The following is a 110,569-nucleotide window of genomic DNA, read 5'->3' on the forward strand; positions in this document are numbered from 1 at the left end:
CGCGAAGGACGCGGGCCTGCGGCTGCGCGGCAGCGTGTCGTGCGCGCTCGGCTGCCCGTACCAGGGCGAGGTGCCGGTCGCGTCGGTCGTCGACGTCGTCGAGCGGTTCGCCGCGCTCGGCTGCGACGAGATCGACATCGCCGACACGATCGGCGTCGGCACGCCCAAGCGTACGCGCGAGGTGCTCGCGGCGGTCACGCGCGTGTTCCCGCGCGAACGCCTGTCGGGCCACTTCCACGATACCTACGGACAGGCGCTCGCGAACATCTACGCGGCGCTGTTCGAAGGGATCGAGATCTTCCACGCGTCGGTCGCGGGCCTCGGCGGCTGCCCGTACGCGAAGGGCGCGACCGGCAACGTCGCGACCGAGGACGTGCTGTACCTGATGCAGGGCCTCGGCATCGAGACCGGCATCGATCTCGCGCAGGTCGTCGCGGCCGGCGACTTCATCTCGAACGCGATCGGCCGCGCGAACGTGTCGCGCGCCGGTCGTGCCCTGCTTGCCAAGGCGCAGAGCGCGGCCGACGTCGCGAACTGCGTCTGATCACGCCATTCCACGGATCCTCCACATGACCACACCCGCTTCATTCGATTCCCTGCCCGATTCCGCGCGACGCGTCGCGCTGCTGCTGCGCGAGCGCGGCCATGCGAAAGGCATCGTGATGCTCGCCGAAACCGGCAAGACGTCGGCCGAGGCCGCGGCCGGGCTCGGCTGCTCGGTCGCGCAGATCGCGAAGTCGATCCTGTTTCGCCGGCAGGCCGACGGCGTGCCCGTGCTGGTGATCGCGAGCGGCGTGAACCGCGTCGACGAGCAGAAGGTCGCCGCGCAGGTCGGCCCGGTCGGCCGTGCGGACGCGAAGTTCGTGCGCGACAACACCGGCTATGCGATCGGCGGCGTGTGCCCGATCGGCCATCTGGTCGAACCCGTCACACTGATCGACGCCGACCTGCTCGCGCTCGACAGCCTGTGGGCCGCCGCCGGCCATCCGCACGCGGTGTTCAACCTGTCGCCGCACGAACTCGTGTCGCTGACGGGCGCGCCGGTCGCGGACGTCGCGTTGCGGGAGCCGGCATGAGCGACGCGACGATGCCGGTCGCCACGGTCGCGTCGCCGTGCACCGACGTCTGCCGGATCGATCCGCGCACCGACTGGTGCGCGGGCTGCCTGCGCACGCGCGGCGAGATCAAGGGATGGCGTGCGTCGGACGACGACGCGAGGCGCGCGCTGCTCGCGCGGCTGGACGCGCGGCGGCGGCTGATCGCGGGCAGCGAGACATAAAAAAAAGCCGTTCAGCCTCACGGGCGAACGGCATCGAGATCGGAATCCTGTGAACGTGATCAACGTCACAGCCCGCATCATACGAGCGACGCGGGCGCATCGCATCGGGTGTTTCCCTACAGCTTCTTACAGCGCTTTTCGCGGACGCGCGCGACGTCCGAGCGACGTCATTTCGCAGGCAAGCTTCACGCGCGACACGCGCATTCGACGCGCCGCGGCGTGACCGCGCCGCCGCGACGAATCCTCTGACCGTTTCAGTTGCCGACCGCCGTGCGACGGGCCGGCACGATGCGCCAGCCGAGGTTCACGCCGGCCGCCGCGAGCAGGATCAGCAGCGCGCCGAACACCTGCGTCCACGCGAGCGTCTGCCCGAACGCGACGCGATCGACGGCGATCGCGACGACCGGATAGACGAACGACAGCGCGCCCGTCATCGCGGTCGGCAGCTTCTGGACCGCGCCGTACAGCAGCACGTACATCAGCCCCGTGTTGACGATGCCGAGCACGATCAGGTCGGCCCATTGCCCGGCCGTCGCCGGCAACGTGTCGAAGTGCGCGAACGGCGCGAGCAGCAGGATGCCGAGGCCGACCTGCAGCAGCGCGAGCAGATGCGGCGGCGTGCCCTTCAGGTGCTTCGTGATGATCGACGAGATCGCATACAGGAACGCCGCGCCGAGCGACAGCGCGACGCCTTCCAGGTATTCGCCGGGCACCGCGAGCACGGCCGGTTCGACGCGCACCACGAACACGAGCCCGGCAAACGCGAGCGCGAGCCACGCGAGCGTCGACGCGGTGATCCGCTCGCGGAACACGATGGCGCCGAGCGCGACGAGCATGAAGGGTTGCGTGTTGTAGACGGCGGTCGCCATCGAGATCGACGCACGCGAATAGGCGGCGAACAGCAGCAGCCAGTTCGCGACGATCGCGAGGCTGCCGAGCATCGTGAGCACGAGCATCCGCGGCGAGAACAGCGAGCGGCGCAGGAAGCCGAACGCCGCGCAGACGATCGCGAGCGTCGCCGTGCCGAACACGCAGCGGAAGAACACGACATTGGTCAGCGGCTGCTGCGACGACATCACGAGCCAGCCGATCGTGCCGGACATCAGCATCGCGACGATCATCTCGGCGGCGCCGCGGCGAATTTCATTCGAGGCCATCATGAACTCCGTTGGAGAGCGGGGATGAGTCCGATTCTAGAAACTTGCTTTCGCCGAAACCACGGCTAAACTGAAGCGAAACAGCCGATTGACCTTCGAAAGCAAAGCGATCATGCCGAAACGCCTTTCTCCGCCCGCCGTCGCGTCGCTCGACGCGACCGACCGCGCGATCGTCGCCGCGCTGGCCGACGACGCCCGCATCGCGACCAGCGAACTCGCGCGGCAGATCGGGCTGTCGGCGCCCGCGACCGCCGACCGCGTGCGCCGGCTCGAGGCGCAAGGCGTGATCGCCGCGTTCACCGTCGAGCTCGACCCGCGCGCGCTCGGCTACACGCTGCAGGCGATCGTCCGCGTGAAGCCGCTGCCGGGCCAGCTGCATCTGGTGGAGGAGTTGCTGCGGCGGATTCCCGAATTCGTCGAATGCGACAAGGTGACCGGCGACGACTGCTTCATCTGCCGGCTCTACCTGCGCACGATCGAGCACCTCGACGACATCCTGTCGAAGGTGACGGAGCGCGCGGAGACGAGCACCGCGATCGTGAAGTCGACGCCCGTGCCGCGCCGCCTGCCGCCGCTCGTCGAGGACGACCACGCGCACCGCTGAGCCGCGCGCGGCGCATGTCATCGAGCCGCGGCGGCGCGCACCGTCGGGCCGCCGGCGGCACGCGCCGCCCGCCCACCCCGTCACGCGGCCGCGTCGCGCGCGTCGAAGAACGCGAGCAATTCGTCGATCAGCGCGACGGGCGCCTCTTCCGGAATGTAGTGCCCGCAATCGAGTGCGCGGCCGCTGACGTCGCGCGCGACGCGGCGCCACTCGTCGAGCGGATCGAAGCAGCGGCCGACGACGCCCTGCGCGCCCCACAGCACGCGCAGCGGGCACGCGATCTTGTTGCCGCGTTCGAGATCCGCACGATCGTGCTCGAGATCGATCGTCGCCGATGCGCGATAGTCCTCGCACATCGCATGCACGGCGCCCGGCTGCGCGAGCGCCGCCCGGTACGCGTCGAGCGCCTCCGGTGCGAACGGCGCCAGCCCGGCCGACCGGTTGCCCATCACGCGCTCGACGTACGCATCGGTGTGCGCGCCGATCAGCGTCTCCGGCAGCGGCTCGGGCTGGATCAGGAAGAACCAGTGGAAATACGCGGTCGCGAACGCGCGATCGGTTTTCTCGTACATCGCGAGCGTCGGCGCGATGTCGAGCAGCATCATCCGCTCGACGGCCTCCGCGTGATCGAGCGCGAGCCGGTGCGCGACCCGCGCGCCGCGATCGTGCGCGCACACGTGGAACTGCTCGAAGCCGAAATGCCGCATCACGGCGACCTGGTCGGCCGCCATCGCCCGTTTCGAATACGGCGCATGCCGCGCGTCGCTCGGCGGCCGGCCCGATGCGCCGTAGCCGCGCAGGTCGGTGGCGATCACGGTGAAGTGATTCGCGAGCGTCGCGGCGACGCGATGCCAGATCATGTGGGTCTGCGGATGGCCGTGCAGCAACAGCAGCGGCGGCCCCGCGCCTCCTTTGACACCGAAAATGTCGGTGTCCTGCACCGTCACGCGAAACGGTGCAAACGCCTCAAACGACATGGTTTGTTTCTCGTTGGTTTGTTATGGCGGCTATTTTATGGGCGCCGGCGCGTCTTCACAGCGAGGCAAGCACGCGAAACCATAGAAAGAGAACACTCACTCGATTGCCGGCACACCGCGGAGTTTGTTAAGCTCGCGTAGAATCGCACGACCGTTCGTATTAATATGATCGAACGCGCTCGGCCGCTACACTCGAATCACCGTCCGACCGCAACGCCCCGGAGACTGGAGACATCACATGGCATTGCCCACCGTCCTGCAGAACCTGACGCTGCCCGTCATCGCGTCGCCAATGTTCATCGTCAGCTACCCCGAACTCGTGCTCGCGCAATGCAAGGCGGGCATCGTCGGTTCGTTCCCCGCGCTCAATGCGCGTCCGGCCGAATTACTGGACGAGTGGCTCACGCAGATCCAGTCGGAACTCGCCGACCACAAGGCGAAACACCCCGATGCGGTGATCGGCCCGATCGCGGTCAACCAGATCGTCCACCAGTCGAACGCGCGGCTCGAGCACGACGTGCGCGTGTGCGTCGAGCACAAGGTGCCGATCTTCATCACGAGCCTGCGTGCGCCGGCGCGCGAGATCGTCGACGCGGTGCACGGCTACGGCGGCATCGTGCTGCACGACGTGATCAACCTGCGCCACGCGCAGAAGGCGCTCGAAGCAGGCGTCGACGGGCTGATCCTCGTCGCGGCCGGCGCCGGCGGCCACGCGGGCACGACGTCGCCGTTCGCGCTGGTCGGCGAAGTCCGCAAGATCTTCGACGGCCCGATCGTGCTGTCCGGCTCGATCGCGAACGGCGGCTCGATCCTCGCCGCGCAGGCGATGGGCGCGGACTTCGCGTACATGGGCACGCGTTTCATCGCGACGCAGGAAGCGCACGCGATCGACGACTACAAGCACGCGATCCTGAACGCGAAATCGTCGGACATCATCTACACGAACCTCTTCACGGGCGTGCACGGCAACTACATCCGCGAGAGCATCGAGAAGGCCGGCCTCGATCCGGACGCGTTGCCGGAATCGGACAAGACCAAGATGAATTTCGGCAGCGACAAGACGAAGGCGTGGAAGGACATCTGGGGCGCCGGCCAGGGCGTCGGCCTGATGGACGATCTGCCGAGCGTGAGCGCGCTCGTCGAGCGGCTCAAGCGCGAATACGACGACGCGAAGGCGCGGCTCGGCATCCCGCGCTGACGGATGCGGCGGCCATCGCGGCCGCCATCGACACGAGCATCGTCGATGCCAAACGAAAAGCGCGAACCGGCAGCGGTTCGCGCTTTTTCATTGCCCCGCCGCGGCGGACGACGCGGCTCAGACCGCGCGCTTCATCCGCGTGATCGGCAGCACGCGCAGGTGCGATTCGATCGACGGGCACAGCGACTGCCCTTCGAAACGCGCGGCCAGGAAATCGACGAAAGAGCGTACCTTCGCGGACACGTGGCGACGGCTCGCATACACCGCATAGATCGGCGCCTCGTGCGGCGGCACCGAATCGAGCAGCACCGGCACGAGCCGGCCCGACTCGATGTCGTCGCCGACCACTTCGGTGCCGAGCAGCGCGATGCCCGCGCCGGCGAGCACGGCCGCGCGCAGCCCTTCGAGATGGTTCACGATCAGGTTGCCGTTCAGGCTCACGCGCGACGCGGCGGCCGCATCGATCACCAGCGAATCGAGCATCGTCGAATTCGAATCGCGCCGCAGGTAGTTGTGGTTCGCGAGATCGGCGATCGTCTGCGGCGTGCCGCGCTTCTCGAGATACTCGGGCGACGCGACCAGCAGGATGTGCGCGGTCGCGATCTGGCGTGCGACCAGCGACGACGATTTCAATCCGTTCGGCGCCGCGCGCACCGCGACGTCATAGCCTTCCTCGATCAGGTCGACCACGCGATCGGACAGCGTCATGTCGACGGTCACGTCCGGGAACCGGCCCGCATAATCGGTGACGGCCTGCATCACGTGCCGCAGCCCGAACGCGGACAGCGACGTCACGCGCAGCCTGCCCTGCGGCACCACGCTCGCGGCGCCGACGGCCTGGCCGGCTTCGTCGAGTTCGGACAGCGCCTGCACGAGGCGCTCGTAGTATTCGCGTCCCGCCTCGGTCGGCGCGACGCGTCGTGTCGTGCGATGCAGCAACCGCGCGCCGAGCTGCTGCTCGAGGTGCATCACGTGCTTGCTCGCCATCGCCGCCGACATCTGCATGCGCTCCGCCGCGCCGACGAAGCTGCCCACTTCGACGACGTAGCGAAACACATTCATGCTGACGAGGGTATCCATCGAACTAGCTCGCAATCCCGGGGAATCAACCAATTACGAGATAGGGTAACAAAGGCGAGGAAACAGAAAGGTCAAGAAAGGCAAAACGGCGCCGCGGGTGGCGGCGCCGCTTCGGGCCGGAAATGACGGCCGGGAAAACATGCAGCCGGCACGCGCGATTCACGCACGCGGCCGGCGCGCCGATTGCACGCGCGCGTCAGAACTTCGCGCGAATGCCCGCGCCGAACGTGTTGCCGGTCGACAGGCCGCTGATGTGGTCGTTCATGTAGGCGGCGTAGATGTCGGTGCGCTTGGACAGCGGGTAGTCGTAGCCGACGGCCCAGGTCTGGCGCGTCTGGTCGAGGCCGCCCGCGTCGCGCGAGTACGCATACGACGCCATCGCGTTGCCCACGCCGATCGGCACCGACACGCCGCCCTGCGCAGTATTCACGTGCCAGCTGCCCGCGACCTGGTCGTTCTTCGTATACATGTACTGGCCGAACAGCTTCACGAGCTTCAGGTCGTAGGTCGCGCCGACCAGCGCGATGCCCTGGCTCTTCATGCCGGTCACGAGCGCGCTCAGGTCCTGCGGGCCGTTGTTGAAGTTCACGTACTGATACACGGCGGTCGCCGCGAACGGGCCGTTCGCGTAGTTGAACTGCGCGCTCCACTTCTTCGAGCGGTTGTCGCCGGCCTGGTTGCCGAGCGCGTACATCGCGCCGAAATTCAGGCCACCGAACGAAGGCGACGTGTACCCCACCGCGTTATTCCAGCCCGAATCGCCGACCGCGCCCTGGTCGCTCGGATAGGTCGGGAACGTGCCGAGGCCGAGGAACACGTGGTACACCATCGGCGAGAAGGTGTACGAGTCGTAGAACGGGTTGAACAGGATCGTCGACAGGAACAGGTGCGTCGTCAGGCGGCCTGCCGTCACCGTGCCGTACGGCGAGCTGATGCCGACGTACGCATTGCGTGCGAAGAACGTGTCGCCCTGGAAGCGGCCGTACTGGCCGTTCTGCGCACGGAAGAAGCTCTCCAGCGTGAAGATCGCCTGGTAGCCGTCGCCGAGATCCTCGGCGCCGTGCAGGCCCCAGTACGACGTCGACATCCCGCCGCCCGACACGTTCCAAGCACGATCGCCGCCCGGGAACTTGGTGGCGCCGACCCATTCGTCAACCTGCCCGTAGAGCGAGACGCTCGACTGCGCATGGACGGGTGCGGCGGCCGCCACGCAGGCGGCTGCGGCGATCAGCTTGACGGACGTGCGCGACGCACGACGGGCGAATGCTTTCATGGGATCTCCAGGTTTTGTCGGATAGTCGATAAGTGGCGCGAGCGTTGTTTTTTGGAGCCGAGTGCTTGCGTCGTATGGGGCGCAGCCATCTTTACGGATCATTCGTCCGGTCAAAATTGCGCACACTTATTGCGGGTATAGCGCCGGCATTAACTTCGCGGCATGTATCCATGGCCGGATGCACGGCGGCGGCCCGCCGCGAATGCGGTCGCACCGGCGGGCGGCGGCGCGGCATGCGCGTACCGGGCGCGAAAGATAGCGCAATGCGGCGGGAAAATCAGCGGAAATCTGCGCGCGACTGTGGCGAATTCGCATCAGCCGGCGAGGGGCTGAGCGCGGGGCGCTCAGTTTCGGTAGAACGGGGAGAAAGAAGGCGAGTGCGCAGGCTCTTCCTGCGAGCGGGGCGGCGGCATCGGGCGACCGCCGCGCTCCTCGTTGTAGCGCGCGACGTCGGCGCGGATCGAGCCGGCCCGCAGCGGGACGTTGCCGCCGCCCGGCGGGCGCGGCATCTGGCGCACTTCGGCGCTGATCGGCCGATACGGGCTTTGCGCGGCGTAATGGCCGTACGACGGCGTCGGGCGCAGCCCCCAGCGGGAACCGGCGCCGCTCACGCCGCCGGGACGCACGCCGGCAGGCGGCGGAACGCGACGCCAGACCGGACCGCCGCCGGGGCCACCGGCCGGCTGACCGTACGCGCGCATGTCGCCGCCGCCGAAGCCGTGGCCACCGAACCCGTGACCGCCATGGGGCGGCTGGGCCAGCGCGAGCGGCATCAGCAGCGCGCCGAGCACGCCCGCCACCCATCGTCCGATCTTCCGTTTCACCCGTTCCGTCATCGTTCCGTGCCCATCGACGCCCGCGGTCGGTTCCTTTCGGCCGACCCAAGGCTTTCAGCAGTAATTTATGAGCGGGCGGAAAGTGTGTCGAGCCAAAAAGTGTTATGTCGCCGGCATCGGTGTAACACCATGTTACTGCTAGGTTTTTTCGCTTCGGCACGCGGTCGCGACAGAACATTCTTCTGCGGTTTTGCGCGGGGCCGGGTGGACGCGGCAGCCCTCATTGCATGCAATCGATTCATCAATCGATTCGCACAATGAATTTGTCTGGTGAATCGTCAACCGGGACAATAACGCGATCCGCGCGCGACGCGCGCCTTCGCCGCTTCCGAACCGAGTCCCCCGATGGCCCGTCCCCGTTTTCTCCCCGACAACTTCACGCTCGCGCTCGTCGGCACCGTCGTGCTCGCGAGCCTGCTGCCCTGCCGCGGCCCGGCCGCCCATGCGTTCAACTGGGCGACCAACATCGCCGTCGGCCTGCTGTTTTTCCTGCACGGCGCGAAACTGTCGCGCGAAGCCGTCATCGCCGGCGCGACCCACTGGCGACTGCACGCGGTCGTGCTGCTCAGCACGTTCGCACTGTTCCCGCTGCTCGGCCTCGCGTTGAAACCGGTGCTGCAGCCGCTCGTCACGCCGACGTTGTATGCGGGCGTGCTGTTCCTGTGCACGCTGCCGTCGACGGTCCAGTCGTCGATCGCGTTCACGTCGATCGCGAAGGGCAACGTGCCGGCCGCCGTGTGCGCGGCATCGGCGTCGAGCCTGCTCGGGATCTTCGTCACGCCGGCGCTCGTCGGCCTGATGATCACGTCGCAGTCGGCCGCGACCGCGTCGCCGTGGAGCACCGTGGGCAGCATCGTGATGCAGCTGCTCGTGCCGTTCATCGCCGGCCAGTTGCTGCGGCCCGTGATCGGCGGCTGGATCGACCGCAATCGCGGCGTGCTGCGCTTCGTCGACCAGGGCTCGATCCTGCTGGTCGTCTACGTCGCGTTCAGCGAGGCCGTCAACGAGGGGCTGTGGCACCAGATTCCGCCGCGCGCGCTCGGCGGCCTGCTCGTCGTCAACCTCGTGTTGCTCGCGATCGCGCTGCTGCTGACCGCGTTCGTCAGCAAGCGGCTCGGCTTCAACCGCGCCGACCAGATCACGATCATCTTCTGCGGATCGAAGAAGAGCCTCGCGGCCGGCGTGCCGATGGCGAAGGTGATCTTCTCGGCGAACGCGGTCGGTGCGATCGTGCTGCCGCTGATGCTGTTCCACCAGATCCAGCTCATGGCGTGCGCGGCGCTCGCGCAGCGCTGGGGCGCGCGCGACACGAGCGGCGAGCGCGACGAAGGCGGCACGGCAGCCGCGTCCGGCGCGCTGAGCGCGGGCAAGCGCTGACGCACCCGGGCGCGCGATGGCCGTCGCTGGCGGCTGTCCGCTTTCCGCCTCCCGCTTTCCGTCCACCTCCCCTTCCAGTCCCGCCCCGATGCGCGTCCCGCTCGATGCACCGGCAACGCCTGTCGTGTCACGAAATCTTCATTCAATTCTCCGCCAGCGGTGCCGATAAGCCGGTCGTCCCGTCGATCCGGCTGCCCTCGCCCATGCCCGCGCCCTCCTCCGATTCCGCTGCCCCCCGCACCACGCGCCTGATCGCGGACCGCGCGCTCGCCGCCGTTTTCCAGCCGATCGTCGACCTCGGGTCCGGCACGGTCGTCGGTTACGAAGGGCTGATCCGCGGCCCGCGCGGCACCGACCTCGAGCCGCCCGCCGCGCTGTTCGCGCAGGCCGCGCGCGAAGGCGAGACCATCGCGCTCGAACGGGCCGCCGCGCTCACCTGCCTCGACGCGTTCGCGGCGCTCGGCTGCGACGGCAAGCTGTTCCTCAATTTCAGCGCGGGCACGATCCTCACGCTCGCCAGCGAACGCGAGCGCGCACGCCAGTTCCTCGGCCGCGCGCAAATCGGCGCCGAACGCATCGTGATCGAGCTCACCGAGCAGAACGCGATTCCCGATCTCGCGGACATCGGACCGGCGGTCGCGACGCTGCGCGACGCCGGCATCCAGTTCGCGCTCGACGACTACGGCACCGCGAACGCGAGCATGAACCTGTGGCTGCGCCTGCACCCGGACGTCGTGAAGATCGATCGCTTCTTCATCCACGACATCGCGCACGACCCGCTCAAGTTCGAGGCCGTGAGGGCCATGCAGCACTTCGCGCAAGCGAGCGGCGCGAAGCTGATCGCGGAAGGCATCGAGAACGAATGCGACCTGATCGTCGTGCGCGACATGGGCATCTGCTGCGTGCAGGGCTTCCTGCTCGGCCGGCCGAACGCGCAGCCGTCGCCGGTGGTCGCGCCGGCCGCGCGCGACGCGATCCGCGCGCCGCACATCGCGGTGTTTCCCGGCGTGACGCGCGCGGTGCGGCCGGCCGGCACGATCGCCGGGAAGATGCTCGTGCCCGCCCCGGCGCTGCCGCGCGACGCGACCAGTAACGACGTGCTCGACCTGTTCAACCGGATGCCCGATCTGCATGCGGTCGCGCTCGTCGAGCGCGGGCGGCCCATCGCGCTCGTGAATCGCCGCGGCTTCATCGACCGTTTCGCGCTGCCGTATCACCGCGAGGTGTTCGGGAAGAAGCCGTGCCTGCAGTTCGCGAACGATGCGCCGCTGATGATCGACAACGCAACCACGTTCGAGCAGCTCGCGACGCTGCTCGCGCGCCACGACCAGCGCTATCTCGCGGACGGCTTCGTGATCACCGAACACGGCCGCTATGTCGGGCTCGGCACCGGCGAGAGCCTCGTGCGCACGGTGACCGAGATGCGCATCGAGGCCGCGCGCTACGCGAATCCGCTGACGTTCCTGCCCGGCAACATCCCGATCAGCGCGCACATCGACCGCCTGCTTCAGCGCGACGCCGGCTTTCACGCGTGCTACGTCGACCTGAACCAGTTCAAGCCGTTCAACGACCAGTACGGCTACTGGCAGGGCGACGAAGTGCTGAAGTTCGCCGCGACGGTGCTGGCCGGCGTGTGCGATCCGCAGCGCGACTTTCTCGGCCACGTCGGCGGCGACGATTTCCTCGTGCTGTTCCAGCGCGACGACTGGCGCGAGCGCGCCGCCGACGCGATCGCACGCTTCAACGACGGCGCGCAACGCTTCTACACGCAGGCCGACCGGCAGGCGGGCGGGCTGCGCGGCGAGGACCGCCACGGCAACCCGGCGTTCTTCGGCTTCGTGACGATGGCGATCGGCGCGGTCGGCGTGCCGGCCGGCGCGCACGGCGCGCAACGCTACGGCAGCGACGAGATCGCATCGGTCGCCGCGCTCGCGAAGCGGCGGGCGAAGCAGCAGCCTGACGGGCTCGCGGTCGTCGATCTCGATGCCGGCCGCGCCGCGCTGCGCGATCGCGGCGAACCGCCGGCCGCGGCGATAGCGGCGGGCTGAAGGCGCACAGGCGTCGGGCGCACCGGCAACGTCCGTGCACCGACCGACCCGCCCGGTGCCCGTCCGGCGCGTGGTCGGGCTGTGGCGCGGCGGCGCCTCGTCGACGCACGCGCAGGCAGCAAGGTGCCGCGCCCTCGCGCTGACCTGCGCACCCGCCGCCACCGCGCGTTGCCGCGCCCCGCCGGCGCTAGTGGACATCCGCACACCAACCTTGCCTTTTTCGTGTTTTGTTTAGTATTTTTAGTAACGGTGTTTTCGCAGATTAGCGGCTAAAACCCCGTTATTTGCGGGTATTCCCCGGTTATCCGACCCGAATTCCGCAGCGCGTTTTACTATACAATCGCCTCCACCCTAAACAAACCGGACCCCTAACGATGGGTACGACCATTCGCGACGTGGCGCGGGCGGCTGAGGTCTCGATCGGCACCGTCTCCCGCGCGCTGAAAAACCAGCCCGGCCTGTCCGAAGCCACGCGCGCGCGCATCGTCGAGATCGCCCGGCAGCTCGGTTACGATCCCGCCCAGCTGCGGCCGCGCATCCGCCGGCTCACCTTTCTGCTGCACCGCCAGCACAACCGCTTTCCCGCAAGCCCGTTCTTCTCGCACGTGCTGCACGGCGTCGAGGACGCCTGCCGCGAGCGCGGCATCGTGCCGACGTTGCTCACGGTCGGCCCGAACGACGACGTGCTGCGCCAGATGCGCCCGCATGCGCCCGATGCGATCGCGGTCGCCGGCTTCATCGAGCCCGAGACGATCGAGGCGCTCGCCGCCACCGGCCGGCCCCTCGTGCTGATCGACCTGTGGGCGCCCGGGCTGCGTTCGGTCAACATCGACAACGCGACGGGCGCGGCGCTCGCGATGCGCCACCTGCTCGCCAGCGGCCGCTCGCGAATCGCGTTCATCGGCGGCTCGGCCGCGCACTACAGCATCGCGCAGCGCGCGATCGGCTACCGGCGCGCGTTCTTCGAAGCCGGGCGATTGTTCGATCCCGCATACGAAGTGACGATCGACGCGGGGCTCGACCCCGACACGGGCGCCGCGCGTGCGATGGAGCAACTGCTCGACGCGCCCGGCCCGCGCCCCGACGCCGTGTTCGCGTACAACGACGCGGCCGCGCTGGCCGCGCAGCGCGTGTGCATCGCGCGCGGCCTGCGGATTCCGGACGACATCGCGATCGTCGGCTTCGACGACATCCCGGCCGCCGCGCACGCGAACCCGCCGCTCACGACGCTCGCGGTCGACAAGGAAGCGCTCGGCCGCCGCGGCGTCGAACTGCTGCTCGCGGAATCGCCCGAGCGCACCGAGATCTCCCTGCCCGTCGCGCTGATCGTGCGGGCCAGCAGCCAGCCCGCCGGCTCACCGGCATTCGATACCGCCACGGTCCAAGAGTCATGAACATGCCCCCGGTCCACTCCCGCGCCGCCGCGCCGGCCAGCCACGCGCAAGCGGCACCGTTCGTCGCGAGCTTTCGCGACCCGTCGTTCCTGCTGTCGCACATCGAAGACACGCTGCGCTTCTACGCGACGAACGCATTCGACCCGACGGGCGGCTTCTACCATTACTTCCGCGACGACGGCAGCATCTACAACCGCACGTCGCGCCACCTCGTCAGCACCTGCCGGTTCGTCTTCAACTACGCGATGGCGTACCGCCATTTCGGCGATCCGCGCCACCTCGACTACGCGCGCCACGGGCTGCGCTTCCTGCGCGACGCGCACTGGGACGACGCGCTGCAGGGCTACGACTGGGAGCTCGACTGGCGCGACGGCGCGAAGCACGCGACGCTCGACGGCACGCGCCACTGCTACGGCCTCGCGTTCGTGCTGCTCGCGGCCGCGCACGCGACGATGGCCGGCATCGACGAAGCGCGCCCGCTGATCGCGTCGACCTACGAGCTCGCCGAGCACCGCTTCTGGGATGCGGCCGCGGGCCTCTACGCGGACGATGCGACGCCGAACTGGAACGTGTCGTCGTATCGCGGCCAGAACGCGAACATGCACATGACGGAAGCGCTGCTCGCCGCGTACGAGGCGACCGGCCATCTGACGTACCTCGATCGCGCGGAAAAGCTCGCGTCCCACATCACGCAGCGCCAGGCCGCGCTGTCGGGCGGGCTCGTGTGGGAGCACTACCATGCGGACTGGTCGATCGACTGGGATTACAACAAGGAAGACAGCTCGAACATCTTCCGGCCGTGGGGCTTCCAGCCCGGGCACCAGACCGAATGGGCGAAGCTGCTGCTGATCCTCGAGCGGCACCGCCCGCTCGACTGGCTCGCGCCGCGCGCGGCCGAGCTGTTCGACGCGGCGCTCACGCACGCGTGGGACGCGGATCACGGCGGCCTCTGCTACGGCTTCGGCCCCGACTTCACGATCTGCGACCACAACAAGTATTTCTGGGTGCAGGCGGAAACCTTCGCGGCGGCCGCGATGCTAGGCGCGCGCACCGGCAGCGAGCGCTTCTGGGACTGGTACGACGAGATCTGGCGCTACAGCTGGGCGCACTTCGTCGATCACCGCTACGGCGCGTGGTACCGGATCCTCACCTGCGACAACCGCAAGTACAGCGACGAGAAGAGTCCGGCCGGCAAGACCGACTATCACACGATGGGCGCCTGCTACGACGTGCTCGCGACCCTCGCGCGCATGCAACGCAGCGAGCCGACGCAATGAGCGGCGCCACGTTTCCGGCTTTCGTGTCGGCGGGCGACATCCTGACCGACATGGTGCGCGCGGGCGACGCGCAGTGGACGTCGGTGCCGGGCGGCGCCGGCTGGAACGTCGCGCGCGCGGTCGCGCGGCTCGGCATACCGAGCGCGCTCGCCGGCTCGATCGGCGAAGACTGCTTCTCCGACGTGCTGTGGCGCACGAGCGAAGCGGCCGGGCTCGACCTGCGCTTCCTGCAGCGCGTCGCGCGGCCGCCGCTGCTCGCGATCGTTCACGAGACGCGCCCGCCCGCGTACTTCTTCATCGGCGAAGCGAGCGCCGATCTCGCGTTCGATCCCGCGCGGCTGCCGGCCGGCTGGGCCGAGCACGTGCAATGGGCGCATTTCGGCTGCATCAGCCTCGTGCGCGAACCGCTCGCGGGCACGCTGGCCGCGCTCGCGGCCGACCTGCACGCGCGCGGCGTGAAGATCAGCTTCGACCCGAACGTGCGGAACCTGATGACGGCCGCATACCGGCCGACGCTGGAGAAGATGGCCGCGCTCGCCGACCTGATCAAGGTGTCCGACGAAGACCTGCGGCACCTGTTCGGCGGCGACGGCCCCGACGCGATCGCGGCGGTGCGCGCGCTGAACCCGCGGGCGGCCGTGCTCGTCACGCGCGGTGCGCAGGCGGCGACGCTCCACGCGGACGGCGACGTGCACGAGGCCAGTCCGCCGCGAGTCGAGGTGGCCGACACCGTCGGCGCGGGCGACGCGTCGATCGGCGGCCTGCTGTTCAGCCTGATGGCCGCGCCGCAGCGCGGCTGGCGCGAGCATCTCGCGTTCGCGCTGGCGGCCGGCGCCGCCGCGTGCCGGCACACGGGCGCGCACGCGCCGACGCTCGACGAGGTCGTCGCGCTGCTCGAAGGTTGAACAGGTGTTGAAGGGACGCGCAGGCAGGTGACCGGTCGCTGATCGGTCACCGATAAACCGCGTTCACCATGCTGCGCCGCAGTGCTACGATGAAGTGTCCTTTTTGCGGGAGAGCACGATGGACACGAACACGTTCACGAAAGGCATCTACACGGCCAAGGCGCATACGCAGCATGCGGGCAACGGGCAGTTCCAGGGTTACGTGATCCTCGCGCGCGACGACGGGGACGACACCGAGAACATGCGTTACGACGTCCACTCGACGAGCCCCAGCGAGGAAGAAGCGTTCGACGAGGCGAAGGCGCTCGCGCACCGGATCCTCGGCGAGATCGAGCTGTGACGCCCCCCTCTTGTTCGGCGCGGCTCAGAGCAGCCGCGCCACCATCGATACCAGCATCGTCAGCACCAGCGTCGACATGAACGGAAACGGGTAGCGCCGCCCGCCGAGCGTCAGCGTGACGTCGCCCGGCATCCGCCCGATCCCGAGCTTGCCGAGCCACGGCCAGCAGCGCGTCAGGATCATCACCGCGACGAACGTCGTCAATAGCCAGCGCAGCACGTCAGGGCTCCGTCAGAGCGCGTGCGAGCGGTCGCCGCGCGCGAACGCGTCGAGCGTGCCGTCGATCCCGCGCGAAAACGCGATCACCTTGAACAGCTCGCCCATCTCGGCCTCCGAGATCAGCTTCTGCACCGCGTTCGCGGCCGGCAGGAACTGATGGACGTCGGACGGATCGATCGCGGCCAGCGCGTCGGTGATGCCTGCGTTCAACAGGAAGCGCGCCTGCGACGTGTAGCCGAGCAGATCGGCGCCGGTCGCGACGCCCGCGTCGTAGATGCCGGTGAATTCGACGTGCGCGGTGATGTCCTGCAGGCCCGGGTACACGAACGGGTCGTCGTGCGCGTGGTGACGGTAATGGCACATCAGCGTGCCGCGGTCGCGCTGCGGGTGGTAGTACTCGTGCGCGGGAAACCCGTAGTCGACCAGCAGCACCGCACCACGCGCGAGCATCGTGCAAACGGTGCGCGTGAACGCGAGCGCGGCCTCGTGCGTTTCGGTCACGTAGCCATCGCCGACGTCGAGCGTCGCGAGCACCGCCGGCAGGCCGGCGGCGCCGACCGGCCGGTCGTCGAACACGAACGCCTGCCGTGCGTCGAGCGCGACACCGCGCTCGCGCCACGCGCCATCCGCTTTCGCGAAGAGGCGCACCGGCATCGCGTCGAGCACCTCGTTGCCGATCACGACGCCGTCGAACCGCTCGGGCAGCGCGTCGAGCCAGCGCACCTTCGCGGCCAGCGCCGGCACCGCGGCTTCGATCGTGTCGCGCTGCCGTTCGCGCAGCTCGCCGGACAGGTCGACGATCAGGTATTCGTCGAGTTCGACGCCCGGCGCGTCGAGCGCCGCGAGCAGCCCGGCCGCGAGCTTGCCCGTGCCGGCGCCGAACTCCATCACACGGCGCGTGCCGCTCGCCGCGAGCGCTTCGGCGATGGGGTTCGCGAGCGTCTGCGCGAACAGCGGCGACAGCTCGGGGGCGGTGACGAAGTCGCTGCCGTCGTCGGCGCGGCGCCCGAACTTGCGCGCGCCGCCGCTGTAATAACCGAGGCCCGGCGCATACAGCGCGCGCTCCATGAAGCGGTCGAACGGCAGCCAGCCGCCGGCCGCCGCAATCTCGTCGCGCAGTTGCGCGGCGAGGGTTTCGGACTGCGCGAGCGCGTCAGGGCCGGGAGCAGGTAAACTAGCGGGTTCGTGAGCTTTCGGGTTCATCCCGGCATTGTAAATGACCGTTTCAGCCGATACGTCCACCCCACGCGTGGTGCTCGTCACGGGCGCCGTGGGTAACGCGGCGGACGCCGCGTCGATCGGCCGCGCGCTCGCGACGGGTTTCGCCCGCCGCGGCTGGGACGTCGCGCTGCAGCGCAGCCAACGCGCGCCGCGCGCGGCCGCCGACGCGCTCGTCGCCGAAGTCACGGCGCTCGGCCGCCGCGCGGCCGTGCTCGACGCCGATCTGGCCGTGGAAGCCGATGCCGCGGCCCTCGTCGCCGCGTGCGGCGAAGCGCTCGGCCGGCCCGCATGTGCGGTGTTCGTCAGCGCCAGCGCCGGCACCGACGACGCGCACACGGTCGACGCCGCGTCGCTCGCCGCCGCGCTCGCGCGCAACGTGACCGCGCCGCTCGCGCTGGCCCGCGCGCTCGCCGATGCGACGCCCGACGCCGCGCGCGAGCACGAAGCGCTGCGCGCGTGCGCGATCCACGTACTGGATCAGGCCCTGTTTCACCCGGCGCCGGCGCAGCTGTCGCACGCGCTGATGCAGGCCGCGTTGAACCGCGCGACGTCGGCGCTCGCGCTGGCGCTCGCGCCGAAGGTGCGGGTCGCGGCGCTCGTGCGCGGCCACGCGCCGCACGCGGACGACATCGCGGCGGCCGCCTGCTATCTCGCGAGCGCGCCCGGCGTGACGGGCGCGACGCTGACCGTCGACGGCGGCGAGCACCTGGTGCCGCCCGCCGCCGGCCCGAATGAATGAACCGCGCGGGCGCGGCCTGACCGCCGCCCGCGCCGCTTTGCGTGCGCGCACGCCAATTTGACTGGGACGACCATGTTTTCCGCTCTCCTGCACCCCCGCCTCGCGGATTGCCGCAGGCTCTACCTGCGCGACTACGAGGTGCACATCAACATCGGGGCCTTCGAACACGAGAAGCGCGGCGAGCAGCGCGTCGTCATCAACGTCGACCTGTTCGTGCCGCTTGCGCAGTCGACGCCCGTCGATGACCGGCTGCATGAAGTCGTCGACTACGACCTGATGAAGCAGAGCGTCGCGCAGTGCCTCGCGCGCGGCCACATTCATCTGCAGGAAACGCTGTGCGATTCGATCGCCGCGCACCTGCTGGCGCACGACGCCGTGCGCGCGGTACGCGTCCGTACCGAGAAACCGGACGCCTATCCGGACTGCGACGCCGTCGGCGTCGAAGTCTTTCGCATCAAGGACGAGGAGCGCCAATGAACGCCCCCCACATGAACGACACGGCGGCCGACGCCGCGACCGCCGAAACCGGCCGCCCCGCGCTGACGCGCCGCGAGCAGAAGGAAGCGTACGAGAACAACAAGCTGTTCAAGCGGATCGTGCGCCAGGTCGGCCAGGCGATCGGCGACTACAACATGATCGAGCAGGGCGACAAGGTGATGGTGTGCCTGTCGGGCGGCAAGGACAGCTACGCGATGCTCGACGTGCTGCTGCGCCTGCGCGAGCGCGCGCCGATCGACTTCGACATCGTCGCGGTGAACCTCGACCAGAAGCAGCCGGGCTTCCCCGAGCACGTGCTGCCCGAATACCTGAAGCAGGTCGGCGTGCCGTTCCACATCGAGAACCAGGACACCTACAGCATCGTCAAGCGGCTCGTGCCGGAAGGCAAGACGACCTGCTCGCTGTGCTCGCGGCTGCGCCGCGGGATCCTGTACCGCGTGGCCGGCGAGCTCGGCGCGACCAAGATCGCGCTCGGCCATCACCGCGACGACATCGTGCAGACGCTGCTGCTGAACATGTTCTACGGCGGCAAGCTGAAGGGAATGCCGCCGAAGCTGCAGTCGGACGACGGCAAGAACATCGTGATCCGCCCGCTCGCGTACGTGAAGGAAACCGATCTCGAGAAATACGCGGAGCTGCGCGAATTCCCGATCATCCCGTGCAACCTGTGCGGCAGCCAGCCGAACCTGAAGCGTGCGGAAATGAAGGCGCTGATCCGCGAATGGGACAAGCGCTTCCCGGGCCGCGTCGACAACATGTTCAACGCCCTCGCGAAGGTCGTGCCGTCGCACCTGATGGACACGACGCTGTACCCGTTCCAGTCGCTGCGCGCGACGGGTGAAGCCGATCCGCAAGGCGACATCGCGTTCGACGAGGAGCCGTGCGCATCGGGCGACGACGCGACGGCGCCCGGCGCCGGCAAACCGGTCGCGGCCCGACCGATCTCGATCGTCCAGTTCGACGACCTGTAAGCAGGGACCGAACACCCGCCGAAACCGGGGCCAACGGCCTCGTTTCGGCGTTGTCGCCGCGCCGCGACAGGCCCGGAGCGACAAGGGCCGCATGCTAAAATGGACGGCTTCGAACTCTGACCCAAGCGCGCGCCATGAATATCGTGATTTTGGCGGCAGGCACCGGCAAGCGCATGCGTTCCGCGCTGCCGAAAGTGCTTCACCCCCTGGCCGGCAGGCCGCTCCTGTCCCACGTCATCGACACCGCGCGCACGCTGCAGCCGTCCCGGCTCGTCGTCGTCGTCGGCCACGGCGCCGAGCAGGTCCAGGCCGCCGTCGCCGCGCCCGACGTCCAGTTCGCGGTGCAGGCCGAGCAGCTCGGCACCGGCCACGCGGTGCGCCAGGCGCTGCCGCTCCTCGATCCCGCGCAACCGACGCTCGTGCTGTACGGCGACGTGCCGCTCACCCGCGCGTCGACGCTGCAGCGTCTCGTCGACGCCGCGCGCGACGGCCGCTACGGCATTCTGACCGTCACGCTCGACGACCCGACCGGCTACGGCCGCATCGTGCGCGACGCGGCCGGCTTCGTCACGCGCATCGTCGAGCAGAAGGATGCGTCGCCGGACGAGCTGCGGATCGCCGAGATCAACACCGGCATCATCGTCACGCCGACGGCCCAGCTGTCGATGTGGCTCGGCGCGCTGAAGAACGAAAACGCGCAGGGCGAGTACTACCTGACCGACGTCGTCGAACTCGCGATCGAGGCCGGCTTCGAGGTCGTCACGTCGCAGCCCGACGACGAATGGGAAACGCTCGGCGTGAACAGCAAGGCGCAACTCGCGGAGCTCGAACGCATTCACCAGCGCAACGTCGCCGATGCGCTGCTCGTCGACGGCGTGACGCTCGCCGATCCGGCGCGCGTCGACGTGCGCGGCACGCTGCGCTGCGGCCGCGACGTGTCGATCGACGTGAACTGCGTGTTCGAAGGCAACGTGACGCTCGCCGACAACGTGACGATCGGCGCGAACTGCGTGATCCGCAACGCGTCGATCGGCGCGGGCACGCGCATCGACGCGTTCACGCACATCGACGGCGCCGTGCTCGGCGCGAACACCGTGATCGGCCCGTACGCGCGGCTGCGCCCGGGCGCGCAGCTCGCGGACGAAGCGCACGTCGGCAACTTCGTCGAGGTGAAGAACGCGGTGATCGGCCACGGCTCGAAGGCGAATCACCTGACGTACATCGGCGACGCCGACATCGGCGCGCGCGTGAACATCGGCGCGGGCACGATCACCTGCAACTACGACGGCGCGAACAAGTTCCGCACCGTGATCGAGGACGACGTGTTCGTCGGCTCCGACACGCAGCTCGTCGCGCCCGTGCGCGTCGGCCGCGGCGTGACGATCGCGGCCGGCACGACGATCTGGAAGGACGTCGCCGAAGGCGTCCTCGCGTTGAACGAGAAGACGCAGACCGCGAAGAGCGGCTACGTCCGCCCGGTCAAGAAAAAGAGCTGAACCTTTTGCGGGCGCCCGCGCGGCGCCCGCTTCGACTGACAGGATTGACCATTCATGTGCGGCATTGTCGGCGCAGTTGCGCAACGTAATATCGTTCCGGTCCTCATCGAAGGATTGCGGCGCCTCGAATACCGTGGCTACGACTCGTGCGGCGTCGCCGTGCTCGAGCCGGGCGCACCGAAGCGCGCGCGCAGCGTCGCACGCGTGGCCGATCTCGATGCGCAGGTGCGCGACACGCACCTCGAAGGTACGACCGGCGTCGCACACACGCGCTGGGCCACGCACGGCGCGCCCGTCACGCACAACGCGCACCCGATCTTCTCGTCGAACGCACTCGCGCTCGTGCACAACGGCATCATCGAGAACTTCGAGACGCTGCGCGAAACGCTGCGCGCGAAGGGCTACGAATTCGTGTCGCAGACCGACACCGAAGTGATCGCGCACCTCGTGCACAGCCTGTACCGCGGCAACCTGTTCGACGCGGTGCGCGAAGCCGTGCACCAGCTGCACGGCGCATATGCGATCGCCGTGATCCACAAGGACCAGCCGCACACCGTCGTCGGCGCGCGCCAGGGTTCGCCGCTCGTCGTCGGTCACGGCGACGGCGAGAACTTCCTCGCGTCCGACGCGCTGGCGCTGGCCGGCAGCACCGACCGCTTCACGTTCCTCGAGGAAGGCGACGTGTGCGAGCTGTCGCTCGACGGCGTGACGATCGTCGATCGTCACGGCGCCACCGTGCAGCGTGAAATCCGCGTGGTCAGCGCATACGGCGGCGCGGTCGAACTCGGCCCGTATCGCCACTTCATGCAGAAGGAAATCTTCGAGCAGCCGCGCGCGATCGGCGACACCGTGCCGCAGACGGAAGCCTTCGACGCGACGCTGTTCGGCGATGCGGCCCCCGCCGCGTTCGCGGAGATCGACAGCCTGCTGATCCTCGCGTGCGGCACGAGCTACTACTCGGGCCTCACCGCGAAGTACTGGCTCGAATCGATCGCGAAGATCCCGACCCAGGTCGAGATCGCCAGCGAATACCGCTACCGCGAGTCGGTGCCGAACCCGCGCCAGCTCGTGCTGGTGATCTCGCAGTCGGGCGAGACGGCCGATACGCTCGCGGCGCTCAAGCATGCGCAGTCGCTCGGCCACACGCATACGCTCGCGGTGTGCAACGTCGCGACGAGCGCGATGGTGCGCCTGACCGAGATGCAGTTCCTGACGCACGCGGGCACCGAGATCGGTGTCGCGTCGACGAAGGCGTTCACGACGCAGCTCGTCGCGCTGTTCGTGCTGGCCGCGACGCTCGGCAAGCTGCGCGGGCACGTCGACGCCGCGCAGGAGGCGCAATTCCTGAAGGAGCTGCGCCACCTGCCGGCCGCGCTGAACAGCGTGCTCGCGCTCGAGCCGCAGATCATCGCGTGGTCGGAGGAATTCGCGCGCAAGGAAAACGCGCTGTTCCTCGGCCGCGGGCTGCACTACCCGATCGCGCTCGAAGGCGCGCTGAAGCTGAAGGAAATCTCGTACATCCACGCCGAGGCCTATCCGGCCGGCGAACTGAAGCACGGGCCGCTCGCGCTCGTCACGGAAGCGATGCCGGTCGTCACGGTCGCGCCGAACGACACGCTGCTCGAGAAGCTGAAGTCGAACATGCAGGAAGTGCGCGCGCGCGGCGGCGAGCTCTACGTGTTCGCGGATGCCGACACGCAGATCGTCAACGACGACGGCCTGCACGTGATCCGGATGCCGGAGCACTACGGGCAACTGTCGCCGATCCTGCACGTCGTGCCGCTGCAACTGCTCGCGTATCACACCGCGTGCGCGCGCGGCACCGACGTCGACAAGCCGCGCAACCTCGCGAAGTCGGTGACGGTGGAGTAAAACGGGGCAACAGGATGGCCCCTCGCCGGGTCGTCCCGACTGCTTGCGGCGCGAGGCAGGCCGTTCGGCCAGGTCGAAATATGTACCACGTAGTGGTATATAATCCTGTGCTGACTCGACCGGCTCGACATGCCTGCTTCCGTACGACGCGTCTTCAAGACGAAGAGGTTTCACAAGGCGGCCGGAAAGGCGGGAATCGCCGATGGCGAACTCTGCCGCGCGGTGCGGGAACTGGCCCGCGGCCAGGGCGTCGATCTCGGCGGCAACGTCTGGAAGAAATCGACGCATGCGAACGTCGCGCGTTCGGAAAGCTCGCCGCGGACGTAGGTCGACACATCGACAGCGACATCGCGACGCCGGTCGCACTGAAAGAGCTTGTGGAGATTTGCAATGGCCAAGAGTCGATTCAAGGGCGACGCGACGGAGGCGGCCCACAGCGCCGCGTCGGGCCTGTATCGCGCCAACCTGATCGACAAGAAGACGATGCGGGAATACGACGATCTCCGCATCGAAGCCGCGCCGCAGTTCGATCCGGAAGCGATCGCCCGCATCCGCAAGTCGGTCAACGTCAGCCAGAGCGTGTTCGCGCTCTACCTGAACACGACGACATCGACGATCCGCCAATGGGAACAGGGCGACAAGCGGCCCAGCGGCATCGCCGCGCGCATGCTCCAGATCGTCGAAAAACACGGGCTCGAGGTGTTCTCCTGAGCCGGCATTCCCCGAACGCCCCTGCACGGTCCCGGCTGGACGCGCGCCGCAACGAATATGACGGAGAGACAATGGTAAGACTGTTTGGATGCGGATTGCTCGCGCTGACGTTCGCGTCGACGGGCTGGGCCGCCGAGCACTATGTCGAGGTCTGGAACCCGCCCGAGGCGCGGCAACCGGCGGCGCGTACGCCGGCTGCACGCCCTGGCGCCGACGCGCGCACCGGCAAGCGCGCGGAGAAGCACGCGAGCGCCACGCCGAAAGCCGCCGCGAAACCGCCCAAGCGCCGCGTCGCGCAGGCCGTGAAAGCCGGCTCGAATCGCCCGGCCGCGACCGACACCCCGGCCGCCCCGCGCCCCGTCGCGCACCCCGCGCCCGGGCGTCTCACGGTGATGCAGCCGGCCGCGCCGGACGCGACGCGCGCGCTCACCTTCTCCGACATCCCGCGTCAATACACGCCGGACGGCAACGTGCTGCAGGTCGGCACGCAAGGCCGCTCCGCGGAGGTGACTCGATAATGGAAGCGCAGACCTACCACGGCTACCAGATCTGGGGCCACGCGATCCTGCAGCAGGACGAGATCATGCAGCCCGAGCGCTTCGCGGCGAGCGGCACGATCACGCAGAACAACCGGCTCGTCGAGGCGTCGGGCGTGCTCGGCGTGTTCGACACCGAAGACGACGCGCGCGACGCAGGGCTCGAATGGGCACGCGCGTGGATCGACAACCACAGCTGACCGAACGCAACCACGCGCATCCGCGGCCGCCGTCACCGGGGCCACGCAGGTGCGTCGCGCGTCGCAAATAAAAGAAGGGGCGTCCATGACGCCCCTTCTTTCATTCGAACCCGGAAGCCCGGAAACACTCACGCCGCGGCGTGCGGCGGCCTCACCGTCTCCTGCGGCCGACCGACGAGCCGCGCCAGCACGAGGATCGCCACCAGCGTCGCGACGTACGCGGCGATCTGGATGCCCGCCGGACGCGCGGTATAGCCGATCAGCGTATGCAGCGCCTTGCCGACGATGCTCGATTCCTTGAGCAGCCACGACGTGTCCCAGACCGCATCGCCCCACGACGGCACGAGGCCGGCGGCCAGCAGGAAGCCGACGCACTGGCTCGCCATGCCCGCGGCGAGCAGCACGATCAGCGCGTTCGTGACGGAGAACAGGCGCTTCAACGGAATCTGCAGCAGGCCCGCATACATCGCGTAGCCGAGGCCGGCGCCGCCGAGCACGCCGAGCAGCCCGCCGGCGATCATCTGCGGCGTCTGCCCCGGCTCGCCCGCCGCGATCCCGTACAGGAACAGCACGGCCTCGGAGCCCTCGCGCAATACCGCGACGCCGACCACGATCGCGAGCCCGGTCAACGGCCGGCTTCCGGCCGCGACCGCGCGGCCGACCTCGCCCATGTGCAGCGCCATTTCGCGGCCGTGCCGGCTCATCCAGATGCAGTGCCACGCGAGCATCAGCGTCGCGACGAACATCACGCCCGCGTTGAAGACTTCCTGCCCCATGCCGGACGCCCATTGCGAGATCACGTCGGCGAACGCCGCGATCAGGCCGGCGCCGACCACGCCGCCGACCAGCCCGCCGCCGACCCACCAGCCGCGCCGCGGCACGCCCTTCGTGGCGGCCATCACGATCGAGACCACCAGCGCGGCCTCGAGCACTTCACGAAAGACGATCAGGGCAGTAGACAGCATGTCGGTATCGGCTTACTTGACGGTCAGGTGCGTCTTCGACTGCGCTTCGTGATACTCGTCGTGGAACTCGTAGGTGCCGGCCTTCAGCGGCCCGACCAGGATCTCGACCGACTTGCCGGCCGGCACGACCTTCTCCGCCTTGAAGTCGTCGCTTTCGAATTCCGCCGGCGTCGCATCGAGATTCTTCACGATGAACTTCACCTTCTTGCCGGCAGGGATCGTCACGCCGTCGGGCGAAAACTTGTGGTCCTTCAACGTGAGGTTGACGACGTCGTCGGCGGCGAAGGCGGACGTGGCCGAGGCGCCCAGCAGGGCCAGTGCGAAACCGATAGCGAAACGGGTCATGGATGTAATGAACGGAAATATGGAAGGGAATCGATACTAAGATCGATTCGCATTTTCACCTCGGAGTACCCTTACTCGGCGCATGGAGATCGTGCGTCGTCGATCCCGCGCGCTCGTTGGCGCGCAAGGGTTCGCGGGATTTTGCCGACAACGTGCAGCCGTCAATCGGGACAAATTCGGACTGACGCGCGCACACGAATGGCTATTCGTCAGACATCAGCATTACAAATGGCTGATGCGATGCGCATCGCTGCATGCAGCACTTGACCTTCCCACCATGGCAACCTTCATGCTGAACGTACTCACCAACCACCCACCCGGGAGAACACGATGGAATTCGAAGTCCAGGACATGACCTGCGGCGGCTGCGCCAACGCCATCACGCGCGCGGTGACGGCCGCCGACCCCGCCGCGAAGCTCGACATCGACGTCGCGGCGAAGATCGTCAAGGTCGACTCGGCGCAAGGCGCCGAGCGCGTGCAGTCGATCATCGAAGCCGCTGGCTTCCATCCCGCGCTGCGCACCGCGTAACGCGCGCCGAAGGCCGCGGGCGCAGCGCCGGACAGCGACGCGCCCGCGCCCGGCGGCGTGTCAGCGCAGCCGGATCAGCGTCGACTTCAGTTCGGTGTATTTCTCGAGCGCATGCAGCGACTTGTCGCGACCGTTGCCCGACTGCTTGTAGCCGCCGAACGGGAAGTTCATGTCGCCGCCCTCGTCATAGCAGTTCACCCACACGGTGCCCGCACGCAGCCGGCGCGACACGTCGTGCGCGGTCGTCAGGTTCGACGTCCACACGGCCGCGGCCAGCCCGTATTCGGTGTCGTTCGCGATCCGCACGGCCTCGTCGACGTCGTCGAACACGATCACCGACAGTACCGGCCCGAAGATTTCCTCGCGCGCGATCTTCGCGTCGGGCTTCACCTCGAACACCGTCGGTTCCACATAGAAGCCGCCCGTTTCCGCGTTCACGCGCGCACCGCCGGTGACGAGCCGGCCTTCGTTGCGCCCCGCCTCGATGTAACCGAGCACACGCTCGAGCTGGATGCCGTCGACGATCGCGCCCATCGATACCGACGGATCGAGCGGATTGCCCGGCACGTACGCGCGGGCGGCCGCGACGAGCTTCTCGATGAACGCGTCCTTGATGTCGCGATGCACGAGCAGCCGCGAGCCGGCCGTGCACATCTCGCCCATGTTGTAGAAGATCGCGCCGGCCGCCGTTTGCGCCGCGCGGTCGAGATCGGGGCAATCGGGCAATACGATGTTCGGCGACTTGCCGCCGAGCTCGAGCCACGCGCGCTTCAGGTTCGACTGCGCCGCGTACTGCATGATCAGCTTGCCGACCGCCGTCGAGCCCGTGAACGCGATGCAGTCGACGTCGCGATGCAGCGCGAGCAGCTTGCCCGGTTCGCCCGCGCCCGGCACGACGTTGAACACGCCGGCCGGAATGCCGGCCTCGAACGCGAGCTGCGCGACGCGGATCGCGGTCAGCGGCGATTTCTCCGACGGCTTCAGCACGACGCTGTTGCCGGCCGCGAGCGCGGGGCCGAATTTCCATGCGGCCATCAGGAGCGGGAAGTTCCACGGCACGACGGCGGCCACCACGCCGACCGGCTCGCGCGTGACGAGACCGACGAGATGGTGATCGGCCGGCGCGACCTCGCCGCCGACCTTGTCGATCGCCTCGGCGAACCATTCGACGCAGTACGCGGCACCCGGCACGTCGACCGTCGTCGTGTCGCCGATCGGCTTGCCCGCGTCGAGCGTCTCGAGCAGCGACAGTTCGTCGAGATGCGCGCGCATCAGCGCGGCCCACCGCAGCAGCACGGCCTTGCGCGCGCGCGGGTTCAGGCCGGCCCATACGCCCGCGTCGAACGCGCGCCGTGCGGCCGCGACGGCAGCGTTCACGTCCGCTTCGCCGCAGTCGGCGACCTTCGCCAGCACGCGGCCGTCGATCGGGCTCACGCAGTCGAACGTCTTGCCGCCGTGCGCGTCGCGCGACGCGCCATCGATGAATGCGCGCCCGTCGATCTCGAGCGCCGCCGCCTTGTGTTGCCAGTCAGCCAAAGTCAACTTGTTCATCAGGATGCCTCAGTTTTTTGACATTCGCGATGCGGCACGCCGCGCGCATGGCGCGCTGACGGCCTGCCGCGAATGCGGTGACACGCGGTCAGAAGGTCGCCGGCGAATTGGCCGAGACGACCTCGCAGATCAGTTCCGCGCTGGGATTGCGAAAACGATGCGGCAAACGGCTTTCGAAGTAGTAGCCGTCTCCGGGGTCGAGCAGCCATGTCGCGCTATCGACGGTCAGCTCGAGCCGGCCCGACACGACGACGCCGCCCTCGTGCCCCGCGTGCACCAGCATCTCGGGCCCCGTGTCGGCCAGCGGCTGGTAGATCTCGCGCAGGATGCACATGTTGCGATCCTTCACGTTCGCGCCGACCAGGTGAAACGCGAGCGACTCGTTGCCGAGGTTCGGCATCTCGTCGCGACGCGACACGACCGCGCGCGATTCGACGAGTTCGAACGTGAAGAACTCCGCGAGACTCATCGGGATGCATTCGAGCAGTTTCTTCAGCGAGCCGACCGACGGGCTCACGCGGCCCTGTTCGATCAGCGAGATCGTGCCGTTGGTGACGCCGGCGCGTTTCGCGAGTTCGCGCTGCGACAGGCCATGCTTGTTGCGCACGAAACGCAGGCGCTCGGCGACTTCGGTGGACATCGATTCGGTTTCGGACACGATAAGTGCGATGACAAAGTGAAACGACGCGGTGGACTGCCGTTGAATATTCTAATCACTTTATGCCGCACATCAGCGGGGAAAACCCTGAAAGGCGTTCGAAATAATGGACGGCGCATCGACTATTCCTTTTGCGAATCTTTTGTTCGCATTGCTCGGGAAAGCCCTGATGCAGGACCGTTAAAAAACATTTGACGGCGTTATTGGCTCGTATATGCTGGCTCTCAGGTCAGCGTCATCTGGCTTTCACAGGCGTCGAAAAGCGTTATCGCAACGCAACAATCGATGCCCGTCGATGTAAATGACGCAGGGCCGGCGCCTCGATTATTTTAAACGCCCCGCGCGTCGAAACGATCAGGTGTTCAATACTTTCAACAAACCAGTCGAGTGTAATCGTGAGAGTCCGTGGCCCTCTGGTGAGGTGGGATCGAGGCGATGTGCGAAGTTTGCGCAGCGCCGTTCCCGCTTCCGACGGCAGTTGCGGCTGGCATAGTCCTCGCCTGCTTCACCTGTCGATCTACACCATCCTGTCCCGTCGTTCCGTTCGGCGCCACAACGCCGTTTCCGCACGCGCATTCGTCGCCGTCGATACCGACGAAGTGGCGTCGCTGCTGCCGTAGCGCCTCTCCTTTCTTCACGTCGTTCGTTTTGTCTGCCGATTCGCCAACCGCATCGTCCGTGCGGTGACGGAACGCGTTCGCGCATTCGTTGCCGCGTCGCGTATCGCAATGAAACGAACGACGGCCTGACCGTCGCGCGCAGCGCGGATCGCCACGCCATCCCGTTGCGCCCATTCACCAGCGGCCCTGCGCTCAGCGCCGGGCTGCGGGGTCGTGTCGCGCCCGCGTTTTGCCGCATTCGGGCCGACGCGCGTCACGTCCCTATGGATTACTGATTGACGTCATGGAAAGGAAACCTCTCGTCGGCATCACCGCCGACCTCACCCAGATCGGCGCACACGCGTCGCATACGGTCGGTGACAAATACGTCGCCGCGATCGTCGACGGCGCACAGGCGCTCGCGATGGTGCTGCCGGCGCTCGGCGAGCGACAGTCGATCGCCGACGTGCTCGACGCCGTGGACGGGCTGCTGTTTACCGGCAGCTACTCGAACGTCGAACCGCATCGGTACGGCGGCGAGCCGAGCGAGCCCGGCACGAAGCACGACCCCGCACGCGACGCGACGACGCTGCCGCTGCTGCGCGCGGCAATCGTCGCTGGCGTGCCCGTGCTTGCCGTGTGCCGCGGCTTCCAGGAGTTGAACGTCGTCTGCGGCGGCACGCTGCACCAGCGCGTACATGAAGTGCCCGGCTTCGCCGATCACCGCGAGGACGACGACGCGCCGATGGATACGCAATACGGCCCCGCGCACGTCGTGCGCCTGACGCCCGGCGGCAAGCTGCACGCGCTCGCCGGCGGCCGCGACGAAGTGCACGTGAACTCGCTGCACAAGCAGGGCATCGCGCAGCTCGGCTCCGGCCTTGCCGTCGAGGCCGTCGCGCCGGATGGCCTGATCGAGGCCGTGAGCGTCGTCGACGCACCGGCGTTCGCGCTGGCCGTGCAGTGGCATCCGGAATGGCGACACGCGCAGGACCCGCTGTCGAGCGCGATCTTCCGCGCGTTCGGCGATGCGTGCCGCGCCCGCCGCGCCACACGCACGCGCGCCATGGCCGCCGCCGCGCTCGCCTGAGCGCGCCCACCAGACAACGAGAACAGACATGCAAGACATCGAAGACTTTCTGAAGCAGCACCGGATCACCGAGATCGAAGCGATCATTCCCGACATGGCCGGCATCGCGCGCGGCAAGATCACGCCGCGCAACAAGTTCACGTCCGGCGAATCGATGCGCCTGCCGCAGGCGGTGATGGTGCAGACCGTCACCGGCGACTATCCGGAAGACGGGTCGCTCACCGGCGTGACCGATCCCGACATGGTGTGCGTGCCCGACACGTCGACGATCCGGCTGATCCCGTGGGCCGTCGATCCGACCGCGCAGGTGATCCACGATTGCGTGCACTTCGACGGCTCGCCGGTCGAGATCTCGCCGCGCTATGTGCTGCGCCGCGTGCTCGACCTGTACAAGGCGAAGGGCTGGAAGCCGGTCGTGGCGCCCGAACTCGAGTTCTATCTGGTCGACATGAACAAGGACCCGGACCTGCCGCTGCGGCCGCCCGTGGGCCGTACGGGCCGCCCCGAAACGGGCCGCCAGTCGTATTCGATCGAGGCCGTCAACGAGTTCGACCCGCTGTTCGAGGACATCTACGAGTACTGCGAAGCGCAGAACCTCGACATCGACACGCTGATCCATGAAGTCGGCGCCGCGCAGATGGAGATCAACTTCATGCACGGCGACGCGCTGTCGCTGGCCGACCAGGTGTTCCTGTTCAAGCGCACGGTGCGCGAGGCCGCACTGCGTCACAACATGTACGCGACGTTCATGGCCAAGCCGATGGAAAACGAACCGGGCTCGGCGATGCACGTGCACCAGAGCATCGTCGACGAGGAAACGGGCCAGAACCTGTTCACGTCGTCCGAAACCGGCGGCGCGACGTCGATGTTCTACAACTACCTCGCGGGATTGCAGAAGTACACACCGGCGCTGATGCCGATCTTCGCGCCGTACATCAACTCGTATCGCCGCCTGTCGCGCTTCATGGCCGCGCCGATCAACGTGCAGTGGGGCTACGACAACCGCACGGTGGGGTTCCGCATCCCGCACTCGGGCCCGGCCGCGCGCCGCATCGAAAACCGGATTCCCGGCGTCGACTGCAACCCGTACCTCGCGCTCGCGGCGACGCTCGCGGCCGGCTATCTCGGCATGACGCAGCGCCTGGAGCCGACCGAGCCGCTGGTGAGCGACGGCTACAGCCTGCCGTACCAGTTGCCGCGCAACCTCGAGGAAGGGCTGACGCTGATGGCCGCGTGCGAGCCGCTCGGCGAGATCCTCGGGCCCAAGTTCCTGAAGGCGTATTTCGCGCTGAAGGAAACCGAATACGAAGCGTTCTTCCGCGTGATCAGCTCGTGGGAACGCCGCCATCTGCTGCTGCACGTTTGAGCGTGCATCACCGCATACGGAATCACGGAGGAAACATGACCTACCGCAACGAATCTGCCTGGATCCAGCCGGCCGCACCGACCGCCGCAGCCGCCGCCGCGCCGCGCGCGACGCAGGCACGCACGACCGCCGAATACCGCGCGCTCGACGCCGCGCACCACATCCACCCGTTCTCCGACATGGGCGCGCTCAACCGAGCCGGCAGCCGCGTGATCGTCAAGGCCGACGGCGTCTACCTGTGGGACTCGGACGGCAACAAGGTGATCGACGGGATGGCCGGCCTCTGGTGCGTGAACGTCGGCTACGGCCGCAAGGAACTCGCCGACGCCGCGTATCGCCAGATCCAGGAACTGCCGTTCTACAACACGTTCTTCAAGACCACGCATCCACCGATCATCGAGCTGTCGGCGATGCTCGCCGAGGTGACGCCCGCCGGTTTCAACCACTTCTTCTATTGCAACAGCGGCTCGGAAGGCAACGACACCGTGCTGCGACTCGTGCACCAGTACTGGCGCGTGCAGGGCAAGCCGCAGAAGAAGTACGTGATCTCGCGCAAGAACGGCTATCACGGCTCGACGATCGCGGGCGGCACGCTCGGCGGGATGGGCTACATGCACGAGCAGATGCCGTCGAAGGTCGAGCACATCGTGCACATCGACCAGCCGTATTTCTTCGGCGAAGCGCAGCCAGGCGAGACGCCCGAAGCGTTCGGTCTCGCACGTGCGCAGCAGCTCGAAGCGAAGATCCTCGAGCTCGGCGCGGACAACGTCGCGGCGTTCATCGGCGAGCCGTTCCAGGGCGCGGGCGGCGTGATCTTCCCGCCGTCGACGTACTGGCCGGAAATCCAGCGGATCTGCCGCAAGTACGACATCCTGCTCGTCGCGGACGAAGTGATCGGCGGGTTCGGGCGCACCGGCGAATGGTTCGCGCACCAGCACTTCGGCTTCGAGCCGGACCTGATCACGATGGCAAAGGGCCTCACGTCGGGCTACGTGCCGATGGGTGCGGTGGGCATTCACGAGCGCGTCGCGCGCCCGATCATCGACAACGGCGAATTCAATCATGGCCTCACGTACTCCGGCCATCCGGTGGCGGCGGCCGTCGCGGTCGCGAACCTGAAGCTGCTGCGCGACGAAGGCATCGTCGAGCGCGTGAAGACCGACACGGGCCCGTACTTCCAGGCGCTGATGCGCGAAACCTTCGCGCGTCATCCGATCGTCGGCGAAGTGCACGGCCACGGAATGGTCGCGAGCCTGCAGCTGGCCGAAGCGCCGGCCGAACGCCGCCGCTTCGCGAACGGCGGCGACGTCGGCACGATCTGCCGCGACTTCTGCTTCAACGGCAACCTGATCATGCGCGCGACCGGCGACCGGATGCTGCTGTCGCCGCCGCTCGTGATCTCGCGCCAGGAAATCGATGAACTCGTGTCGAAGGCGAAGAAGGCCGTCGATGCCACCGCCCAGCAACTGGGTATTTCGTAACGGTTTTGCCTACAGGCGTGCGGCGGGCGCCGTACGCCGCCATCACCCAAGGGAATTCCACCATGCGTGCCTGCTTACTTCGCCAAGCCTGTTCCATCGCGGCCCTTGCCGCGGTGGCCGCGTTCACGTCTGTCGCCAGCCCGTCGGCCCATGCCGAGGACCTGAACGTCTACAACTGGTCCGACTACATCGCGCCGGACACGATCCCGAACTTCCAGAAGCAGACGGGTATTCACGTCAAGTACGACAACTACGACAGCGACGACACGCTCCAGGCGAAGCTGCTGGCCGGCAGCTCCGGCTACGACATCGTCGTGCCGACGTCGAACTACATGGCCAAGCAGATCCAGGCCGGCGTGTACCAGAAGCTCGACAAGTCGAAGATTCCGAACCTCGCGAACCTCGACCCGCTGCTGATGAAGATGATCTCGGACGCCGACCCGGGCAACCAGTACGGCGTGCCCTGGGCGTACGGCACGGACGGTATCGGCTACAACGCGCAGGCGGTGAAGAAGGCGCTCGGCGACAAGGCGCCGGTCGACAGCTGGGCGCTGGTGTTCGATCCGGCCAACATGGAGAAGCTGAAGAGCTGCGGCGTGTCGTTCCTCGACCAGGCCGTCGACGTGTTCGCCGCCACGCTGCAGTACATGGGCAAGGACCCGAACAGCAAGAACCCCGGCGACTACCAGGCTGCATTCGAAGTCCTGAAGAAAGTCCGCCCGTACATCACCCAGTTCAACTCGTCCGGCTACATCAACGACCTCGCGAACAACGACGTGTGCGTCGTGCTCGGCTGGTCGGGCGACGTCGGCATCGCGCACCGCCGCTCGGCCGAAGCGAAGCGTTCGTACGACATCAAGTTCTCGAACCCGAAGGAAGGCGGGCTGCTGTGGTTCGACGTGATGGTGATCCCGAAGGATGCGCCGCACCCCGAGGCCGCGCTGAAGTGGATCAACTACATTTCCGACCCGAAGGTCAACGCGGCGATCACCAACACGGTGTTCTACCCGACCGCGAACAAGGCCGCGCATCAGTTCGTCACGCCGGCCGTCGCGCAGGACCCGACCGTCTATCCGCCCGAAGACGTGCTGAAGAAGATGGTGCTGATGAAGCCGATGCCGGCCGAGATCCTGCGCCTCGAGAACCGTCTGTGGGCCCAGTTGAAGACGGGCCACTGATCGCGATGCCGCACGGCGGCGCAGGCATCGCGGTACGCCTGCCCGCCTGAAATTCGCGGACCTCCGTCCGCCCGCGCGCCACGCGCGCTGTTCCATCCGGCACGAGCCGTTGCTCGCGAGTCGCGTTGCGCGCCTCGCGTGGGGACGCTCGCGCCTGCAATCCGTGAAGAACGAATGGTGACTCCCATGCAATCGATACCCTCTTCCGCTGCTGCACGCCAGACCCAACCGGCCGCCGCGCCCCGTACGCAAAACGATGCGTTCGTGCGCATCGAAAACGTCGTGAAGAAGTTCGGCGACAGCACGGCCGTCGACAACGTGAACCTGACGATCGCGAAGAACGAGCTGTTCGCGCTGCTCGGCAGCTCGGGCTGCGGCAAGTCCACGCTGCTGCGCATGCTCGCCGGGCTGGAAACGGCGACCTCCGGCAAGATCTTCGTCGACGGCGAGGACCTCGCGTCGCTGCCGCCGTACCGCCGCCCGGTCAACATGATGTTCCAGTCGTACGCGCTGTTCCCGCACATGACGGTCGAATCGAACGTCGCGTTCGGCCTGAAGCAGGAAGGCACGCCGAAGAACGAAATCAGGGAACGCGTGGCCGATGCGCTCGCGCTCGTGCAGATGAGCAAGTACGCGAAGCGCAAGCCGCATCAGCTGTCGGGCGGCCAGCAGCAGCGCGTCGCGCTGGCCCGCTCGCTGGTGAAGCGCCCGAAGCTGCTGCTGCTGGACGAGCCGATGTCCGCGCTCGACAAGAAGATCCGCCAGAAAACCCAGCTCGAACTCGTGAACATCATCGAGAAGGTCGACGTGACCTGCGTGATGGTCACGCACGACCAGGAAGAGGCGATGACGATGGCGAGCCGCCTCGCGGTAATGAGCGAAGGCAAGATCGTGCAGATCGGTTCGCCCGGCGAAGTGTACGAATACCCGAACAGCCGCTTCTCGGCCGAATTCATCGGCTCGACCAACCTGTTCGAGGGGCGCGTGGTCGAGGACGAGCCCGATCACATCTTCGTCGAAAGCGACGACCTCGAAAACCGCATGTACGTGAGCCACGGCGTGACCGGCCCGCTCGGGATGCCGGTCGGCATCTCGGTGCGTCCGGAGCGCGTGCACGTGTCGCGCGAGAAGCCGGGCGCGCGGCACAACTGGGCGCGCGGCGTCGTCACCGACATCGCGTACATGGGCAGCTATTCGCTGTATCACGTGCGTCTGCCGAGCGGCAAGACGGTGGTGTCGAACCTGTCGAGCTCGCACCTGATGAACGACGGCGCACCGGCGTGGAACGACGACGTGTTCGTGTCGTGGTCGCCGGCCAGCGGCGTCGTGCTGACGCAGTGAGGACGCCGCGATGAGAACCTCCGCTTCCACGCCTTCCGCGCCGGTGTCGACCGGCACGGCCGCCGCCACGCCGGCTTCCCGACGCCGCGGCCGCTTCGCCGCGCTGTCGCGCTTGCTGCCGTCGGGCCGCACGGTCGCGATCGGCGTGCCATTCCTGTGGCTGGCCGTGTTCTTCGCGCTGCCGTTCGTGCTGGTGCTGAAGATCAGCTTTGCCGACCAGGTGATGGGCATCCCGCCGTACACGTCGCTCGTCGAGTTCAAGGACGGCGTCGTGCACTTCGCGCTGCAGCTGTCGCACTACGCGTTCCTGCTGCAGGACGACCTGTACATCGCGACCTACCTCAGCTCGCTGAAGATGGCCGCCGTGTCGACCGTGCTGTGCCTGCTGATCGGCTATCCGATGGCGTACTACATCGCGCGCTCGGAGCCGAACCGCCGCAACGTGCTGATGATGGCCGTGATGCTGCCGTTCTGGACGTCGTTCCTGATCCGCGTGTACGCATGGATCGGCATCCTGAAGGACGACGGCCTGCTGAACCACACGCTGATCGCGCTCGGCATCATCCACACGCCGCTGCGGCTCTATCACAGCGATGCGGGCGTCTATATCGGGATGGTCTATTCGTACCTGCCGTTCATGGTGATGCCGCTCTATGCGCACCTCGTGAAGATGGACCTGACGCTGCTCGAAGCCGCGTACGACCTCGGCGCGAAACCGTGGGTCGCGTTCACGCGCATCACGCTGCCGCTGTCGAAGAACGGGATCATCGCCGGCAGCCTGCTGGTGTTCATCCCGGCAGTGGGCGAGTACGTGATCCCCGAGCTGCTCGGCGGGGCCGACACGCTGATGATCGGCCGCGTGATGTGGGATGAATTCTTCAACAACATGGACTGGCCGATGGCGTCCGCGGTGACGGTCGCGATGGTGCTGCTGTTGCTGGTGCCGATGGCGCTGTTCCAGTACTACCAGGTCAAGGAACTGGAGGACGCGAAATGATCAAGCCGAGCAAACCGCTGTCGACGGGCGTTCTCGCCTTCGGCTTCCTGTTTTTGTACATCCCGATCATCAGCCTCGTCGTGTACTCGTTCAACGAATCGAAGCTGGTGACGGTGTGGTCCGGCTTCTCGCTGAAGTGGTACGCGGCGCTGCTGGACGACGACGAGCTGCTGACCGCCGCGTGGCTGTCGCTGAAGATCGGCCTGTTGACGGCCACCGCGTCGGTCGTGATCGGCACGTGGGCGGGCTTCGTGCTCGCGCGCTTCGGCCGCTTCAAGGGCTTCACGCTGTACACGGGGATGATCAACGCGCCGCTGGTGATTCCGGAGGTGATCCAGGGGATCTCGCTGCTGCTGCTGTTCGTCGCGCTGGAGCAGATGTTCGGCTGGCCGAAGGGGCGCGGGATGGCGACGATCTGGATCGGCCACGTGATGTTGTGCGTGTCGTACGTGGCGATCATCGTGCAGTCGCGCGTGAAGGAGATGAACAAGTCGCTCGAGGAGGCCGCGCTCGATCTCGGCGCGACGCCGCTGAAGGTGTTCTTCGTGGTGACGCTGCCGCTGATCTCGCAGGCGCTGCTGTCGGGGTGGCTGCTGTCGTTCACGTTGTCGATCGACGATCTGGTGCTGTCGGCGTTTCTGTCCGGGCCGGGCTCGACGACGCTGCCGCTGGTGGTGTTCTCGCGCGTGCGGCTGGGACTGAACCCGGAAATGAACGCGCTGGCGACGCTGTTCATCACGGCCGTGACGATCGGCGTGATCGTCGTGAACCGGATGATGATCGCGCGCGAACGGCGCCGGATGGCCGACTTGAAGGCCGCGTTCGCGATGGCCTGAACGCTCGCCACCTTCAACGATAACAAGCAGTGCAGACAAGCATGACGCGCTGCCCCAGGGGGGCGCGCGATTCGATCCCGATTTGACAGGCGCACGACTAGGAGAATCCGCAATGAAGAAGAAACTGATCTGCCTGCTGGTGGCCGGCGCGTTGCCGGGCATCGCGCTGGCCGGTTCGACATCCGCCGAGATCAAGGCGCTGCAGGCGCAGGTCGCGGCGCTGCAGAAACAGATGAAGGCGATGCAGGCGCAACTCGCCGCGAAGCCGGGCGGCGCGGCGCCCGTGCCGGCCGGCGCGAGCGGCGGCATGGCCGGCGGCGGCAACGCCGTCGCGGTCGCCGCCGACCCGGGCTCGCCGGATTACGGCAAGGCGCGGGCCACGCTGACCAACGACGAGGTCAGCGAAATGAAGCAGCAGATCGCGAACCAGCAGCTGAAGGTCGACTCGCTGACCGACGCGGCCACCACGGGCCCGCTCGCCGGCCTGTCGGTCACCGGCTACATCGATCCGACCTACATCTACAACCGCGCGGCCGGCACGTCGTCGTTCCTGTTCGCGAACCACGAGAACGCGTACAACTACTTCAACAGCACGTTCGGCGATCTCTACCTCGACATCAAGAAGACGTTCGGCGTCGGCCCGATGGCGCCGTCGGCCGAAATCACGCTGATGCCGAACCGCGGCAACGGCATCACGCTGCTGCAGAACTCGCGCGGCTCGATCACCGACAACCTGTTGAACACGGCGGTCATCAACGTGCCGATCACCGCGGAAACGACGCTCGTCGCCGGCCTGATCCCGAGCTTCGGCGGCTACGAAGTGCAGCAGTCGAACCAGATGCTCACGCTCACGCACAACCTGCTGTACGATTTCTCGGATCCGGGCAGCTACGTCGGTGTCGGCGCGAACTACACGAAGGGCGCCTGGGCGTGGAAGTTCTTCCTCGGCAACGAGCAGTACCGCACCTACGGTTCGGTCACGCAGACGGGCACCAACGCGCTCGGCGACCCGATCACCACCAGCAACAAGGTGCCGACCTTCACCGCGCGCGCGGACTACACGTGGTCGAGCGCGCTCGATCTCGGCGGCTCGTTCAACATCGGGCGGCAGACGCTGGCGAGTGCGATCGACGACCAGGGCAATGTCCACTACGGCCCCGGCGGCGCGGCGCCGAGCGCCTACGGCACGTTCTTCTTCGGCGAACTCGATGCGACCTACACGCTCGCCGATATTCAGTACAACGCCGAAGTCGACTACGGCCGGCAGCAGCATGCGGCGTTCAACGGCGGGCTCGCGCAGTGGTACGGGCTGTCGCTGCTCGCGCACCGCAAGTTCAACGCGCCGGTGGTCGGCCGCATGGGCGTGACGCTGCGCTATGACCTGCTCGCCAACTCGAAGAACGGCGGCGGCGGTGGCGGCATCGCGCTGAACGGGAACGGGATGGATCCGAGCAACGGCTTCGGCGTCGACGCGGACTGCCTCGCGCAGTCGAAGGCCGGCGGCGGCCTGGGCTTCGAGTGCAAGGGTGCGGTGCGCCAGGACGTCGCGCTCGACCTGCTGTTCTATCCGACCCAGCAGATCACCGTGAAGGTCGAATACCGGCACGACTGGGCGAACAACAAGGTGTTCCTGCGCAACGACGGGTCGTACGGCAAGTCCAACGACCTGCTCGCGACGCAGTTCATCTATTCGTTCTGATGCAGCACGCGCGGGACGCCGTGCCGCACGCATGGCGTCCCGCGCCGTTTTTCGGCTGCGTATTGGTTGCAGCCTTGTCGAGGGAGTCGGTTTCATGACGCAGTCTTTCACCCGCCGCGCCGATGCGCTCGCGCGCGACTCGTACTACGAAGCCACGGCCGCACGGCCCGTGGCCGACGATCCGATCCTCGAGGATGCGATCGACGTCGATGTCTGCGTGATCGGCGCCGGTTTCGCGGGCCTGTCGACGGCGCTCGAGTGCCGCGCGCGCGGGTTGTCGGTCGCCGTGATCGATTCGAACCGGCCGGGCTGGGGCGCGTCGGGCCGCAACGGCGGCCAGGCGATCACCGGCTTCGCGAAAGACGAGGTGATCGAGAAACAGCTCGGCGCCGACGGCGCGCGCGCCGCCTGGTCGCTGTCGCTCGACGGCGTCGCGCTGATCGCCGAACGCATCGCGCGCTACGGGATCGACTGCGACTTCACCCGCGGCTACCTGACGGTCGCGACGAAGCCGCGCCGCGTCGACGACCTGCGCGCGTGGATGAACGCCGCGACGTCGCGCTGGGGCCATCCGTCGCTTGCGTGGCTCGATACCGGCGAGATCCGCACGCGCATTGCATCGACGCGCTATCTGGCCGGCGTGCACGATCCGCTGTCGGGTCACCTGCATCCGCTCAGGTATTGCCTCGGCCTCGCCGATGCCGCGCGCCGCGAGGGCGTCGCGCTGTATGCGCACACGCCCGCGCTCGACGTCGTGCGCGGCGCGCGGCCCGTCGTACGCACGCCATCCGGCGAAGTGCGCTGCCGCTTCGTCGTGTCGTGCTGCAACGCGGGCCCCGGCGGCATCCTGCCGGCCGCGACCGCCGCGCGCATCGCGCCGATCGCGTCGTACATCATCGCGACCGAGCCGCTCGGCCGCGCGCGCGCCGACGCGCTGATCGCGCGGCGCGAAGCCGTGTGCGACAACAACTTCTTCCTCGACTACTTCCGGCTGTCGGCCGACGACCGGATGCTGTTCGGCGGCCGCGCGAATTCGGCCGGCGCGTCGCCCGCCGCGCTCGCCGAAGCGATCCGGCAGCGCATGGTCGGCGTGTTCCCGCAGCTCGGCGACGTGCGCGTCGAGCACGCGTGGGGCGGTTTCGTCGACGTCACGCGCAACCGCGCGCCGGATTTCGGCGCGATCGATCCGAACTTCTTCTACGTCCAGGGCTTCAGCGGGCACGGCGTCGCGCTCACCGGGATCGCCGGACGCGCGGTCGCCGGCGCGATCGCAGGCGACACGCGCGCGTTCGACCTGTTCGCACGCGTGCGTCACCGGCGCTTTCCCGGCGGCGACGCATGGCGGCAACCGGCGCTCGAGCTCGGGATGCTGTACCACCGCGTGCGCGAGCTGTTCTGAGTCCTCTCACTCCGCCTTCCTCATCATGCAGACATTCGCCAACCAGCCGCACGTCGCGTCGTACTACGCGGCGACCGCCAACGACTCGACCCGCCACGCGCCGCTCGCCGGCACCACCGACGCCGACGTGTGCGTGATCGGCGCGGGCCTCACGGGCCTGTCCGCCGCGCTCAACCTCGCCGAGCGCGGCCATTCGGTGACCGTGCTCGAAGCGTCGCGGGTCGGATGGGCGGCGAGCGGCCGCAACGGCGGCCAGCTGATCGGCGGCTTCGCGTGCGACATCGACACGTTCGCGCAATTCATGCCGGAAGGCGACGTGAAGCGGATCTGGGACATGGGGCTGGAAACGCTGTCGCTCGTGAAGTCGCGCATCGCGCGCCACGACATCGACTGCGCGCTGGTGCCCGGCTACCTGACCGCGGCCAATACCGAGCGCGACGCCGATGCGCTGAAACGGTGGCGCGACGAAGCCGCGAAGCGCTTCGGCTACGACCGCTTCAACTTCGTCGAAGCCGACGAACTCGGCGACTACGTGCAGTCGGCCCGCTATTGCGGCGGCCTGTATGACCCGGACAGCGGCCACCTCCATCCGCTCAACTACACGCTCGGTCTCGCGCGGGCGGCCATCGACGCGGGCGTGCGCATCCACGAGGACAGCTGCGTGACACGCGTGCGCGACGTGTCCGGCGGCCACGTCGTCGAGACGAGCGGCGGCAACGTGCGCGCGCGCTTCGTCGTGCTCGCGTGCAACACCTACGTCGGCACGCTCGCGCCCGCATTGTCGAAGAAGATCATGCCGGTCGGCACCTACGTGATCGCGACCGAGCCGCTCGGCGAAGCGCGCGCCGCCGCGCTGATGCCCGCGCGCGCGGCGATCTGCGACAGCCGCTTCGTGCTCGACTATTTCCGGCCGGCGCCCGACACGCGGCTCGTGTGGGGCGGCAAGGTCAGCTATTCGACGCGCGAACCGCGCGATCTCGCCGCGGCGATGCGCGCCGACATGCTGAAGACGTTCCCGCAACTCGCGGACGTGAAGATCGACTATGCATGGGGCGGGTTCGTCGACATCACGATGAACCGCGCGCCGCATTTCGGCCGCATCGCGCCGACGACGTACTTCGCGCAGGGCTTTTCGGGGCACGGCGTGAATACGACCGCGCTTGCGGGCAAGCTGATCGCCGAAGCAATCGACGGACAGGCGAGCCGCTTCGACCTGTTCGGCAAGATCCGGCATCGCGACTTCCCGGGCGGCCACGCGCTGCGCACGCCGGCGCTGGTGCTCGCGATGAGCTGGTATCGGCTGCTGGACGCGTTCGGCGTGCATTGAGCACGTCCGCGTGCCCGCGATGCCGATGCACAAGGAAAAACGGCCGCGCTCGCGCGCAGCCGTTCGATCGGATCGCTACACGGCGGCGCAACGGACACCTGCCGATGCCCGCGTGCCGTATGCGCCGGTCAGTCCGTGCCGTACTTCGGCGAATGCGGACCGTACAGCAAGCCGGCAGGCGGCCCGGCCGACAGCAAGCGGCTGCTGGTGAACGCGGCGACGTCGTGACTCTGGTCCATCAACGTATTCGCGATCTGCTTGACCGCGGCCACCACGAGCATGCCGATCAAGCCGCCGCCGCCGTTGTTGCCGCCTTCGTCGCTGCTCGCGCTCGCACGGCCCTGCCACAGCACGTCGCCGGTGCGCAGATCGACGAGCTTCGCCGATGCCGATACGACCGTCGCGCTCGCGAGAATCCGGTAGACGGTGCCGTACTGCGACACCTTCGAATACAGCGCGGCGTCCGCGCCGAAGATCTCACGCAGCTTCGCGGGCGACGTCTCCTGGATCTCGGCCGCGTTGGTCAGGCCGTTCTGCTTGAAGGTCTCGTCCATCACGGCGACCGGCACGACGTAATAGCCCGACTCGGCGAGCGGCAGCGTCATCTGCGACAGCATCCCGTAGGTCGCGCCGACATCGGAGGTTGCATTGACGGGCGGCAGCACGAGGATCGAGCGCGGCTGGCTCTTCTTGAACGCCGCGTAATCGGGCCGTTTCACCGGCTGCGCGCACGCGCTCAGCAACGCGACGAGCGACAGCACGGACAGCAGCTTGAATGAGAAGGTCTTGAACATGGCTGGTACGTCGCTCACTGTTTGGCGGTGGTCGGATCGGCGTTCTTCTGGCCGGCAACCGTCTGATCGGCCGCCTTCTGGCCCGCTGCTTTCGAGTCAGCGGCCTTCGGCGCACCGGTTTTCTTCTTCAGCAGGAAATCCATGTAGGTCGCGGATTCCGGAAACAGCTGTTTCTCGGCCTGCAGTTCCTGTTCGGCCTGCTGCTCGCTGCCGATGCTCGCGTACAGCATGCCGAGATGCGCATGGAAGCCCGGCGGCGGCGTATGCCCCTTGCCGCGAATGTCCTGCAGCGCTTTTTCGAGCGCGTCGATCTGCTCCTGCGGCGACTTCTGCCCCTTGAAGTATTCGTACACCTGCGGCTGATAGCCGGTCCACTGATAGAGTGGCGGCGTGGAGCTCGCGCAGCCGGCGAGCAGCAAGACGGCGGCCGTCGCCGGCAGCCAGTTACCCCGTTTCATGGTCTGTTCTCTTTTGATGTCGTGGTGAATCGGTCGAGCGCGGCGCCGGCCCCGGCGCCCGCTGCGGCGTATCGCGCGCCGCTTACTGCGCGACCTTCAATGCGCCGGCGTCGACCTGCTCCGCCAGATGGTTCACGGCTTCCTGGATCGCGAGGTCCAGCACCTTGCCGTTGAGCGTCGAATCGTAGCCGGCCGTGCCGCCGAAGCCGATCACCTCGCGGTTCGACAGGCTGAACTCGCCCGCGCCCTGGCTCGATGCGACGACTTCCGACGTGGTCGTGTCGACGATGTTCAGGTTGACCTTCGCGTACGCGACCTGCGTCTTGCCGCGGCCGAGAATGCCGAACAGTTGATGATCGCCGACGTCCTTGCGGCCGAACTCGGTCACGTCGCCCGTCACCACGTAGTTCGCGCCCTTCACGGCCTGCGCTTTCTTCATGAAGCCCGCTTCCTGCTTGATCTCGTCGAGGTTCTCGCGATCGAGCACGTTGAAGCGGCGGCTCTGCTGCAGGCGCGTGACGAGGATCGTCTTCGCCTGTCCGCCGAGGCGGTCGATGCCGTCGGAGAAGATGCCGCGCATGTAGCTCGAACGGTTGTCGAACTTGCCGACGGCGATCGCGACGGGCTTGCCCGCGTACGGCTTCTGCGCGCTGCTGACGGCCGGCACGTCGAGCGTGCGCGACGATTCGGTCGCGCAGCCGGACAGCGCCGCGACGACCGCTGCCGCCACGAGGACGGTGCGTCGTGTCTGAATGTTCACTACTGGTCTCCTTGCATGGAAAGAATGCCCGGACGGGCGCGCCGGCTCGCGAACGATCCGGCGGTTGAAACGGCTGCGGCGCGAGCGGACACGCGCGCATCGAGGCGATGCGCGCGTACGCATTCATCGCCGGGCCGGCGATAGCGGTATAGGGAGGAGAAGTGCCCGCAACGGATGGGTGGCGGCACGAAGCGGATGGGCAATGCGATACGCGACAGGTTCGCGTGCGCCGGTTACCCCGTCATTCTGATTGCTGCGCTGTTGATCGCGCATGATCGGCCCCGTATGTGATTTTTCGCGATCATACCAAGTCCGCTTGTCGAGTCGGGGATTCTTGAGAAGAATCGACGCATTTCCGACTGATATGGGACACGCGCTTGACTCCGGCGCGCACGGGCCTTCGGCATTGCCGTGAACGGACGACCGATCGGCCGATACGCACCCCGGCAGGCCAGCCGCACGCGCGGGCATCGGTGCAAACGCGCGTGCGGTGTCCGTTTCCGCTAATCGGCCACCTTCTGCCGCATCGTCACGAACTCCTCGGCCGCCGTCGGATGAATGCCGATCGTGTCGTCGAACTGCGCCTTCGTCGCACCCGCGCGAATCGCGATCGCGATGCCCTGGATGATCTCGCCCGCATCGCGGCCGACCATGTGCGCGCCAATCACGCGCTGGCTGTCGCGCGCGACGACGAGCTTCATCAGCGTGCGCTCGTCGCGGCCCGACAGCGTGTGGCGCAGCGCCTTGAACGACGTGCGGTAGATGTCGACGTCGCCAAGCGTGCGACGCGCATCGGCCTCGGTCAGGCCGACCGTCGCGACCTCCGGCTGACTGAACACGGCCGACGGCACGTACGCGTGATCGACCGCCACGCGCGACCCGCCGAACAGCGTGCGCGCGAGCAAGCCTGCGTCGCGCGTCGCGACCGGCGTGAGCTGCGGCCGCGACGTGACGTCGCCGATCGCGTGGATCGACGGCACCGACGTCGCCGAATACGCATCGACGGCAATCGCGCCGCGCGCATCGAGCAGGATGCCCGCCTGCTCGAGCCCGATCCCGTCGACGTTCGGCACGCGGCCGGTCGCATACAGCACCTGATCGTACGGCCCGTGCCGCGTGTCGCCGACATGCACGAACAACGTGCCGTCGCTCGCGCGCTCGATCGATTCGATCACCGCGCGCGGATGAATCGTGACGCCCTGCTTCGTCATCTCGTCGGTCAGGAACTGACGCACGTCGTCGTCGAAGCCGCGCAGGATCTTTTCGCCGCGATAGAACAGGTCGACGTGGCTGCCGAAGCCGTTGAAGATGCCCGCGAATTCGACCGCGATATAGCCGCCGCCGACCACCGCGATGCGCTTGGGCAGCGTCGCGAGCGACAGCGCCTCGCGCGACGTGATTGCATGTTCGATGCCGGGCCGCGGCGGCAGCGACGGCCGCGAGCCGGTCGCGATCGCGATGTGGCGCGCGCGGATCGTGCGCTCGCCGATCGCGACGGTATGCGCATCGACGAGCGTCGCGCGGCCGGCGTGCATGTCGACGCCCGATTGCCGCAGCAGGCTGATGTAGATGTCGCTCAGCCGGTTGATCTCGCGATCCTTCGCGGCGATCAGCGCGGGCCAGTCGAGCGTGCCGGCACCGAAGGTCCAGCCGAAGCCCTTCGCGTCGTCGACTTCGTGCGGGTAGTGCGATGCGTAGACCAGCAGTTTCTTCGGGATGCAGCCGCGCAGCACGCAGGTGCCGCCGATCTGCTCTTCTTCCGCTATGCCGACGCGTGCGCCGTATGACGCGGACATGCGCGCGAGCCTCACGCCGCCCGAGCCGGCGCCAATGACGAACAGGTCATAGTCGAAATCCATCGCATTCCCTCATCGCAGTTCGGATGGGGTGACGATAGCAAGATTCGGGGATTCGTGCGGCGCATGGTGCGTGCCGCGCGCCCAACAAAAAACGGCGAGAGACGAGGCCTCTCGCCGATCAAACCGGCTGGCGGTTGTGCCATGCGTCACCGATCGACCGCATGCCCGACCTGCCGATTGCGCGGCACCGGTCGGCCCGGGCGCGCGAAGGGCGCGCCCGCGGCCGGACCGGCCGCCATGCTCATGCCTGCGACGTGTCGCTGCCGTCCGTCGCCTGCGTATCGTCCGCCTGCTGCGGCTGCTCGTCCTTCTTCTCGAGCAGGCCTTCGATCGCCTCCGCGCCCTTGAAACCGGCGACGGCCGCGGCCGCCTTGGTCAGCAGGCCCGCATCCGGATCCACCTTTTCCACGCCTTCGACGGCGGCGACTGCGCCGGCGATCTCGCCCACGACGTTCAGGATACCCATCGTCATCCCCTTTCAAGAAAATCGTGAGCGCATCGTCCCACGAAAGAAAACCGGCGGACCGCGTTTGTCATCGCCGGATACACAAGTTACGCACCGGCTGGCCGCGCTCGCGGCGCGCCAGCGAAACGACGCGCGCGCATGCCGGGCGGCGTGCAACGCGCGATGCACGCAGCGTAGCGGAAAGCCCCCGCGCGGACTGTAAAAGTATGTTGTGGATTGCCGACGGATCGCTTACGGCGCGGGACTTCCGCAATGGAGCGTCTGCCGAATAGTCGGGTGCGCGTATGAAGCGCGCGTGACGAAAAAAAGAGGCTCCGCGGAGCCTCTTCGATGTGCGCCGGACGACGCCGGCACATGCATGTTCCGACGTTCGTCAGAAGATATTGCGCAGGCCGATCGCGATGCCCGTTTGGTTGCTGCGGCCAGGCAGCTCGACGTTCGCCGCGCCGTTCGTCTTGTTGAAGTCGACGGTGCCGTAGATTTCGGTGCGCTTGCTCAGCGCGTACTCGGCGATGCCGACGATCGCGTAGCGATTGCCGCTCGCGAGCGTGCCGTTCGTCGTCATCGCATTGCGCATGTGGTCGTAGTAGAACGCGCCCGTCAGCGTCAGCGGCGCGCTGACCTGCCAGCTGACGCCCGCGAACGGACCGTCGTCGATGCGGCCCGTGCCCTTCGCGACCGGAATCGTCTGCTGCGCGAGCAGGCTGTCGACGAAGCCCGTGTCGTCCTTCGAGCGCAGGTAGCCCGCGTAGATCTTCGCCTTGCTGAACGCGTACACGACGTTCGCGTGATAGATCGTCTGCTTGCGCGCCGAGTTGTCGCTGTTCTGCTGCGCGCCGGCCGCGATGCTGAGCGGGCCCATCACGTACGACAGCGACACGCCCCACGCGTTGCCCTTGCCGAGCGAGCCCGGAATCTGGCCCGAGAAGCCGCCGGCGCCGGTCGATTCGTAGTTGGTGCCGGTCGAGTACATCGCCTTCGCCGTCAGGCCCTCGAACTTGCCCGTGTACTTGATCTGGTTGTCCGCATACAGGCCGCCGCCGAGTGCGACCGGCAGCCATGCGTTTTCGAGGTAGTTGCCGACGGTCAGAGGATCGTAGGTATCCGCCAGCAGGTCGAACAGCGGCGTCTTCTGGCGGCCGAGGGTCACCGTGCCGTACGGGCTCTGCAGGCCGACGTACGCCGCGCGGTTGAACAGGCGGCCGCTGTCGGCGAATGCGCCGTTCTGCAGGTTCACGCCGCTCTCGAGGTTGAACACCGCTTTCAGGCCGCCGCCGAGGTCTTCCGTGCCGTAGATGCCGAAGCGGCTGTTCGTGATCGCGCCGTTGGTCATCGACAGCAGACCGTCGTTCTTCGCGTTGGCGTTGGTCAGGTAACGGATGCTGGCATCGGCGACGCCCCACAGCGTGACCGAGCTTTGTGCTGCTGCGTACTGGCTGGCGAAGGCCAGCGCCGCGCCCCCTGCGATGACTGCGAGTCGGGTGGTCTGCTTCATGAGCGTTCCTTTTTTAGGTGTCTCCATTCATGACCGGCCGCGTGCGCAGCCGGGTGGCGATCGCACACGCTCATGGCGCGCGCGATGTGGGCTGAATCATAAGACGAGTGCGAACGCTGAAAGAAATTGAAATACCCGGCAATTGCGCGATTGTCGTCCGGGAACAACGGTTGCCGCGCCGGGGCTGTGTCGCGCGGCGGTGGCACGGTGCGCGGCGGTACCGGCGGGCACGCGCGGCGCGGCGAGGTTTGGCAATGGTGCGGCGTGGCCACGCGGATCGCGGCGCAATTGCCGATGTGCTCGTTGCGGCGGGTTGCGGGTTGAAGCTTGCCCGCCTGCCGTCAGGCCGTTTGCGTCGCGCCGTCGCTGCTGCCGCCCGCGTCGCCGTTGCCGCCGTCGCCATCCGCACCGCCGTTCCCCGCGCGACGCCACGCACGTCGCACGATTTCCGCGAATGCGCCAACGAGCAGCAGCACGGCGCCCCACAGCGCGATGTCCGGCACGAGCCGCGTCACGAGGCCGCCGACCACCGCGCCGCCCAGGAAACAGAAGCTGATCGTCGCGAGCAGCGCCGAATCGTGCAGCGCGCCCGCGTCGTAGCGCGGAATCAGCCCGACGAACAGCTTCTGCGCGGCGCGCCGCAGGTTGCCGGTCGTCATCACCGACGTGTACGACAGTTCCTCGAGATGGGTGAACGACAGCGTCTGCAGCGTCGCGACGAACGAGATACCCGGAATCAGCCATGCGCTCGACGCGCCGACGAGGCCGCTCGCGGCCACGCCGAGAAACGCGATTTCGACGATCAGGCTCACGAACGCCGTATGCCGCATCCAGCCGCGCTGCGCGGCCAGGCCGAGCAGGTGCGCGACGAACACCGCGAGCACGAAGCCGCCGAGCGGCGGCACGTGATGCAGCGCGGCGGCCCATTCGCCTGCCGACAGGTTGATGCCGAGCAGCGCGACGTTGCCGGTCATCGTGTTCGCGAACACGTGGCCGTGGCCGACGTACGTGTACGCGTCGAGGTAGCCGCCGGACAGCGTCAGCAATGCGGCGACAGTGAGATTGCGGCTGGCGCCGTCGAGATCCATCGATCCTCCGTGGTGCGCGCCGCCCGGCCGCGCGCGGCGGGCGATGCGAAATTCCGCGGTTGCGGCGAGCGCCGGACACCGCGACTTGCGCGCGGCCACGGCGCCCGCTCGCCTGCCGCACCATAAATGTAGTGGCCGGCTCCGCAAGCGCAGTTGCCTGCGGGCAACGTGGCCGCTCGCACGCCGTTGCGAGTGGCCGGGCCGAAAGACCGGCCGAGTATACCGGCCACTGCGCCGGCTACCGGCCGCCGCTCACTGCCCGATGCCCGTGAGCCCGATCAGCGCGCCGCCCGCGAGCAGCCACAGCGGATGGATGCGCGTGCGCCATGCCAGCACCGCGCACGCGGCCGTGATGCCCCACTGGATCGCGGTGCGGTTCGACGCCTCGGAAATCAGCACCGCGCTGGCCGCGACGAGCCCGGCCGTCACCGGCATCATCCCCTGCTGCACGTAGCGACGCCACGGCCGGTCGCGAAAGCGCTCCCACACATGCAGCGCGAGCACCGTGACGATCGACGACGGCCCGAACTTCGCGACCGACGCGACGAGCAGCCCGGCCCAGCCGGCCACGTGCCAGCCGACCAGCGACACGATCATCATGTTCGGCCCCGGCGCCGCCTGGGCCAGCGCGAACAGCGCGGTGAACTCGTGCGCGCTCATCCAGTGGTGCACGTCCACGACCTGCCGCTGCATCTCCGGCAGGATCGTGTTGCCGCCGCCGAACGCAAGCAGCGACAACTGGCTGAAGATCGTCGCGATGGCGATCAGCGTGTCGCTCATGGCCGACGCTCCTGTTGCGCGTGGGGTGAGTCGTGCGAATCGTGCGTGCCGCGCGCGGCAGCCGGCGCCGGCCGCGACGCGCCGGCCTCGCGGCGGCGCGTCGCGAGCCAGATGCTGACGGGCGTCAGCACCAGCATCGTGGGCAAGAGCGGAAGCCGCAGCACCGCGATCGCGACGAATGCGAGCGCCGCAATCGCCGCCGCCGTGCGCGGCGCCCGAAGCAGCGGCTTCGCGACCTTCACGGCCATTGCGACGAGCAGCCCGGCCGCCGCGGCGGCGAGCCCCGCGAACAGGTGCTGCACGCGCGGATCGTTCTGCGTCTTCGCGTACAGCACGCCGAGCGCGACGACGACGAGCGTCGGGCCCGCGATCAGCCCGAGAATCCCGGCGAACGCGCCGGCGACGCCGCGAAAGCGCATGCCGACGGCGACCGACAGGTTGATCACGTTGCCACCCGGCAGGAACTGGCACAGGCCGAGCAGATCGGTGAATTCGTCGGCGGAGAGCCACTTGCGCTCGTCGACGATCGTGCGCCGCGCGAACGGCAACGCGCCGCCGAACGACATCAGGCCGAGCGACAGGAAGCCGGTGAACAGCTCGGCGAGGCCGACGCTGCGAGGGGACGCGGCAGGCGGCGGCGAGGCAGGCGGAAAAGCGGATTGCATGGGGATCCTCATCAAACGGTGAATCGAGGTTACCGCCGTTCAGGATGCCGGTAAAACGATTTTATCGGCGCGCCCTTGTGATCTAGAATCACAAGCATGGCACGCGATCTCCCGCCCTTTTCCGCGCTTCGGGCCTTTGAAGCCGCGGCACGACATGAAAGCTTCAGCGCCGCCGGCGACGAGCTGCATGTGACTCACGGTGCCATCAGCCGGCAGATCGCCGGGTTCGAGGCGTGGCTCGGCAAGCCGGTGTTCCACCGCTACGGCAAGCGCGTGAAGCTCACCGACGAAGGCCGCCGCTACCTGGACACCGTGCGCGCGGCGTTCGACAGCATCGCGCTCGCCACCGAGCAGTTGCGCAATACCGGCGCGGCGCGCGTGCTGCGCATCAACGCGTTGCCGACCTTCGCGATGAAATGGCTGCTGCCGCGCCTGTCGCGGTTTCAGCGCGACGTGCCGAACGTCGAGCTGAAGCTGTCGACGTCGAACGCGCCGCTCGACACGCTGAACGGCTTCGACGTCGCGATCCGCCGCGGCCCCGGCCCCTGGCCGAACTGCACGAGCGGCCACTTCCTCGACGAAAGCGTGATTCCGGTCTGCAGCCCGGCGTTGCTCAAGCGCGCGCCGATCACGCGCGCGGACGATCTCGCGCGGCACGTGCTGCTGCATTCGGATACGCGGCCGGAAGGCTGGCGCGACTGGTTCGCGGCGGCGGGCGTCGCGATGAAGGGGCGCAAGCGACAGTCGTTCGACCATTTCTACCTGGCGCTGCAGGCGGCCGTCGACGGGCTGGGCGTCGCGCTCGGGCCGTTGCCGCTGATCGACGACGAGCTCGCGAGCGGGCGCCTGGTGATGCCGCTCGACGGGCCGCGCATCGCGACGCGCAGCTACTGGTGGATCGCGCCGGGCGCGCCGGCCGACGATCCGCTCGTCGCGCAGTTCTGTGCGTGGCTGCAGGGGCAGTCGAATACCGGTGCATGAGGTATGCACGACGACGGGCGGCATCGCACCGCCCGCTCCCGCATCACACCACCGGCCCCGGCTCCTTCTCCTTGCGCAGGATCGCGTACAGGATGATCGCGCCGAACGTCGCGGTGCCGATCCCGCCGAGCCCGAAGCCGCCGATCTTCAGCGAGAAGTCGCCGGCGCCGAGCACGAGCGTGACAGCCGCGACGATCAGATTGCGGTTGTCGGAGAAGTCGACCTTGTTGACGACCCAGATCCGCGCGCCCGTCACCGCGATCAGCCCGAACACGACGATCGACACGCCGCCGAGCACGGGGCCCGGGATCGTCTGGATCACCGCGCCGAACTTCGGCGAGAAACCGAGCCCGATCGCGATCAGCGCGGCGATCGCGAATACCAGCGTCGAATAGATCCGCGTGACGGCCATCACGCCGATGTTCTCCGCGTAGGTGGTCACGCCCGTGCCGCCGACGCTGCCCGACACGATCGTCGCGAGCCCGTCGCCGATGAACGCGCGGCCGACGTAGCGGTCGAGGTTGGTCCCCGTCATCGCGCTGACGGCCTTGATGTGGCCGAGGTTCTCCGCGACCAGGATCACCGCGATCGGCGCGAGCATCAGCATCGCGTGCGGATCGAACACCGGCGCGCGGAAGCTCGGCACACCGAACCACGCGGCATGCGAGACGATCGCGAAATCGATCGGCTTGCCGAGGCCCATCCCGTTGGTCGCGATCGCATAGATTACGTATGCGATCACGAGCCCGACGAGAATCAGCAGGCGCTGCATCATCCCGCGCGCGAACACCGCGACGCCGCCGACGCACAGCACCGTGACGAGCGCCATCACCGATTCGAAGGTCGAGCCCGACACGCCCTTGACCGCGATCGGCGCAAGGTTCAGCCCGATCACCGCGACCACCGCGCCGGTCACGACGGGCGGCATCAGCGTCTCGATCCAGCGCGTGCCGATCGCCTGCACCAGCGCGCCGAGCGCGACGTACACGACGCCGCACGCGACGATCCCGCCGAGCGCGACGGGAATGTTCGGGTTCGGGCCGCTGCCGCCGTAGCCCGTCACCGCGATCACGAGGCCGATGAACGCGAAGCTCGAGCCGAGATAGCTCGGCACGCGCCCGCCGACCAGCACGAAGAACAGCAGCGTGCCGATGCCCGACATGAAGATGCACAGGTTCGGGTCGAAGCCCATCAGCAGCGGCGCGAGCACGGTCGAACCGAACATCGCGACGACGTGCTGTACGCCCATCGCGACCATTTGCGGCCACGCGAGGCGCTCGTCGGGGCCGACCACGCGCGAGGCCGCGCCGGTCGGTTGGACCCGCCAGCGCGGGAAGTAGGAATCGGACATGGGAAAAGCGCTCCTGTCGGTCGTCGGTCGCCGGCTGCGAAGGATGCGCCGGTCTGGAATCTGGCGCGAGTTTACGGAGCGGAAATGGGGCTGGCAAGCGAACCGGCAGGCAGGGTCGGCCAAACGAGAACGCGGCAGGCCGCGCGCGAGAACCGGTGCGCGACCGCGCGGCCCGGCGAAGCGCCCGTCCGCGCATGATGCGCGGCTGGCGGCGGCACGCGCCGGCCGCGAAGTAAGCATGCGCTCACATCGCGGCCGGCGCGTCGTGCATCACGGATTGATGTACTGGAACAGCGACAGGTTCTGCAGTTGCACGTACGCCTTCTGCGCGCCGGTCAGCGCGTTCTGCACCTGCAGGTACTGGCTGATCGTCGTGACCATGTTGGTACTGGTCAGGTCCGTCAGGTTGCTGGTCGTCTGCAGCGACGCGGTCTGGGTGACGGCCTGCATCGCCTTCACTTCCTGCTCGCGGCCGCCGACGGATGCCTGGATCGTCGTCACGTTGCGCATCGTGTTGCCGACCTTGATCGACCCGGTCATCAGCGCGTTCTTCAGCGACACGGCCGCGACAGGGTTGCCGGTCACCGGCGTCTTCAGCGCCGCGATCATCGAGTCGAGCGTCGAGAAGATGTCGGCGCCGCCGCTCGCCTGCGGGCCGGGCGTCACGGCGAACGTATCGCCGGTGCTCGGCGTGCCCGATACGGCCACCGTCATCCCGCTGCCGAGCGCGATCGACGCACCCGACGTGTAGGCCTGCGCGGGCGTCGTGGTCGGCGGCTTGGCCGAGCTGTCGGTCACCGTGTAGGTCGGCGCGGCGGGCGTGCCGCCGAACGTGATCGTGAAATGGTGATCGTTGGTCGCGGCGGACGGGTCCGTCACCGTCACCGCGCTGATCGCGCCGGTGCCGACGTTGCCGGCGCCGGCCGACGGAACCTGCGCGCTGCCGAGCGACGGCACGGACATGAACACCGCCGAACCGGCGTCGCCCTGCGACACGCTGCTCGAATCGGCGATCTGCACCTGGCGCGTGCCCGAGTCGCCGACGTAGCTGATGCTGCCGTTCGGGCTGGCCGTGAACGGCGCCGTCGAATTGTTCAGGCCGGCGAACAGGTAATTGCCGGCACCGTCGTTCGAGTTCGCGAGCGTCACCAGCTGGTCGCGATAGCCTTGCAGCTGCGTCGCGAGCGCCGAGCGGTCGCTGTCGGCCAGCGAGCCGTCGCCGGCACGCACGACCAGCGTCTGCACGCCGGTCAGCACGCTGCTCACGCTCTGCAGCGCCTGGTCCTCGGCCTGCAGCGACGCGAGCGCGGTGGTCTGGTTGGTCGCGTACTGCGACAGCGTCGCCGACGTCATCGACAGCTGCACGGCCTGCGCCGCGCCGACCGGGTTGTCGGCCGGCGTCTGCAGGCTCGTGCCGCTCGAAATCTGCTGATACAGCTGCGCGAGCTGCGCCTGCTGATCGTTCATCTGTGAAACGTTCAGCTGGAAGAACTGGGCGCTGGAAATTCGCATCGCTTCTATCCCTCGAATCCGGTCAGTTGAACAGGCCGAGCACGGTCTGGAACAGCGTCGCCGCCGTCTGGATCACTTTCGCGTTCGCCTGGTAAAGCTGCTGGTACTGCATCAGGTTCGCCGCTTCCTCGTTCTGGTTCACGCCCGACACCGACTGCTGCGCGGTCGTGATCTGGCCGACGAGCGAAGTCTGCGCGGCGCTCGACGACTTCAGCTGGCTCGCCGTGTTGCCGATCGCGTTCACGTAGTTGGCATACGCGCCGGTCAGCGTCGTCGTGCCGCCGCCGAGCGCCTTCGCGGTGACGAGCTGCGACAACGCTTGTGCGTTGGAGCCGTCGCTCGTGCCGCCCGCGTACGGTCCGATCGTGAACGTGTCGCCATCCGACGGCGCGCCGGACAGCGTGACGGTCACGCCGTTCATCACGCCCGCCGGAGCCGGCTGCGTGGTGCTGTTGATCGTCAGCTTCGCGCCGGCCGTCGCGTTGTACGGCACGCTGTCGGTCGGGCTCGTGATCGTCACCGAGGTCGGCGGGGTGCCCGCGATCGTCACCGTGGTCCCGGCCGGGAAGCCCGACAGCGACTGCGACGCCGCGTCGTAGGTCAGCTTGGTCGGCGTCGTCGGCACCTGGTAGCCGGCGCTCACCGCGCCCTGCGTGATCTTTGCCGTGCCGATGTTGGTTTTCGCTGCCGCAGCGACCACCGGCGACGCGGCCGCGATCGCCGAACCGCTCGTGGTCGCGAGGCCGAAGCCGGTCAGCGCGCCGCGCGTCGGCAGCACTGTGAACTGGTCGCCGGCATTCATCGCGCCGGACGAGAACGAGAAGTTCAGCCCGCCGAGCGAGACCGGCATCGGACCCGCCTTCTGGTCGACCACCGACCCGCTCGCGCGGTCGGTCAGCGTGTAGTTCGTGCCGTCGTACGACAGCGTGTAGTCGCTCGTCGTCGGCTGCGACGCACTGGCGAACGACACGGACAGCGACGCGTTGCCGGTGTTGCCCTGATTCGAATAGACGGTCGGGTTCGCCACCGTGAACAGGTTGCCGCCCGGCTTGCCCGCCAGATCGACGCCGAGCGCGTTCTGCGCGTTGACCTGCGCGGCGAAGCTGGTCGCGAGCGCGCCGAGCTGCGCCTGCGCCGGGTCGAGCGTCTGACGGCGGAACGCGAGCAGGCCGCCGAGCGCGCCGCCCGACAGCGACGCATCCGGCAGCGCCTGGTTCGGCCCCTGCGGATTCGCGCCGGCGATGCCCTGCGACACGACGGTGAGCTCGCTCGGATCGGACGACGACGTGACGGTCGCAAGCTGGTAGCTCTTGTCGGCGACGACGAGCGGCTGGCCGCCCGCGAGGAATACGCTGTAGCCGCTGTCATTGCGCACGACCTGCACGCCGGCGAGGCTCGACAGGTTCGACACCGCGAGGTCGCGCTGGTCCATCAGCTGGTTCGGCGGCTGCCCCTGGCTGCTCGCCGCCGAGATCTGCTGGTTCAGCTGCGCGATCTGCGCGGTGTACGTGTTGATCTGCGACACGGTGCTGGTGAGCTGCGTGTTCACGCTCTGGCGCAACGCGTCGTATTGCTGGCCCGCCGCCTTCAGCTGGTCGCCGAGAATCTGCGCGTTGCTGATCGCGGTCTGCCGCACCGACGGATCGGACGCATTGTTCGCGACGTTCTGCAGCCCGGTGAAATAGCTCGTGATCGCGGTCGAGATGCCGGCCGTCGGGCTGCCGACGTAGTTGTTCAGCTGCGCGACGAGCGAGTACCACGTCGACAGCGCGCCGCCCTGCGTCTGCGCGCCGTTCAGCTGGTCGCTCAGGTACTGGCTGTACTGGCGCTGGACGGTGACGGTGTTCACGCCCTGCGGCATGTAGCCGCTGCTGGTGTACTGCCCGCTCGCCTCGGCATAGACGGGGCGTTCGACCGAATAGCCGGGCGTCGCGGCGTTGCTGATGTTCTGGCCGGTCGTCGTGAGGCCCCAGAGCGCGGCATTCAGGCCGCTGACGCCGAGGTTCATGAGTGTGTTGGACATGCGCGATCCTGATGAGCCGGCCGCGCTGCGGCCGCCGGGTTGCGTGACTCCCGGTATAACGGCCGCGGATCGAAAAAATTGAGGAAAAAATGCACGCGCGGCGCACGGGCGTGCGTCGCCGCTGGACGCGGCCGACCGAGGGCGCCGGCAGCGTTGCGCGGGCGGCCCGTGGGGGCCTCCCGCCGGATGCGCGTCAGGCCCGCGCGAGCGAGCGGCGCTTCATTTCGAGTTGCGTGATCAACCGCTGCAGCGTGTTCTCCGCGCTGCCCGGGAGCGACATGTAGCGAAAACCGAGCTGGTAGCGGCGCGACCCGTTCGGCATCTGCGTCGAGCGCTGCGACACCAGTTGCAGGTCGAGCGACAGCTTGCCGTGGCCGGTCAGCTCGAGCTCGACGTCCGGCAGCAGCGTGCCGACCTCGAGCGCCTCGACGCGCTCGTCGGCCGTGCGCAGCCCCACGCCGCCGAGCGACAGGTTGTGCACCTCGAACAGGAAGCTTTCGCCGTCCGGCAGCTTGCCGCGGCACAGGAATGGATCGACGATCGGCGCGTCGACGCGGAAATATTCGCGGCGCTGGATGCACACCAGCACGTCGGGGAAATCGGCGACGAACGCGGGCAGCCCCTCGTAGCGCGTCTCGCGCGGCGTGCCCGTGGTGAATTCGACGCGCACGCCCTCCGGCGCGGCCGCGAACGTGCAGTGCGACGCGCCGAGGATGCCGGCGTTCTGCTCGGACAGCGCGCCCCAGTCGAACGTGAACGTCCGCGCGCCGACGTCGACCTCCAGCAGACGCGTGACGAGCTGGCCGCCCGGATACTGGACGGTCAGGAAATCGCCGCGGTTCACCAGGTTGCGCAGCTGCACGCCGATTTCCAGCGGATTGCGGCGGGCATAGTCGGGCCCGGAGTGGCCTGCATCCAGGCTGGGGTCCGTCGACGTTTCGATATTCATGGCTAGCCGGTCTTTCTTGTCATGGGCGCCCGGGGCAACCGGTGCGCAATAAAACCGGGCCAGAACGGGGGCCCGGTCGCAGGTCTCTCACACTTAGCGGCAGTGCTGACCGAAAGTTTAGATCGAAACGGCGATTTATTTCTCGCAAACGTTGAAACCGCGCGCGGCAAGGTGCCGGGCGCGGTCCGAAAGGGGGGCGAACCGGGAGCGGGCGGGCCCGTCAGCCGATCTGCTGCATGATCGAGATCAGCTTCTTCGCGTAATTCGGGTCGGTGGCATAGCCGGCCTTCTGCATCCCGTGCGCGAAGCCTTCGACGCTGCGGCTCGCGCTCAGCACGCCCGCATAGCGCGGGTTGTTCTTCAGCAGGTTCGCGTAATCGGTCATCGCGTGCTCGTACGAGTCGTACGCACGGAACTTCGCGACCACGCGGCGCGGCGTGCCGTTCACGTATTCGGTGGTCAGCGCCGACACGGTGCGGCCGGTCCAGCCCTTGTTCGCCTTGATGCCGAACACGTTGTAGCTGGTCGAGCCGTCCGTCGCGCGGATCTCGCGCTTGCCCCAGCCCGATTCGAGCGCGGCCTGGCCGACGATGAAACGCGCCGGGATGCCGGTCGTCGCGCTGGCCGCCTGCGCGGGGGCCGCGAGCCGGTCGACGAACGCGTCCGCGTCCTGCACGCCGCTCGCGCCCTTGAGCGGCGGCGTCAGCGCGCTGCCGGCCGAGTAGCCGCGCGCGCCGGCGAGCCCGCCGTTGTTCGCCGCGTTCGCATAGGCCTTCGCCATCGCGTTCATCGCGGCGAGGCTGCCTTCGTTGCCGGCCGTGCCGAGGCCGCCGGCACCCATGCCGCCCAGGCCGCCCGCACCGACGTCGGCCGCCGTGTCGCCGCCCGCGCTGGCGCCCGCATTGCGCAGCAACTGCTTCATCAGCGCGTCGGCGACGCCGATGCCGCGCGTCGACATCTGCTGCGCGAGCTGCTGGTCGAGCATCGACGTGTACATCTTCGACGTGTGCGAATCGAACAGGCCGCCGTCGGGCGACGCGTCGCGCATGCTCTTGAGCATCATCTGCGTGAACATCGCGTCGAACTGGCCGGCGACCGCCTTCGCGCCGGCCTGCGGCGACTGCTTCGCCTGCGCGCGCAGCGCGTCGAAACCCTGCACGTCGAGCGCGAAGCGCTGCGTGAGGTCGTTTGCGTTGGGGAGCGTGGCTGCCATTTAGATCACCTCCAGGTCGGCACGCAGCGCGCCGGCCGCCTTCATCGCCTGCAGGATCGACATCAGGTCCGCGGGCGTCGCGCCGAGCGTGTTCAGCGCCTTCACGACGTCGGCGAGATTCGCGCCGGCCGTCACCATCTTCAGCGCGCCGTTGTCCTGCTTCAACTGGATCTGCGACTGCTGCGCGACCACCGTCTGCCCGTTCGAGAACGGCCCCGGCTGCGACACCACCGGCTGCGTGTTGACGACCACCGACAGGTTGCCGTGCGCGACCGCGCAGCTTTGCAGCGTGACCATCTGGTTCATCACGATCGAGCCGGTGCGCGCGTTCAGGATCACCTTCGCGGCGGCCTTGTCCGGGCTCACGTCGAGGTTCTGCAGGCGCGCCATGAACGCGACCTGCTGCGCGGAATCCGCCGGCGCGGCGAGCTGGATCGTGCGGCCGTCGAGCGCCGTCGCGGTGCCCGGGCCGAAGCTCGCGTTGACCGCGGACACGATCCGCTGCGCGGTGCCGTAATCCATGTCGTTCAGTTGCAGCTGCAGCACGCCGTTCATCTGCGCAACCGCGTTCGGCACCGCGCGCTCGACGATCGCGCCGCCGACGATCCGGCCGGCCGCGAGCTGGTTCACCTGCACGCGGCTGCCGTTCGCGCTGGCGCCCGCGCCGCCGACCGCCATGTTGCCCTGCGCGAGCGCGTACACCTGCCCGTCCGCGCCCTTCAGCGGCGTGAGCAGCAGCGTGCCGCCGCGCAGGCTCTTCGCGTTGCCGAGCGACGACACGGTCACGTCGAGCGCCTCGCCGGGCCGTGCGAACGGCGGCAGCGTGGCCGTCACCATCACGGCCGCGACGTTCTTCAGCTGCATGTTGTTCAGCGACGACGGGCCGCCGTTGGCCGAACCGTTGTTGATCGAGATGCCGAGGTTCGCGAGCATGTTCGCGAGCGTCTGCGTCGTGAACGGCGTCTGCATCGTCTGGTCGCCCGTGCCGTCGAGGCCGACGACGAGGCCATAGCCGATCAGCGGGTTGTCGCGCACGCCCTGGATCTGCGCGAGGTCCTTCAGGCGCTCCGCGTGCGCGGGCGCGGCGCCGAGCACGCACGCGGCCAGCACGAAGGCGGCAAACCGCGCGACGGCGAGTGCACGGAACGACAGGCGGCGGGAAAGAGGCAGCTGCATCGTCATCACCACGGCGCGATGTTGAGGAAGAAGCGCTGCAGCCAGCCCATCGTCTCGGCTTCGTTGATGTAGCCCTTCGACGAGTATTCGATCTTCGCGTCGGCGACCTGCGTCGAATAGACGGAGTTCGCGCCCGAGATCGTGTTCGGGTTGACGACCCCCGAGAAGCGCACGTATTCGTTGCCCTGGTTGATCAGCATCTGCTTCTCGCCGCTGACCACGAGGTTGCCGTTCGGCAGCACGCTGGTGACGGTCACCGTGATCGTGCCGTTGAACGTGTTCGCCGCGCTCGCGCCGCCGGTGGCCGCGAACTTGTTCGCGCCGGTCGCCGACAGGTTCGCCTTCGCGAACAGCCCGCCGAGGAACGCGGCCGTCGGCACGTTGAAGTCGGTGTTGCCCTGCCGGTTGGTGTTCGCGCCGGACGACTTGGTCGCGTTGATGTTCTCCGCGATCATGATCGTCAGGATGTCGCCGATGTTGCGCGGGCGCTGATCCTCGAACAGCGGCCGCCCCGCGTAGCCGGGGTTGTAGATCGAGCCGGGCGCCTGCATCGACATCGGCATCGGCGGCTGCGCCGTCATCGGCTGCTGGATGATCGGATCGCGCGGAATCTGCGCGCAACCGGCGAGCGCCGCCACCGCGACCGCGCACGCGGCGCGGACGGTGGCTGACGAGGGGAGGCGAACCTGCTTCATGGCTGCGACGGGACGTTCCGGTTAGCTCTTCATCTGCGTGACGGTCTGCAGCATCTGGTCGGACGTCGTCACGGCCTTGCTGTTGATCTCGTAGGCACGCTGCGTCTGGATCATGTTGACGAGTTCCTGCACGACGTTCACGTTCGACGCCTCGACGTAGCCCTGGTTGAGCACGCCCGCGCCGTTCAGCCCCGGCTGCGACACGTTCGGCGCGCCCGACGACGTCGTTTCCGCGAACAGGTTCTCGCCCTTCGCCTCGAGGCCGGTCGGGTTGATGAAGGTCGCGATCTGCAGCGAGCCGATCTGCACCGCGTTGCTCGAGCCCGGCTGCGTGACCGACACGACGCCGTCCTTGCCGATCGTCAGCGACTGCGCGTTCTGCGGCACGGTGATCGCCGGCAGCACCTGGTAGCCGCTCGACGTGACGAGCTGGCCCTGCGCGTTGGTCTGGAACGAGCCGTCGCGCGTGTACGCGTTGGTGCCGTCCGGCATCAGCACCTGGAAGAAGCCCGCGCCGTTGATCGCGACGTCCTTCGAGTTGCCGGTCTGCGTGAGGCCGCCCTGCGTGTACAGGCGCTCGGTCGCGACCTGCTGCACGCCGGTGCCGAGCTGCAGGCCCGACGGCAGCTCGGTCTGCTGCGTCGAGTTCGCGCCGGGCTGGCGGATGGTCTGGTACAGCAGATCCTCGAACACCGCGCGCGACGCCTTGAAGCCGTTCGTGCTGGTGTTCGCGAGGTTGTTCGAAATCACGTCCATCTGCGCCTGCTGCGCATTCATGCCGGTCGCGGCGATGTAGAGCGAACGATTCATTTGTCAGGTCTCCTGCGTGGGGTGGCATAGGGTCTGTTTACCTATGGAACGCGCATGCGTTGCCACGAGAACGGCCGCTCGCGACGCGCGCGACGCCGCGAATACTGGACGTATTCGCAAGGAGCGCAACGCGGCGAGCGGCCGTTCTCGTGGCAACCCCAAATTAAAAATCATGTCACGGGAATGCCCGAAATCGCCCGTATGGCGGCGTCGCTCGTCGCTTGTTTGGCGCGGCCAAACGGCGCTCCTCACTTCTTGCCCTACGAGCGATTTCGGGCATTCGCATGTGCGTTCCATAGGTAAACAGACCCTATCGCTCAGCTGAAGTTGAGCAGCTGGTTCGCCGTCTGCTCGTTCTGGTCGGCCGTCTGGATCAGCTTCGACTGCAGCTGGAACGCCCGTGCGTTGTCGATCATCGCGACCATCGCGGTCACCGGGTTCACGTTGCTGCCTTCGATCGAATTCGGCGTGACGACCACGTTCGGGTCGGCGTCGGCCGGATTGCCGTCGGCGGTGCGGAACAGCCCGTCGTTGCCGCGCGTGAGCGTGGCCGGATCGGGATTGACGAGCTTCATCTGGTCGACGATCGCGACCGCGGTCGGCGGGTCGCCCGGCATCAGCGCGGACACCGTGCCGTCCTTGCCGATCGTCACTTCCGCGTTCGGCGGCACCGAGATCGGGCCGCCGTTGCCGACCACCGGCAGGTTGCTCGCGTTGACGAGCTGGCCGTTCTCGTCGACGTGCAGGTTGCCGGCGCGCGTGTACGCCTCGCCGCCGTCGGCCGTCTGCACCGACAGCCAGCCCGCGCCCTGCACCGCGACGTCGAGCGGATTGCCGGTGCGCGTGATCGGACCCGGCGCGTAATCGGCGCCGGGCGTCGACGCGAGCACGTAGGTGCGCGTCGTCGTCGGGTCGATGTTGCTGCCGTCGCCGAAATTCATCGGCACCGCGCGATACGTCGCGAGCTGCGCGCGAAAACCCGTCGTCGACGCGTTCGCGAGGTTGTTCGCGACGATCGCCTGCTGGTCGAGCGACTGCGACGCGCCCGTCATCGCCGTATAGATCAGTCGGTCCATGGCTGCCGGTTGTCCGCGCTTACAGGTTGATGAGCGTCTGGTCGACGGTCTGCTGCGTCTTGATCGTCTGCGCGTTCGCCTGGTAGTTGCGCTGCGCGGTGATCAGGTTGACGAGCTGCGAGGTCAGGTCGACGTTCGAGTTCTCCAGCGCGCTGCCCTGCAGCGTGCCGTGGTTCGTGCTGCCCGGCGCCGACACCTGCGGCACGCCCGACGCCGACGATTCGGCGTACTGGTTGCCGCCGAGGTTCACCAGCCCGTTCGGGTTGTTGAAGTTCGCGAGCGCGATCTGGCCGAGCACGGCGGTCTGGCCGTTCGAGTAGTTGCCGGTCAGCTTGCCGTCGGCGCCGATCGAGTAAGTGGTGAGCCTGCCGCTCGCGTAGCCGTCCTGCGCGAGATTGTTCACGCCGTCCTTGCCGCCGTACTGCGTCGTGCCGGTCAGGTCGAGCGTCAGCGCCTGCGGCGTCGCCGAGCCGTCGGTGTTCGGCACGGTGAACTGGAACTGGCCGAGCGACGCGGTCGGCGCGGCCGGCGTGCCCGTCGTCGTGCTCTTGATCGCGCCCGACGTATCGAACGTGATCGTGCCGAGATCGGTCGTCGCGCCGCCCTGGACGCCCGCGTACGCTTCCCACGTGCCGGCCGCCGACTTCACGAAATACATGTTGACCGCCTGCGAGCCGCCGAGCGAGTCGTACACCTGGATCGCGGTCGAGTAGTTGTACGTCGTGTTGTCGGTCGCGCTGAACGGCGTCTTGGTCGGCACCGTGTCCTGCGAGTTCAGGTTGAACTGGCCGATGATCTTGGTCGTCGCGGTCGGCGCGATGTTGTTGGTCGGCGCCTGCAGCGGCACGGTCTGCGCGGTGTTGATCACGCCGCCCGCGTTGGCCGCGTAGCCCATCAGGTTACGGCCCTGCGCGTCGACGATGAAGCCGTTCTTGTCGCGCTGGAACGTGCCGTCGCGCGAGTACGTCGTCACGCCGTTGTTCGACATCTGGAAGAAGCCGTTGCCGTTGATCGCGACGTCGAGCGACGAGTTCGTCGTATTGATCGTGCCCTGCCCGAAGTTCTGCTGCACCGAGTTCAGCGACGTGCCGATGCCGATCTGCGTGTTGACCGACGTCGCGACCGAGTTCGCGTACATGTCGGCGAACTGCGCGGTGCTCGACTTGAAGCCGACCGTGTTCGCGTTCGCGATGTTGTTGCCGATCACGTCCAGCGCGTTCGATGCGCCGGCGAGGCCGCTCAGACCCTGTTGATAACCCATTTCGTTCTCCGTGACGAGAAAGCTCGATCAGTTGGTGGTGGTGTCGCCGGACGACGACGACTTCGTGTTCGGGAAGATCGACGCAACCTGGGTGAGCCCCACCGTCGTGCCGTTCGACAGCACGAGCCCCGCGGTGCCGTCCGCCTGCTTGACCACGCTCTGCACCGTCGCGGCCGCGAGCGTCGTGGCCGCGTGCGGCGTGCCGTTGCTGTCGGTGTACGACGCGCTGACCGTGTACTTGCCGTCCGGCAGCGCGTTGCCGGCCGCGTCGGTCGGCGTCCAGTTGAACGGCACCGTGCCGGCCGACTGCGCGCCCGCGTTGATCGTGTTCACGACGGCGCCCGCCGAGTTCTTCACGGTGATCGTCAGGTTCGACACCGAGCTCGCGAGCGACACGCCGAACGGCGATGCCGCGCCGCTCTTCACCGCGACCGCATTGCCCGGCGCGAGCACGTTCGTGCCGATCAGCAGCGCGGCCTGCGTCTGCTGGCCGGCCGCGAGCTGCGTCGACAGCGACGTGAGCGACGTGTTCAGCTGCGCGATGCCGCTCACCGTGTTGATCTGCGCGAGCTGCGACGTCATCTGCGAGCTGTCCACCGGGCTGGTCGGATCCTGGTTCTGCAACTGCGTGACGAGCAGCTTCAGGAACGTCGCCTGCAGGTCGCTCGCCGACGTGCCGTTGGTCGACGACACGTTGTTGGTGTTCATCGTGTCGGTCGGCAGCGTCGACACGTTGGTGCCGTTGCCGCCGATCGTCGTGTTGGAGGAAGTCATCCTGTTGGCCTTCTGTCGGAACTGTCGGTTCGGTAAGTCGGGCGGCGCGCGGCTTACGAGCCGATCGTCAGCGTCTTGAGCATCAGCGTCTTCGCGGTGTTCAGCGTCTCGACGTTGGCCTGGTACGAGCGCGACGCCGAGATCATGTTCACCATCTCCTGCACCGGGTCGACGTTCGGCATCTGCACGTAGCCGTTCGCGTCGGCGGCCGGGTTCGCCGGGTCGTAGGTCGATTTCATCGGCGACGGGTCGTCCATCACCTTGGTCACGCGCACGCCGCCCACGCCCTGGCCGGACGCACTGCGCGCGCCGCCGAGCGGATCGGTCGCGAACACGACCTGCTTGGCCTTGTACGGCTTGCCGTCGGGGCCGGTCGCGCTGTCGGCGTTCGCGAGGTTCGACGCGGTCACGTTCAGGCGCTGCGATTGCGCGGACAGCGCCGAACCGGCGACGCCGAAGATGTTCATCAACGAAGGCATGGAGGCTCCTTGTGCTGGGTTCCGGATTCGGAAGCGGCGCTTACGAGTTCGTTACGAGTTCGTCGTGATCGCGGCGATCATCGCCTTGATCTGCTGGGTCATCACGGTCATCCCGGTTTCGTAGTGCAGCGCGTTGTTCGCGAACTGCACGCGCTCGACGTCGAGATCGACCGTGTTGCCGTCGAGCGACGGCTGCAGCGGCATCCGGTATTGCGCGCGGCCGTAGTCGTCCGACGGGCCGCCGGTCGGGATCAGCTTCGCGGTGCCGGCCATGTGGCCCGCCGCCGTCGACACCATCGACATGCCGCTCGTCACGCCGGCCGGCTGCGCCATCGGCAGTTGCGCGGCGTTGCTGGGCGCGAGGGCGCCGCTCGTCTGCTTCAGCGAGCGCGCGAGCGTCGACGCGAAATCGACGTCGCGGGCCTGGTAGCCGGGCGTGTCGGCGTTCGCGATGTTCGACGACAGCAGTTCCTGCCGATAGGCGCGCACGTCGAGCGCCTGTCGGCCGAACGCGAATTCCGCATCGAGTTTGTCCAGCATGTGTGCGTCTCTCCGTATGAAGCGCTGCACGCCCCTCGCACCGGATGGCGACCCGAGAGGCTTTTTTCCATGACAGCGATGGTAGGCGCGGGACGCAACCGGCAATCGGGCGAATAACGCGGCAAAGGCCCCCTCTATTCATCGTTTGCGCGACGCCCCGGCTCCCTAGAATGCGAAGCGGAACAACGGATCGGGGGCATGGCGATGACGGGCGGCGCACTTCGCGACAGGAACGGGCGGCTCACGCACGTCCGGCGTGCGTTCGCGCTCGCCGCGGCGCTGTGGATCGCCGCGCCCGCCGTGCGCGCCGACGACGGGATGATCGTGATTCCCGGGCGCGGCGAGACGGCCGAAACCGCGCTCGCGCACGCCAATGCGGCGAGCGGCGGGCAGTTCGGCGGGAATGCGGGGATCGCGTCGACTTCGGGTGCGCCGCGTGCGGCCGGCGCGACGAGCGCCGCGGTCGCCGGCGGCTACACAGCGCAATCGACCGGCGCGATGGTCGTGACGAGCGTCCCGCCGCCGGCTTCCGCGCCGCTGCCCGTCTACGCAGCCGCTCGCGCGAACGCCGGGTACGGCGCGCCGCCGCGCGCGGCGGACCCCGCCGCCGTCGCGACGGTCGTCGCCGGCACGGCCGAGCCTGCATCGGCTTTCGCGCGGCCGGCGCCGCAATCGGCAGCCTCGGCCCGCCTCGCGGCGGCCCGTGCCGCGTCGGTCGCCGCGGCGGCACGCACGGCGGCCGCTTCCGCCAACCCGACGCCGGCCCCGGCTGCCGCCGCGCCCCAGCCCGTGACGCCGCCCGGCCAGCAAGACCCCGAAACGATCCGGCGCGCGGCGCTCGCGTTCCTGCAGCAGCAGATCGCCGGGCTGCCCGGCAAGAGCACCGCGACGGTCACGACCGCCTTTCCGCGCGGGCTCGCCGCCTGCACGACGCTCGAACCGTTCTTGCCGACCGGCGCACGCCTGTGGGGCCGCACGACGGTCGGCGTGCGCTGCGCGGGCGAGCGGCCGTGGACCGTCTACCTGCAGGCGAAGGTCGCCGTGCAGGCCACCTATTACGTCGCCGCGCGCCAGATCGCGCCCGGCGAGCCGCTCTCCGCCGCCGACCTGGTCGCCCGCGACGGCGACCTGACGGTGCTGCCGCTCGCGGTGATCACCGATCCGGCGCAGGCCGTCGGCGCGACCGCGCTCGCGCGCATCTCGGCCGGGCTGCCGCTGCGGCAGGACATGCTGAAGAGCGCGGCGTCGGTGTCGGCCGGCCAGACCGTGCGGGTCGTCGCGGCCGGCCCCGGCTTCACGATTTCGGCCGAGGGCAGCGTGCTCGCGAATGCGGCGCCCGGCCAGTCGGTACGGGTGCGGATGGCGGCGGGGCAGATCGTCACGGCGATCGTCAAGGACGCCGGCACCGTCGAAATTCCGCTGTAGGGACGGATCTGCCGCAAAAATGTAAAGAATTGTTTATTCGGAGCATTTCGGGCTCGCGATGCTAAAGTTCGGGCCGACCCGGCCGTTATCTGGGTCAAACCGTACAGGAAACCCATCGTGAAGATCGATTCCACTCCGAAACCGAGCCCCCTCGCGCCGACCGGCAACGGCGCGGCCCGTGCGCCGTCCGGCACGGCCCAGTCGTCCGCGCAGGCCGCCGACGCAGGATCGACCGGCGGCGACACGAACGTGAACCTGTCGGGTCTGTCCGGCCAGTTGCGGTCGGTATCCGCGTCGGGCGACGCCGATATCGACACGGGTCTCGTCCAGTCGATCAAGGACGCGCTGAAGGACGGCACGCTGACGATCGACGCGAACAAGATTGCCGACGGCGTATTGAACACCGCCCGCGAACTGCTGCAGCAGCAGCGCCCGCAGGGCTAAGCCCCGGCCTCGTGGCCGGGTCACCCGGTTTGCCGGCGCGCGCGACACCGCACGCACCGGCGTGACGAGCATGACGCGATGAGAGAAGAGCTGCTGGCCACGGTCAACGACGAACACGCGACGATCGAGGCGTTCGCGTCCCTGCTCGTCTACGAGGAAAAGGCGCTGACGACGGCCGAGCCGCTCGAGATGCTGCCCGGCATCGTCGAGAAGAAAAGCGAACTGATCGACCGGCTCGCGCAGCTCGAACGCACGCGCGACACGCAGCTTTCCGCGCTCGGCTTTCCGGCCGGCAAGAAAGGCATGGATCAGGCGGCCGAGCGCGATGCGCGCCTCGCGAGCCGCTGGCAACTGCTGCAACAGGCCGCCGAACGCGCGCGCCAGGCCAATGCGAACAACGGGATGCTGATCCGGATCCGGATGGACTACAACGAGCGCGCGCTCGCGGTGCTGCGCTCGGCGCCCGCGCCGGCCGGCGTGTACGGCCCCGACGGACGCGTGTCGGCGCTCACGCGCTGACGTCGCGCCGCGCGGCCGCCCGGCGGCCGCGCCCCTTTCCTTCCCTTCGTTACAGCAGCGGACACGCGGTGACCTGCGTGCCGCGCTCCACGCACAGCCGCTCGTAGTCGCGCAGGTACGCGCGCTCGGCGTCGTCCAGCAGATCCAGATCGATCAGGTCCCAGTCGTAGCCGACCGTCACGATGTTCTCGAACGTCACGGTGTCGGGCTGCGCGTCGTCCGGCCGCACGATCACGATGTTCTCGATCCGCACGCCGCCCTTGCCCGGCAGGTAGATGCCCGGCTCGACCGAAATCACCGCATTCGGCACCAGCCCGTACCGCGCGCCCGGCGCGAACCGCACGCCGCCCTCGTGCACGTGAATCCCGACGCCGTGCCCGGTGCCGTGGCCGAAATCGTGGCCATGATCGCGGCACACCTGCCGCACCAGCGCATCGACGTCGCCGCCCGTCGCGGTCGCCGGAAAGCGCGTGACGAGCCCCTTGATGCAGGCCTTCAGCGCGACCGTGTAGATCTCGCGCTGCCACGGCTGCGCGACCGTGTCCGGCTGCGTGCGGCGCAGCACGACGCGCGTGCAGTCCGTCGCGAAGCCCGCTTCGTAGTACGCGCCGCTGTCGAGCAGCACGAGTTCGCCTTCGGTCAGCTCGACGTCGGCGCTCGCCGCCGTGTAATGCGCGAACGCGCTGTTCGCGCCGTTCGCCGCGATCGACGGAAACGACAGCGCGACCGCCGAACGGGCGCCGTATGCGTCGTTGATCGTGCGCGCGAGGTCGTACTCGGTGTGGCGCACGCCCGGTTCACCGGTCTTCGCCCAGCGCATCGTCTCGGCGATCGCCGCGGAGCTGCGCGCGAACGCGTGGCGGAACTGGTCGAGCACCGCCGGCGTCTTGCTCGCCCGCATCGCCTCGACCGGGTTGAAATCGGCATGCCGCGCGTGCGGCCACACGCGGCTCACCGCGTCGACGAGCGCGCAGTTCACCGATTCGAAGCCGTAGCACACGTGCTCGATCGCGAACTGCGCGAGGAAGCGCTCGAGCGCCGCGACGTCGCGCCGGATCACGTGCAGCGCCGGATACGAATCGAGCGCGACCTCGCAGCGATCGCAGCCTTCCGGCAAGAACAACACCACCTGAGCGCCGATCGCGAACAGGAAGCCGAGGTGCGACGACGCATTCGGGATGTGATAGCCGCGGCTGTTCAGCAGATACGCGAGATCGTCCGACGCGCAGGTGAAGAACGCGGTCTTGCCGTCGGCCGCGCCGGTATGCGCGGCGAGCCGGCGGTTCAGCGCGTCGAGGTTCTGCGCGACGCTCAGGCCGGTCATCGTTGCCGGAATCTCGAAGATCGGCCGCTCGACGTTCCAGCCCGGCAGCGCGAGCGCGCGATCGATCTCGCGATCGGCGAGGCTCGCCCAGTCGAGCGTCGCGGCCTGCGTCCGCTCGAACAGCCGGTTGCGCTGCGCGACGCTGATCCGCCGCGCGTCGTAGCCGACCCGCGCGAGCCGGCTCGCGTGCGCGACCAGCCAGTCGGCCATCGCCTGCCAGATCGTCACGTCGATGCCGAGCTTCTCGACGCGCACACGCGCCGGATCGCACTGCTCGTCGGCCTGGAAGTGATAGCGGCCGTCGACGAACAGCACGAACGGCGGCACGCCGAGCGCCTGCGCGGTCGCCGCGCTCAGGAAGATCCCGCAGCCGGCCGAACCGTCGAAGCCGGACACCGCGTAGCGCGGGTTGTTGCCGCGCGGCAGGTACTCGGTCACGTACTCGTCCTGCGACGTGATCACCACCGCGTCGAGTCGCGCGGCATCGAGCAGGCGCGACAGGCCGGCCTGGGTCTCGGCGACGGACGCGTCGTACGGGGGAAGGCCGGAGAAGCTGTATTTCAGTCGATCGATCATCGGATGCCCGTTATTCATTGTTGTCGGCGGCTAGCGGCGTGTCGCGGCATCGCGCCGGCCGATACCACACGTCGCCGCGGCGCAGGTCGCACATGGCGCGACGCGCGGCCGGGCCGCGCCGCGGTTTCAGCGGCCGCCCTCGGGAAATTTTCGTCTCACTTAACTTTGTTTGATGCGCGACAGAATCTAGAGCAGGCCGAAATCGAGGTCAAGCCAAAATTTTCGTAGGACTAAAATCGGCGCACGGTCTGCGGATCCCGGCACAGCGTCGTCACTTCGCCCGGCGATGCTGCGCGGTACAATGCGCCGGCCTCCGCCCCGGCGAGCGCACCGACGCCGTGCCCGCGCCCCGACTCGTTGCCACGAAAGAGATTCATGGATTCAGACCTCATGCGTATCGGCCAGCGCATTCGCCGCCTGCGCCGGGAAGCGAAGAAGACGCTGCTGGAAGTCGCGACCGAAGCGAAACTGTCGGTCGGGTTCCTGTCGCAGGTCGAGCGTCATCTGACGGGCATCTCGCTGTCGTCGCTCGTCAACGTCGCGAAGGCGCTGGGCGTGCCGCTCGGCACGCTGATCGAGCAGCCGCGCCAGACTCAGCCCGATTCGCACGAGGGCAGCCGCAAGCCGTACGCGCTCGACGCCGCGTCTCAGTGGTACGAGCGGCTGTCCACCACGTTCGACGGCAGCCAGATCAACGCGCTGAAGGTGCAGATGATGGGAGGCTACCGGTCGGAATGGGTCGCGCACGGCGGCGACGAGTTCGTGTACGTGCTGGCCGGCCGCGTCTGCTACACGGTCGGCAAGAAGAATTACCCGCTGGCGCCGGGCGACTCGCTGCACTTCGACGCGCGCAAGCGGCATCGCGTTGTCAATGTCGGCGACGGGCCGGCCGAGCTGATCACCGTCAGCACGCTGCCGCTGTTCGACGACAGTTCGGCGGAGTTCGCGCCCGCGACGGCGGAAATCAGGCCGTCGAAGCCCGCCGGGCCGCGCGTGAGCCGCCGCGCGCCGGGGCCCGAACGGGATGGTCGCGACGCCGCCGCGGCGCGGCCGTCCAAGGGTGACGCAGCCGAAAAGAAGGGTTCGGCGAAACCGCGCGCCGCCGCCGGCAAACGCCCGGCGACCGCGACTCCGGCACGCAAGAAGAAACCGTAACGGCCGACGGGCGCACATGCCGCGCGCCCGGTTCCGTGCCGCCTACTCGTCGCCTACTCGCCGATCGCGAGCGCCTGCGCGACGGCCTGGATCCGCGCGCGATGCACGGCTTCCTTGATCTTCTCCGTGTCGTTGCCGATGCCGCGCGCGATTGCGCCGGCATCGACGCTGCGCGCGGCCGCGAGCGCGACGCGCAGCCGCTCGGCCTGCGGATACGGCTGCGCATCGAGCCCGAGCCGGCCGCGCGCGTCCGACTCGCACGCCTGCAGCAACTCGGCGAAGCGCGCCGGCTTGCGCAGCGCGTCGCTGCGCTCGAAGAGCCGCACCAGCGCGGCCGCGCCCATCTCCATCACGCGATGCAGGTTGCCGTGCTCGCGCGCGACCACCAGCGCGAGATCGCGGCATTCGTTCGGCACGCGCAGCCGCTCGCACAACGGCTTGAGCAGCTCGACGCTGCGGCTTTCGTGGCCGACGTGGCGCGGCAGCACGTCCGCGGGCGTGGTCCCCTTGCCGAGATCGTGCGTGAGCGCCGCGAAGCGCACCGCCAGCGAATAGCCCTGCTTCGCCGCGTAGTCGACGACCATCATCACGTGCACGCCGGTATCGACTTCCGGGTGGTAATCGGCGCGCTGCGGCACGCCCCACAGCGCATCGACCTCGGGCAGGATGCGCGCGAGCGCGCCGCAATCGCGCAGCACCGCGAACATCCGCGACGGCTTCGCCTCCATCAGTCCGCGCGCGATTTCCTGCCACACGCGCTCGGGCACGAGCGCGTCGACCTCGCCCGCGTCGACCATCCGCCGCATCAGCGCAAGCGTGTCGTCCGCGACCGTGAAATCCGCGAACCGTGCGGCGAAGCGCGCGATGCGCAGGATCCGCACCGGATCCTCGACGAACGCGTCGCTCACGTGCCGGAACACGCGCGCGCGCAGGTCGGCCTGCCCGTCGAACGGATCGATCACCGGGCCGACCAGCGCGCCTTCCGGGCTCACCTCGCGCGCCATCGCGTTGATCGTCAGGTCGCGCCGCGCGAGATCCTCGTCGAGCGTCACGTCCGGCGCGTAATGGAACTGGAAGCCGTGATAGCCGGCCGCCGTCTTGCGTTCGGTGCGCGCGAGCGCGTATTCCTCCTGCGTCTGCGGATGCAGGAACACCGGGAAATCCTTGCCCACCGGCCGGAAGCCCTGCGCGATCATCTGCTCCGGCGTCGCGCCCACCACCACGTAGTCGCGGTCCTGCACCGGCACGCCGAGCAATTCGTCGCGGATCGCTCCGCCTACTGCGTAGATGTTCATCACTGCGGCTCGTATTCGGCGATCACGTTGGTTTCGCGGCGCGCGGCATCGATCCACCGCTGCACGGCCGGCAGCGCCGTCACGCGCGCCGCATAGCCGGCCGCCTCCGGCGACAGCGCCGGCGCATACGTGTTGAAGCGCATCACGACGGGCGCATACATCGCATCGGCGATCCCGAATTCGCCGAACAGGAACGGCCCGCCCGAGGCCTCGATGCATTCGCTCCACAGCGCGTCGATGCGCGCGACGTCGGCGAGCGCCTCGGGCGTCGCGCCGCGCCCCGGCATCGATGCGCGGATGCTCATGCCCATCTGCGTGCGCAGCGCCATGAAGCCCGAATGCATCTCGGCGGACACGCAGCGCGCATGCGCACGCGCGAGCGGGTCGGCCGGCCACATCGGGAATTGCGGATAGCGCTCGGCGAGCGTCTCGGCGATCGCGAGCGAATCCCAGATCGCCGCGCCGTGATCGTCGACCAGACACGGCACCTTGCCGGTCGGCGAGTATTCGCGGATGCGCGCGGCCGTGTCGTCGCGGCGCAGCTCGACCACGATCTCGTCGAACGGGATGCCGAAATGCGCGAGCAGCAGCCACGGCCGCATCGACCACGACGAGTAGTTCTTGTCTCCAATGACGAGTTTCATGACAGGGTTCCGGAAAACGCGAAACAGGAAAAGAACGGGGGCCGGCCGGCGGCGCCCCGCGGGTATTAGCGACGCGAGCGGAACCAGTCGAACCGCGAGCGCGTCGCCGCTTCGCCGAGATACGCGGGCGCAATGCTTTCGAGACTCGCGGGCGAGAGTCCGAGTTCCGGCGCGAGCGGCCCTGACAGCACGTTCGGCACCGACATCGTCGCGAGATTGTCGCGCGTGAGCACCGGCTCGCCCGGCAAGCATTCGAACACGCTCGCCTGCAGCCGCGCAAGCGCGTCGGGCAGCCGCACGATGCGTGCCTGCCGGCCGACCAGCGTGCCGCAGTAGCGCACCAGTTGCTCGAGCGTGTAGACGGTCGGGCCGCCGAGTTCGTAGGTCTTGCCGTGCGCGCCGACGAGATCGAGCGTGTTGACGAACGCGCGCACGACGTCGCCGACGAACACCGGCTGGAAGCGCGCGTCGGGCATCGCGAGCGGCAGCACCGGCACCGTGCGCTGCAGGTTCGCGAACGTATTGAGGAACGCGTCGCCGGGGCCGAACACGACCGACGGCCGGAAGATCGTCAGCGCGAGCGAATCGGTGGCCGCGATCGCATGCAGCGCGGCTTCGCCGTCGCCCTTCGAGCGCTGGTACATGCTCGCGCCGTGTGAATCGGCGCCGAGCGCGCTCATGTGCAGCACGCGCCGCACGCCGACCTCGGTGCAGGCGGTTGCGAGCGCAGCCGGCAGCGCGACGTGCGCGCGCTCGAAGCCGGGCCCGTACGGCGTGCCGCGGCCGCCGTGCAGCACGCCGATCAGGTTGATCGCCGCGTGCGCGCCGGCGACGAAGCGCGCGAGCGTGCGCGTATCGAGCGCGTCGAGTTCGACGATGTCGACCGGCAGCATCTGCAGGTGGCGCGCGTGGTCGCGCCGCCGCGTGCCGATCCGCACCTGCTTGCCGGCGTCGATCAGCGCATTGACGAGCCGGCTGCCGATGAAGCCGGTGCCGCCCAGCAGCGCGACGGTCTGGCGATCCATGTTCGGAACCTCTAAGGGGCTGTTCACGCTAATAACGGGCTTGCGCTGGCCGCCAGAAGGGCCGAGCGCAAGGATTGCGACGCAGCGAATACTCGACGTATTCGCAAGGAGCATGACGCAGCGATCGGTCCTTCCGGCGGCCAGCCCCATTCATGATTTTTTCCAGTCAGGGGAACGAGGCTGGCCGGCCGCATTGCGGCGTCGCGCGTCGCTTGTTTGGCTCGGCCAAACGGCGCTCCTTGCTTCTTGCACTGCAGCCGGCCAGCCTCGTTCGCAAGCCCGTTATTAGCGTGAACAGCCCCTTAAACACTGCCGCGTCTCGCGCGGCAGTTCGTGTATCAGGGCGAGATCATGCCTAGACGTTTCTTCAACGACTGCGGTTTGCCCTCGAAGAGCGCCGCGTAGTAGACGGTGTTCGACAGCACGTTCTTCACATAGTCGCGCGTCTCGTTGAACGGAATCGTCTCCGCGAAGATCGCGCCTTCGACCGGCTGCGTCAACACCTGGCGCCACTGGCGCGGCCGCCCCGGGCCCGCGTTGTAGCCGGCGGTGGCGAGCACCGGCGAGCTGTCGAAGTTGTTGTAGATGTCCGCGAGATACCAGGTGCCGAGCTGGATGTTGGTGTCGATGTCGTGCATCTGCGCGCGCGAGATCGCGCCCATGCCGAGCTTCTTCGCGACCATCTGGGCCGTCGCCGGCATCAGCTGCATCAGGCCGCCCGCGCCCACCGACGAACGCGCGCTGATGATGAAGCGCGATTCCTGGCGGATCAGCCCGTACGCCCACTCGACGTCGAGGCCCGTCGATTGCGCATAGCGCTCGACGGTCGTGCGGTACGGCGACGGATAGCGCAGCGTGAAGTCGTGCTCGGCTTTCGTGCGGTCGGCCGTGTTGACCGTGCGGTCGAGCAGCTCGACGCGCTTGCCGTATTCGGCGGCCGCGAGCAGTTGGCGATCGGTCATCCCGCGCAGCGGCCAGTTCCATTCGCGATTGCCTTCGAGACGCAGGTTCAGCGCGTAGAAGCGTTGCGCGAGCGCGAAGCCCGGAATCTTGCCCATCGCGTCGACCTCTGCGTCGCTCACCTTCGTGCGCGGCGGAATCGTCGTGCGCTGGCCGAGTTCTTCGCCGGCCAGCTGACCGTAGAAGTTGAACTGGCCGGCGACCTGCTCGAATTCCTGGTTCGCCTGCAGCGTGTCGCCGCTCTGCTTGAGCGCGCGCGCATGCCAGTAGATCCACGCCGGATCGTTGCGCAGCGACGGCGGCATCTGCTCGATCGACCAGCGCACCATCGGCCAGTTGCCGGCGAGCAGCGCGGCGCGCGTGCGCCATTCGTAGCCCGGGTTCGACAGCGGCGCGTTCGCCGATTTCGCATACCAGACCGATGCCATCGGCGAGCGCTTGATCGCGCCCTGATAGCCGATCGCGCCCCACGCGATCGCCTGCTCCTGCTTGGTCAGCGAAGGCGCGACCGTCGTCAGCATCCCGGCGGCGGCGTCCGGATCGTTGCGCGCCATGCGGCTGAGCGCGATCAGCGCGATCTGATGCGACGCGGCGTCGGCGCCGACCCCGCGCGCGAGATACAGCGGCGGCGCGCTCGTCGCCTGGTCGAAGCCAACGGGGCGCGGGCCGAGCGCGTCGACGATCTTGCCGCCGAGCGTCGTGTAGTTCTGCTCGTACGCGAGGCGCGCCTGCTGCCACACGTCGTCGCTCGTGAACTGCTGGTTGACGGTGAGCGCGGTGATCAGGTCGACGCACGCATCGCCGTAGTTCTTCGGCTCGACGAGCAGCGCGCGCGCCGCGTCGGCGACGTTCTCGTTGCGCGCCGCGCGCGATTCGAGCGCATAGCACTTGACCTGCGTGTCGTCGTCGAGCACGAAGCGCTTGTACTGGTCGTCGAAATTGCGCCAGTCGTGGCGCGCGCCGAGCACGAGCAGGTAGTCGTTGCGCAGGCGATCGGCGATCGCCTGGCCATCGTAGCGCTGCAGGAACGACTGCACGGGCGCGTCCGGCGCATCGACGCGCGCGCGGCCCGTCGAATCGAACAGCTGCGGCTTGATCTGGAAATACTCGACGTAGGACGGCACCGGATAGTTCGGGATCATCGACGCGAGCTGCGCGGCCTTCGCGGCGTCGTTGCGGCGTGCGGCTTCGCGAAGCTGCACGAAGATCTGGTCGTCCCCGGCGAGCGTGTCGTCGTTCGGTGCGGCGCAGGCGGCCGTGCCCGCGACGAGCGCGGCGGCCGAAAGCGCGAGCGCGACCGCGCGATATACTCGGAAAAGGCTGTTCGACATCGTTTTGAATGGAGCACGAAGTGACCGAAAGCATAGCACGCAACCCTGTGCCGAACCCGAAGGTTGCACTGCGCAAAACGCTGTCCGGCGCCCGTCGCGACGCCGCGTCGCAACCCGCCGCGAACGCCGCGCTCGACGCGCGGCTACGCACGCTGCTCGACCGTCTGGCGCCGCGCACGGTCGGGTTCTACTGGCCGCTGCCGGGCGAATTCGATGCGCGCGAGGCGGTGCTCGCATGGTGCGCGGCGGGGCCCGGCCGGTGCGCCGCGTTGCCGGTGATCGGCGAGCGCCACACGCCGCTCGCGTTCCACGCGTGGGACACGCACACGCCGATGCGTGAAGGCCATCACCGGATTCCCGAACCGGCGTCGGGAATCGTCGTCGTACCCGATCTTTTGCTGATTCCGTGCGTGGGATTCGATCCGCAGCGCTACCGGCTCGGCTACGGCGGCGGCTACTACGATCGCACGCTCGCCGCATGGCCGGGCGACACGCTGCCCGTGACGGTCGGCATCGCGTACGAAGCCTGCCGCGTCGACGCGCTGCCGGCCGAAGCGCACGATCTCGCGCTGCGCTGGATCGTCACCGACGGTGCGCTTTATCCGGCCGCCGGATGATGGCGCGCGCGGCGCCGCGATTCGTCGCGGTTTGCCGTAAGCGCGTCGCGGCGACCGACCGTTTCCGCGCGCGTTTACAGCGACGCCGCCGCGCGCGCGGCCGTGTCGTAGAGACCCGATGCGTGGCGCAGCAACTGCGCCGCGTCGCCGATCTGCTCGTTGGTGAGGCCACTGTCCTTCAGCGTCTCGATCAGGCAATGCTCGCGCACCTCGCGGTACTTCAGGCACAGCTCGCGGCCCGCGTCGGTCGCGAAGAAGAACACTTCCTTGCCGCTCTTCTCGCTTTTCACATAGCCGCGGGCGATCAGTTTTTTCAGCGCATAGGTCGCGACGTGCGTATCCTCGATATTGAGCACGAAGCAGATGTCGGCGAGCTTCTTCTTGCGTTCGCGATGGCTGACGTGATGCAGCAGCGAGACCTCGACCGCCGTCATGTCCTTCGCGCCCGCCGCCGACATGCAGCGCACCATCCAGCGATTGAACGCGTTGCCGGCCATGATGAGCCCGTATTCGAGCTCCGACAGCTCCGCGCTCGAATCGGAAACGAGGTGTTCGGATGACACGATCTTGGTCGCAGGACGCTTCATGGAAAGGCGGCGCAAGCCGGATGACAGGATGTGCCCGAGTGTACGCCAGAAGCCCTGGCCTACGAGCTAGGCGAAAACGCTTATTGAGAAGTTGTCGATATTTTATTGACAATGTGCGCTAACATTGCCGTCCGAACCGTGCCAGTCCGATGACGCCACCCCGCATTTATCCGCTCGGCGATGCCGCCCTCGTCTGCGAGGTGCCGCCGCCCGCCACGCTCGATTGCCAGCGCCGCGTCTGGGCCGTGGCGGAGGCCGCGCGCGCGTGGCCCGACGTGATCGACGTCGTCCCCGGCATGAACAACCTGACCATCGTGTTCGACCCGCTCGCCGCAACGGCCGATTCGCTCACGCCCGCGTTGCGCGATGCGTGGGAGACGGCCGACGTCGAGCACGCGGACGGCCGCGAGGTCGAGATCCCGGTCGAGTACGGCGGGGCCGCCGGCCCCGACCTGGCCGCCGTCGCCGCGCACACGGGCCTGTCGGCCGACGAGGTCGTCGCGCGCCACGCGGCCGGCGCCTATGTCGTGTTCTTCGTCGGATTCCAGCCGGGCTTCGCGTATCTGGGCGGCCTCGACGCGTCGCTGCATACGCCGCGCCGCGCGGCGCCGCGCCTCGAGGTGCCGGCCGGCTCGGTCGGCATCGGCGGCGCGCAGACGGGCATCTACCCGGCCACGTCGCCCGGCGGCTGGCAACTGATCGGCCGCACGTCGCGGCAGCTGTTCGATCCGGCGCGGCCGCAGCCGACGCTGCTGCTGCCCGGCGACCGCGTACGCTTCACCATTGCGGGAGTCGACGCACGATGACCCAGAGCAACGCACCGGGCACCGTCGAGGTCGTGCGGGCCGGCCCGCTGTCGACCGTGCAGGATCTCGGGCGCCGCGGCACGCGCCATCTCGGCGTCGCGCAAGGCGGCGCGCTCGACGGTCTCGCGCTCGAAGTCGGCAACCGGCTGGTCGGCAACCGCCCCGACGCGGCGGCCGTCGAAATCACGATCGGCCCCGCCACGTTCCGCTTCACGCGCGCCACGCGCATCGCGATCACCGGCACCGAGTTCGGCGCGACGCTCGACGGCAAGCCCGTGTATTCGTGGTGGAGCCTGCCGGTCGACGCCGGCCAGACGCTCGTGCTGCCGGCCGCGAAGCGCGGCATGCGCGGCTACCTGTGCATCGCGGGCGGCATCGACGTGCTGCCGATGCTCGGCTCGCGCAGCACCGATCTCGCGTCGCGCTTCGGCGGCCTCGGCGGCCGCACGCTGCGCGACGGCGACCGGCTGCCGGTCGGCGCGCCGCCGGCCGGCGCCGGCTGCCTCGCGGCCGACGCGCCCGAATTCGGCGTGAAGGCGCCGGCGTGGTGCGCGTTCGTGCGCGTCGACGAGCCGCCGCGCCGTCACCGCCCCGCGCATGCGCCGTGGGCGATGCCCGTGCGCGTGCTGCCGGGCCCCGACTACGCGTCGTTCGCGGCCGATTCGCAGCAAGCGTTCTGGGACGAGGAATGGCTCGTCACCGCGAACAGCAACCGGATGGGCTATCGCCTCGCCGGCGCCGAGCTCGTGCGCGAGCGGCCGGTCGAGCTGCTGTCGCACGCGGTGCTGCCCGGCACGATCCAGGTGCCGCCGAATGGCCAGCCGATCGTGCTGATGCACGACGCGCAGACCACCGGCGGCTACCCGAAGATCGGCACGGTGATCCGCGCCGACCTGTGGAAGCTCGCGCAGGCGCGGCTCAACCTGCCGATCCGCTTCGTGCGCACGACGCCCGACGCCGCGCGCGCCGCGCTCGTCGCGGAACGGGCGTACCTCCGGCAAATCGACGTCGCGATCGAGATGCGCGAGGAAGCGCGCCGCCGCGCCCAATCGCGCGCGGCGTGACAATGGCGGAAGCAGCAGCGAAAGACGCGCCACGCAACCAGTGGACGAGGAACATCATGGAAATCGATCTGAATGCCGATCTCGGCGAAGGATGCGGATCGGACGAGGCGTTGCTCGACCTCGTCACGTCGGCAAATATCGCATGCGGCTGGCATGCAGGCGGCGCGAATGCGATGCGCGACTGCGTGCGCTGGGCCGTGCAGAAAGGCGTGTCGATCGGCGCGCACCCGAGCTTTCACGATCCGGAGAATTTCGGCCGCAAGGAAATGCAGCTGCCGGCGGGCGACATCTATGCGGGCGTGCTGTACCAGCTCGGCGCGCTGTCGGCGATCGCGCAGGCCGAGGGCGGGCGCATCGCGCACGTGAAACCGCACGGCGCGCTGTACAACCAGGCCGCGCGCGACCCGATGATCGCCGACGCGGTGGTGTCCGCGATCCACGACTTCGATCCGTCGCTCGCGGTGTTCGGGCTTGCGAACAGCGTATTCGTCGCGGCCGCGCGGCATGCGGGACTCGCGGCGGTGGAGGAAGTGTTCGCCGATCGCGGCTACCGCGCGGACGGCTCGCTGGTGCCGCGCAGCCAGCCCGGCGCGTTGATCGACGATGAAGACGCGGTGCTCGCGCGCACGCTCGACATGGTGCGCAACCGGCAGGTGCGCGCGCTGAGCGGCGAATGGGTGCCGCTCAATGCGCAGACCGTCTGCCTGCATGGGGACGGGCCGCATGCGCTGGCGTTCGCGAAGCGGATCCGCGCGGCGCTCGAGGCCGCCGGCGTCGACGTGGTTGCGCCCGGGACGGTGCAGGCCGACGAGGACGCGTGACGAAGCAGTCCGCACCTTGCGTGCGCGCGCCGCACGTTTTCGTCGCACCAAAAGAAAAAAGCGCCCTCGTGGCGCTTTTCCGTTGGCGCAATCGCCGCGGCTTCGCCGTCTGTCGATTCACCCCCCGAAACCGTCTTTCGACGGTGACCGGAAAAATATTCCGGATTAAAAAACGTCCGCCGCCGCCCGATCACTGCCTTCCCCGGTCAGACGACGGAACGTCGCTTATGTGCAAGTCGACCTGCATGCATGTGTTGTTCGACGATGATTGGCCCCGCCGTGCATGCAGACTCTCCGCGGCCGGCACGTGCTTCACGTGCCGGCGACGCTCACCCCGCGCTTTATTTCTGCTACCCCGTAGAACTTATCTATTCTTTTCATTTTTTCAACTTGTGGGATGAAGAATAGATATCGGCCGATCGGGATGTCAATCGTTTTAAACGCTATTTTCCGACGATTCGAGGGTTTTCCTTATCGAACGACGCCCGCGCGCAAGCGCTTCGCGCGGGGGCGCGACGTCGATCAAACAGGGGAAGATCGGTGCGGGCAGTCGGGCGCGATCAGTTCGCGTCGACCCGGTATCCTTGCTGGCGCAACAATTCGAGCACGCCGCGCGAGCCGCCCAGATGCAGCGCGCCGATCGCGACGAACAGCGGCCGGTTCGGCGCGGCGATTGCCGTCATCCGTGCAACGAAGCGCCGGTTGCGCTCGTACACGATCTTGTTGTCGAGCGACGCCGACAACGCCTTCGAACGCGCGAGCCGCTCGCTCTTCGCGACGGCCCACGCGGCGATCGCATCGGCGTCGCCAATTCGCCACAGCCGGTGCAGCGCCTTGATGTCGTCGGCGTTCTGCGCAGGCGTCTGCACCATGTCCTGCGCGAGCATCTCGCGCTGCTCGGCGAGCGTCAGCCCGGTGAATGCGCGCATCTGTTCGGCGAGCGTCTCGAGCCCGATCACGCGGCCGCCCTTGCGCTTCAGGAACACGTTCTGCAGTTGCGCCTCGGTGCCGTATTCGGTCTGCAGGCCGGCCGACAGCGAATCGTAGGTCTCGACGACGAGCGCCGCGAGCCACGGCCGCATCTTGCGGATCTCGGCGAGCGCGGCCGGATTGCCGCGCAGGCGCGCCGCGAGCCGCTGCCACAGCGGCTCGGGCAGCAGGCGCTGCAGGCACGGGTAGCGGCACACGCCGTACTTCGACACGTCGTCCTGCGATTCGAGCAGATCGTCGGGCGACAGCTCGAGCGCGAGCGTCGGCGACGCGGCGAGCGCCGCGAGGATCTGCGGCCGGAACGGCTGCGCGCTCGGGTAATCGGACGGGTCGCCCGTGTGCAGCGTGCCGAGCACGTAGAGCGTGACCTTGCCCCGGGTCGCGACGTAGAACGGCATGCGCGCCGGCTGCACGCGCACGGTGCCGCGCGACACCGTGCCATCGGACACGGCCGGCGCATGGAAGCCCGGCAGGCTCATGCCGGACGGCCGCGCCTGCGACGGATGAATCGGCGAGGTCGCCGGCGCGCGCCCTTCGGCGCGCGCCGGTTCGACGGGGACCACGACGCTGGCCGCCACGCACGCGCCGGCCAGCGCCGCGCCCGTGACGGTACGTACGCTCCAGCGCCGCGCGCAGCGGTACGCGCGCATCGCGCGCGCGCCGCCGGCTCCCGCACGGCGCACGCCGGACGCGCGCGCCGCCAACGCTTCAGGCATTCTCCTCCCCGACCTCCTCGGCGCGGTGGCAGGCCACGCGCCGGCCGTCGACTTCGCGCAATGGCGGCTCCTCGACGCGGCACCGCTCGATCGCGTACGGGCAGCGCTGGTGGAACGCGCAGCCCGACGGCGGATTGAGCGGCGACGGCAACTCGCCCTGCAGCTTGATCTGCACGCGGCGATCTTCCTCGAAGATCGCCGGCGTCGCCGACATCAGCGCCCGCGTGTACGGATGACGCGGCCGGGCGTAGATCGTCGCCTTGTCGCCGAGTTCGGCGACGCTGCCGAAGTACATCACCATCACGTCGTCCGCGACGTGCTCGACCACCGACAGGTTGTGCGAGATGAACACGTAGCTCGTCTTGAACTGCTCCTGCAGATCCATGAACAGGTTCAGGATCTGCGCCTGGATCGACACGTCGAGCGCGGACACCGGCTCGTCGGCGACGACGATGCGCGGATCGAGGATCATCGCGCGCGCGATCGCGACCCGCTGGCGCTGGCCGCCCGAGAACATGTGCGGATAGCGCTTCGCGTGCTCGGGGCGCAGGCCGACCGTGCGCATGATCTGCGCGATGCGCGCGGCGCGCTCGGCGGCCGTCAGGTTCGCGTTGATCTCGAGCGGCTCGGCGAGCGTCTGCTCGACGGTCTTGCGCGGGTTCAGCGACGCGAACGGGTTCTGGAACACCATCTGCACGCGGCGGCGCAGGTCGGCGACCGTCTCGCGGTTCGCGCCGGCGACGTTCTTGCCGTCGATCACGAGGCTGCCCGCGGTGGGCGTCTCGATCATCGTCAGCTGGCGCGCGAGCGTCGACTTCCCGCAGCCCGACTCGCCGACGACGGCGAGCGTCTTGCCGCGCTTCAGCGAGAACGACACGCCGTTCAGCGCCTTCACCGTGCCCTGCCCGAACATCCCGCGTTTCACCGAATAGTGTTTCGCGAGGCCGTCGGCCACCAGTACCGCTTCCTCGTCGTGCGACGTGGCACGGACTTCTTGATCTGCATTCATCGTGAACTCCTGTCGACCGGAGTTTGCGCTTTAGCGCTTACTCCGGTCCCATGCAAAGCCGTCAGGTCGAGGTTGGAAACATTGAGCGGCTTGATGCAGCGCGCGCGCATCGCATCGTTGCCCGACACCAGCGCGTCGAGCGCCGGCCGCGCCTTGCGGCAGTCGTCGACGACGTACTTGCAGCGCGGCGCGAACAGGCACCCGGACGGGCGATCATCGCGGCCCGGCACCATGCCCGGCAATGCGGCAAGGCGACGCGCCCCCTGATTGTGCTCGGGAATCGCCGCGAGCAGCGCTTCGGTGTACGGATGATGCGGCGCGCGGAAGATGTCGGGCACGCGGTTCGTCTCGATGATCTCGCCCGCGTACATCACCGCGACGCGATGCGCGACCTCCGACACCACGGCCAGATCGTGCGAGATCAGCACGAGCGCCATCCCGCGTTCCTTCTGCAGCTTCACGAGCAGATCCATGATCTGCGCCTGGATCGTCACGTCGAGCGCGGTGGTCGGCTCGTCGGCGATCAGCAGCTTCGGGTTGCACGCGACGGCCATCGCGATCATCACGCGCTGGTTCATCCCGCCCGACATCTGGTGCGGGAACGACGCGATGCGGTTCTTCGCATCGGGAATGCCGACCTGGTCGAGCAGTTCGAGCGCGCGCCGGTGCAGCGCGTCGCCGCGCAGCCCTTCGTGCAGCTTCAGCACTTCCTTGATCTGGTAGCCGACCGTGTAGCTCGGGTTCAGGCTCGTCAGCGCGTCCTGGAACACCATCGCGATGTCCTTGCCGACGATCTTGCGGCGCGCCTTCGGCGACGCCTTCAGCAGGTCGACGCCGTTGAACGTGACTTCGTCGGCCGTCACCTTGCCGGGCGCGTCGATCAGGCCCATCAGCGCCATCATCGTCACGCTCTTGCCCGAGCCCGATTCGCCGACGACGCCCACCACCTCGCCCGGCGCGACCGACAGGTTGATCCGGTCGACCGCGGGCAGGCCGTTGAAGTTCACCGCGAGATTGCGGATGGTCAGTAGGTTCTCGCTCATGTCATGCCATCCGCTTCAGTTTGGGATCGAGCGCGTCGCGCAGCCCGTCGCCGAGCAGGTTGATCGCGAGCACCGAAATCAGGATCGACAGGCCGGGCATCGTCACGATCCACCATGCGTTGTCGATGTAGTCGCGCGCGGAAGCGAGCATCGCGCCCCACTCGGCGGTCGGCGGTTGCACGCCGAGGCCGAGGAAGCCGAGCGCGGCCGCGTCGAGGATCGCCGACGAGAAGCCGAGCGTCGCCTGCACGATCAGCGGCGCCGTGCAGTTCGGCAACACCTGCGAGAACATCAGGCGCAGCGTGCCGGCGCCGGCCACGCGCGACGCGGTCACGTATTCCTTCTGCAGCTCGCCGAGCGCCGATGCGCGCGTGAGACGCACGTAGGCCGGCAGCGCGACGATCGCGATCGCGAACATCGTGTTGGTGAGGCCCGGGCCGATGATCGCGACGACCGCGACCGCGAGCAGCAGCGACGGCAGCGCGAGCAGCACGTCCATGATGCGCATCACCGGCGTGTCCGCCCACTTCTGGAAGAACGCGGCGACGAGCCCGAGCACGATGCCGGGGATCAGCGCGAGCACGACCGACACGAAGCCGATCCAGAACGACATCCGCGCGCCGAACATCAGCCGCGAAAGGATGTCGCGGCCCGCTTCGTCGGTGCCGAGGACGAATTGCCAGTTGCCGCCGGCGAGCCACGCGGGCGGAATCTTCACGTAGTCGCGGTATTGCTCGACCGGGCTGTGCGGCGCGATCAGCGGCGCGAGCAGCGCGACTGCGATCAGCACGATCACGACGATGCCCGCGCCGACGGCGCCGCGGTTGCGCGAGAAGTTGGCCCAGAACTCGCGTAGCGCAAGCGCACGGCCGCCGGCCGGCGCGGATTCGGTCGGCAGGGTATTTTGCAGATTGCTCATGGAATTACCTCGTGTGGCGGATGCGCGGATTCAGCACGCCGTACAGCAGGTCGACGACCAGGTTCACGACGATCACGAGCGTCGCGATCAACAGGATGCCGCCCTGGACGACCGGATAGTCGCGGCGGCCGATCGCATCGATCAGCCACTTGCCGACGCCGGGCCACGAAAAGAGCGTCTCGGTCAGCACGGCGCCAGCAAGCAGCGTGCCGATCTGCAGGCCGATCACGGTGACGACCGGGATCAGCGCATTGCGCAGCGCATGCACGACGACCACGCGCACGGGCGACAGCCCTTTCGCGCGGGCGGTGCGGATGTAGTCCTCGCGCAGCACCTCGAGCATCGACGAGCGCGTCATCCGCGCGATCACCGCGAGCGGGATCGTGCCGAGCACGATCGCGGGCAGGATCAGGTGGCTCACCGCCGACTTGAACGAGCCTTCGTCCGGTGCGAGCAGCGCGTCGATCAGCATGAAGCCGGTCGGGTGCGGGAAATCGTATTCGACCGCGATGCGCCCCGACACGGGCGTCCAGCCCAGATACGACGAGAACACCATGATGAGGATCAGCCCCCACCAGAAGATCGGCATCGAATAGCCGGTGAGCGCGGTGCCCATCACGCCGTGATCGACGACCGAGCCGCGCCGCAGCGCGGCGATCACGCCGGCCGGCAGCCCGACCACGAGCGCGAACACGAGCGCGCACAGCGACAGTTCGACGGTCGCCGGGAAGCGCGCGAAGAACTCGCCCGCGACGCTCGTGTTGGTGATGATCGACATGCCGAGGTCGCCATGCAGCGCCCGGCCGATGTAGTGGATGTACTGCAGGGGCAGCGGCTGGTCGAGCCCGAGGCGTTTCATCGCCTCCGCGTGCATCGCGGGATCGACGCCGCGCTCGCCCATCATCACTTCGATGGGGTCGCCCGGTATCAGGTGAATCAGCGCAAACGCCAGGACGGTGATGCCGATGAAAGTCGGGATCACCATCCCCACGCGGCGCAACACGAATCTGAACATGATGCGTCTCGTATTTTCTTGTGGGAAATGTGCGACCGGCGACGAAGGGCTTTTGGCCCCTCGCCGCCGGATGATTTCAAGCCGGTTTTCTCAATGACGACAGCTTACGCCAGCCCGGTTACTTCACGCTGACACCGTCGAAACGCGCATAGCCGAGCGGTTCGATCCGCATGTCGACCACGTTCTTGCGCACCGGCTGGTAGACGGTCGAGTTCGCGATCGGCGAGAACGGCAGCTGTTGCGCGAAGATCTGCTGCGCCTGCGTGTAGAGCTTCGTGCGCGCGTCCTGGCCCGTCGTCGTGCGGCCCTTCTGGACCAGCTCGTCGAACGGCTTGTAGCACCAGTGCGAGAAGTTGTTGCCCTTGATCGCCTCGCAGCCGAGCAGCGTGCCGAGCCAGTTGTCGGGGTCGCCGTTGTCGCCCGTCCAGCCGATCAGCATCGTGTCCTGCTCGCCCGAGTGCGCGCGCTTGATGTACTCGCCCCATTCATACGTGACGATCTTCGCCTTCACGCCGATCTTCGCCCAGTCGGCCTGGATCATCTCGGCCATCAGGCGCGCGTTCGGGTTGTACGCGCGCTGCACGGGCATCGCCCACAGCGTGATCTCGAAACCGTTCGGGAAGCCTGCCTTCGCGAGCAGCGCCTTCGCCTTCGCGGTGTCGTAGGCCGGCAGCTTCAGGTTCTTGTCGTACGACCATTGGGTCGGCGGCATCGGCGCGTTCGCGGCCTGGCCGGCGCCCTGGTAGACGGATTCCAGGATCGCCTTCTTGTTGATCGCCATGTCGAGCGCCTGACGCACTTCGAGCTTGTCGACCGGCTTGTGCTCGACGTTGTACGCGAGGTAGCCGAGGTTGAAGCCGGCCTGCGACGGCATGTCGACGTTCGAATCGGCCTTCAGCGTCGCGATGTCGGCCGGGCGCGGATAGCTCATCACCTGGCATTCGTTGCGCTTGATCTTCTGCACGCGCACGCCCGGATCCGGCGTGATCGAGAAGATCAGCTTCGACAGCTTCACTTCGCCCTTCTTCCAGTAGTCAGGATTGCCGTCGAAGCGGATCGTCGCATCCTTCGTGTAGCTGCGGAAGATGAACGGGCCCGTGCCGACCGGCTTCTGGTTGATGTCGGCGGCCTTGCCGGCCTTCATCAGCTGGTCGCCGTATTCGGCCGACAGGATCGACGCGAATTCCATCGCCATGTTCTGGATGAACGGCGCGTTCGGCTCGGCCAGCGTGAACTTCACGGTGTACGGATCGACCTTCTCGATCTTCGTGATCAGCTTGTCGAGGCCCATGTCGGTGAAGTACGGGAACGACACCGGGTACGCCTTGCGGAACGCATTGTTCGGGTCGAGCATGCGCTGGAACGAGAACAGCACGTCGTCCGCGTTGAATTCACGCGTCGGCTTGAAGAAGTCGGTCGTGTGGAACTTCACGCCGTGGCGCAGGTGGAACGTGTACACCTTGCCGTCGGACGACACGTCCCACTTCTCGGCGAGGCCGGGCTCGACCTTCGTGCCGCCGCGCTCGAATTCGACGAGGCGGTTGTAGACGGTGAACGTGGCGGCGGTGAAATCGACGCCGGTCGTAAATTGCGCGGAATCGAAACCCGCCGGGCTGCCTTCTGAGCAGTAGACGAGCGTTTTGTTCGGGATCTGTGCGAATGCAGAGCCCGCGACGCCGAGCGATGCCGCTGCCACGCCTGCCATGGCGGTAACACGCAGGGTGTGCAACAGACGGTTGTATTCCATGTTTCCTCCAGGTCTCCAGATCGGAACCGGTCCCGCCAGGGTCCGGCGTACGCGGATATTACTTGAGCTAACGATGCGGCAACAAGCTGGAGAAAAAACTCTTCTAGATGCCCGCCGGGTTTTTGCCGATTTTTAGTGGGGGTAAAAAATGCGACAACGCGCGCGAGCGACAATTTCGTGCATTTCGCGCATGTTTCGTTCGACGACTAAACAATTCGAGTGCGAACACGAACGGGCGCCGCACCGTTTCCCCGCGTTGCGCAGCACATCATTGCGTTTTGCGAAACGATTCGATGACCGTCTTCAAATCGTCATGCCGTCACGCCGGCGCGTCGAGGTCGGCGTTGCGCGCGGGCACGAACGCGACCGCGACGATCGACAGCGCGATTCCCGCCATCACGTAGTAGGTCGGCGCGAGCGGCGTGCCGGTCACCTTGATCAGCCACGTGACGATGAACTGGCCGAAGCCGCCGAACAGCATCACCGCGACGTTGTACGCGATCGACAGCCCGGTCGAGCGCACGTTGGCCGGGAACAGCTCGGCGATCATCGCGCCGAACGGCCCGTAGTAGCCCGCGAGCGTCACCGACAGCACGGCCTGCACCGCAATCAGCCGCCCGATGCTCGGCGCCGCGTCGAGCCACGCGAACAGCGGATACATCAGCGCGAGCGTCAGCACGAGCGACCACAGCGACAGCCCCTTGCGGCCGATGCGATCCGACCACGCGCCCGCGACCGGCGACAGCACCATCAGCAGCAGGTTGCCGACGATCACCGCGTAGAACGATTCCGCATAGGGCAGCTTCAGCTGCTTCACCGCAAAGGTCGGCAGATAGCTGATCAGCACGTAGATCGTCACGGTGAGCGCGATCACCGAGCCGAGCCCGCACAGCACCTCGCGCGGATGGCGCGTGAACACTTCGCCGAGCGTCGCGCGGCGCGCGCTCTGCTGCGCATGCAGGAATGCTTCGGAATCCGCGAGATGACGGCGGATGTAGAAGCCGATCGGGCCGATCACGAGCCCGAGGACGAACGGCACGCGCCAGCCCCAGCTGCGCAGCGCGTCGTGCGACAGCCCGCGCGTGACGGCCGCGCCGACGAGCGCGCCGATCAGCAGTGCGCCCGCCTGGCTCGCCATCTGCCAGCTGCCATAGAAACCGCGTTTCGAGAATGGCGCCGCTTCGATCAGCAGCGCCGTCGCGCTGCCGAATTCGCCGCCCGCGGAGAAGCCCTGCAGCAGGCGGCCGAGCACGATCAGCAGCGGGCCGCCGATGCCGATCGCCGCATAGGGCGGCGCGATCGCGAGCAGGAAGATGCCGGCCGTCATCAGCAGGATCACGAGCGACAGCGCGGCCTTGCGGCCCGCACGGTCCGCGTACAGCCCGAACACGATCCCGCCGATCGGGCGCATGAAGAACGCGACGCCGAACGTCGCGGTGGTCAGCAGCAGCGACGAGTATTCGCTGGAGGTGGGAAAGAACAGCTCGGCGATCACGACCGTCATGAAGCCGAACACCGTGAAGTCGTACCACTCGAGCGCATTGCCGATCACGGCGGCCACGACGGCGCGCCGGTTCAGCGCGCGCTCGGGCCGGGCCGTTTTCGTTGAATTCGCAATCGTCGCCATGCGTGCCTCGTCCTCGTGGATTCGCCGTATCGGGCGGTTCGGCGCGCGGGGTACCGCGGCGCGCTGGTGTGCAGCGAGTGTAGAAAGCGACGGAACCGTTTTCAAGCATAAAAAAACGCCCGCCATCGAACGACAGCGAGCGTGTTGCGGTTTTCGCCGCATTGCGGCATCGCACGATGCCGCACGGGCCTCAACCCATCTTCGAGAAAGCGCTGCACCAGCCCTTCGCCGACACCTGCTTGCCGGGGAACGCGCCGCACGGGCCCGAAGCCGAGCCCTTCTTGCCCTGGTACAGCATGCAGGCCGCGCAATCCTGGCCCGCTGCGTATTTCGGGTACTTCGTCTTGTCGACCTTCGTGGCATCGGCCTTGTAGCCGAGCGCCACCGCGGTCGGATCGGTTTCCGACAGCATCGGCGCATCGGCCAGCGCTTCGCGCGACAGCGCCAGCGCGGACACCGCGCCAATGCTCGTAATCAGGAAACTCCGACGGGATGTTTTCATGGGGGACTCGCTCCAACGTTATCGGTTTGAAAGCCGTTCTGGCGACGGCGTCCAACAGAATAACGCTCAAGCGAATAAATGTGCGCGCCGAAATGCCGGAGATAAGGGATTTCACACGGGTTCCATCCGGCCGGCCCGCACGGCGGCGGGCCGTGCGTCACGCGCGCGACACCATGTCGCCCACCCGCTGCGCGAGCGCGAGCGACGCGGTGAGCCCCGGCGACTCGATGCCGAACAGGTTCACGAGCCCGCGCACGCCGTGCTGCGCGGCGCCCTGCACGATGAAGTCGGCCGGCGGCTCGCCGGGCCCCGCGACCTTCGGCCGGATGCCCGCGTACGCCGGCTGCAGCGCGTCGTCGGGGAGGCCCGGCCAGAATGCGCGGATCGACGCGTAGAACGCGCCCGCGCGCGCCGGATCGACTTCGTAGCGCAGCGCATCGCACCACTCGACGTCCGGGCCGAAGCGCGCCTGCCCGCCGAGATCGAACGTCAGGTGCACGCCGAGCCCCGCACGATCGGGCATCGGGTAGATCAGGTGCGAGAACGGCGCACGGCCCGACAGACTGAAATAATTGCCGCGCGCGAGATAGAGCGGCGGCACCCAGCGCGGATCGAGGCCGCGCGTGCGGTGCGCGAGCGCCTGCGCGCCGAGCCCCGCGCTGTTGATCACGCACGACGCGTCGATCTCGGTCGGCGCGGCGCCGCCGGTGCGCACGATGAAGCGCCCGCCGCGCAGCACGTCGATCGACTCGACCGGAGATTGCAGCGCGCACACGGCGCCGTCGCGTTCGGCATCGCCGAGTAGCGCGAGCATCAGCTGGTGGCTGTCGACGATGCCGGTCGACGGCGAGAACAGCGCCTCCACGCATTCGAGCGCGGGCTCGAGCGTCTGCGCTTCGGCGCGCGTGAGCGGCAGCAGGTCGAGCACGCCGTTTTCGGCCGCGCGCGCGCCGATCGCCTTCAACTGCTTCACTTGCGCGGCGCTCGTCGCGACCAGCAGCTTGCCGGTGCGCCGGTGCGGCACGTGATGCGTGTCGCAGAATTCGTACAGCAGGTCGCGCCCGTGCACGCACGACGTCGCCTTCAGCGACCCGCGCGGATAGTAGAGCCCCGCGTGAATCACCTCGCTGTTGCGCGAACTCGTGCCCGTGCCGATCGCGTCGGCCGCCTCGAGCACGATCGTTTCACGCCCGCGCGCGGCCAGCTCGCGCGCAATCGCCAGACCGACGACACCCGCGCCGATCACGACACAATCCGTCTGCTCCATGGCTTTTCGCGCTGCCCGCGCGTCGAAGGGAGAGAGAAGAATTGTACGTCCCGGTTCGCCCGCTTGCCGAACGCGTGCGCATCGTGTCGCGACGGTGCGAACAACGATGCGGCCGGGCGCGCAACGAACACCCCGCGCGCGCGCCGCAGCCGGACCGCGCGGGGCAGCGTCAGAAGCCGATCGGCCGGCGCTTCGCCGCGCCTTCGTCGGCGCGGATGTCGGCCGGCCCGATCGCGTCGCGGCCGTCGAGCCGCGCGGCGCCGAACGCGTGCAGCAGCGCGCGGCGCATCGTGCGCGGCGGCGTCGCGGCCAGCACGTCGAGCGCATCGTCGCCGAGCGTCTCGGGGAAACGCCGCCCCCACGCATGCGACGTGCGGATCTCGTCGTAGATCGTCTGCGCGATGCGGCGCGCGCCGGCCGCGTCGGGCGCCGCGATCTCGTACACGTTCATCCGGTTGAGCAGCGGCTCCGGAATCGCCTGCGCGTCGTTCGCGGTCGCGATCCAGATCACGTTGCCCGCGTTGATCGGCACTTCCGCGAATTCGTCGACGAACGCGCGCGCGGTGTCGTGCTCGAGCAACGCATACAACGCGCCGAGCGGATCGTATTGCGCATCGCTGCCGGCCTTGTCGATCTCGTCGACCGCGATCACCGGGTTCGCGTAGCTGCCGTTCACGAGCGCGTCGAATACCTTGCCGGGCTTCGCGTTCTTCCATTGCGACGACGCGCCCGACAGGATCCAGCCGGCCGTCAGCGAACTCATCGGCACGTAGTGGTACGCGGTGCCGAGCAACTGCGCGAGCGCCTTCGCGAAATGCGTCTTGCCGATCCCGGGCGGCCCGAGCAGCAGGATCGGCATCAGTTCGAGCCGATCCTCCGTTTCGAGACACAGTGCGATCTGCTTGCGCACGTCGTCGAGCGGCTCGCCGAAATTCGGCAACGCTTCGCCGAGCGCGTCGAACGACGGCATCCGGTTCGGCTTCACGCAGAAGCGCAGATTCCCCGTCTTGAGCATCCGCTCGTAGGTCGAGCGCAGTGCGTCGCTCGCGCTCTCGTTCAGGTCGCTCAGCGCCGTCTCGACCTGCTCGAGGTCGTACACCGTGCTGAAGGACGCCACCGCCAGTTCCTGTTTCACCATCGCCGTCGTCATACCCACCTCGCTGCACTTGCCGTCATACACTCATCAGACCCTTACGATTTCAGTGTAACGATCCCGCATCGCCGTGCAAGCAAGCAGCCGGGGGAGTCTGCTGCTAACAGCGCGCGCACGCTGCACGGCCGGGCGCCGCGGCGTATGATCGAACGTTCACGACGCTCGCGGCGGGCTCGCCGATCGCGCCCGCGCGCCGCTCGCACACCGCCCCGCACTTCGCCTGACGCCTCGCCGCCCGAAGGTATGCCGATGCCCGTCCCCCCCGCTTCGCCGCGCGTCGATTCCGACGCGATCCGTTCCGTCGATGCCGTCGACGCCGCGCTCAAGTCGCGTCGCGCGGTCCGCGCGTTCCTGCCGACGCCGGTGCCGCGCGACACGATCGAGGCGATCCTCGAAGCCGCGAGCCGCGCGCCGTCCGGCACCAACATCCAGCCGTGGCGCGTGTACGTCGCGACGGGCGCCACGCGCGACGCGCTCGCCGCCGCGCTCACCGCGGCCTACGACGATCCGGCGCGCGACGAGAAATACGTCGCCGAATACGACTACTACCCGCGCGAATGGGTGTCGCCGTATATCGACCGGCGCCGCAAGGTCGGCTGGGACCTGTACGGCCTGTTGAACATCCGCCGCGACGAGAAGGCGCGCATGCACGCGCAGCACGCGCGCAATTTCCGTTTCTTCGATGCGCCGGTCGCGCTGTTCTTCACGCTGGACCGGGTCATGACCCACGGCGCATGGCTCGACTGCGGGATGTTCCTGCAAGGCGTGATGACGGCCGCGCGCGCCCGCGGCCTCGATACGTGCCCGCAGGCCGCATTCGTGCCGTTTCACCGGATCGTCGCCAAACATCTCGACATCCCCGCCAACGAGCTGCTCGTCTGCGGGATGTCGCTCGGCCATGCGGATCCCGACGCGATCGAGAACCGCCTCGTCACCGAGCGCGCGAGCGTCGCCGAGTTCACGCGTTTTTTCGCTTGAAAACGCATGACGCGGCCCTACCTGTCGAGCAGGACCGCATCGTGCTGCGAACCTGTCGCGGCACGTCCCGTCACATCGCGACCGAAATCGATCGGGCGTAAGATGGGCGTCCGTTCCCCGCTATCCCGCGTTTCCGGAGACGTTTCATGCTGAAACACGGCCTGGCCGTCCTGCTTGCGAGCGTCGTGCTCGCCGCCCATGCGCAGAGCCCCGCGCCGGCCGTCGTCGCATGGGAAATCCAGGTGGTGCGCGACGGTCAGACGATCGACACGTTCCAGCAAAACACCACCGTGGGCCAGTCCCGCACCGATACCCATCGCTATCCGTCGTCCGTGCCGGTCGGCTGCGGCACAGCCGCGCGCGTCGTGCCGACCGAGCGCGCGCGCTCGGTGACGGTCGCGCCGCTCGCCGTCGACGCCGGCGCGAATACCGTGTCGCTCGGGCTCGACGTGCAGGAAACGCTCGACGACGAAAACGCGACGCGCGGCGATCCGTGCGTGCCGGCGTCGCCGCGGCAAATCGTCGCGAGCCACCCCGGCCTGGCGGTCGGCGGCGACGCGTGGACCGACTGGACGCTCGTCGAGCAGCATCCGCATCTCGTGTACCGCGTGCGTGCGCACGTCGCGAAGGATTGAACGTCATGTCCGCCGACGCCCTCTCCTTGCCGTTCGCCGAGCCGCACGCCGCGCCCGACGAAATCACCGCCGTCAGCTGGAACCTGCACAAAGGGCGCTCGCCGCTCGGCTTCACCGCGTGGAACGCGATGCGCGACTGGATGCAGTCGACCCACGCCGACGTGTATTTCCTGCAGGAAGCGATGGCGCGCCGCATGCCGCGCCCGATGCTCGCACCGGGCTTCGGCGCGCCAATGGACGACACGGTCGACGACGTGTGGCATTGCCAGGCCACCGAGATCGCGCAGGCGCTCGACTGGCAGATCGCGCTCGGGCCGAACGTGTTCAAGCCGTCGTGGCGGCACGGCAACGCGATCCTGTCGCCGCATCCGCTCGACCTCGGCGGCCGCTGGGACATCTCCGCGCACCGCTTCGAGCGGCGCGGGCTGCTGGTCGCGCGCGCGACGCTCGCCGGCGCGCGCCCGGTGACGCTGCTGTGCGCGCACCTCGCGCTCACGCGCGCCGCGCGGCTGCGCCAGATGCACTGGATCGCGCACTGGATCGAGCGCAACGCGGGCGACGACCCGTTGATGCTCGCCGGCGACTTCAACGACTGGCGCAACGATTCGGTCGCGCTGTTCGGCGAGATCGGGCTGTCCGAGGTCGCGACGCTGCTCGGCGAATCGGGCCGCACGTTCCCCGCGTTCTCGCCGGCACTCGCGCTCGACAAGATGTTCGTGCGCGGCCTGACGCCGCTCGAATGGCGCGCGCCGTCCGGCGAAGCCGCGTGGCTGTCGGACCACCTGCCGTACATCGCGCGCCTGCGCCTCGATCCGCGGTAACGCGCGCCGCCGGCCGCGGCCCGGTCACGGCGCCGCCGGAGCGCGCCGCATGGGCCGCGAATCACGCGGCCGACCACCGAAAGCATGTTGAAAGGATATGTTGCGCCAAATCCGCGCAGCCACGCGGGTCAAGCCCGCGATCCGCGTCGACAGGGTAAAATAACGAGTTCCTCAAACGTCTGTCATCGAGAAGGCGCGTGTCCGACGCGCCAGCCGGCCGATCCGCGATCGGGCCGTCGCACTCGGTTTTTGCCCATTTTTTGGGCCCGTTACACGCGTTCGCCACGCGCGTCCGTTTTCAAAGCCATGAGCAAATACGACACCGCCACCGTCCAATCCGTCCATCACTGGACCGACACGCTTTTCAGCTTCACCTGCACCCGTGAGGCGAGCCTGCGCTTCAACAACGGCGAATTCACGATGGTCGGCCTCGAAGTCGACGGCAAGCCGCTCGCGCGCGCCTACTCGATCGTCAGCCCGAACTACGAAGAGCATCTCGAATTCTTCAGCATCAAGGTGCAGGACGGCCCGCTGACGTCGCGCCTGCAACACCTGAAGGTGGGCGACACGGTGCTGATCGGCAAGAAGCCGACGGGCACGCTGGTCGCCGACAACCTGCTGCCGGGCAAGACGCTGTGGATGCTGTCGACGGGCACGGGCCTCGCGCCGTTCATGTCGATCATCCGCGACCCGGACATCTACGACCGCTTCGACAAGGTGATCCTGACCCACACGTGCCGCCTGAAGGGCGAGCTCGCGTACATGGACTACATCAAGCACGACCTGCCGGGCCACGAGTACCTGGGCGACATCATCAAGGAAAAGCTCGTCTACTACCCGACGGTCACGCGCGAAGCGTTCGACAACGAGGGCCGGATCACCGACCTGATCGCGACGGGCAAGCTGTTCACGGACCTCGGCGTGCCGGCGTTCTCGCCGGAAAACGACCGCGTGATGCTGTGCGGCAGCACCGCGATGCTGAAGGACACGACCGAGCTGCTGAAGCAGGCCGGCCTCGTCGAAGGCAAGAACAGCGCACCGGGTCATTACGTGATCGAGCGCGCGTTCGTGGACTGATCGATCCCTTGGGGGCTTGTTCCCGCCAATAACGGGCCCTCGTTGCGCGTCATCAACAACCGGAGCAAAAGCTCCGGTTTTTTTTCGTCCGGACTTGGCGAATTCGTAACAAACTGGGACCATTCCATCTCAAATAGTTACATTTTGATACGTCATCCCCGGGCGCTCGGGTGTCAGTGTTTTTCCTACAACACCTTCATTCCGATTATTCACATTTACCCTTAAATGTCCGCCCGACATGACCTTTTCAGAATTTTTGAGATATTATTCGGCGCGCGTGGTTGCCGTTTGGATGAGCTTGAAAGGGTCGGATGCAAGTGTTACAAGACGTAACTTTTGTTACCTCGGCATGGAGCGATTCTCCGGCGGCGACCGTCATCGAAACGGCAGCCAGCCCACGCAGCCAGCCGGTGTCTGAACCGCTTTCTGACAGCAGGGAGAGTCATGGATACGTCGCTTAACGCGCCCTCGGGCGCCCACGCCCCGTTCCCGTCGCGGCAGCGCATGCCTGGCTGCGCTGCTACTCCGCCGGTGGCCGACGCCGCGTCGAAACGCGACGCGTCCGCCGCACGGATCGCGGCACTTTCCGCCCAGCTTCTCGCCGCCGACGAAGCGGCCCGCCGCCATCTGGCCAGCGAGCTGCACGACGGGCTCGGCGCCGAATTGACCGCCGCCCGCTTCGCGCTCGCAAACGTTCAAACGTGGCTGCCGGCCGATGCGCCGGAAGGCTGCCTGCGCGCGCTGGCGCTGGCGCAGCAGGCGCTCGACGCCGCGACCGACGCGAATCGCCGGCTCATCGACGAGCGCGACACGCCGGCGCTGGACGCCGGCATGGTCGGCGCGCTGGCGTCGTGGATCGATACCCATGCGGCACGCACGGGCCTGCGCACGAGCTTCGTATGCGCGGCCGACGCCCGCCTGACGCAGCTCGCCGGCGCGAGCGCGCTCGCGGTGTTCCGCGTCGCGCAGGAAGCGCTGTCGAACGTCGCGAAACACGCCCGCGCGACGTCGGTCGACGTCCGGATCGCCACCGACGGCACGCACCTGTCGCTCAGTGTCGCCGACGATGGGACCGGTTTCGCCCGGCACCGCCGCAGCGGCTACGGCCTGGCCGGCATGCGCGCCCGCTGCGAGGCGTTCGGCGGCAGCTTCGAGGCGGCCACGCCGGCCACCGGCCGCGGCACGCGCGTCACCGCACGCTTCGCGTGGGATTCGCTGCTCGCGGTGCCTGCCGCGGCACGCCGCACGTCGCTTTCGTGAGGTCGCGATGAGCCTGAACATCCTGCTCGTGGACGATCACGCGATCGTCCGGCAAGGGATCCGCCAGTTGCTGATCGACCGCGGCGTCGCGCGCGACGTGACCGAGGCCGAAAACGGCGGCGACGCGATGGCCGCCGTCGACAAGCAGGAATTCGACGTGATCCTGCTCGACATCTCGCTGCCCGACACGAACGGCATCGAGGTGCTCAAGCGCCTCAAGCGCAAGCTGACGCGCACGCCGGTGCTGATGTTCTCGATGTACCGCGAGGATCAGTACGCGGTGCGTGCGCTGAAGGCCGGCGCGTCCGGCTACCTGTCGAAGACGGTCAACGCCGCGCAGATGATCGGCGCGATCCAGCAGGTCGCGGCCGGCCGCAAGTACGTGAGCCCCGCGATGGCCGAGGCGCTCGCCGAATACGTGTCGTTCGAGAACGAGCCGCTGCCGCACGAGAAGCTGTCCGATCGCGAATACCAGACGCTCTGCATGCTCGCGTCGGGCAAGCGGCTCACCGATATCGCGAACACGCTGTCGCTGTCGGTGAAGACGGTCAGCGTGTACCGGTCGCGGCTGCTCGAGAAGATGCGGCTGTCGAACAACGCGGAACTCACGTTCTACGTGATGAGCAACCGGCTCGTCGACATGGCGCCCACGGCCGGCGCCTGATTGCCCGGCCGGCCCCGAATTCGTCCGATCCGGCGACGCGGCGAACGCCGCGCGGCGCCCGAGCGCGCCCGTGTCGCGCGCAAACGCTTGTTTTTTCGGACGATTCCGCGGCGCGCCGCTGCACCGCAACGGGGCTTGCACGCCAAATCAGCTAAAATTATCGGTTTTCACTCAGTCGGCGCGCCGTGCCTGCGCGTGCTGGCGATTCATCCGCAATGTCTCTCTTCCGCAAGAAAAACGTCGATCGCATGATCGCCGGCGCGCAAGCCGCCGGGCTCAAGAAAGCGCTCGGCGCGATCGACCTCACGTTCCTCGGCATCGGCGCGATCATCGGCACCGGCATTTTCGTGCTGACCGGCACCGGCGCCGTCCAGGCCGGCCCCGCCCTGATGCTGTCGTTCGTGATCGCCGCGATCGCGTGCGGCTTGGCCGCCTTGTCGTATGCGGAGTTCGCGTCGTCGATCCCCGTCGCCGGCTCGATCTACACGTATTCGTACGCGACGCTCGGCGAGCTCGTCGCGTGGATCATCGGCTGGGACCTGATGCTCGAGTACGGCCTCGCGTCGTCGGCCGTGTCGGTCGGCTGGTCGGGCTACCTGCAATCGCTGCTGCAGGGCTTCGGGCTGTCGCTGCCTACCGTGCTGACGGCCGCGCCCGGCGCGGTGCCCGGCGTCGCCACGTGGTTCAACCTGCCCGCGTTCCTCGTGATGATCGTGATCACGACGCTGCTGTCGATCGGCGTCCGCGAATCGACCCGCATCAACAACATCATGGTGTTCATCAAGGTGTCGGTCGTGCTGCTCGTGATCGCGGTCGGCCTGTTCCACGTGACGCCCGCGAACTGGAAGCCGTTCATGCCGCACGGCTGGAACGGCGTGTTCGGCGCGGCCGCCGTGATGTTCTTCGCGTTCATCGGCTTCGACGCGGTGTCGTCGGCGGCCGAGGAAGTGAAGAACCCGAAGCGCGATCTGCCGATCGGCATCATCGCGTCGCTCGCGGTATGCGCGGTGCTGTACGTGACGGTCGCCGCGGTCGCGACCGGCATCGTGCCGTCGGCCCAGTACGCGAACATCTCGCACCCGATCTCGTACGCGCTGCAGGTCGCCGGCGAGAAGTGGGTCGCGGGCTTCATCGATCTCGGCGCGGTGCTCGGCATGCTGACCGTGATCCTCGTGATGAGCTACGGCCAGACGCGCGTGATCTTCGCGATGTCGCGCGACGGGCTGCTGCCGGCTGCGCTGTCGCGCGTGCATCCGCGTTTTGCGACGCCGTTCCTGACGACCTGGCTGGTCGGCCTGTTCTTCGGGCTGATCGCCGCGCTCGTGCCGCTCAACGTGCTCGCCGAGCTGATCAACATCGGCACGCTCGCGGCGTTCTCGATGGTGTCGATCGCCGTGCTCGTGCTGCGCCGCACGCACCCCGAGCTGCCGCGCGCGTTCCGCTGCCCGGGCGTGCCCGTGGTGCCGATCCTCGCGGTCGCGTCGTGCCTGTTCCTGATGCTGAACCTGCAGCCCGTCACGTGGGCCGCGTTCGGCATCTGGCTCGTGATCGGCCTCGTGATCTACTTCCTGTACTCGCGGCACCACTCGAAGCTCGCGCACGGCCATCCCGACGCGCACTGAGCGCCGTTCATGGCGCGCCTTCCACGGTGCGCCATGACAAATCGCACGCGGGGCCCGTAGCGGCCCCGCACGCGTCCTTTCCCCGAACCGTCCGCCCGCGCGCGATCACTGTCCGATCGTCGCGATCTCTTGCCCGATCCTCCGGATTTGCCGGCGCCGGCCAGCGCGCCGCCTGCACGCGCGCGCCGGCCGGTTCATAATCCCGCCATCGAACGACGGCGGCGCGCGGCTCGCCGTCCGGCAACAGGAAAACACGATGGAAAGCGTCGATCTCGATGTACTGAAATCCAGCGCGCGCTGGCTCGAAGAAGGGCGCCGCGTGCTGCTCGTGACGGTCGTGAAGACGTGGGGCTCGTCGCCGCGCCCCGAAGGCGCGATGCTCGCGGTGCGCGAGGACGGCCTGGTGGTCGGGTCCGTGTCCGGCGGATGCATCGAGGACGACCTGATCGCCCGCGTGCATGCGAGCGGCATCGCGGCCGATGCGCGGCCGGAAGCGCTCAAGTACGGCGTGACGGCCGAGGAGGCGCACCGCTTCGGGCTGCCGTGCGGCGGCACGATCCAGCTCGTGCTCGAACCGCTCACGCGCGACAGCGGGATCGCCGCGCTGTGCGCCGAAGTCGAGGCCGGCCGCCTCGTCACGCGCACGATGACGCTCGCGACCGGCCGCGCGTCGCTGTCGCCCGCGCAGGCGACCGACGGGCTCGCGTTCGACGGCGAACGGCTCGTGACGATCCACGGGCCGCGCTACCGGATGCTGGTGATCGGCGCCGGCCAGTTGTCGCGCTATCTGTGCCAGATCGCGGTCGGGCTCGACTATCAGGTGACGGTATGCGATCCGCGCGACGAATACACGGATGCGTGGGACGTGCCGCTCACGCGCGTCGTGCATACGATGCCCGACGATACGGTGCTGGACATGAAGCTCGATGCGCGTTCGGCCGTGATCGCGCTCACGCACGACCCGAAGCTCGACGATCTCGCGCTGATGGAGGCGCTGAAGACGCCCGCGTTCTACGTGGGCGCGCTCGGCTCGCGACGCAACAACGCGGCGCGGCGCGAGCGGCTGCGCGAATTCGATCTGAGCGAAGGAGAACTGGCCCGTCTGCACGGGCCGGCGGGCATCTACATCGGCAGCCGGACGCCGCCGGAAATCGCGATCTCGATTCTCGCGGAGATCACCGCCGCGAAGAACAACGTGTCGCTGCCGACGATCCTGCAGGTCGAAGGCGCGAAGGCCGCGCGCGAAATCGCGGCGAACAGCGGCGCGGCCTGCGGGCTCTGACCCGCGGTGGCGGGCGGCCGCGCGTGCGCCGGGCGCTGGCCCGGCCGGCGCGACCGTCGGTCAGGTCAGGTCAGGCCGGCAGCCAGCGCGGCGGCGACCGAACCCACCACCAGCACGACGCCGACCGTGCGGCGCTTGTTCAGCTCGGTCCACAGCAGCACGCCCGTCAGCGACAGCAGGATCAGCGAGCCCGCGATCGTATCCATCAGCAGCACCCAGCCGAGATTCATCCCGACGCCGCGATGCAGGTTGTTCAGCGTCGTCAGGAACGTGTTGCCCGTGCGCTTCACCGACACGTAGCCGTTGCCGACCCAGTATTCGCCCTGCAGGTTCTGGTGCGGCCCGAACACGCCGAATTGCCAGTGCTCGGGCTGCATCACGCGCTTGTCGCCCCACGCGACGGCCTGCGCGGGCTCCTTGCGCATGCGGCCCGGCTTGCCGTCGAAATGCAGCTCCTGCTGGAGCCACTTCGTCATCGCGGCGGGCGTCTTCGGCACCGGATCCGGCAGCGCGATCTGCATCTCCTCGACCTGCGGCTCGCCGGTCGAGATCTTCAGCGGCGGCGCGCGGTGGTTCAGCACCACGCCCGTCACGCCGAACAGCAGCCCGAGCACCGCGCCCCACAGCCCGACCCAGCCGTGCACCTTGCGCAGCCACTTGATGAAGGTCGCGCGGCGCGAGCGCTGACGGCGTGCGGCCAGCTCGTCGGCGTTCAGCGGGCGGCCCGCCGGGTGCAGCACGGTGACGCCGGCGCGCGGCATGCCCGTCTTGGGCGGGTCGATCGTTTCGGGCGCGTTCACGCGAAGGTATCCATTCGTTCAAAACGACGGGCGGCGCGCAGGGAATGCGCGCCGCCCGGGCAACATGAAAATGAGAATGGATATCATTACATAAATCGGAAGGCGGCTCAATCCGTGCGCGTACGGAGCGGCAGGTTCAGCGCGTGCGCGAACGCGCAAGAAAGGCATGCGTTGCGACGCGATGCCGATCGATAGACGCAAAATGCCGGCGGAATGATCCCGCTGACCACGGACAGCCATCCGTCAGAAGCCGCCCGACGGGAGGCCGTTCAGCGCAACGGCGGCAACGGGAAACGCGGCGCGGCGTCGTTCGGCGCGGGCTCGGTGCGATCGAGCGCGTACAGCCACGCGAGCAGGTCGGCGACTGCCTGATAGAGCTGCGGCGGAATCCGGTCGTCGAGATCGACCTGCATCAGCAGCGACACCATCTCCGGCGCCGTGTGCACGTACAGCCCCGCATCGTGCGCGCGCGCGACGATCATCTCGGCGAGCACGCCATAGCCCTTGGCGACCACGCGCGGCGCCGCGTCGCCGCCTTTCGGGTCGTAGACGAGCGCGGCCGCGCGCTTGCGGGACGTCATGCTCATCGCAGCGCCTCGTCATCGTCGCCCGGCACCCGCAGGCCGGGGCCGCCGGCCGCGCCGCGCGCATACGCGGCGGCGGCTGCCTGGGCGGCGAACAGGTCGAAGCCGTCCGGCCCGTCGTCGACCGCGCGGATCGACAACCCGCCCACCTTGAGCCCCGAGCCTTCGAGCCGCTGCCGCAGCGCCGCTTCGTGGCGTGTGAGACGGTCGGCGCCCGTCTGGTTCGCGCGCAGCCGGGCGACGAGCTGCGCGCCGTTCAGCACCAGTTCGGCATCGACCGTGCCGAGCGACGGCAGCGTCAACGTGAGGCGCGTGCGCCACGCGATGCCGTCGCCGGCGTCGTCGCCGCCGCGCGGCGCGCGGTGGCCCGGCTCGTCGGGTTCGATCGTCCAGTCGAGCCGCGCGCCGGGCCACGCCTCGCCGGTCCAGCGAAACTGGTCGGTCGCGAGCGCATCGAGTTGCTGCCGAACGAGCGGCACGGCGGCCGGATGCACGGTCGCGAGCGGCTGCGCCTGCGGATCGGACGATGCGGCGGCCGGCTCGGCGCGCACGAGCGGCCAGCGCGTATCGGCGTGCGCAGCCAGCGGATCGGCGGTATCGGGCGGCAACGACGCGCCCGCCCGGGTCGATGCCGGTGCGGCCTGCGCGGAGTCGCGCGCCGGTGCGCCGCCCGGGGCCGGCGATGGCGCACTGGCCCGCGCGGCGGCCGGCGGCGGCGGGCGCTGCGCGAGCAGTTCGTCGAGCACGTCGGTCGATTCGTGCGGGACGGCTGCCGGGTCGGCCGGCGCGAGCGCGGTCGCGAGGCGTGCCTGCGGCTCGCGCATCAGCGCCGCGAGCGGACGCTGGCCGGCCAGCCATTGCGCGAGATGGGATTCGTAGAAGAGGCCGCTTTCGCTCACGGCCTGCGCCAACGCCGCACGCAACGTCGCGACCGGCGGCGGCGCGGCCGCGCCGCGCACTGCCGTGGCGGACGACGCAGGATCGGCAGCCGGCGTGGAAGACGCTGCGGGACCGGGCGCAGCGGGCGCACGCGCCGGCACCGGCGTATCGGTGAGCAGCACGGCGGGATCGGCGAGCAGCGGGAGCCGACCGACGATCGCCGGCGTTGCATCGCCGCCCGAGCGCGAGATCGCGTCGAGCACGCGTCCGACATCGGACAGCGCGGTCTGCGTGGAAGCCGGCGGCGCGGCGGGCGGGCTGCCGGCCGGCAGCGGGGACGACGCGCCGGCGCCCGGCGTGCCGACCTGCGCGGTCGCGCCGCCGCCGGCCGGCGCCGATACGGTGTCGGTCAGCAGGCTGTCGAGGCGGCTCGCCAGCAGCGCGGCCGCAACGGAGTCGATACCGGTCATGATCGGAGCCTGCTCACCTCAGCCAGCTGGTTGCGAATCCGGGCACGGCACGCCGGTGCCGCCCACGGGAACAGCGCGCGCCGCGTGCGGCGCCGGCCCGGGCGCCTTGCGCCGGTCGCCCGGCACGCGGCCCTACCCGCGCGCGCGATAGAGATCGGTCAATACCTGGGTCGAGCGCCGCGCCTCGAACAGCGCGGACAGCCGCGCGACGTCCGGGCTCGCGAGATCGCGGATCGCGGCGTCGTCGGCGAGGATGCGGCGGATCAGGTCGAGCTTGCGGCCGAGATCCGATTCGTCGAGCACGACGCCGGGATCGGCCTCCTTCAACCCGTCGACGAGCTGCATGAATTCGGCCTGCAACTCCGGCAACGCGTTCCAGTCGGCGCCGCGCGCGGCGCACAGCATCCGGCCCGACACGGCGGCGAGCGCCTCGTAACGCGCGAAGTATTCGGCCTTGTGATTCATCGTGATGCTTCCGCTACCTGTTGCGCGGCCATCCGCGCGACTTCCGGGGCGATGCCCGTCCATGCTTCCTCGAGCGTCGCGAGCAGGCCGTCGACCTCGACCAGCATCGCGTCGCTCGCCTGCGCGTTCGCTTCCAGCAGGCGCCGGCCGATATACGCGTACAGCGCATTGAGCCGTTCGGCGATCTCGCCGCCCGCGTCGCGGTTCAGCGACGCCTGCAGGCCGCTCTCGACGATCCGGATCGCCTTGCCGATCGCTTCGCCGCGCCCGGCGACGTTGTCCTGCTGCAAATGCATGCGCGCCAGCGCGATCGCCTGCCGCGCGCCCTGGTACAGCATCGCGATCAGCCGGTGCGGGGAGGCGCCCATCACCCCGGTCTCGACGCCGACACGCGCGTACGCACTGGCTCCAGCGTGTCCTGGGGAAAACATGCGCTTCTCCTCGTTATTTGCGTTGGCTAGTCGGGAACCGCCGCCGTGTGTCGCACGGTGCGGCTTTCACCGGAGTTATCGGAAGGGATTTGAAAAGCTTTAGGTGCGCGGGGCTGCCGCCGGGCGTCCGATGCCGGCTCGCCGGCCCCGTTGCGCAAGCCCGGAACTGTCCCTGGATGCCCGTCGCCGGTTAGCCGTCCCCGAATGCCCGCCCCGGATGCCCGTCGCGTGACGGCCCCTCACACGGACATCTGCATGATGTCGTTGTAAGCACTCACTAACTTGTTGCGGACCTGGAGCCCGAACTGGAAGCCGATATTGGCTTTCTGCATGTCGACCATCACGTCGTTCAGCGAGATGTTCGGCGCGCCGACCTCGAACGCCTTCGCCTCGCCGAGCGCGTGCTGCTGGTCGCCGCTGATCTTGTCGAGCGACGCCTTCATCGCGCTCGCGAACGTGCCGGCCGTCGCCGCGCCCGAGCCGGCCAGCGCCGCCGTCGGGCTCGCGACGCCGCCGGACGCCTGCGCGGCCATCGACTGCATCTGTTGCAACACCGAACCGATTCCGCTGACGTTCGCAGTCATGCTGTCCCCAGACATAGAGAAGAGACCCGGACGCACCGGGCGACCCGCCGGCGCCGCACCACGCGCACCATGCCGGATCGCGAAAAAGGATAGCAGCGCGGCGCGCGTCAAAGCCGCGAAAGTACGGGGGAAACCCCGCTCTTTTCGGACGATCGGAGTGCGCCGCGGGTCACGATAATCGCATCGTGTCATTGTCCGCCCGCTCGTCCGAGCGAGCTCAGTCGTCCCGCTCCGGAGAAACTCGACGCATGGATTCGCAGGCCAACTCGCTGATCAACCCAGACGCCCGCGCGGGCCTCAGCCCGGCGCCAGGCGCCGCCGCGGCCGCCGCGTTGCCGGGCGCGGGCGGCGCAGGCGCGGACTTCGGGCTTGGCGGCTTCGCCGAACGCATTCCCGGCATCTCGCGGATGAAGGGCAACCCGAAGCTGCCGTTCGTGATCGCCGTCGCATTCGCGATCGCCGCGATCACCGCGCTCGTGCTGTGGAGCCGGGCCCCCGACTACCGCGTGCTGTACAGCAACCTGTCGGACCGCGACGGCGGCGCGATCATCGCCGCGCTCCAGCAGGCAAACGTCCCCTACAAGTTCGCCGATGCCGGCGGCGCGATCCTCGTGCCGTCGAACCAGGTGCACGAGACGCGCCTGAAGCTCGCCGCGATGGGGCTGCCGAAGGGCGGCTCGGTCGGCTTCGAGCTGATGGACAACCAGAAATTCGGCATCAGCCAGTTCGCCGAGCAGATCAACTACCAGCGCGCGCTCGAAGGCGAGCTGCAACGCACCATCGAATCGATCAACGCCGTGCGCGGCGCGCGCGTGCATCTCGCGATCCCGAAGCCGTCGGTGTTCGTGCGCGACAAGGAAGCGCCGAGCGCGTCGGTGTTCGTCGACCTCTACCCGGGCCGCGTGCTCGACGAGGGCCAGGTGCAGGCGATCACGCGGATGGTGTCGTCCGGCGTGCCCGACATGCCGGCCAAGAACGTGACGATCGTCGACCAGGACGGCAACCTGCTGACCCAGACCGCGTCCGCGTCCGGCCTCGACGCAAGCCAGCTCAAGTACGTGCAGCAGGTCGAGCACAACACGCAGAAGCGCATCGACGCGATCCTCGCGCCGATCTTCGGCGCCGGCAACGCGCGCTCGCAGGTCAGCGCGGATCTCGATTTCTCGAAGATCGAGCAGACGTCCGAAAGCTACGGCCCGAACGGCAATCCGCAGCAATCCGCGATCCGCAGCCAGCAGACCAGCAGCTCGACCGAGCTCGCGCAGGGCGGCGCGTCGGGCGTGCCGGGCGCGCTGTCGAACACGCCGCCGCAGCCGGCTTCCGCGCCGATCGTCGCCGGCAACGGCCAGAACGCGCCGCAGACCACGCCGGTCAGCGACCGCAAGGACCAGACGACCAACTACGAGCTCGACAAGACGATCCGCCATACCGAACAGCCGATGGGCAGCGTGAAGCGGCTGTCGGTCGCGGTCGTCGTCAACTACCAGCCGGTCGCCGACGCGAAGGGCCACGTCACGATGCAGCCGCTGCCGCCCGCGAAGCTCGCGCAGGTCGAACAGCTCGTGAAGGATGCGATGGGCTACGACGCGAAGCGCGGCGACTCGGTGAACGTCGTGAACAGCGCGTTCTCGACCGCGAGCGACCCGTACGCCGACCTGCCGTGGTGGCGCCAGCCCGACGTGATCGCGATGGCGAAGGAAGCCGCGAAGTGGCTCGGCATCGCGGCGGCCGCGGCGGCGCTCTACTTCATGTTCGTGCGCCCGGCGATGCGGCGCGCGTTCCCGCCGCCCGAGCCGGCCGCGCCGGCGCTCGCGGCGCCGGAAGACACGGTCGCGCTCGACGGCCTGCCCGCGCTGGAGAAGGCGGCCGACGAACCCGATCCGCTGCTGCTGGGCTTCGAAAACGAGAAGAACCGCTACGAACGCAACCTCGACTACGCGCGCACGATCGCCCGCCAGGATCCGAAGATCGTCGCCACCGTCGTGAAGAACTGGGTGTCCGATGAACGCTGAAGGCTTGACCAAGAGCGCGCTGCTGCTGATGTCGATCGGCGAGGAAGAGGCCGCGCAGGTATTCAAGTTCCTCGCGCCGCGCGAGGTCCAGAAGATCGGCGTGGCGATGGCCGCGCTGAAGAACGTCACGCGCGAGCAGGTCGAGGACGTGCTGCAGGAGTTCGTGAAGGAAGCCGAGCAGCACACCGCGCTGTCGCTCGATTCCAACGAGTACATCCGCTCGGTGCTGACGAAGGCGCTCGGCGAGGACAAGGCCGGCGTGCTGATCGACCGCATCCTGCAGGGCAGCGACACGAGCGGCATCGAGGGCCTCAAATGGATGGATTCGGCCGCGGTGGCCGAACTGATCAAGAACGAGCATCCGCAGATCATCGCGACGATCCTCGTGCACCTCGACCGCGACCAGGCCTCCGAAATCGCGTCGTGCTTCACCGAACGGCTGCGTAACGACGTGCTGCTGCGGATCGCGACGCTCGACGGCATCCAGCCGGCCGCGCTGCGCGAGCTCGACGACGTGCTGACGGGCCTGCTGTCCGGCAGCGACAACCTGAAGCGCAGCCCGATGGGCGGCATCCGCACCGCGGCCGAGATCCTGAACTTCATGACGAGCGTGCACGAGGAAGGCGTGCTCGAAAGCGTGCGCCAGTACGACGCCGATCTCGCGCAGAAGATCATCGACCAGATGTTCGTGTTCGAGAACCTGCTCGACCTCGAGGATCGCGCGATCCAGATGATCCTCAAGGAAGTCGAGTCGGAAACGCTGATCATCGCGCTGAAGGGTGCGCCGCCCGCGCTGCGCCAGAAGTTCCTCGCGAACATGTCGCAGCGCGCGGCCGAGCTGCTCGCCGAGGATCTCGACGCGCGCGGCCCGGTACGCGTGTCCGACGTCGAGACGCAGCAGCGCCGCATCCTGCAGATCGTGCGCAACCTGGCCGAGAGCGGCGCGATCGCGATCGGCGGCAAGGCGGAAGACGCGTATGTCTGATTCGGCGAGCGATCGCGTGGGCACCCTCACCGCGTACCAGCGGTGGGAGATGGCGTCGTTCGACCCGCCGCCGCCCCCGCCGCCGCCCGACGACGCGGCCGCCGCCGCCGCGGCGCTCGCCGAGGAACTGCAGCGCGTGCGCGACGCCGCGCACGCCGAAGGCCATGCGGCCGGCCACGTCGAAGGCCAGGCGCGCGGCTACCAGGCCGGTTTCGAGCAGGGCCGCGAACAGGGATTCGAGGCCGGCCAGGCCGACGCACGCGAACAGGCCGCGCAGCTCGCGGCGCTCGCCGCGTCGTTCCGCGAAGCCGTAGCGACCGTCGAACACGATCTCGCGTCCGACCTCGCGCAGCTCGCCCTCGACATCGCGCAGCAGGTCGTGCGCCAGCACGTGAAGCACGACCCGGCCGCGCTGGTCGCCGCCGTGCGCGACGTGCTCGCGGCCGAACCCGCGCTGTCCGGCGCGCCGCATCTCGCGGTCAATCCGGCCGATCTGCCCGTCGTCGAAGCGTATCTGCAGGACGATCTCGACACGCTCGGCTGGAACGTGCGCACCGACGCGTCGATCGAGCGCGGCGGCTGCCGCGCGCACGCCGCGACCGGCGAGGTCGACGCGACGCTGCCCACGCGCTGGCAGCGCGTCGCCGCCGCGATCGGCAAGGTGAGCACGTGGTGACGCGCTCACCCGACGCGCTCGCGCACGACGGCATGACGCCGCTCGAACGCGAGCTCGCACTCGCGTCGTTCGGGCCGGCGGCCGCGCACGATGCCACGCCGGACCCCGCGGCCGCCGGCATCGCCGCCGCCCCGCGCGCGCCGCACAATCCGCATCTCGCGCACTGGCGCACGCATCTGAACGGGCTTGCCGCGCGCAGCCGCCACGCGCTGCCGCTGCGGCCGTGCGGGCGCCTCACGCGCGCGGCCGGCCTCGTGCTCGAGGCGATCGGGCTACGCCTGTCGGTCGGCGCCGAATGCACGATCGAACTGCCGCCCGGCAGCACGCTGCCGCACGCGGAAGCCGAAGTCGTCGGCTTCGCCGGCGATCGCCTGTTCCTGATGCCGACCACCGACGTCGCCGGCGTGCTGCCCGGCGCACGCGTGTGGCCGCGCGAAAGCGCGCCCGTCGCCGACCCGCTCGCGGGCGCGAAGCGGCTGCCGGTCGGCTGGGAGATGCTCGGGCGCGTCGTCGACGCGTCGGGCCGCCCGCTCGACGGCCTCGGCCCGCTCGCGTCGAAAGTCGATGCGCCGCTGTCGGCGCCGTCGATCAACCCGCTCGATCGCGAACCGATCCACCACGTGCTGGACGTCGGCGTGCGCGCGATCAACGCGCTGCTCACCGTCGGCCGCGGTCAGCGGATGGGCCTGTTCGCGGGCTCCGGCGTCGGCAAGTCGGTGCTGCTCGGCACGATGGCGCGCTACACGAGCGCGGAAGTGATCGTGATCGGGCTGATCGGCGAACGCGGCCGCGAAGTGAAGGAATTCATCGAACAGATCCTCGGCGAGGACGGACTCGCGCGCTCGGTCGTCGTCGCGGCGCCGGCCGACGTGTCGCCGTTGTTGCGGATGCAGGGCGCCGCGTACGCGACGTCGCTCGCCGAGTATTTCCGCGACCAGGGCAAGCACGTGCTGCTGCTGATGGATTCGCTGACGCGCTACGCGATGGCGCAGCGCGAGATCGCGCTGGCGATCGGCGAGCCGCCCGCGACGAAGGGTTATCCGCCGTCGGTGTTCGCGAAGCTGCCGGCGCTCGTCGAGCGCACCGGCAACGGGCCCGAAGGCGGCGGCTCGATCACCGCGTTCTACACGGTGCTGACCGAAGGCGACGACCAGCAGGACCCGATCGCCGATTCGGCGCGCGCGATCCTCGACGGCCACATCGTGCTGTCGCGGGCGCTCGCCGAGGCCGGCCACTATCCCGCGATCGACATCGAGGCGTCGATCAGCCGCGCGATGACGGCGCTGATCGACGAAACGCACCTCGACCACGTGCGGCAGTTCAAGCAGATGCTGTCGCGCTACCAGCGCAATCGCGACCTGATCGCAGTGGGCGCCTACGCACCCGGCCGCGACGCGCAGCTCGACCGCGCGATCGCGCTCTACCCGCGCATCGAGGCGTTCCTGCAGCAGGGCTTTCGCGAATGCGCGCCGTTCGCATCGAGCCTCACTGCGCTCGATGCGCTGTTCGACGCTTACGGAGGCTGATCCCGATGGCCCACGGCTTTCCCCTTCAGCTGCTGCTCGACCGCGCGCAGGACGACCTCGACTCGGCCGCGAAGCAGCTCGGCACCGCGCAGCGCGACCGCACCGCGGCAGCCGAACAGCTCGACGCGCTGCTGCGCTACCGCGACGAATATCACGCGCGCTTCGCGCAATCCGCGCAAAGCGGGATGCCGGCGGGGAACTGGCGCAATTTCCAGGCGTTCATCGACACGCTCGATGCCGCGATCGCGCAGCAGCGCACCGTGCTCGCCGCGGCCGAAGTCCGCATCGACGAGGCGCGCCCGAACTGGCAGCAGAAGAAACGTACCGTCGGCTCGTATGAAATCCTGCAGGCGCGCGGCGTCGCGCAGGAAGCGAAGCGCGACGCCCGGCGCGAACAGCGCGACGCCGACGAACACGCCGCGAAGATCCTGCGCATGCGGGCCGACGCGGCCCGTTCGTCGTAACCGACCACCGCATTCGAACGAGAGAACCGTCATGCCTCCCCTGCCCCTGCTCGGCGCGCTGCTCGACACCGCCGGCGCCGCACTCAAGGCCGCCCGCGGCTCGGGTTCGTCCGCCGCCAACGATGCGTCGGCCGCCACGAGCGCCGTGCCGTTCGCACAAACGCTGAAGCAAAGCGTCGCCACGCGAGGCGACACGGCCGACGCCGGTACGCCCGACGTGCCGACCCAACAGGCTGCGTCGAAGCCGGCCGCCGGTGCGAAGCCGTCCGGCACGGACGACGACACGGCGACCGACGACACCACCGCGAACACCGCCACCGCCAATCCCGACGCCGCCGCACTCGCGGCCGCCGCGGCCGTTCAGGCGCAATTGCAGGCGCGCCCGGACATCGCGACGCCGGCCGACGCGGCGACGGCTGCGGCCGTTGCTGCCGCGGCCGCGACTCAAAAGACAGCTGTGTCCGGCCAGCCGGACGCCACGGCGACGCTCGCCAATCATGCAGCCCATGAGGCGGCCGCCCAACCGACCGACCCGGCATCGAGCCGCGACGCGCTGCAAGCGGCGCTCGCCAAGCTGACGGGTGGTGCGAACGCGATTGCGATGCCCGCGACCGGCGCGACCGCCGCCGCCGCCACGCCGACGGCGCCGGCCACGACCACGTCGAACGCCGCCGCGCCGCTGACGCCGAAAGTGCCGACGTTCGACCGCACGCTCGCCGACGCGAAAGGCGCGCTCGCCACCCAGCAGACGCCGACACAGATCACCGCGCAGACGCTGCAGGCCGACGCGAACGCGCAGTCCGGCGCCCAGCACGCGCTCGCGGCGGCCGGCAACGCGACGGACCCGGCCGCCAGCGCGACGCTCGCCGCCGGCGCCGCGGCCACCGCCGCCGCGCAGGCGAACCTGCAACTGTCGCCAGCCGCCGGGGCGATCGCCGCCGCCAACGCGCACGTGCTCGCGCCGCACGTCGGCACGGCCGACTGGACGGACGCGCTG

109 protein-coding genes and 1 pseudogene (2 of these 110 only partly in view) are annotated in these 110,569 nt (G+C 68.4%); 55 read left to right on the forward strand and 55 right to left on the reverse strand.

Annotated features, from left to right (window positions below; all coding sequences use genetic code 11):
- The 3 genes in view from CFB81_RS15255 to CFB81_RS15265 are tightly spaced (at most 25 nt apart) and all read left to right on the forward strand, a layout consistent with a single transcriptional unit that may run on beyond the window.
- On the forward strand, window positions 1–544 hold the 3' portion of the coding sequence (locus tag CFB81_RS15255) for a hydroxymethylglutaryl-CoA lyase (protein WP_069620151.1). Its footprint begins 389 nt before the window's first position; 544 of the gene's 933 nt are visible here — the last part of the coding sequence; its start codon lies off the left edge, out of view; it ends in the stop codon at window positions 542–544.
- Between the two features lie 25 nt (window positions 545–569).
- Entirely contained in the window at window positions 570–1,076 is a 507-nt protein-coding gene (locus CFB81_RS15260; protein ID WP_089435718.1) for a YbaK/EbsC family protein, read from the forward strand.
- Window positions 1,073–1,279 (forward strand): DUF1289 domain-containing protein, encoded by a 207-nt coding sequence (locus CFB81_RS15265; RefSeq protein WP_089435719.1) that lies wholly within the window; start codon window positions 1,073–1,075, stop codon window positions 1,277–1,279. The genes CFB81_RS15260 and CFB81_RS15265 overlap by 4 nt, the downstream gene beginning before the upstream one ends.
- Window positions 1,280–1,533: 254 nt before the next feature.
- On the opposite strand, the gene CFB81_RS15270 is transcribed toward CFB81_RS15265, so the two are convergent.
- A complete protein-coding gene (locus CFB81_RS15270; RefSeq protein WP_089435857.1) occupies window positions 1,534–2,436 on the reverse strand; it encodes a DMT family transporter in 903 nt (300 codons plus the stop codon).
- Between the two features lie 112 nt (window positions 2,437–2,548).
- On the opposite strand from CFB81_RS15270, the gene CFB81_RS15275 reads away from it, so the two are divergent.
- Window positions 2,549–3,040 carry an Lrp/AsnC family transcriptional regulator gene (locus CFB81_RS15275; protein ID WP_050014344.1) on the forward strand — a complete coding sequence of 164 codons (492 nt, stop codon included), beginning with the start codon at window positions 2,549–2,551 and terminating at the stop codon, window positions 3,038–3,040.
- A gap of 80 nt (window positions 3,041–3,120) precedes the next feature.
- Here CFB81_RS15275 and CFB81_RS15280 read toward each other — a convergent pair whose 3' ends face one another.
- The gene (locus CFB81_RS15280; RefSeq protein WP_089435720.1) at window positions 3,121–4,017 is read right to left on the reverse strand and encodes an alpha/beta fold hydrolase; all 897 of its coding nucleotides are present in this window, start codon (window positions 4,015–4,017) and stop codon (window positions 3,121–3,123) included.
- Window positions 4,018–4,255: 238 nt separating this feature from the next.
- Between CFB81_RS15280 and CFB81_RS15285 the strand changes: the two genes are divergently transcribed.
- Complete coding sequence (locus tag CFB81_RS15285; protein WP_069620146.1) at window positions 4,256–5,215, forward strand: nitronate monooxygenase family protein; 960 nt, start codon at window positions 4,256–4,258, stop codon at window positions 5,213–5,215.
- A gap of 117 nt (window positions 5,216–5,332) precedes the next feature.
- Here CFB81_RS15285 and CFB81_RS15290 read toward each other — a convergent pair whose 3' ends face one another.
- The 3 genes from CFB81_RS15290 to CFB81_RS15300 form a co-directional block, all read right to left on the reverse strand.
- Window positions 5,333–6,295 carry a LysR family transcriptional regulator gene (locus tag CFB81_RS15290; RefSeq protein WP_069620145.1) on the reverse strand — a complete coding sequence of 321 codons (963 nt, stop codon included), beginning with the start codon at window positions 6,293–6,295 and terminating at the stop codon, window positions 5,333–5,335.
- 196 nt (window positions 6,296–6,491) lie between these two features.
- Window positions 6,492–7,568, reverse strand: coding sequence for a porin (locus CFB81_RS15295; protein ID WP_089435721.1), 1,077 nt, complete (start codon window positions 7,566–7,568; stop codon window positions 6,492–6,494).
- Between the two features lie 344 nt (window positions 7,569–7,912).
- Entirely contained in the window at window positions 7,913–8,404 is a 492-nt protein-coding gene (locus tag CFB81_RS15300; protein ID WP_069620143.1) for a peptide-binding protein, read from the reverse strand.
- 345 nt (window positions 8,405–8,749) lie between these two features.
- On the opposite strand from CFB81_RS15300, the gene CFB81_RS15305 reads away from it, so the two are divergent.
- The 6 genes from CFB81_RS15305 (at window position 8,750) to CFB81_RS15335 (ending at window position 15,745) form a co-directional block, all read left to right on the forward strand.
- Complete coding sequence (locus tag CFB81_RS15305) at window positions 8,750–9,781, forward strand: bile acid:sodium symporter family protein (protein WP_089435722.1); 1,032 nt, start codon at window positions 8,750–8,752, stop codon at window positions 9,779–9,781.
- 203 nt (window positions 9,782–9,984) lie between these two features.
- Window positions 9,985–11,829, forward strand: a complete 1,845-nt coding sequence (locus CFB81_RS15310) for an EAL domain-containing protein (protein ID WP_089435858.1) — start codon at window positions 9,985–9,987, stop codon at window positions 11,827–11,829.
- Between the two features lie 374 nt (window positions 11,830–12,203).
- Entirely contained in the window at window positions 12,204–13,223 is a 1,020-nt protein-coding gene (locus CFB81_RS15320) for a LacI family DNA-binding transcriptional regulator (protein ID WP_069620141.1), read from the forward strand.
- The gene (locus CFB81_RS15325; RefSeq protein ID WP_069620140.1) at window positions 13,220–14,500 is read left to right on the forward strand and encodes an AGE family epimerase/isomerase; all 1,281 of its coding nucleotides are present in this window, start codon (window positions 13,220–13,222) and stop codon (window positions 14,498–14,500) included. The genes CFB81_RS15320 and CFB81_RS15325 overlap by 4 nt, the downstream gene beginning before the upstream one ends.
- Window positions 14,497–15,405 carry a carbohydrate kinase gene (locus CFB81_RS15330; RefSeq protein ID WP_069620139.1) on the forward strand — a complete coding sequence of 303 codons (909 nt, stop codon included), beginning with the start codon at window positions 14,497–14,499 and terminating at the stop codon, window positions 15,403–15,405. Before CFB81_RS15325 ends, CFB81_RS15330 begins: the two co-directional genes overlap by 4 nt.
- Window positions 15,406–15,523: 118 nt before the next feature.
- Window positions 15,524–15,745, forward strand: a complete 222-nt coding sequence (locus CFB81_RS15335; protein ID WP_027785622.1) for a hypothetical protein — start codon at window positions 15,524–15,526, stop codon at window positions 15,743–15,745.
- A gap of 24 nt (window positions 15,746–15,769) precedes the next feature.
- Here CFB81_RS15335 and CFB81_RS15340 read toward each other — a convergent pair whose 3' ends face one another.
- Entirely contained in the window at window positions 15,770–15,964 is a 195-nt protein-coding gene (locus CFB81_RS15340) for a DUF2905 domain-containing protein (RefSeq protein WP_021163761.1), read from the reverse strand.
- A gap of 12 nt (window positions 15,965–15,976) precedes the next feature.
- Complete coding sequence (locus CFB81_RS15345) at window positions 15,977–17,167, reverse strand: class I SAM-dependent methyltransferase (protein ID WP_089435723.1); 1,191 nt, start codon at window positions 17,165–17,167, stop codon at window positions 15,977–15,979.
- A 13-nt stretch (window positions 17,168–17,180) separates the two neighbouring features.
- On the opposite strand from CFB81_RS15345, the gene CFB81_RS15350 reads away from it, so the two are divergent.
- From CFB81_RS15350 to CFB81_RS15390, 9 genes and pseudogenes are all read left to right on the forward strand, one after another.
- Window positions 17,181–17,924, forward strand: a complete 744-nt coding sequence (locus tag CFB81_RS15350; RefSeq protein WP_069620137.1) for an SDR family oxidoreductase — start codon at window positions 17,181–17,183, stop codon at window positions 17,922–17,924.
- 72 nt (window positions 17,925–17,996) lie between these two features.
- Window positions 17,997–18,401, forward strand: a complete 405-nt coding sequence (locus tag CFB81_RS15355) for a dihydroneopterin aldolase (RefSeq protein WP_069620136.1) — start codon at window positions 17,997–17,999, stop codon at window positions 18,399–18,401.
- On the forward strand, window positions 18,398–19,393 hold the full coding sequence (gene ttcA / locus CFB81_RS15360) for a tRNA 2-thiocytidine(32) synthetase TtcA (RefSeq protein ID WP_089435724.1): 996 nt from the start codon (window positions 18,398–18,400) through the stop codon (window positions 19,391–19,393). The genes CFB81_RS15355 and ttcA overlap by 4 nt, the downstream gene beginning before the upstream one ends.
- Before the next feature lie 134 nt (window positions 19,394–19,527).
- Window positions 19,528–20,889 (forward strand): bifunctional UDP-N-acetylglucosamine diphosphorylase/glucosamine-1-phosphate N-acetyltransferase GlmU, encoded by a 1,362-nt coding sequence (glmU, locus tag CFB81_RS15365; RefSeq protein ID WP_069620134.1) that lies wholly within the window; start codon window positions 19,528–19,530, stop codon window positions 20,887–20,889.
- Between the two features lie 54 nt (window positions 20,890–20,943).
- The gene (gene glmS / locus CFB81_RS15370) at window positions 20,944–22,761 is read left to right on the forward strand and encodes a glutamine--fructose-6-phosphate transaminase (isomerizing) (RefSeq protein ID WP_069620133.1); all 1,818 of its coding nucleotides are present in this window, start codon (window positions 20,944–20,946) and stop codon (window positions 22,759–22,761) included.
- Window positions 22,762–22,890: 129 nt separating this feature from the next.
- Window positions 22,891–23,156: pseudogene (locus CFB81_RS15375) on the forward strand (type II toxin-antitoxin system RelE/ParE family toxin); the annotation flags it as partial.
- Window positions 23,152–23,472, forward strand: coding sequence for a DNA-binding transcriptional regulator (locus CFB81_RS15380; protein WP_089435725.1), 321 nt, complete (start codon window positions 23,152–23,154; stop codon window positions 23,470–23,472). The pseudogene CFB81_RS15375 and the gene CFB81_RS15380, both read left to right, overlap by 5 nt.
- Before the next feature lie 71 nt (window positions 23,473–23,543).
- Complete coding sequence (locus CFB81_RS15385) at window positions 23,544–23,990, forward strand: hypothetical protein (protein ID WP_089435859.1); 447 nt, start codon at window positions 23,544–23,546, stop codon at window positions 23,988–23,990.
- A complete protein-coding gene (locus CFB81_RS15390) occupies window positions 23,990–24,208 on the forward strand; it encodes a hypothetical protein (protein ID WP_006477594.1) in 219 nt (72 codons plus the stop codon). The genes CFB81_RS15385 and CFB81_RS15390 overlap by 1 nt, the downstream gene beginning before the upstream one ends.
- 128 nt (window positions 24,209–24,336) lie before the next feature.
- Here the strand turns inward: CFB81_RS15390 and CFB81_RS15395 are convergent, their stop codons facing one another.
- Together CFB81_RS15395 and CFB81_RS15400 are read right to left on the reverse strand one after the other, a co-directional pair.
- Window positions 24,337–25,173 carry an FTR1 family protein gene (locus CFB81_RS15395; RefSeq protein WP_069621838.1) on the reverse strand — a complete coding sequence of 279 codons (837 nt, stop codon included), beginning with the start codon at window positions 25,171–25,173 and terminating at the stop codon, window positions 24,337–24,339.
- A gap of 12 nt (window positions 25,174–25,185) precedes the next feature.
- Window positions 25,186–25,518: a cupredoxin domain-containing protein gene (locus CFB81_RS15400; protein WP_069621837.1), complete on the reverse strand. Its 333-nt coding sequence runs from the start codon at window positions 25,516–25,518 to the stop codon at window positions 25,186–25,188.
- A 330-nt stretch (window positions 25,519–25,848) separates the two neighbouring features.
- On the opposite strand from CFB81_RS15400, the gene CFB81_RS15410 reads away from it, so the two are divergent.
- A complete protein-coding gene (locus CFB81_RS15410) occupies window positions 25,849–26,049 on the forward strand; it encodes a heavy-metal-associated domain-containing protein (protein ID WP_006477591.1) in 201 nt (66 codons plus the stop codon).
- A gap of 60 nt (window positions 26,050–26,109) precedes the next feature.
- On the opposite strand, the gene CFB81_RS15415 is transcribed toward CFB81_RS15410, so the two are convergent.
- Window positions 26,110–27,600, reverse strand: coding sequence for an aldehyde dehydrogenase (locus tag CFB81_RS15415; RefSeq protein ID WP_069621836.1), 1,491 nt, complete (start codon window positions 27,598–27,600; stop codon window positions 26,110–26,112).
- An 88-nt stretch (window positions 27,601–27,688) separates the two neighbouring features.
- Window positions 27,689–28,240 (reverse strand): cupin domain-containing protein, encoded by a 552-nt coding sequence (locus CFB81_RS15420; protein WP_011546390.1) that lies wholly within the window; start codon window positions 28,238–28,240, stop codon window positions 27,689–27,691.
- 455 nt (window positions 28,241–28,695) lie between these two features.
- Here CFB81_RS15420 and CFB81_RS36560 point away from each other — a divergent pair, with 455 nt between their 5' ends.
- The 11 genes from CFB81_RS36560 to CFB81_RS15475 all read left to right on the forward strand — a co-directional run bounded on the left by CFB81_RS36560 (window position 28,696) and on the right by CFB81_RS15475 (window position 41,571).
- On the forward strand, window positions 28,696–28,878 hold the full coding sequence (locus CFB81_RS36560) for a hypothetical protein (protein ID WP_006488040.1): 183 nt from the start codon (window positions 28,696–28,698) through the stop codon (window positions 28,876–28,878).
- 283 nt (window positions 28,879–29,161) lie between these two features.
- The gene (locus tag CFB81_RS15430) at window positions 29,162–29,947 is read left to right on the forward strand and encodes a gamma-glutamyl-gamma-aminobutyrate hydrolase family protein (protein WP_069621835.1); all 786 of its coding nucleotides are present in this window, start codon (window positions 29,162–29,164) and stop codon (window positions 29,945–29,947) included.
- A gap of 28 nt (window positions 29,948–29,975) precedes the next feature.
- Window positions 29,976–31,313, forward strand: coding sequence for a glutamine synthetase family protein (locus tag CFB81_RS15435; RefSeq protein WP_089435727.1), 1,338 nt, complete (start codon window positions 29,976–29,978; stop codon window positions 31,311–31,313).
- Between the two features lie 35 nt (window positions 31,314–31,348).
- Window positions 31,349–32,794, forward strand: coding sequence for an aspartate aminotransferase family protein (locus CFB81_RS15440; RefSeq protein ID WP_089435728.1), 1,446 nt, complete (start codon window positions 31,349–31,351; stop codon window positions 32,792–32,794).
- Window positions 32,795–32,856: 62 nt separating this feature from the next.
- Window positions 32,857–33,972, forward strand: a complete 1,116-nt coding sequence (locus CFB81_RS15445) for a polyamine ABC transporter substrate-binding protein (RefSeq protein WP_089435729.1) — start codon at window positions 32,857–32,859, stop codon at window positions 33,970–33,972.
- 186 nt (window positions 33,973–34,158) lie between these two features.
- Entirely contained in the window at window positions 34,159–35,313 is a 1,155-nt protein-coding gene (locus tag CFB81_RS15450; protein ID WP_089435730.1) for an ABC transporter ATP-binding protein, read from the forward strand.
- Window positions 35,314–35,323: 10 nt separating this feature from the next.
- Window positions 35,324–36,310 (forward strand): ABC transporter permease subunit, encoded by a 987-nt coding sequence (locus CFB81_RS15455; RefSeq protein ID WP_089435731.1) that lies wholly within the window; start codon window positions 35,324–35,326, stop codon window positions 36,308–36,310.
- Window positions 36,307–37,146: an ABC transporter permease subunit gene (locus CFB81_RS15460; protein WP_050014285.1), complete on the forward strand. Its 840-nt coding sequence runs from the start codon at window positions 36,307–36,309 to the stop codon at window positions 37,144–37,146. The genes CFB81_RS15455 and CFB81_RS15460 overlap by 4 nt, the downstream gene beginning before the upstream one ends.
- A gap of 112 nt (window positions 37,147–37,258) precedes the next feature.
- Complete coding sequence (locus CFB81_RS15465) at window positions 37,259–38,845, forward strand: DUF3138 family protein (RefSeq protein WP_089435732.1); 1,587 nt, start codon at window positions 37,259–37,261, stop codon at window positions 38,843–38,845.
- Between the two features lie 94 nt (window positions 38,846–38,939).
- Window positions 38,940–40,244 carry an FAD-binding oxidoreductase gene (locus CFB81_RS15470; RefSeq protein WP_089435733.1) on the forward strand — a complete coding sequence of 435 codons (1,305 nt, stop codon included), beginning with the start codon at window positions 38,940–38,942 and terminating at the stop codon, window positions 40,242–40,244.
- A gap of 25 nt (window positions 40,245–40,269) precedes the next feature.
- Window positions 40,270–41,571 carry an FAD-binding oxidoreductase gene (locus CFB81_RS15475; RefSeq protein WP_089435734.1) on the forward strand — a complete coding sequence of 434 codons (1,302 nt, stop codon included), beginning with the start codon at window positions 40,270–40,272 and terminating at the stop codon, window positions 41,569–41,571.
- Between the two features lie 128 nt (window positions 41,572–41,699).
- Here the strand turns inward: CFB81_RS15475 and CFB81_RS15480 are convergent, their stop codons facing one another.
- The 9 genes from CFB81_RS15480 to CFB81_RS15520 form a co-directional block, all read right to left on the reverse strand.
- Window positions 41,700–42,365, reverse strand: a complete 666-nt coding sequence (locus tag CFB81_RS15480) for a DUF799 domain-containing protein (RefSeq protein ID WP_089435735.1) — start codon at window positions 42,363–42,365, stop codon at window positions 41,700–41,702.
- 14 nt (window positions 42,366–42,379) lie between these two features.
- A complete protein-coding gene (locus CFB81_RS15485) occupies window positions 42,380–42,823 on the reverse strand; it encodes a DUF4810 domain-containing protein (protein WP_089435736.1) in 444 nt (147 codons plus the stop codon).
- Window positions 42,824–42,905: 82 nt separating this feature from the next.
- On the reverse strand, window positions 42,906–43,577 hold the full coding sequence (locus CFB81_RS15490) for a CsgG/HfaB family protein (protein WP_185716591.1): 672 nt from the start codon (window positions 43,575–43,577) through the stop codon (window positions 42,906–42,908).
- Window positions 43,578–44,086: 509 nt separating this feature from the next.
- Window positions 44,087–45,442: a glutathione-disulfide reductase gene (gor, locus tag CFB81_RS15495; protein WP_089435737.1), complete on the reverse strand. Its 1,356-nt coding sequence runs from the start codon at window positions 45,440–45,442 to the stop codon at window positions 44,087–44,089.
- Between the two features lie 241 nt (window positions 45,443–45,683).
- Window positions 45,684–45,908 carry a hypothetical protein gene (locus CFB81_RS15500; protein WP_050014343.1) on the reverse strand — a complete coding sequence of 75 codons (225 nt, stop codon included), beginning with the start codon at window positions 45,906–45,908 and terminating at the stop codon, window positions 45,684–45,686.
- A gap of 373 nt (window positions 45,909–46,281) precedes the next feature.
- Window positions 46,282–47,403: a porin gene (locus tag CFB81_RS15505; RefSeq protein ID WP_069621021.1), complete on the reverse strand. Its 1,122-nt coding sequence runs from the start codon at window positions 47,401–47,403 to the stop codon at window positions 46,282–46,284.
- A 341-nt stretch (window positions 47,404–47,744) separates the two neighbouring features.
- The gene (locus CFB81_RS15510; protein ID WP_069621020.1) at window positions 47,745–48,491 is read right to left on the reverse strand and encodes a YoaK family protein; all 747 of its coding nucleotides are present in this window, start codon (window positions 48,489–48,491) and stop codon (window positions 47,745–47,747) included.
- 252 nt (window positions 48,492–48,743) lie between these two features.
- Complete coding sequence (locus CFB81_RS15515; protein WP_089435738.1) at window positions 48,744–49,271, reverse strand: chromate transporter; 528 nt, start codon at window positions 49,269–49,271, stop codon at window positions 48,744–48,746.
- Window positions 49,268–49,936, reverse strand: a complete 669-nt coding sequence (locus CFB81_RS15520) for a chromate transporter (protein WP_089435739.1) — start codon at window positions 49,934–49,936, stop codon at window positions 49,268–49,270. Before CFB81_RS15520 ends, CFB81_RS15515 begins: the two co-directional genes overlap by 4 nt.
- Window positions 49,937–50,032: 96 nt before the next feature.
- Between CFB81_RS15520 and CFB81_RS15525 the strand changes: the two genes are divergently transcribed.
- Complete coding sequence (locus CFB81_RS15525; RefSeq protein WP_069621018.1) at window positions 50,033–50,917, forward strand: transcriptional regulator GcvA; 885 nt, start codon at window positions 50,033–50,035, stop codon at window positions 50,915–50,917.
- A gap of 43 nt (window positions 50,918–50,960) precedes the next feature.
- Here the strand turns inward: CFB81_RS15525 and CFB81_RS15530 are convergent, their stop codons facing one another.
- The 13 genes from CFB81_RS15530 to flgB all read right to left on the reverse strand — a co-directional run bounded on the left by CFB81_RS15530 (window position 50,961) and on the right by flgB (window position 64,776).
- Window positions 50,961–52,268, reverse strand: a complete 1,308-nt coding sequence (locus CFB81_RS15530; protein ID WP_089435740.1) for a solute carrier family 23 protein — start codon at window positions 52,266–52,268, stop codon at window positions 50,961–50,963.
- Window positions 52,269–52,538: 270 nt separating this feature from the next.
- Entirely contained in the window at window positions 52,539–53,780 is a 1,242-nt protein-coding gene (flgL, locus tag CFB81_RS15535) for a flagellar hook-associated protein FlgL (protein ID WP_069621011.1), read from the reverse strand.
- A gap of 22 nt (window positions 53,781–53,802) precedes the next feature.
- Window positions 53,803–55,803, reverse strand: a complete 2,001-nt coding sequence (gene flgK, locus CFB81_RS15540) for a flagellar hook-associated protein FlgK (protein WP_089435741.1) — start codon at window positions 55,801–55,803, stop codon at window positions 53,803–53,805.
- Window positions 55,804–55,996: 193 nt separating this feature from the next.
- Complete coding sequence (locus CFB81_RS15545) at window positions 55,997–56,752, reverse strand: flagellar brake protein (RefSeq protein WP_069621009.1); 756 nt, start codon at window positions 56,750–56,752, stop codon at window positions 55,997–55,999.
- A gap of 220 nt (window positions 56,753–56,972) precedes the next feature.
- Window positions 56,973–57,965: a flagellar assembly peptidoglycan hydrolase FlgJ gene (gene flgJ / locus CFB81_RS15550; protein ID WP_089435742.1), complete on the reverse strand. Its 993-nt coding sequence runs from the start codon at window positions 57,963–57,965 to the stop codon at window positions 56,973–56,975.
- Window positions 57,966–59,141 (reverse strand): flagellar basal body P-ring protein FlgI, encoded by a 1,176-nt coding sequence (locus tag CFB81_RS15555; RefSeq protein ID WP_069621034.1) that lies wholly within the window; start codon window positions 59,139–59,141, stop codon window positions 57,966–57,968.
- A gap of 5 nt (window positions 59,142–59,146) precedes the next feature.
- Window positions 59,147–59,836: a flagellar basal body L-ring protein FlgH gene (gene flgH / locus CFB81_RS15560; RefSeq protein WP_089435743.1), complete on the reverse strand. Its 690-nt coding sequence runs from the start codon at window positions 59,834–59,836 to the stop codon at window positions 59,147–59,149.
- A 21-nt stretch (window positions 59,837–59,857) separates the two neighbouring features.
- Complete coding sequence (flgG, locus tag CFB81_RS15565) at window positions 59,858–60,646, reverse strand: flagellar basal-body rod protein FlgG (protein ID WP_006477564.1); 789 nt, start codon at window positions 60,644–60,646, stop codon at window positions 59,858–59,860.
- Between the two features lie 317 nt (window positions 60,647–60,963).
- Entirely contained in the window at window positions 60,964–61,722 is a 759-nt protein-coding gene (gene flgF / locus CFB81_RS15570) for a flagellar basal-body rod protein FlgF (protein WP_050014265.1), read from the reverse strand.
- 19 nt (window positions 61,723–61,741) lie between these two features.
- On the reverse strand, window positions 61,742–62,983 hold the full coding sequence (gene flgE / locus CFB81_RS15575; RefSeq protein ID WP_069621006.1) for a flagellar hook protein FlgE: 1,242 nt from the start codon (window positions 62,981–62,983) through the stop codon (window positions 61,742–61,744).
- Window positions 62,984–63,010: 27 nt separating this feature from the next.
- A complete protein-coding gene (locus CFB81_RS15580; RefSeq protein ID WP_089435744.1) occupies window positions 63,011–63,757 on the reverse strand; it encodes a flagellar hook assembly protein FlgD in 747 nt (248 codons plus the stop codon).
- Window positions 63,758–63,810: 53 nt separating this feature from the next.
- A complete protein-coding gene (flgC, locus tag CFB81_RS15585) occupies window positions 63,811–64,236 on the reverse strand; it encodes a flagellar basal body rod protein FlgC (RefSeq protein WP_027785673.1) in 426 nt (141 codons plus the stop codon).
- 51 nt (window positions 64,237–64,287) lie between these two features.
- Window positions 64,288–64,776 carry a flagellar basal body rod protein FlgB gene (flgB, locus tag CFB81_RS15590; RefSeq protein WP_069621004.1) on the reverse strand — a complete coding sequence of 163 codons (489 nt, stop codon included), beginning with the start codon at window positions 64,774–64,776 and terminating at the stop codon, window positions 64,288–64,290.
- 204 nt (window positions 64,777–64,980) lie between these two features.
- Between flgB and flgA the strand changes: the two genes are divergently transcribed.
- The 3 genes from flgA to CFB81_RS15605 all read left to right on the forward strand — a co-directional run bounded on the left by flgA (window position 64,981) and on the right by CFB81_RS15605 (window position 67,164).
- On the forward strand, window positions 64,981–66,201 hold the full coding sequence (gene flgA, locus CFB81_RS15595; protein WP_089435860.1) for a flagellar basal body P-ring formation chaperone FlgA: 1,221 nt from the start codon (window positions 64,981–64,983) through the stop codon (window positions 66,199–66,201).
- A gap of 117 nt (window positions 66,202–66,318) precedes the next feature.
- On the forward strand, window positions 66,319–66,645 hold the full coding sequence (gene flgM, locus CFB81_RS15600; protein WP_069621003.1) for a flagellar biosynthesis anti-sigma factor FlgM: 327 nt from the start codon (window positions 66,319–66,321) through the stop codon (window positions 66,643–66,645).
- Window positions 66,646–66,723: 78 nt separating this feature from the next.
- A complete protein-coding gene (locus CFB81_RS15605) occupies window positions 66,724–67,164 on the forward strand; it encodes a flagella synthesis protein FlgN (protein ID WP_089435745.1) in 441 nt (146 codons plus the stop codon).
- 49 nt (window positions 67,165–67,213) lie between these two features.
- Here the strand turns inward: CFB81_RS15605 and CFB81_RS15610 are convergent, their stop codons facing one another.
- Entirely contained in the window at window positions 67,214–69,064 is a 1,851-nt protein-coding gene (locus tag CFB81_RS15610; protein ID WP_069621001.1) for a M24 family metallopeptidase, read from the reverse strand.
- A 375-nt stretch (window positions 69,065–69,439) separates the two neighbouring features.
- Here CFB81_RS15610 and CFB81_RS15615 point away from each other — a divergent pair, with 375 nt between their 5' ends.
- A complete protein-coding gene (locus CFB81_RS15615; protein ID WP_089435746.1) occupies window positions 69,440–70,219 on the forward strand; it encodes a helix-turn-helix domain-containing protein in 780 nt (259 codons plus the stop codon).
- Window positions 70,220–70,272: 53 nt separating this feature from the next.
- Here the strand turns inward: CFB81_RS15615 and CFB81_RS15620 are convergent, their stop codons facing one another.
- The 4 genes from CFB81_RS15620 to CFB81_RS15635 form a co-directional block, all read right to left on the reverse strand.
- Window positions 70,273–71,514, reverse strand: a complete 1,242-nt coding sequence (locus CFB81_RS15620; protein ID WP_069620999.1) for a multifunctional CCA addition/repair protein — start codon at window positions 71,512–71,514, stop codon at window positions 70,273–70,275.
- On the reverse strand, window positions 71,514–72,158 hold the full coding sequence (locus tag CFB81_RS15625) for a glutathione S-transferase family protein (protein WP_069620998.1): 645 nt from the start codon (window positions 72,156–72,158) through the stop codon (window positions 71,514–71,516). The genes CFB81_RS15620 and CFB81_RS15625 overlap by 1 nt, the downstream gene beginning before the upstream one ends.
- Window positions 72,159–72,223: 65 nt before the next feature.
- Entirely contained in the window at window positions 72,224–73,183 is a 960-nt protein-coding gene (locus tag CFB81_RS15630; protein ID WP_089435747.1) for a complex I NDUFA9 subunit family protein, read from the reverse strand.
- A gap of 338 nt (window positions 73,184–73,521) precedes the next feature.
- Window positions 73,522–75,474 carry a lytic transglycosylase domain-containing protein gene (locus tag CFB81_RS15635; protein ID WP_089435748.1) on the reverse strand — a complete coding sequence of 651 codons (1,953 nt, stop codon included), beginning with the start codon at window positions 75,472–75,474 and terminating at the stop codon, window positions 73,522–73,524.
- Window positions 75,475–75,482: 8 nt separating this feature from the next.
- Here CFB81_RS15635 and CFB81_RS15640 point away from each other — a divergent pair, with 8 nt between their 5' ends.
- Complete coding sequence (locus CFB81_RS15640) at window positions 75,483–76,091, forward strand: 5-formyltetrahydrofolate cyclo-ligase (protein WP_069620995.1); 609 nt, start codon at window positions 75,483–75,485, stop codon at window positions 76,089–76,091.
- 74 nt (window positions 76,092–76,165) lie between these two features.
- On the opposite strand, the gene CFB81_RS15645 is transcribed toward CFB81_RS15640, so the two are convergent.
- The gene (locus CFB81_RS15645; RefSeq protein WP_044847863.1) at window positions 76,166–76,678 is read right to left on the reverse strand and encodes a winged helix DNA-binding protein; all 513 of its coding nucleotides are present in this window, start codon (window positions 76,676–76,678) and stop codon (window positions 76,166–76,168) included.
- Window positions 76,679–76,827: 149 nt separating this feature from the next.
- Between CFB81_RS15645 and pxpB the strand changes: the two genes are divergently transcribed.
- Genes pxpB through pxpA form a run of 3 tightly spaced genes read left to right on the forward strand, consistent with a single transcriptional unit; the run spans window position 76,828 to window position 79,369 of the window.
- Window positions 76,828–77,484 (forward strand): 5-oxoprolinase subunit PxpB, encoded by a 657-nt coding sequence (gene pxpB, locus CFB81_RS15650; protein ID WP_089435749.1) that lies wholly within the window; start codon window positions 76,828–76,830, stop codon window positions 77,482–77,484.
- Window positions 77,481–78,548 (forward strand): biotin-dependent carboxyltransferase family protein, encoded by a 1,068-nt coding sequence (locus CFB81_RS15655; protein ID WP_069620993.1) that lies wholly within the window; start codon window positions 77,481–77,483, stop codon window positions 78,546–78,548. Before pxpB ends, CFB81_RS15655 begins: the two co-directional genes overlap by 4 nt.
- Before the next feature lie 56 nt (window positions 78,549–78,604).
- The gene (pxpA, locus tag CFB81_RS15660) at window positions 78,605–79,369 is read left to right on the forward strand and encodes a 5-oxoprolinase subunit PxpA (protein ID WP_089435861.1); all 765 of its coding nucleotides are present in this window, start codon (window positions 78,605–78,607) and stop codon (window positions 79,367–79,369) included.
- Window positions 79,370–79,929: 560 nt separating this feature from the next.
- On the opposite strand, the gene CFB81_RS15665 is transcribed toward pxpA, so the two are convergent.
- The 10 genes from CFB81_RS15665 to CFB81_RS15710 all read right to left on the reverse strand — a co-directional run bounded on the left by CFB81_RS15665 (window position 79,930) and on the right by CFB81_RS15710 (window position 91,354).
- Window positions 79,930–81,075 (reverse strand): TraB/GumN family protein, encoded by a 1,146-nt coding sequence (locus CFB81_RS15665; RefSeq protein ID WP_069620991.1) that lies wholly within the window; start codon window positions 81,073–81,075, stop codon window positions 79,930–79,932.
- Window positions 81,068–82,084, reverse strand: coding sequence for a peptide ABC transporter ATP-binding protein (locus CFB81_RS15670; protein WP_069620990.1), 1,017 nt, complete (start codon window positions 82,082–82,084; stop codon window positions 81,068–81,070). The genes CFB81_RS15665 and CFB81_RS15670 overlap by 8 nt, the downstream gene beginning before the upstream one ends.
- Window positions 82,081–83,127, reverse strand: coding sequence for an ABC transporter ATP-binding protein (locus CFB81_RS15675; protein WP_069620989.1), 1,047 nt, complete (start codon window positions 83,125–83,127; stop codon window positions 82,081–82,083). The genes CFB81_RS15670 and CFB81_RS15675 overlap by 4 nt, the downstream gene beginning before the upstream one ends.
- Window position 83,128: 1 nt before the next feature.
- A complete protein-coding gene (locus CFB81_RS15680; protein ID WP_069620988.1) occupies window positions 83,129–84,046 on the reverse strand; it encodes an ABC transporter permease subunit in 918 nt (305 codons plus the stop codon).
- Window positions 84,047–84,050: 4 nt separating this feature from the next.
- Window positions 84,051–85,061 carry an ABC transporter permease subunit gene (locus tag CFB81_RS15685; RefSeq protein WP_089435750.1) on the reverse strand — a complete coding sequence of 337 codons (1,011 nt, stop codon included), beginning with the start codon at window positions 85,059–85,061 and terminating at the stop codon, window positions 84,051–84,053.
- A 118-nt stretch (window positions 85,062–85,179) separates the two neighbouring features.
- Window positions 85,180–86,808, reverse strand: coding sequence for an ABC transporter substrate-binding protein (locus tag CFB81_RS15690; protein ID WP_069620986.1), 1,629 nt, complete (start codon window positions 86,806–86,808; stop codon window positions 85,180–85,182).
- Between the two features lie 319 nt (window positions 86,809–87,127).
- A complete protein-coding gene (locus CFB81_RS15695) occupies window positions 87,128–88,435 on the reverse strand; it encodes an MFS transporter (protein ID WP_069620985.1) in 1,308 nt (435 codons plus the stop codon).
- Between the two features lie 190 nt (window positions 88,436–88,625).
- Window positions 88,626–88,937 carry a high-potential iron-sulfur protein gene (locus CFB81_RS15700; protein ID WP_021163765.1) on the reverse strand — a complete coding sequence of 104 codons (312 nt, stop codon included), beginning with the start codon at window positions 88,935–88,937 and terminating at the stop codon, window positions 88,626–88,628.
- A 157-nt stretch (window positions 88,938–89,094) separates the two neighbouring features.
- A complete protein-coding gene (locus CFB81_RS15705; RefSeq protein ID WP_089435751.1) occupies window positions 89,095–90,204 on the reverse strand; it encodes an NAD(P)/FAD-dependent oxidoreductase in 1,110 nt (369 codons plus the stop codon).
- Between the two features lie 169 nt (window positions 90,205–90,373).
- Window positions 90,374–91,354: an AAA family ATPase gene (locus CFB81_RS15710; RefSeq protein WP_069620983.1), complete on the reverse strand. Its 981-nt coding sequence runs from the start codon at window positions 91,352–91,354 to the stop codon at window positions 90,374–90,376.
- Window positions 91,355–91,606: 252 nt separating this feature from the next.
- Here CFB81_RS15710 and CFB81_RS15715 point away from each other — a divergent pair, with 252 nt between their 5' ends.
- From CFB81_RS15715 to CFB81_RS15750, 8 genes are all read left to right on the forward strand, one after another.
- A complete protein-coding gene (locus CFB81_RS15715; protein WP_089435862.1) occupies window positions 91,607–92,335 on the forward strand; it encodes a nitroreductase in 729 nt (242 codons plus the stop codon).
- Between the two features lie 146 nt (window positions 92,336–92,481).
- The gene (locus tag CFB81_RS15720) at window positions 92,482–92,970 is read left to right on the forward strand and encodes a hypothetical protein (protein WP_069620982.1); all 489 of its coding nucleotides are present in this window, start codon (window positions 92,482–92,484) and stop codon (window positions 92,968–92,970) included.
- Window positions 92,971–92,975: 5 nt separating this feature from the next.
- On the forward strand, window positions 92,976–93,791 hold the full coding sequence (locus tag CFB81_RS15725) for an endonuclease/exonuclease/phosphatase family protein (RefSeq protein WP_089435863.1): 816 nt from the start codon (window positions 92,976–92,978) through the stop codon (window positions 93,789–93,791).
- Between the two features lie 306 nt (window positions 93,792–94,097).
- Window positions 94,098–94,868 (forward strand): ferredoxin--NADP reductase, encoded by a 771-nt coding sequence (locus tag CFB81_RS15730; protein WP_050014236.1) that lies wholly within the window; start codon window positions 94,098–94,100, stop codon window positions 94,866–94,868.
- 444 nt (window positions 94,869–95,312) lie between these two features.
- Window positions 95,313–96,128 (forward strand): quorum system sensor histidine kinase RqpS, encoded by an 816-nt coding sequence (gene rqpS, locus CFB81_RS15735; protein ID WP_089435752.1) that lies wholly within the window; start codon window positions 95,313–95,315, stop codon window positions 96,126–96,128.
- Window positions 96,129–96,135: 7 nt separating this feature from the next.
- Window positions 96,136–96,792 carry a response regulator transcription factor RqpR gene (gene rqpR / locus CFB81_RS15740; protein ID WP_069620979.1) on the forward strand — a complete coding sequence of 219 codons (657 nt, stop codon included), beginning with the start codon at window positions 96,136–96,138 and terminating at the stop codon, window positions 96,790–96,792.
- A 215-nt stretch (window positions 96,793–97,007) separates the two neighbouring features.
- Window positions 97,008–98,414: an amino acid permease gene (locus tag CFB81_RS15745; RefSeq protein WP_069620978.1), complete on the forward strand. Its 1,407-nt coding sequence runs from the start codon at window positions 97,008–97,010 to the stop codon at window positions 98,412–98,414.
- 256 nt (window positions 98,415–98,670) lie between these two features.
- Window positions 98,671–99,696: an XdhC family protein gene (locus CFB81_RS15750; protein WP_069620977.1), complete on the forward strand. Its 1,026-nt coding sequence runs from the start codon at window positions 98,671–98,673 to the stop codon at window positions 99,694–99,696.
- 65 nt (window positions 99,697–99,761) lie between these two features.
- Here the strand turns inward: CFB81_RS15750 and CFB81_RS15755 are convergent, their stop codons facing one another.
- From CFB81_RS15755 to fliE, 6 genes are all read right to left on the reverse strand, one after another.
- Window positions 99,762–100,496 (reverse strand): PepSY-associated TM helix domain-containing protein, encoded by a 735-nt coding sequence (locus CFB81_RS15755; protein ID WP_069620976.1) that lies wholly within the window; start codon window positions 100,494–100,496, stop codon window positions 99,762–99,764.
- Window positions 100,497–100,765: 269 nt separating this feature from the next.
- Window positions 100,766–101,083 (reverse strand): EscU/YscU/HrcU family type III secretion system export apparatus switch protein, encoded by a 318-nt coding sequence (locus CFB81_RS15760; RefSeq protein ID WP_069620975.1) that lies wholly within the window; start codon window positions 101,081–101,083, stop codon window positions 100,766–100,768.
- Window positions 101,080–102,429: a flagellar hook-length control protein FliK gene (locus CFB81_RS15765; protein ID WP_089435753.1), complete on the reverse strand. Its 1,350-nt coding sequence runs from the start codon at window positions 102,427–102,429 to the stop codon at window positions 101,080–101,082. Before CFB81_RS15765 ends, CFB81_RS15760 begins: the two co-directional genes overlap by 4 nt.
- 132 nt (window positions 102,430–102,561) lie before the next feature.
- Entirely contained in the window at window positions 102,562–102,894 is a 333-nt protein-coding gene (locus CFB81_RS15770) for a flagellar protein FliT (RefSeq protein WP_069620973.1), read from the reverse strand.
- Window positions 102,891–103,325: a flagellar export chaperone FliS gene (gene fliS / locus CFB81_RS15775; protein WP_089435754.1), complete on the reverse strand. Its 435-nt coding sequence runs from the start codon at window positions 103,323–103,325 to the stop codon at window positions 102,891–102,893. Before fliS ends, CFB81_RS15770 begins: the two co-directional genes overlap by 4 nt.
- A 239-nt stretch (window positions 103,326–103,564) precedes the next feature.
- Window positions 103,565–103,909 (reverse strand): flagellar hook-basal body complex protein FliE, encoded by a 345-nt coding sequence (gene fliE / locus CFB81_RS15780; protein ID WP_006486991.1) that lies wholly within the window; start codon window positions 103,907–103,909, stop codon window positions 103,565–103,567.
- Between the two features lie 248 nt (window positions 103,910–104,157).
- On the opposite strand from fliE, the gene fliF reads away from it, so the two are divergent.
- The 6 genes in view from fliF to CFB81_RS15815 are tightly spaced (at most 32 nt apart) and all read left to right on the forward strand, a layout consistent with a single transcriptional unit that may run on beyond the window.
- Window positions 104,158–105,921: a flagellar basal-body MS-ring/collar protein FliF gene (gene fliF, locus CFB81_RS15790; protein WP_089435755.1), complete on the forward strand. Its 1,764-nt coding sequence runs from the start codon at window positions 104,158–104,160 to the stop codon at window positions 105,919–105,921.
- Window positions 105,911–106,906, forward strand: a complete 996-nt coding sequence (gene fliG, locus CFB81_RS15795) for a flagellar motor switch protein FliG (protein WP_050014223.1) — start codon at window positions 105,911–105,913, stop codon at window positions 106,904–106,906. Before fliF ends, fliG begins: the two co-directional genes overlap by 11 nt.
- Complete coding sequence (gene fliH / locus CFB81_RS15800; RefSeq protein ID WP_050014222.1) at window positions 106,899–107,582, forward strand: flagellar assembly protein FliH; 684 nt, start codon at window positions 106,899–106,901, stop codon at window positions 107,580–107,582. The genes fliG and fliH overlap by 8 nt, the downstream gene beginning before the upstream one ends.
- A gap of 32 nt (window positions 107,583–107,614) precedes the next feature.
- Window positions 107,615–109,108: a flagellar protein export ATPase FliI gene (fliI, locus tag CFB81_RS15805; RefSeq protein ID WP_373452649.1), complete on the forward strand. Its 1,494-nt coding sequence runs from the start codon at window positions 107,615–107,617 to the stop codon at window positions 109,106–109,108.
- Window positions 109,109–109,113: 5 nt separating this feature from the next.
- Window positions 109,114–109,572, forward strand: a complete 459-nt coding sequence (gene fliJ / locus CFB81_RS15810; protein WP_069618192.1) for a flagellar export protein FliJ — start codon at window positions 109,114–109,116, stop codon at window positions 109,570–109,572.
- A gap of 31 nt (window positions 109,573–109,603) precedes the next feature.
- Window positions 109,604–110,569, forward strand: partial view of a flagellar hook-length control protein FliK gene (locus CFB81_RS15815; protein WP_089435757.1) — the 5' portion only. It continues 411 nt past the right edge of the window; 966 of the gene's 1,377 nt are visible here — the first part of the coding sequence; the start codon lies at window positions 109,604–109,606; the stop codon falls past the right edge of the window.

Source organism: Burkholderia sp. AU28863 (assembly GCF_002223195.1).
GTDB lineage: Bacteria > Pseudomonadota > Gammaproteobacteria > Burkholderiales > Burkholderiaceae > Burkholderia > Burkholderia sola.

What these genes read in the sequence shown, in the direction of transcription:
- CFB81_RS15335 (WP_027785622.1), top strand. Translation starts at nt 15,524, where the DNA reads ATGGACACGAACACGTTCACGAAAGGCATCTACACGGCCAAGGCGCAT.
- CFB81_RS15325 (WP_069620140.1), top strand. Translation starts at nt 13,220, where the DNA reads ATGAACATGCCCCCGGTCCACTCCCGCGCCGCCGCGCCGGCCAGCCAC.
- CFB81_RS15345 (WP_089435723.1), bottom strand. Translation starts at nt 17,167, where the DNA reads ATGAACCCGAAAGCTCACGAACCCGCTAGTTTACCTGCTCCCGGCCCT.
- CFB81_RS15295 (WP_089435721.1), bottom strand. Translation starts at nt 7,568, where the DNA reads ATGAAAGCATTCGCCCGTCGTGCGTCGCGCACGTCCGTCAAGCTGATC.
- CFB81_RS15450 (WP_089435730.1), top strand. Translation starts at nt 34,159, where the DNA reads ATGCAATCGATACCCTCTTCCGCTGCTGCACGCCAGACCCAACCGGCC.
- ttcA (WP_089435724.1), top strand. Translation starts at nt 18,398, where the DNA reads ATGAACGCCCCCCACATGAACGACACGGCGGCCGACGCCGCGACCGCC.
- flgH (WP_089435743.1), bottom strand. Translation starts at nt 59,836, where the DNA reads ATGAAGCAGGTTCGCCTCCCCTCGTCAGCCACCGTCCGCGCCGCGTGC.
- fliS (WP_089435754.1), bottom strand. Translation starts at nt 103,325, where the DNA reads ATGTTTTCCCCAGGACACGCTGGAGCCAGTGCGTACGCGCGTGTCGGC.
- CFB81_RS15615 (WP_089435746.1), top strand. Translation starts at nt 69,440, where the DNA reads ATGGATTCAGACCTCATGCGTATCGGCCAGCGCATTCGCCGCCTGCGC.
- CFB81_RS15415 (WP_069621836.1), bottom strand. Translation starts at nt 27,600, where the DNA reads ATGAACAAGTTGACTTTGGCTGACTGGCAACACAAGGCGGCGGCGCTC.
- CFB81_RS15705 (WP_089435751.1), bottom strand. Translation starts at nt 90,204, where the DNA reads ATGGAGCAGACGGATTGTGTCGTGATCGGCGCGGGTGTCGTCGGTCTG.
- CFB81_RS15320 (WP_069620141.1), top strand. Translation starts at nt 12,204, where the DNA reads ATGGGTACGACCATTCGCGACGTGGCGCGGGCGGCTGAGGTCTCGATC.
- CFB81_RS15500 (WP_050014343.1), bottom strand. Translation starts at nt 45,908, where the DNA reads ATGGGTATCCTGAACGTCGTGGGCGAGATCGCCGGCGCAGTCGCCGCC.
- flgB (WP_069621004.1), bottom strand. Translation starts at nt 64,776, where the DNA reads ATGCTGGACAAACTCGATGCGGAATTCGCGTTCGGCCGACAGGCGCTC.
- CFB81_RS15270 (WP_089435857.1), bottom strand. Translation starts at nt 2,436, where the DNA reads ATGGCCTCGAATGAAATTCGCCGCGGCGCCGCCGAGATGATCGTCGCG.
- CFB81_RS15485 (WP_089435736.1), bottom strand. Translation starts at nt 42,823, where the DNA reads ATGAAACGGGGTAACTGGCTGCCGGCGACGGCCGCCGTCTTGCTGCTC.
- flgC (WP_027785673.1), bottom strand. Translation starts at nt 64,236, where the DNA reads ATGCCTTCGTTGATGAACATCTTCGGCGTCGCCGGTTCGGCGCTGTCC.
- fliE (WP_006486991.1), bottom strand. Translation starts at nt 103,909, where the DNA reads ATGACTGCGAACGTCAGCGGAATCGGTTCGGTGTTGCAACAGATGCAG.
- CFB81_RS15525 (WP_069621018.1), top strand. Translation starts at nt 50,033, where the DNA reads ATGGCACGCGATCTCCCGCCCTTTTCCGCGCTTCGGGCCTTTGAAGCC.
- CFB81_RS15685 (WP_089435750.1), bottom strand. Translation starts at nt 85,061, where the DNA reads ATGTTCAGATTCGTGTTGCGCCGCGTGGGGATGGTGATCCCGACTTTC.
- CFB81_RS15545 (WP_069621009.1), bottom strand. Translation starts at nt 56,752, where the DNA reads ATGAATATCGAAACGTCGACGGACCCCAGCCTGGATGCAGGCCACTCC.
- CFB81_RS15285 (WP_069620146.1), top strand. Translation starts at nt 4,256, where the DNA reads ATGGCATTGCCCACCGTCCTGCAGAACCTGACGCTGCCCGTCATCGCG.
- glmS (WP_069620133.1), top strand. Translation starts at nt 20,944, where the DNA reads ATGTGCGGCATTGTCGGCGCAGTTGCGCAACGTAATATCGTTCCGGTC.
- CFB81_RS15395 (WP_069621838.1), bottom strand. Translation starts at nt 25,173, where the DNA reads ATGCTGTCTACTGCCCTGATCGTCTTTCGTGAAGTGCTCGAGGCCGCG.
- CFB81_RS15530 (WP_089435740.1), bottom strand. Translation starts at nt 52,268, where the DNA reads ATGTCCGATTCCTACTTCCCGCGCTGGCGGGTCCAACCGACCGGCGCG.
- CFB81_RS15410 (WP_006477591.1), top strand. Translation starts at nt 25,849, where the DNA reads ATGGAATTCGAAGTCCAGGACATGACCTGCGGCGGCTGCGCCAACGCC.
- CFB81_RS15725 (WP_089435863.1), top strand. Translation starts at nt 92,976, where the DNA reads ATGTCCGCCGACGCCCTCTCCTTGCCGTTCGCCGAGCCGCACGCCGCG.
- fliH (WP_050014222.1), top strand. Translation starts at nt 106,899, where the DNA reads ATGTCTGATTCGGCGAGCGATCGCGTGGGCACCCTCACCGCGTACCAG.
- CFB81_RS15445 (WP_089435729.1), top strand. Translation starts at nt 32,857, where the DNA reads ATGCGTGCCTGCTTACTTCGCCAAGCCTGTTCCATCGCGGCCCTTGCC.
- CFB81_RS15720 (WP_069620982.1), top strand. Translation starts at nt 92,482, where the DNA reads ATGCTGAAACACGGCCTGGCCGTCCTGCTTGCGAGCGTCGTGCTCGCC.
- CFB81_RS15580 (WP_089435744.1), bottom strand. Translation starts at nt 63,757, where the DNA reads ATGACTTCCTCCAACACGACGATCGGCGGCAACGGCACCAACGTGTCG.
- CFB81_RS15680 (WP_069620988.1), bottom strand. Translation starts at nt 84,046, where the DNA reads ATGAGCAATCTGCAAAATACCCTGCCGACCGAATCCGCGCCGGCCGGC.
- CFB81_RS15260 (WP_089435718.1), top strand. Translation starts at nt 570, where the DNA reads ATGACCACACCCGCTTCATTCGATTCCCTGCCCGATTCCGCGCGACGC.
- flgJ (WP_089435742.1), bottom strand. Translation starts at nt 57,965, where the DNA reads ATGGCAGCCACGCTCCCCAACGCAAACGACCTCACGCAGCGCTTCGCG.
- CFB81_RS15520 (WP_089435739.1), bottom strand. Translation starts at nt 49,936, where the DNA reads ATGCAATCCGCTTTTCCGCCTGCCTCGCCGCCGCCTGCCGCGTCCCCT.
- fliI (WP_373452649.1), top strand. Translation starts at nt 107,615, where the DNA reads ATGACGCCGCTCGAACGCGAGCTCGCACTCGCGTCGTTCGGGCCGGCG.
- flgK (WP_089435741.1), bottom strand. Translation starts at nt 55,803, where the DNA reads ATGTCCAACACACTCATGAACCTCGGCGTCAGCGGCCTGAATGCCGCG.
- CFB81_RS15465 (WP_089435732.1), top strand. Translation starts at nt 37,259, where the DNA reads ATGAAGAAGAAACTGATCTGCCTGCTGGTGGCCGGCGCGTTGCCGGGC.
- CFB81_RS15385 (WP_089435859.1), top strand. Translation starts at nt 23,544, where the DNA reads ATGGTAAGACTGTTTGGATGCGGATTGCTCGCGCTGACGTTCGCGTCG.
- CFB81_RS15555 (WP_069621034.1), bottom strand. Translation starts at nt 59,141, where the DNA reads ATGCAGCTGCCTCTTTCCCGCCGCCTGTCGTTCCGTGCACTCGCCGTC.
- glmU (WP_069620134.1), top strand. Translation starts at nt 19,528, where the DNA reads ATGAATATCGTGATTTTGGCGGCAGGCACCGGCAAGCGCATGCGTTCC.
- CFB81_RS15620 (WP_069620999.1), bottom strand. Translation starts at nt 71,514, where the DNA reads ATGAACATCTACGCAGTAGGCGGAGCGATCCGCGACGAATTGCTCGGC.
- fliJ (WP_069618192.1), top strand. Translation starts at nt 109,114, where the DNA reads ATGGCCCACGGCTTTCCCCTTCAGCTGCTGCTCGACCGCGCGCAGGAC.
- fliF (WP_089435755.1), top strand. Translation starts at nt 104,158, where the DNA reads ATGGATTCGCAGGCCAACTCGCTGATCAACCCAGACGCCCGCGCGGGC.
- CFB81_RS15635 (WP_089435748.1), bottom strand. Translation starts at nt 75,474, where the DNA reads ATGTCGAACAGCCTTTTCCGAGTATATCGCGCGGTCGCGCTCGCGCTT.
- CFB81_RS15770 (WP_069620973.1), bottom strand. Translation starts at nt 102,894, where the DNA reads ATGAATCACAAGGCCGAATACTTCGCGCGTTACGAGGCGCTCGCCGCC.
- CFB81_RS15430 (WP_069621835.1), top strand. Translation starts at nt 29,162, where the DNA reads ATGGAAAGGAAACCTCTCGTCGGCATCACCGCCGACCTCACCCAGATC.
- CFB81_RS15610 (WP_069621001.1), bottom strand. Translation starts at nt 69,064, where the DNA reads ATGATCGATCGACTGAAATACAGCTTCTCCGGCCTTCCCCCGTACGAC.
- pxpA (WP_089435861.1), top strand. Translation starts at nt 78,605, where the DNA reads ATGGAAATCGATCTGAATGCCGATCTCGGCGAAGGATGCGGATCGGAC.
- CFB81_RS15305 (WP_089435722.1), top strand. Translation starts at nt 8,750, where the DNA reads ATGGCCCGTCCCCGTTTTCTCCCCGACAACTTCACGCTCGCGCTCGTC.
- CFB81_RS15455 (WP_089435731.1), top strand. Translation starts at nt 35,324, where the DNA reads ATGAGAACCTCCGCTTCCACGCCTTCCGCGCCGGTGTCGACCGGCACG.
- CFB81_RS15670 (WP_069620990.1), bottom strand. Translation starts at nt 82,084, where the DNA reads ATGAATGCAGATCAAGAAGTCCGTGCCACGTCGCACGACGAGGAAGCG.
- flgG (WP_006477564.1), bottom strand. Translation starts at nt 60,646, where the DNA reads ATGAATCGTTCGCTCTACATCGCCGCGACCGGCATGAATGCGCAGCAG.
- CFB81_RS15745 (WP_069620978.1), top strand. Translation starts at nt 97,008, where the DNA reads ATGTCTCTCTTCCGCAAGAAAAACGTCGATCGCATGATCGCCGGCGCG.
- fliG (WP_050014223.1), top strand. Translation starts at nt 105,911, where the DNA reads ATGAACGCTGAAGGCTTGACCAAGAGCGCGCTGCTGCTGATGTCGATC.
- CFB81_RS15750 (WP_069620977.1), top strand. Translation starts at nt 98,671, where the DNA reads ATGGAAAGCGTCGATCTCGATGTACTGAAATCCAGCGCGCGCTGGCTC.
- CFB81_RS15760 (WP_069620975.1), bottom strand. Translation starts at nt 101,083, where the DNA reads ATGAGCATGACGTCCCGCAAGCGCGCGGCCGCGCTCGTCTACGACCCG.
- CFB81_RS15480 (WP_089435735.1), bottom strand. Translation starts at nt 42,365, where the DNA reads ATGTTCAAGACCTTCTCATTCAAGCTGCTGTCCGTGCTGTCGCTCGTC.
- CFB81_RS15515 (WP_089435738.1), bottom strand. Translation starts at nt 49,271, where the DNA reads ATGAGCGACACGCTGATCGCCATCGCGACGATCTTCAGCCAGTTGTCG.
- CFB81_RS15440 (WP_089435728.1), top strand. Translation starts at nt 31,349, where the DNA reads ATGACCTACCGCAACGAATCTGCCTGGATCCAGCCGGCCGCACCGACC.
- CFB81_RS15380 (WP_089435725.1), top strand. Translation starts at nt 23,152, where the DNA reads ATGGCCAAGAGTCGATTCAAGGGCGACGCGACGGAGGCGGCCCACAGC.
- CFB81_RS15630 (WP_089435747.1), bottom strand. Translation starts at nt 73,183, where the DNA reads ATGGATCGCCAGACCGTCGCGCTGCTGGGCGGCACCGGCTTCATCGGC.
- CFB81_RS15700 (WP_021163765.1), bottom strand. Translation starts at nt 88,937, where the DNA reads ATGAAAACATCCCGTCGGAGTTTCCTGATTACGAGCATTGGCGCGGTG.
- CFB81_RS15310 (WP_089435858.1), top strand. Translation starts at nt 9,985, where the DNA reads ATGCCCGCGCCCTCCTCCGATTCCGCTGCCCCCCGCACCACGCGCCTG.
- CFB81_RS15640 (WP_069620995.1), top strand. Translation starts at nt 75,483, where the DNA reads ATGGAGCACGAAGTGACCGAAAGCATAGCACGCAACCCTGTGCCGAAC.
- flgE (WP_069621006.1), bottom strand. Translation starts at nt 62,983, where the DNA reads ATGGGTTATCAACAGGGTCTGAGCGGCCTCGCCGGCGCATCGAACGCG.
- CFB81_RS15330 (WP_069620139.1), top strand. Translation starts at nt 14,497, where the DNA reads ATGAGCGGCGCCACGTTTCCGGCTTTCGTGTCGGCGGGCGACATCCTG.
- CFB81_RS15675 (WP_069620989.1), bottom strand. Translation starts at nt 83,127, where the DNA reads ATGAGCGAGAACCTACTGACCATCCGCAATCTCGCGGTGAACTTCAAC.
- CFB81_RS15435 (WP_089435727.1), top strand. Translation starts at nt 29,976, where the DNA reads ATGCAAGACATCGAAGACTTTCTGAAGCAGCACCGGATCACCGAGATC.
- CFB81_RS15690 (WP_069620986.1), bottom strand. Translation starts at nt 86,808, where the DNA reads ATGGAATACAACCGTCTGTTGCACACCCTGCGTGTTACCGCCATGGCA.
- CFB81_RS15710 (WP_069620983.1), bottom strand. Translation starts at nt 91,354, where the DNA reads ATGACGACGGCGATGGTGAAACAGGAACTGGCGGTGGCGTCCTTCAGC.
- CFB81_RS15420 (WP_011546390.1), bottom strand. Translation starts at nt 28,240, where the DNA reads ATGTCCACCGAAGTCGCCGAGCGCCTGCGTTTCGTGCGCAACAAGCAT.
- CFB81_RS15715 (WP_089435862.1), top strand. Translation starts at nt 91,607, where the DNA reads ATGCCCGTCCCCCCCGCTTCGCCGCGCGTCGATTCCGACGCGATCCGT.
- CFB81_RS15505 (WP_069621021.1), bottom strand. Translation starts at nt 47,403, where the DNA reads ATGAAGCAGACCACCCGACTCGCAGTCATCGCAGGGGGCGCGGCGCTG.
- rqpR (WP_069620979.1), top strand. Translation starts at nt 96,136, where the DNA reads ATGAGCCTGAACATCCTGCTCGTGGACGATCACGCGATCGTCCGGCAA.
- CFB81_RS15280 (WP_089435720.1), bottom strand. Translation starts at nt 4,017, where the DNA reads ATGTCGTTTGAGGCGTTTGCACCGTTTCGCGTGACGGTGCAGGACACC.
- CFB81_RS15730 (WP_050014236.1), top strand. Translation starts at nt 94,098, where the DNA reads ATGAGCAAATACGACACCGCCACCGTCCAATCCGTCCATCACTGGACC.
- CFB81_RS15655 (WP_069620993.1), top strand. Translation starts at nt 77,481, where the DNA reads ATGACCCAGAGCAACGCACCGGGCACCGTCGAGGTCGTGCGGGCCGGC.
- CFB81_RS15265 (WP_089435719.1), top strand. Translation starts at nt 1,073, where the DNA reads ATGAGCGACGCGACGATGCCGGTCGCCACGGTCGCGTCGCCGTGCACC.
- pxpB (WP_089435749.1), top strand. Translation starts at nt 76,828, where the DNA reads ATGACGCCACCCCGCATTTATCCGCTCGGCGATGCCGCCCTCGTCTGC.
- flgA (WP_089435860.1), top strand. Translation starts at nt 64,981, where the DNA reads ATGACGGGCGGCGCACTTCGCGACAGGAACGGGCGGCTCACGCACGTC.
- CFB81_RS15470 (WP_089435733.1), top strand. Translation starts at nt 38,940, where the DNA reads ATGACGCAGTCTTTCACCCGCCGCGCCGATGCGCTCGCGCGCGACTCG.
- CFB81_RS15350 (WP_069620137.1), top strand. Translation starts at nt 17,181, where the DNA reads ATGACCGTTTCAGCCGATACGTCCACCCCACGCGTGGTGCTCGTCACG.
- CFB81_RS15475 (WP_089435734.1), top strand. Translation starts at nt 40,270, where the DNA reads ATGCAGACATTCGCCAACCAGCCGCACGTCGCGTCGTACTACGCGGCG.
- CFB81_RS15665 (WP_069620991.1), bottom strand. Translation starts at nt 81,075, where the DNA reads ATGCCTGAAGCGTTGGCGGCGCGCGCGTCCGGCGTGCGCCGTGCGGGA.
- CFB81_RS15290 (WP_069620145.1), bottom strand. Translation starts at nt 6,295, where the DNA reads ATGGATACCCTCGTCAGCATGAATGTGTTTCGCTACGTCGTCGAAGTG.
- rqpS (WP_089435752.1), top strand. Translation starts at nt 95,313, where the DNA reads ATGGATACGTCGCTTAACGCGCCCTCGGGCGCCCACGCCCCGTTCCCG.
- CFB81_RS15605 (WP_089435745.1), top strand. Translation starts at nt 66,724, where the DNA reads ATGAGAGAAGAGCTGCTGGCCACGGTCAACGACGAACACGCGACGATC.
- flgF (WP_050014265.1), bottom strand. Translation starts at nt 61,722, where the DNA reads ATGGACCGACTGATCTATACGGCGATGACGGGCGCGTCGCAGTCGCTC.
- CFB81_RS15765 (WP_089435753.1), bottom strand. Translation starts at nt 102,429, where the DNA reads ATGACCGGTATCGACTCCGTTGCGGCCGCGCTGCTGGCGAGCCGCCTC.
- CFB81_RS15510 (WP_069621020.1), bottom strand. Translation starts at nt 48,491, where the DNA reads ATGGATCTCGACGGCGCCAGCCGCAATCTCACTGTCGCCGCATTGCTG.
- flgL (WP_069621011.1), bottom strand. Translation starts at nt 53,780, where the DNA reads ATGCGAATTTCCAGCGCCCAGTTCTTCCAGCTGAACGTTTCACAGATG.
- CFB81_RS15695 (WP_069620985.1), bottom strand. Translation starts at nt 88,435, where the DNA reads ATGGCGACGATTGCGAATTCAACGAAAACGGCCCGGCCCGAGCGCGCG.
- CFB81_RS15645 (WP_044847863.1), bottom strand. Translation starts at nt 76,678, where the DNA reads ATGAAGCGTCCTGCGACCAAGATCGTGTCATCCGAACACCTCGTTTCC.
- gor (WP_089435737.1), bottom strand. Translation starts at nt 45,442, where the DNA reads ATGGATTTCGACTATGACCTGTTCGTCATTGGCGCCGGCTCGGGCGGC.
- CFB81_RS15355 (WP_069620136.1), top strand. Translation starts at nt 17,997, where the DNA reads ATGTTTTCCGCTCTCCTGCACCCCCGCCTCGCGGATTGCCGCAGGCTC.
- CFB81_RS15390 (WP_006477594.1), top strand. Translation starts at nt 23,990, where the DNA reads ATGGAAGCGCAGACCTACCACGGCTACCAGATCTGGGGCCACGCGATC.
- CFB81_RS15275 (WP_050014344.1), top strand. Translation starts at nt 2,549, where the DNA reads ATGCCGAAACGCCTTTCTCCGCCCGCCGTCGCGTCGCTCGACGCGACC.
- CFB81_RS15400 (WP_069621837.1), bottom strand. Translation starts at nt 25,518, where the DNA reads ATGACCCGTTTCGCTATCGGTTTCGCACTGGCCCTGCTGGGCGCCTCG.
- CFB81_RS15300 (WP_069620143.1), bottom strand. Translation starts at nt 8,404, where the DNA reads ATGACGGAACGGGTGAAACGGAAGATCGGACGATGGGTGGCGGGCGTG.
- CFB81_RS15625 (WP_069620998.1), bottom strand. Translation starts at nt 72,158, where the DNA reads ATGAAACTCGTCATTGGAGACAAGAACTACTCGTCGTGGTCGATGCGG.
- CFB81_RS15460 (WP_050014285.1), top strand. Translation starts at nt 36,307, where the DNA reads ATGATCAAGCCGAGCAAACCGCTGTCGACGGGCGTTCTCGCCTTCGGC.